At 71.0% G+C, this 114,126-nt stretch carries 92 protein-coding genes and 10 pseudogenes (1 of these 102 running past the window's edge); 55 read left to right on the forward strand and 47 right to left on the reverse strand.

Annotation, left to right across the window (positions count from 1 at the left end; translation table 11 throughout):
- The first annotated feature begins 402 nt into the window (after positions 1-402).
- Both ACZ6JT_RS03715 and ACZ6JT_RS03720 read left to right on the forward strand, forming a co-directional pair.
- Positions 403-1,659 carry an SLC13 family permease gene (locus tag ACZ6JT_RS03715; RefSeq protein ID WP_469208172.1) on the forward strand — a complete coding sequence of 419 codons (1,257 nt, stop codon included), beginning with the start codon at positions 403-405 and terminating at the stop codon, positions 1,657-1,659.
- 5 nt (positions 1,660-1,664) lie between these two features.
- Positions 1,665-2,171 (forward strand): universal stress protein, encoded by a 507-nt coding sequence (locus ACZ6JT_RS03720; protein ID WP_469206814.1) that lies wholly within the window; start codon positions 1,665-1,667, stop codon positions 2,169-2,171.
- Positions 2,172-2,211: 40 nt separating this feature from the next.
- Here the strand turns inward: ACZ6JT_RS03720 and aspA are convergent, their stop codons facing one another.
- From aspA to ACZ6JT_RS03740, 4 genes are all read right to left on the reverse strand, one after another.
- A complete protein-coding gene (aspA, locus tag ACZ6JT_RS03725; protein WP_469206816.1) occupies positions 2,212-3,621 on the reverse strand; it encodes an aspartate ammonia-lyase in 1,410 nt (469 codons plus the stop codon).
- Positions 3,622-3,677: 56 nt separating this feature from the next.
- A complete protein-coding gene (locus ACZ6JT_RS03730) occupies positions 3,678-4,694 on the reverse strand; it encodes an asparaginase (protein ID WP_469206818.1) in 1,017 nt (338 codons plus the stop codon).
- Positions 4,695-4,779: 85 nt separating this feature from the next.
- Positions 4,780-6,219: an amino acid permease gene (locus tag ACZ6JT_RS03735; protein ID WP_469206821.1), complete on the reverse strand. Its 1,440-nt coding sequence runs from the start codon at positions 6,217-6,219 to the stop codon at positions 4,780-4,782.
- Entirely contained in the window at positions 6,216-6,947 is a 732-nt protein-coding gene (locus ACZ6JT_RS03740; RefSeq protein WP_469206822.1) for a FadR/GntR family transcriptional regulator, read from the reverse strand. The genes ACZ6JT_RS03735 and ACZ6JT_RS03740 overlap by 4 nt, the downstream gene beginning before the upstream one ends.
- Before the next feature lie 241 nt (positions 6,948-7,188).
- Between ACZ6JT_RS03740 and ACZ6JT_RS03745 the strand changes: the two genes are divergently transcribed.
- Complete coding sequence (locus ACZ6JT_RS03745; RefSeq protein WP_469206824.1) at positions 7,189-7,425, forward strand: hypothetical protein; 237 nt, start codon at positions 7,189-7,191, stop codon at positions 7,423-7,425.
- A 516-nt stretch (positions 7,426-7,941) separates the two neighbouring features.
- Here ACZ6JT_RS03745 and ACZ6JT_RS03750 read toward each other — a convergent pair.
- Positions 7,942-8,619, reverse strand: a complete 678-nt coding sequence (locus ACZ6JT_RS03750; RefSeq protein ID WP_469206826.1) for a hypothetical protein — start codon at positions 8,617-8,619, stop codon at positions 7,942-7,944.
- A 306-nt stretch (positions 8,620-8,925) separates the two neighbouring features.
- Here ACZ6JT_RS03750 and ACZ6JT_RS03755 point away from each other — a divergent pair, with 306 nt between their 5' ends.
- The 4 genes from ACZ6JT_RS03755 (at position 8,926) to ACZ6JT_RS03770 (ending at position 16,343) form a co-directional block, all read left to right on the forward strand.
- On the forward strand, positions 8,926-9,135 hold the full coding sequence (locus ACZ6JT_RS03755; RefSeq protein ID WP_469206828.1) for a hypothetical protein: 210 nt from the start codon (positions 8,926-8,928) through the stop codon (positions 9,133-9,135).
- Positions 9,136-9,739: 604 nt separating this feature from the next.
- Positions 9,740-11,350: a GTPase domain-containing protein gene (locus tag ACZ6JT_RS03760; protein ID WP_469206830.1), complete on the forward strand. Its 1,611-nt coding sequence runs from the start codon at positions 9,740-9,742 to the stop codon at positions 11,348-11,350.
- A complete protein-coding gene (locus tag ACZ6JT_RS03765; RefSeq protein ID WP_469206832.1) occupies positions 11,347-13,338 on the forward strand; it encodes a dynamin family protein in 1,992 nt (663 codons plus the stop codon). Before ACZ6JT_RS03760 ends, ACZ6JT_RS03765 begins: the two co-directional genes overlap by 4 nt.
- A gap of 5 nt (positions 13,339-13,343) precedes the next feature.
- Positions 13,344-16,343 (forward strand): CHAT domain-containing protein, encoded by a 3,000-nt coding sequence (locus tag ACZ6JT_RS03770; RefSeq protein ID WP_469206834.1) that lies wholly within the window; start codon positions 13,344-13,346, stop codon positions 16,341-16,343.
- A 4-nt stretch (positions 16,344-16,347) separates the two neighbouring features.
- Here the strand turns inward: ACZ6JT_RS03770 and ACZ6JT_RS03775 are convergent, their stop codons facing one another.
- Together ACZ6JT_RS03775 and ACZ6JT_RS03780 are read right to left on the reverse strand one after the other, a co-directional pair.
- Complete coding sequence (locus ACZ6JT_RS03775; RefSeq protein ID WP_469206836.1) at positions 16,348-16,866, reverse strand: hypothetical protein; 519 nt, start codon at positions 16,864-16,866, stop codon at positions 16,348-16,350.
- Between the two features lie 225 nt (positions 16,867-17,091).
- Positions 17,092-17,229: a hypothetical protein gene (locus ACZ6JT_RS03780; protein ID WP_469206838.1), complete on the reverse strand. Its 138-nt coding sequence runs from the start codon at positions 17,227-17,229 to the stop codon at positions 17,092-17,094.
- A 1-nt stretch (position 17,230) separates the two neighbouring features.
- On the opposite strand from ACZ6JT_RS03780, the gene ACZ6JT_RS03785 reads away from it, so the two are divergent.
- The 4 genes from ACZ6JT_RS03785 to ACZ6JT_RS03800 all read left to right on the forward strand — a co-directional run bounded on the left by ACZ6JT_RS03785 (position 17,231) and on the right by ACZ6JT_RS03800 (position 19,447).
- Positions 17,231-17,512, forward strand: coding sequence for a hypothetical protein (locus ACZ6JT_RS03785; protein ID WP_469206840.1), 282 nt, complete (start codon positions 17,231-17,233; stop codon positions 17,510-17,512).
- A 233-nt stretch (positions 17,513-17,745) separates the two neighbouring features.
- Entirely contained in the window at positions 17,746-18,411 is a 666-nt protein-coding gene (locus ACZ6JT_RS03790; protein ID WP_469206842.1) for a hypothetical protein, read from the forward strand.
- Positions 18,408-19,061: a hypothetical protein gene (locus ACZ6JT_RS03795; protein ID WP_469206844.1), complete on the forward strand. Its 654-nt coding sequence runs from the start codon at positions 18,408-18,410 to the stop codon at positions 19,059-19,061. Before ACZ6JT_RS03790 ends, ACZ6JT_RS03795 begins: the two co-directional genes overlap by 4 nt.
- Positions 19,062-19,153: 92 nt before the next feature.
- On the forward strand, positions 19,154-19,447 hold the full coding sequence (locus ACZ6JT_RS03800) for an ATP-dependent DNA ligase (RefSeq protein WP_469206846.1): 294 nt from the start codon (positions 19,154-19,156) through the stop codon (positions 19,445-19,447).
- A gap of 372 nt (positions 19,448-19,819) precedes the next feature.
- On the opposite strand, the gene ACZ6JT_RS03805 is transcribed toward ACZ6JT_RS03800, so the two are convergent.
- On the reverse strand, positions 19,820-20,191 hold the full coding sequence (locus ACZ6JT_RS03805; RefSeq protein WP_469206848.1) for an STAS domain-containing protein: 372 nt from the start codon (positions 20,189-20,191) through the stop codon (positions 19,820-19,822).
- On the reverse strand, positions 20,188-21,537 hold the full coding sequence (locus ACZ6JT_RS03810; protein WP_469206850.1) for a PP2C family protein-serine/threonine phosphatase: 1,350 nt from the start codon (positions 21,535-21,537) through the stop codon (positions 20,188-20,190). Before ACZ6JT_RS03810 ends, ACZ6JT_RS03805 begins: the two co-directional genes overlap by 4 nt.
- Before the next feature lie 359 nt (positions 21,538-21,896).
- Between ACZ6JT_RS03810 and ACZ6JT_RS03815 the strand changes: the two genes are divergently transcribed.
- On the forward strand, positions 21,897-22,388 hold the full coding sequence (locus ACZ6JT_RS03815) for a DUF6233 domain-containing protein (RefSeq protein ID WP_469206852.1): 492 nt from the start codon (positions 21,897-21,899) through the stop codon (positions 22,386-22,388).
- 32 nt (positions 22,389-22,420) lie between these two features.
- On the opposite strand, the gene ACZ6JT_RS03820 is transcribed toward ACZ6JT_RS03815, so the two are convergent.
- Together ACZ6JT_RS03820 and ACZ6JT_RS03825 are read right to left on the reverse strand one after the other, a co-directional pair.
- Positions 22,421-22,906, reverse strand: a complete 486-nt coding sequence (locus ACZ6JT_RS03820) for a hypothetical protein (protein ID WP_469206854.1) — start codon at positions 22,904-22,906, stop codon at positions 22,421-22,423.
- Positions 22,903-23,241: pseudogene (locus ACZ6JT_RS03825) on the reverse strand (transposase); the annotation flags it as partial. The gene ACZ6JT_RS03820 and the pseudogene ACZ6JT_RS03825, both read right to left, overlap by 4 nt.
- Before the next feature lie 2 nt (positions 23,242-23,243).
- Between ACZ6JT_RS03825 and ACZ6JT_RS03830 the strand changes: the two are divergent.
- From ACZ6JT_RS03830 to ACZ6JT_RS03845, 4 genes and pseudogenes are all read left to right on the forward strand, one after another.
- Positions 23,244-23,420 (forward strand): annotated as a pseudogene (locus ACZ6JT_RS03830) (IS256 family transposase); the annotation flags it as partial.
- A 136-nt stretch (positions 23,421-23,556) separates the two neighbouring features.
- Positions 23,557-24,591: pseudogene (locus ACZ6JT_RS03835) on the forward strand (RHS repeat-associated core domain-containing protein); the annotation flags it as partial.
- A 343-nt stretch (positions 24,592-24,934) separates the two neighbouring features.
- Positions 24,935-25,693, forward strand: coding sequence for a hypothetical protein (locus tag ACZ6JT_RS03840; RefSeq protein ID WP_469206857.1), 759 nt, complete (start codon positions 24,935-24,937; stop codon positions 25,691-25,693).
- Positions 25,694-25,742: 49 nt separating this feature from the next.
- Positions 25,743-26,069, forward strand: a pseudogene (locus ACZ6JT_RS03845) (hypothetical protein); the annotation flags it as partial.
- 86 nt (positions 26,070-26,155) lie between these two features.
- Here the strand turns inward: ACZ6JT_RS03845 and ACZ6JT_RS03850 are convergent.
- Entirely contained in the window at positions 26,156-26,524 is a 369-nt protein-coding gene (locus ACZ6JT_RS03850) for a hypothetical protein (RefSeq protein ID WP_469206859.1), read from the reverse strand.
- Between the two features lie 175 nt (positions 26,525-26,699).
- Between ACZ6JT_RS03850 and ACZ6JT_RS03855 the strand changes: the two genes are divergently transcribed.
- Positions 26,700-27,131: a hypothetical protein gene (locus ACZ6JT_RS03855; protein ID WP_469206861.1), complete on the forward strand. Its 432-nt coding sequence runs from the start codon at positions 26,700-26,702 to the stop codon at positions 27,129-27,131.
- 5 nt (positions 27,132-27,136) lie between these two features.
- Here ACZ6JT_RS03855 and ACZ6JT_RS03860 read toward each other — a convergent pair.
- From ACZ6JT_RS03860 to ACZ6JT_RS03870, 3 genes and pseudogenes are all read right to left on the reverse strand, one after another.
- Positions 27,137-27,358 (reverse strand): annotated as a pseudogene (locus ACZ6JT_RS03860) (transposase); the annotation flags it as partial.
- 39 nt (positions 27,359-27,397) lie between these two features.
- On the reverse strand, positions 27,398-27,652 hold the full coding sequence (locus ACZ6JT_RS03865; RefSeq protein ID WP_469206863.1) for a hypothetical protein: 255 nt from the start codon (positions 27,650-27,652) through the stop codon (positions 27,398-27,400).
- A 367-nt stretch (positions 27,653-28,019) separates the two neighbouring features.
- Positions 28,020-28,349: a hypothetical protein gene (locus ACZ6JT_RS03870; protein WP_469206865.1), complete on the reverse strand. Its 330-nt coding sequence runs from the start codon at positions 28,347-28,349 to the stop codon at positions 28,020-28,022.
- A 251-nt stretch (positions 28,350-28,600) separates the two neighbouring features.
- Between ACZ6JT_RS03870 and ACZ6JT_RS03875 the strand changes: the two genes are divergently transcribed.
- Together ACZ6JT_RS03875 and ACZ6JT_RS03880 are read left to right on the forward strand one after the other, a co-directional pair.
- Entirely contained in the window at positions 28,601-29,110 is a 510-nt protein-coding gene (locus tag ACZ6JT_RS03875) for a GNAT family N-acetyltransferase (protein WP_469208174.1), read from the forward strand.
- Between the two features lie 175 nt (positions 29,111-29,285).
- A pseudogene (locus ACZ6JT_RS03880) lies at positions 29,286-29,627 on the forward strand (helix-turn-helix domain-containing protein); the annotation flags it as partial.
- Positions 29,628-30,007: 380 nt separating this feature from the next.
- Here the strand turns inward: ACZ6JT_RS03880 and ACZ6JT_RS03885 are convergent.
- Positions 30,008-30,307: pseudogene (locus ACZ6JT_RS03885) on the reverse strand (HNH endonuclease); the annotation flags it as partial.
- A 552-nt stretch (positions 30,308-30,859) separates the two neighbouring features.
- On the opposite strand from ACZ6JT_RS03885, the gene ACZ6JT_RS03890 reads away from it, so the two are divergent.
- The 7 genes and pseudogenes from ACZ6JT_RS03890 (at position 30,860) to ACZ6JT_RS03920 (ending at position 41,806) form a co-directional block, all read left to right on the forward strand.
- The gene (locus ACZ6JT_RS03890; RefSeq protein ID WP_469206867.1) at positions 30,860-31,663 is read left to right on the forward strand and encodes a helix-turn-helix transcriptional regulator; all 804 of its coding nucleotides are present in this window, start codon (positions 30,860-30,862) and stop codon (positions 31,661-31,663) included.
- A 47-nt stretch (positions 31,664-31,710) separates the two neighbouring features.
- Complete coding sequence (locus tag ACZ6JT_RS03895; protein ID WP_469206869.1) at positions 31,711-32,676, forward strand: sterol desaturase family protein; 966 nt, start codon at positions 31,711-31,713, stop codon at positions 32,674-32,676.
- Between the two features lie 118 nt (positions 32,677-32,794).
- Positions 32,795-34,633 (forward strand): ABC transporter ATP-binding protein, encoded by a 1,839-nt coding sequence (locus tag ACZ6JT_RS03900; RefSeq protein ID WP_469206871.1) that lies wholly within the window; start codon positions 32,795-32,797, stop codon positions 34,631-34,633.
- Positions 34,630-36,342, forward strand: a complete 1,713-nt coding sequence (locus ACZ6JT_RS03905) for an ABC transporter ATP-binding protein (protein ID WP_469206873.1) — start codon at positions 34,630-34,632, stop codon at positions 36,340-36,342. The genes ACZ6JT_RS03900 and ACZ6JT_RS03905 overlap by 4 nt, the downstream gene beginning before the upstream one ends.
- A 1,091-nt stretch (positions 36,343-37,433) precedes the next feature.
- Positions 37,434-39,095 (forward strand): annotated as a pseudogene (locus ACZ6JT_RS03910) (DNRLRE domain-containing protein); the annotation flags it as partial.
- 321 nt (positions 39,096-39,416) lie between these two features.
- Complete coding sequence (locus ACZ6JT_RS03915; protein ID WP_469208176.1) at positions 39,417-41,279, forward strand: amidase domain-containing protein; 1,863 nt, start codon at positions 39,417-39,419, stop codon at positions 41,277-41,279.
- A 23-nt stretch (positions 41,280-41,302) separates the two neighbouring features.
- Positions 41,303-41,806 carry a hypothetical protein gene (locus ACZ6JT_RS03920; RefSeq protein ID WP_469206875.1) on the forward strand — a complete coding sequence of 168 codons (504 nt, stop codon included), beginning with the start codon at positions 41,303-41,305 and terminating at the stop codon, positions 41,804-41,806.
- 278 nt (positions 41,807-42,084) lie between these two features.
- Here ACZ6JT_RS03920 and ACZ6JT_RS03925 read toward each other — a convergent pair whose 3' ends face one another.
- Positions 42,085-42,252, reverse strand: coding sequence for a hypothetical protein (locus ACZ6JT_RS03925; protein WP_469206877.1), 168 nt, complete (start codon positions 42,250-42,252; stop codon positions 42,085-42,087).
- Positions 42,253-43,035: 783 nt separating this feature from the next.
- On the opposite strand from ACZ6JT_RS03925, the gene ACZ6JT_RS03930 reads away from it, so the two are divergent.
- Both ACZ6JT_RS03930 and ACZ6JT_RS03935 read left to right on the forward strand, forming a co-directional pair.
- Positions 43,036-43,584, forward strand: coding sequence for a hypothetical protein (locus ACZ6JT_RS03930; RefSeq protein ID WP_469206879.1), 549 nt, complete (start codon positions 43,036-43,038; stop codon positions 43,582-43,584).
- A gap of 59 nt (positions 43,585-43,643) precedes the next feature.
- Positions 43,644-44,192, forward strand: coding sequence for a hypothetical protein (locus tag ACZ6JT_RS03935; RefSeq protein ID WP_469206881.1), 549 nt, complete (start codon positions 43,644-43,646; stop codon positions 44,190-44,192).
- Between the two features lie 501 nt (positions 44,193-44,693).
- Here the strand turns inward: ACZ6JT_RS03935 and ACZ6JT_RS03940 are convergent.
- Positions 44,694-45,293, reverse strand: coding sequence for a hypothetical protein (locus ACZ6JT_RS03940; RefSeq protein WP_469206883.1), 600 nt, complete (start codon positions 45,291-45,293; stop codon positions 44,694-44,696).
- Positions 45,294-47,010: 1,717 nt separating this feature from the next.
- Here ACZ6JT_RS03940 and ACZ6JT_RS03945 point away from each other — a divergent pair.
- On the forward strand, positions 47,011-47,226 hold the full coding sequence (locus tag ACZ6JT_RS03945) for a hypothetical protein (RefSeq protein WP_469206885.1): 216 nt from the start codon (positions 47,011-47,013) through the stop codon (positions 47,224-47,226).
- A gap of 3 nt (positions 47,227-47,229) precedes the next feature.
- Here ACZ6JT_RS03945 and ACZ6JT_RS03950 read toward each other — a convergent pair whose 3' ends face one another.
- Positions 47,230-47,667: an ATP-binding protein gene (locus tag ACZ6JT_RS03950; RefSeq protein ID WP_469206887.1), complete on the reverse strand. Its 438-nt coding sequence runs from the start codon at positions 47,665-47,667 to the stop codon at positions 47,230-47,232.
- Between the two features lie 476 nt (positions 47,668-48,143).
- On the opposite strand from ACZ6JT_RS03950, the gene ACZ6JT_RS03955 reads away from it, so the two are divergent.
- Positions 48,144-48,551, forward strand: coding sequence for an STAS domain-containing protein (locus ACZ6JT_RS03955; RefSeq protein ID WP_469206889.1), 408 nt, complete (start codon positions 48,144-48,146; stop codon positions 48,549-48,551).
- Between the two features lie 180 nt (positions 48,552-48,731).
- On the opposite strand, the gene ACZ6JT_RS03960 is transcribed toward ACZ6JT_RS03955, so the two are convergent.
- The 4 genes and pseudogenes from ACZ6JT_RS03960 to ACZ6JT_RS03975 all read right to left on the reverse strand — a co-directional run bounded on the left by ACZ6JT_RS03960 (position 48,732) and on the right by ACZ6JT_RS03975 (position 51,963).
- The gene (locus ACZ6JT_RS03960) at positions 48,732-49,100 is read right to left on the reverse strand and encodes a hypothetical protein (protein WP_469206891.1); all 369 of its coding nucleotides are present in this window, start codon (positions 49,098-49,100) and stop codon (positions 48,732-48,734) included.
- Between the two features lie 211 nt (positions 49,101-49,311).
- The gene (locus ACZ6JT_RS03965) at positions 49,312-49,713 is read right to left on the reverse strand and encodes a hypothetical protein (protein WP_469206893.1); all 402 of its coding nucleotides are present in this window, start codon (positions 49,711-49,713) and stop codon (positions 49,312-49,314) included.
- A gap of 304 nt (positions 49,714-50,017) precedes the next feature.
- A pseudogene (locus ACZ6JT_RS03970) lies at positions 50,018-50,401 on the reverse strand (XRE family transcriptional regulator); the annotation flags it as partial.
- Positions 50,402-50,868: 467 nt separating this feature from the next.
- Positions 50,869-51,963 carry a serine hydrolase domain-containing protein gene (locus tag ACZ6JT_RS03975; RefSeq protein ID WP_469206895.1) on the reverse strand — a complete coding sequence of 365 codons (1,095 nt, stop codon included), beginning with the start codon at positions 51,961-51,963 and terminating at the stop codon, positions 50,869-50,871.
- A gap of 1,173 nt (positions 51,964-53,136) precedes the next feature.
- On the opposite strand from ACZ6JT_RS03975, the gene ACZ6JT_RS03980 reads away from it, so the two are divergent.
- From ACZ6JT_RS03980 to ACZ6JT_RS03990, 3 genes are all read left to right on the forward strand, one after another.
- Entirely contained in the window at positions 53,137-54,303 is a 1,167-nt protein-coding gene (locus ACZ6JT_RS03980; protein ID WP_469206897.1) for a S1 family peptidase, read from the forward strand.
- Between the two features lie 448 nt (positions 54,304-54,751).
- Entirely contained in the window at positions 54,752-56,011 is a 1,260-nt protein-coding gene (locus ACZ6JT_RS03985; protein WP_469206899.1) for a family 16 glycosylhydrolase, read from the forward strand.
- 133 nt (positions 56,012-56,144) lie between these two features.
- Complete coding sequence (locus tag ACZ6JT_RS03990) at positions 56,145-57,809, forward strand: beta-1,3-glucanase family protein (RefSeq protein WP_469206901.1); 1,665 nt, start codon at positions 56,145-56,147, stop codon at positions 57,807-57,809.
- Positions 57,810-57,966: 157 nt separating this feature from the next.
- Here the strand turns inward: ACZ6JT_RS03990 and ACZ6JT_RS03995 are convergent, their stop codons facing one another.
- The 8 genes and pseudogenes from ACZ6JT_RS03995 to ACZ6JT_RS04030 form a co-directional block, all read right to left on the reverse strand.
- Positions 57,967-59,043 carry an SMI1/KNR4 family protein gene (locus tag ACZ6JT_RS03995; protein ID WP_469206903.1) on the reverse strand — a complete coding sequence of 359 codons (1,077 nt, stop codon included), beginning with the start codon at positions 59,041-59,043 and terminating at the stop codon, positions 57,967-57,969.
- A 176-nt stretch (positions 59,044-59,219) separates the two neighbouring features.
- A complete protein-coding gene (locus tag ACZ6JT_RS04000) occupies positions 59,220-59,918 on the reverse strand; it encodes a hypothetical protein (protein WP_469206905.1) in 699 nt (232 codons plus the stop codon).
- Between the two features lie 684 nt (positions 59,919-60,602).
- A pseudogene (locus tag ACZ6JT_RS04005) lies at positions 60,603-61,214 on the reverse strand (class I SAM-dependent methyltransferase); the annotation flags it as partial.
- Positions 61,211-62,485 carry an MFS transporter gene (locus tag ACZ6JT_RS04010; protein WP_469206907.1) on the reverse strand — a complete coding sequence of 425 codons (1,275 nt, stop codon included), beginning with the start codon at positions 62,483-62,485 and terminating at the stop codon, positions 61,211-61,213. The gene ACZ6JT_RS04010 and the pseudogene ACZ6JT_RS04005, both read right to left, overlap by 4 nt.
- Positions 62,482-63,540 (reverse strand): dipeptide epimerase, encoded by a 1,059-nt coding sequence (locus ACZ6JT_RS04015; RefSeq protein WP_469206909.1) that lies wholly within the window; start codon positions 63,538-63,540, stop codon positions 62,482-62,484. Before ACZ6JT_RS04015 ends, ACZ6JT_RS04010 begins: the two co-directional genes overlap by 4 nt.
- Positions 63,537-64,661 carry a PLP-dependent cysteine synthase family protein gene (locus ACZ6JT_RS04020; protein ID WP_469206911.1) on the reverse strand — a complete coding sequence of 375 codons (1,125 nt, stop codon included), beginning with the start codon at positions 64,659-64,661 and terminating at the stop codon, positions 63,537-63,539. Before ACZ6JT_RS04020 ends, ACZ6JT_RS04015 begins: the two co-directional genes overlap by 4 nt.
- Positions 64,658-65,491 (reverse strand): Rossmann-like domain-containing protein, encoded by an 834-nt coding sequence (locus ACZ6JT_RS04025; protein ID WP_469206913.1) that lies wholly within the window; start codon positions 65,489-65,491, stop codon positions 64,658-64,660. Before ACZ6JT_RS04025 ends, ACZ6JT_RS04020 begins: the two co-directional genes overlap by 4 nt.
- Positions 65,488-66,774 carry an ATP-grasp domain-containing protein gene (locus ACZ6JT_RS04030; protein WP_469206915.1) on the reverse strand — a complete coding sequence of 429 codons (1,287 nt, stop codon included), beginning with the start codon at positions 66,772-66,774 and terminating at the stop codon, positions 65,488-65,490. Before ACZ6JT_RS04030 ends, ACZ6JT_RS04025 begins: the two co-directional genes overlap by 4 nt.
- A gap of 183 nt (positions 66,775-66,957) precedes the next feature.
- Between ACZ6JT_RS04030 and ACZ6JT_RS04035 the strand changes: the two genes are divergently transcribed.
- Positions 66,958-67,572, forward strand: a complete 615-nt coding sequence (locus ACZ6JT_RS04035) for a GNAT family N-acetyltransferase (protein WP_469206918.1) — start codon at positions 66,958-66,960, stop codon at positions 67,570-67,572.
- 33 nt (positions 67,573-67,605) lie between these two features.
- On the opposite strand, the gene ACZ6JT_RS04040 is transcribed toward ACZ6JT_RS04035, so the two are convergent.
- The gene (locus tag ACZ6JT_RS04040; protein WP_150497990.1) at positions 67,606-68,268 is read right to left on the reverse strand and encodes a response regulator; all 663 of its coding nucleotides are present in this window, start codon (positions 68,266-68,268) and stop codon (positions 67,606-67,608) included.
- Complete coding sequence (locus tag ACZ6JT_RS04045) at positions 68,243-69,415, reverse strand: sensor histidine kinase (protein ID WP_469206919.1); 1,173 nt, start codon at positions 69,413-69,415, stop codon at positions 68,243-68,245. Before ACZ6JT_RS04045 ends, ACZ6JT_RS04040 begins: the two co-directional genes overlap by 26 nt.
- A 174-nt stretch (positions 69,416-69,589) precedes the next feature.
- Here ACZ6JT_RS04045 and ACZ6JT_RS04050 point away from each other — a divergent pair, with 174 nt between their 5' ends.
- Positions 69,590-71,830 carry an MMPL family transporter gene (locus ACZ6JT_RS04050; RefSeq protein ID WP_469206920.1) on the forward strand — a complete coding sequence of 747 codons (2,241 nt, stop codon included), beginning with the start codon at positions 69,590-69,592 and terminating at the stop codon, positions 71,828-71,830.
- 45 nt (positions 71,831-71,875) lie between these two features.
- On the opposite strand, the gene ACZ6JT_RS04055 is transcribed toward ACZ6JT_RS04050, so the two are convergent.
- Genes ACZ6JT_RS04055 through ACZ6JT_RS04065 form a run of 3 tightly spaced genes read right to left on the reverse strand, consistent with a single transcriptional unit; the run spans position 71,876 to position 76,283 of the window.
- A complete protein-coding gene (locus ACZ6JT_RS04055) occupies positions 71,876-73,474 on the reverse strand; it encodes a WD40 repeat domain-containing protein (protein ID WP_469206923.1) in 1,599 nt (532 codons plus the stop codon).
- Positions 73,357-75,972, reverse strand: coding sequence for an nSTAND1 domain-containing NTPase (locus ACZ6JT_RS04060; protein ID WP_469206924.1), 2,616 nt, complete (start codon positions 75,970-75,972; stop codon positions 73,357-73,359). The genes ACZ6JT_RS04055 and ACZ6JT_RS04060 overlap by 118 nt, the downstream gene beginning before the upstream one ends.
- Positions 75,969-76,283, reverse strand: a complete 315-nt coding sequence (locus tag ACZ6JT_RS04065; protein ID WP_469206926.1) for a CU044_2847 family protein — start codon at positions 76,281-76,283, stop codon at positions 75,969-75,971. Before ACZ6JT_RS04065 ends, ACZ6JT_RS04060 begins: the two co-directional genes overlap by 4 nt.
- Positions 76,284-76,625: 342 nt before the next feature.
- On the opposite strand from ACZ6JT_RS04065, the gene ACZ6JT_RS04070 reads away from it, so the two are divergent.
- Entirely contained in the window at positions 76,626-79,568 is a 2,943-nt protein-coding gene (locus tag ACZ6JT_RS04070; RefSeq protein WP_469206928.1) for a hypothetical protein, read from the forward strand.
- A gap of 69 nt (positions 79,569-79,637) precedes the next feature.
- On the opposite strand, the gene ACZ6JT_RS04075 is transcribed toward ACZ6JT_RS04070, so the two are convergent.
- Positions 79,638-81,032 carry a hypothetical protein gene (locus ACZ6JT_RS04075; RefSeq protein ID WP_469206930.1) on the reverse strand — a complete coding sequence of 465 codons (1,395 nt, stop codon included), beginning with the start codon at positions 81,030-81,032 and terminating at the stop codon, positions 79,638-79,640.
- A gap of 114 nt (positions 81,033-81,146) precedes the next feature.
- A complete protein-coding gene (locus ACZ6JT_RS04080) occupies positions 81,147-82,853 on the reverse strand; it encodes a thiamine pyrophosphate-binding protein (RefSeq protein ID WP_469206932.1) in 1,707 nt (568 codons plus the stop codon).
- A gap of 378 nt (positions 82,854-83,231) precedes the next feature.
- Here ACZ6JT_RS04080 and ACZ6JT_RS04085 point away from each other — a divergent pair, with 378 nt between their 5' ends.
- Positions 83,232-86,093, forward strand: coding sequence for a peroxidase family protein (locus ACZ6JT_RS04085; RefSeq protein WP_469206934.1), 2,862 nt, complete (start codon positions 83,232-83,234; stop codon positions 86,091-86,093).
- A 40-nt stretch (positions 86,094-86,133) separates the two neighbouring features.
- Here the strand turns inward: ACZ6JT_RS04085 and ACZ6JT_RS04090 are convergent, their stop codons facing one another.
- A complete protein-coding gene (locus ACZ6JT_RS04090; RefSeq protein WP_469206936.1) occupies positions 86,134-86,985 on the reverse strand; it encodes a caspase family protein in 852 nt (283 codons plus the stop codon).
- Positions 86,986-87,160: 175 nt separating this feature from the next.
- Here ACZ6JT_RS04090 and ACZ6JT_RS04095 point away from each other — a divergent pair, with 175 nt between their 5' ends.
- From ACZ6JT_RS04095 to ACZ6JT_RS04125, 7 genes are all read left to right on the forward strand, one after another.
- Positions 87,161-88,051, forward strand: a complete 891-nt coding sequence (locus tag ACZ6JT_RS04095) for a DNA/RNA non-specific endonuclease (protein WP_469206938.1) — start codon at positions 87,161-87,163, stop codon at positions 88,049-88,051.
- A gap of 1 nt (position 88,052) precedes the next feature.
- Positions 88,053-89,012, forward strand: coding sequence for a hypothetical protein (locus tag ACZ6JT_RS04100; RefSeq protein WP_469206940.1), 960 nt, complete (start codon positions 88,053-88,055; stop codon positions 89,010-89,012).
- Between the two features lie 63 nt (positions 89,013-89,075).
- Positions 89,076-93,200: an AAA family ATPase gene (locus tag ACZ6JT_RS04105; RefSeq protein ID WP_469206942.1), complete on the forward strand. Its 4,125-nt coding sequence runs from the start codon at positions 89,076-89,078 to the stop codon at positions 93,198-93,200.
- Positions 93,197-94,327, forward strand: a complete 1,131-nt coding sequence (locus ACZ6JT_RS04110) for a trypsin-like peptidase domain-containing protein (RefSeq protein ID WP_469206944.1) — start codon at positions 93,197-93,199, stop codon at positions 94,325-94,327. Before ACZ6JT_RS04105 ends, ACZ6JT_RS04110 begins: the two co-directional genes overlap by 4 nt.
- A gap of 29 nt (positions 94,328-94,356) precedes the next feature.
- A complete protein-coding gene (locus tag ACZ6JT_RS04115) occupies positions 94,357-95,427 on the forward strand; it encodes a trypsin-like serine peptidase (protein ID WP_469206946.1) in 1,071 nt (356 codons plus the stop codon).
- A 307-nt stretch (positions 95,428-95,734) separates the two neighbouring features.
- The gene (locus ACZ6JT_RS04120) at positions 95,735-96,949 is read left to right on the forward strand and encodes a M4 family metallopeptidase (protein WP_469206948.1); all 1,215 of its coding nucleotides are present in this window, start codon (positions 95,735-95,737) and stop codon (positions 96,947-96,949) included.
- 58 nt (positions 96,950-97,007) lie between these two features.
- Complete coding sequence (locus ACZ6JT_RS04125; protein WP_469206950.1) at positions 97,008-97,310, forward strand: protealysin inhibitor emfourin; 303 nt, start codon at positions 97,008-97,010, stop codon at positions 97,308-97,310.
- A gap of 51 nt (positions 97,311-97,361) precedes the next feature.
- On the opposite strand, the gene ACZ6JT_RS04130 is transcribed toward ACZ6JT_RS04125, so the two are convergent.
- Entirely contained in the window at positions 97,362-98,327 is a 966-nt protein-coding gene (locus tag ACZ6JT_RS04130) for a pirin family protein (RefSeq protein WP_469206953.1), read from the reverse strand.
- Between the two features lie 104 nt (positions 98,328-98,431).
- Between ACZ6JT_RS04130 and ACZ6JT_RS04135 the strand changes: the two genes are divergently transcribed.
- From ACZ6JT_RS04135 to ACZ6JT_RS04160, 6 genes are all read left to right on the forward strand, one after another.
- On the forward strand, positions 98,432-98,782 hold the full coding sequence (locus ACZ6JT_RS04135; protein WP_469206955.1) for a tetratricopeptide repeat protein: 351 nt from the start codon (positions 98,432-98,434) through the stop codon (positions 98,780-98,782).
- Between the two features lie 1,301 nt (positions 98,783-100,083).
- Entirely contained in the window at positions 100,084-101,277 is a 1,194-nt protein-coding gene (locus tag ACZ6JT_RS04140; RefSeq protein WP_469208177.1) for a methyltransferase, read from the forward strand.
- 67 nt (positions 101,278-101,344) lie between these two features.
- Positions 101,345-102,106: a MerR family transcriptional regulator gene (locus ACZ6JT_RS04145; protein WP_469206957.1), complete on the forward strand. Its 762-nt coding sequence runs from the start codon at positions 101,345-101,347 to the stop codon at positions 102,104-102,106.
- A 107-nt stretch (positions 102,107-102,213) separates the two neighbouring features.
- Positions 102,214-102,855 (forward strand): DUF6230 family protein, encoded by a 642-nt coding sequence (locus ACZ6JT_RS04150; protein WP_469206959.1) that lies wholly within the window; start codon positions 102,214-102,216, stop codon positions 102,853-102,855.
- The gene (locus ACZ6JT_RS04155) at positions 102,846-103,358 is read left to right on the forward strand and encodes a DUF6114 domain-containing protein (protein ID WP_469206961.1); all 513 of its coding nucleotides are present in this window, start codon (positions 102,846-102,848) and stop codon (positions 103,356-103,358) included. Before ACZ6JT_RS04150 ends, ACZ6JT_RS04155 begins: the two co-directional genes overlap by 10 nt.
- Positions 103,355-104,011, forward strand: coding sequence for a hypothetical protein (locus ACZ6JT_RS04160; protein WP_469206963.1), 657 nt, complete (start codon positions 103,355-103,357; stop codon positions 104,009-104,011). Before ACZ6JT_RS04155 ends, ACZ6JT_RS04160 begins: the two co-directional genes overlap by 4 nt.
- 41 nt (positions 104,012-104,052) lie before the next feature.
- Here the strand turns inward: ACZ6JT_RS04160 and ACZ6JT_RS04165 are convergent, their stop codons facing one another.
- Positions 104,053-104,913 (reverse strand): helix-turn-helix transcriptional regulator, encoded by an 861-nt coding sequence (locus ACZ6JT_RS04165; protein WP_469206965.1) that lies wholly within the window; start codon positions 104,911-104,913, stop codon positions 104,053-104,055.
- A gap of 154 nt (positions 104,914-105,067) precedes the next feature.
- Here ACZ6JT_RS04165 and ACZ6JT_RS04170 point away from each other — a divergent pair, with 154 nt between their 5' ends.
- The 3 genes from ACZ6JT_RS04170 to ACZ6JT_RS04180 are packed head-to-tail and all read left to right on the forward strand — an operon-like array spanning position 105,068 to position 106,699.
- Positions 105,068-105,814 carry an SDR family oxidoreductase gene (locus ACZ6JT_RS04170; RefSeq protein WP_469206967.1) on the forward strand — a complete coding sequence of 249 codons (747 nt, stop codon included), beginning with the start codon at positions 105,068-105,070 and terminating at the stop codon, positions 105,812-105,814.
- Between the two features lie 26 nt (positions 105,815-105,840).
- The gene (locus tag ACZ6JT_RS04175) at positions 105,841-106,398 is read left to right on the forward strand and encodes a nuclear transport factor 2 family protein (RefSeq protein ID WP_469206970.1); all 558 of its coding nucleotides are present in this window, start codon (positions 105,841-105,843) and stop codon (positions 106,396-106,398) included.
- Complete coding sequence (locus ACZ6JT_RS04180; RefSeq protein WP_469206971.1) at positions 106,391-106,699, forward strand: DUF2087 domain-containing protein; 309 nt, start codon at positions 106,391-106,393, stop codon at positions 106,697-106,699. Before ACZ6JT_RS04175 ends, ACZ6JT_RS04180 begins: the two co-directional genes overlap by 8 nt.
- Here the strand turns inward: ACZ6JT_RS04180 and ACZ6JT_RS04185 are convergent.
- Positions 106,672-107,439, reverse strand: coding sequence for a metallophosphoesterase (locus ACZ6JT_RS04185; protein ID WP_469206973.1), 768 nt, complete (start codon positions 107,437-107,439; stop codon positions 106,672-106,674). The genes ACZ6JT_RS04180 and ACZ6JT_RS04185 overlap by 28 nt on opposite strands.
- Positions 107,440-107,644: 205 nt before the next feature.
- Entirely contained in the window at positions 107,645-108,388 is a 744-nt protein-coding gene (locus ACZ6JT_RS04190; protein WP_469206975.1) for an SDR family oxidoreductase, read from the reverse strand.
- Between the two features lie 71 nt (positions 108,389-108,459).
- Here ACZ6JT_RS04190 and ACZ6JT_RS04195 point away from each other — a divergent pair, with 71 nt between their 5' ends.
- Positions 108,460-109,404 carry a LysR family transcriptional regulator gene (locus tag ACZ6JT_RS04195; protein ID WP_469206977.1) on the forward strand — a complete coding sequence of 315 codons (945 nt, stop codon included), beginning with the start codon at positions 108,460-108,462 and terminating at the stop codon, positions 109,402-109,404.
- 90 nt (positions 109,405-109,494) lie between these two features.
- On the opposite strand, the gene ACZ6JT_RS04200 is transcribed toward ACZ6JT_RS04195, so the two are convergent.
- Both ACZ6JT_RS04200 and ACZ6JT_RS04205 read right to left on the reverse strand, forming a co-directional pair.
- Complete coding sequence (locus tag ACZ6JT_RS04200; RefSeq protein ID WP_469208179.1) at positions 109,495-110,922, reverse strand: dihydrolipoyl dehydrogenase family protein; 1,428 nt, start codon at positions 110,920-110,922, stop codon at positions 109,495-109,497.
- 184 nt (positions 110,923-111,106) lie between these two features.
- Positions 111,107-111,844 carry an SDR family oxidoreductase gene (locus ACZ6JT_RS04205; RefSeq protein WP_469208181.1) on the reverse strand — a complete coding sequence of 246 codons (738 nt, stop codon included), beginning with the start codon at positions 111,842-111,844 and terminating at the stop codon, positions 111,107-111,109.
- A 160-nt stretch (positions 111,845-112,004) separates the two neighbouring features.
- On the opposite strand from ACZ6JT_RS04205, the gene ACZ6JT_RS04210 reads away from it, so the two are divergent.
- On the forward strand, positions 112,005-112,577 hold the full coding sequence (locus ACZ6JT_RS04210; RefSeq protein WP_469206979.1) for a TetR/AcrR family transcriptional regulator: 573 nt from the start codon (positions 112,005-112,007) through the stop codon (positions 112,575-112,577).
- 145 nt (positions 112,578-112,722) lie between these two features.
- Here the strand turns inward: ACZ6JT_RS04210 and ACZ6JT_RS04215 are convergent, their stop codons facing one another.
- Together ACZ6JT_RS04215 and ACZ6JT_RS04220 are read right to left on the reverse strand one after the other, a co-directional pair.
- Positions 112,723-113,130, reverse strand: coding sequence for a thioredoxin family protein (locus tag ACZ6JT_RS04215; RefSeq protein WP_469206981.1), 408 nt, complete (start codon positions 113,128-113,130; stop codon positions 112,723-112,725).
- A gap of 82 nt (positions 113,131-113,212) precedes the next feature.
- Positions 113,213-114,126: the 3' portion of an aldehyde dehydrogenase family protein gene (locus ACZ6JT_RS04220; RefSeq protein WP_469206983.1), read on the reverse strand. It continues 526 nt past the right edge of the window; 914 of the gene's 1,440 nt are visible here — the last part of the coding sequence; its start codon lies off the right edge, out of view; the stop codon is at positions 113,213-113,215.

Consider the following 114,126-nt stretch of genomic DNA (forward strand, 5'->3'; position numbering starts at 1 on the left):
CCGGTTTTTGCGGTCGGTCTACCTACCCGGATGCACCCCCCCCCCCCCCCCCCCTGGGGGGGGGGGGGGGGGGCCCCCCCCCCCCCCCCCCCGGGCCGGCAGGGTCAGGACAGGTCGCCGTCCACCACGCCACGGCCGTAGCCGCCCGCCGGCCCCACATCCCGGCTCCGGTGCCGTACGGCACGTGCCCGGAGTCGAAGGGGTCGACGGCCGGCGTGCCCGTCGAGGGGGCGATGCCGGAGCCGGACGAGCAGGCTCCTGCCGCGGCGGGGCACGGAATCGGGCTGCGCGTGTTCGGCGTCCGCGCCGACCACGGTGGCGACGGTACGCGTGCCCGAGCGCGTGAAGCTGTACAACGAACTCGTCTCTCCGTGCCGGGACCGCACCCGAAAGGCTCCGATCCTGAACTCCTCCCTCGCAGAAGCCCTGTCCGTCGTCCTCCTCCTCACCGTCCTGGCCTGCGCGGTGATCAGGCCCTGGGGCTGGCCCGAGGCGGTCGTGGCGGTCCCCGCCGCCGGAGTGGTCATCGCCACGGGAGCGATCTCCCTGGAGCACGCCGCGGCCGAAACGGCCAGGCTGGGCCCGGTGATCGGCTTCCTCGCGGCCGTCCTGGTCCTGGCCCAGTTGTGCGACGACGAGGGCCTCTTCCACGCCTGCGGCGCCTGGATGGCGCGCCGGGCCGCCGGCCGCCCCCGCCGCCTGCTGGTTTTCGTCTTCGTGATGGCCTCCCTCATCACCGCGGTCCTCAGCCTCGACGCCACGGTGGTACTGCTGACTCCGGTGGTCTTCGCCACCGCTGCCCGGCTGGGCGCCCGTGCCAAGCCGCACGTGTACGCCTGCACCCACCTGTCGAACACGGCCTCGCTGCTGCTGCCGGTGTCCAACCTGACCAACCTGCTGGCATTCGCCGCCAGCGGCCTGACCTTCACCCGGTTCGCCGCGTTGATGGCGTTGCCCTGGCTGGCCGCCATCGGGGTCGAGTACGTGGTGATCCGGCGCTTCTTCGCCACCGACCTGGACGCGGGCGCCGACGCCCCGCCCGCCGCCGAGCCGCCCGAACTGCCGCTGTTCGCGCTGCTCACGGTGGCGGGCACGCTGGCCGGCTTCGTGCTGGCCTCGGTGTTGGGCATCGACCCGGCCTGGGCTGCGGCCGCGGGTGCGGCCGTCCTGGCGGCCCGCGCCCTGGCCCGGCGGCGCACCACACCCGTGGCGATCGTGCGGGCCGCGGCCCTGCCGTTCTGCGTCTTCGTGCTGGCGCTAGGCGTCGTGGTCCGGGCGGTGGTGGACAACGGCCTCGCGGACGCGCTGGGGCACGTGATCCCGGTCGGCACCGACCTGGCGTCCCTCCTCGCCATCGCGGCCCTGGCGGCCGTACTCGCGAACGTCATCAACAACCTGCCCGCCGTCCTGGTCATGCTGCCGCTGACCGCCCCCACCGGCCCGGGCGCGGTCCTGGCCGTGCTCCTCGGAGTGAACATCGGCCCGAACCTCACCTACGCCGGCTCCCTGGCCACGCTGCTGTGGCGGCGTGTCGTGCGCGCACACGGCACTGACGTGGAACTGGGAGAGTTCACCCGGCTCGGCCTGCTGGCCACGCCGGCCGCCCTGCTGCTCTCCGCGGTGGCACTGTGGGTGTCACTCCACATGATCGGAGGCTGAACAAGGTGACCGTCATCGTCTGGATCGTCGAGGGCACCTGGCCCGCCTGCGTCGACGCCGCGCGCGCCCACGCGCCCCGGGACGCCGACGTGGTGCTGCTGCACGTGGCCGGCCCCGAGGTGCCGGGCGCGGCGCACGGCGCCTACGCCGGGCTGCTGGGCCGCGCACGCCCCGACCGCGACCCGGGCACACGGGTGGAGCACCTGGCCGCCGCGGCGGGCGAACGGCTCCTGGCGGGTGCGGCCGAGAGGCTGGGACGCCCGTGCACCCGGCAGGAACGCTCGGGCCGTGTCGAACGCGAGGTCGTGGCCGCCGCCGAAGGCGCGGACCTGCTCGTTCTCGCCCGCGACGGCGACCGTACCCACCTCGGGCCACGCAGTCTCGGCCCGAAGAGCCGCTTCGTCGTCGACCACGCCCCGTGCCCGGTCCTGCTGGTCTGGCCGGAGACAGCGCCGGGCACGTCCACCATCCCTCCACCCCCACCGCCACCCCACCCTCCGGACCGCCGTTAGGCACGGCCGGAATCCGAGGGGTCCGGCGGCGGCCGTCCCGTCAGGCCCCAGCCGCGCCGGTTCCCGCGATCACCTCGGGCCGCAGCAGCGCGGCCAGCCGCTCGGCCGGGAGCAGGCCCCTCTCCAGGACGAGCTCGGCCACACCCCGGCCACTGGCGAGGGCCTCCTTGGCGATGTCGGTGGCGGCCGTGTACCCGATGTGCGGGTTCAGGGCGGTCACCAGGCCGATGGAGTTCTCGACGGTCGTGCGCAGCATCTCGGTGTTGGCGGTGATGCCGCCCACGCAGCGCTCCGCGAGGGTGAGGCAGGCGGCGCGCAGGTGCGTGATGGACTCCGACAGCGAGTGCAGGATGACCGGCTCGAAGGCATTGAGCTGGAGCTGCCCCGCCTCGGCGGCCATGGTGATGGTGACGTCGTTGCCGATCACCTCGAAGGCGACCTGGTTGACGACCTCGGGGATCACCGGGTTGACCTTGCCGGGCATGATGCTCGAACCCGCCTGTACCGGCGGCAGGTTGATCTCGCCGAGGCCCGCGCGCGGTCCGGAGGACAGCAGGCGCAGGTCGTTGCAGGTCTTGGACAGCTTGACGGCGATGCGCTTGAGCACGCCGGACATCTGGACGAAGGCGCCGCAGTCCTGGGTGGCTTCGACCAGGTTGGCCGCGGTGACCAGCGGCAGCCCGGTGATGTCCGCGAGGCGGCGGCGGGCCGATTCGGCGTACCCGGCGGGGGCGTTGAGGCCCGTGCCGATCGCGGTCGCCCCGAGGTTGATCTCGTGGATCAGCTCGACGGCCTCCGCGAGCCGACTCCGGTCCTCGTCGAGCATGACCGCGAAGGCGGAGAACTCCTGCCCGAGTGTCATCGGCACGGCGTCCTGCAGCTGGGTGCGGCCCATCTTCAGGACGTCGTGGAACTCGACGGCCTTGCGGGCGAAGGCCTCCTGGAGGACGGCCATGGCGTCGAGCAGGCCGTGGACCGCGGAGACGGTCGCGATCCGGACGGCGGTGGGGTAGACGTCGTTGGTGGACTGACCGAGGTTGACGTCCTCGTTGGGGTGCAGGTGCCGGTACTCGCCCCTGGCGTGGCCCAGCAGCTCCAGTGCCCGGTTGGCGACGACCTCGTTGGCGTTCATGTTGGTCGAGGTGCCGGCGCCGCCCTGGATGACGTCGACGACGAACTGGTCGTGCAGCTTGCCACCGCGGATCTCCTGACAGGCGGTGACGATCGCGGCGGCCTTCGCGGGCTCCAGCAGGCCGAGTTCCTCGTTGGCGAGGGCGGCGGCCTCCTTCACGGCGGCGAGGGCGTCGACGAGGTGCGGGTAGGTGGAGATGGGTGTGCCCGTGATGGGGAAGTTCTCGGTGGCGCGCAGGGTGTGGACGCCCCAGTAGGCGTCCACGGGGACCTCGCGGTCTCCGAGCAGGTCGTGTTCGCTGCGGGTGGCGGCGGTCATGGTCGTGCGGTCCTCTTTTTGGAGTGGGTGGGGTCAAGGGTCCGGAGCTGGGCAGGTCAGGTGGGGCCGGGCACGGAGCTCGGGTCCAGCGCCGCCACCGGCCGGACGCGGCCCACCGGCCGGCCGCCGCCCGTCATCGGCTCGCCCGCGAACCCGGCGAGCAGCCGCGGGTCGACCCCGGCACGGGCGAGGGCGGCGGCCGCCACCGGGATACGCGCCCGGTCCGCCCCGTCGGCGATCTTCACTGCGATGGCCCGGCCGTCGGGCAGTGCGGCCACCTGGACGCCCTCGAAGCCGTCCTTGGCCAGCAGCCCGGGCACCGCGCGCATCAGTTCGGCCGTGTCCCGCCCGGTGCCCGAGGCCATCTCCGGGTGGACGCGCAGCGCGTCCGCGACCCGGCGCTCGGCGGTGTCCGGAGCGGCCGTGGCGATCCTGGCGGTGGCGCGGGCGAGGCCGTGCAGGGACACCGAGAACAGCGGGGATCCGCAGCCGTCGACGGTGACGTTCGCGATGCGCTGTCCGGTGAGTTCCTCCACGGCCTCGGAGATCACCCTCTGGAGCGGGTGGGCCGGGTCGAGGTAGGACTCCAGGGGCCAGCCGGACAGCCTGCACAGGTACAGCATCGCCGCGTGCTTGCCCGAGCAGTTCTGGGCGAGCGGGGAAGGCCCGCGGCCCTGGCGGACCCAGGTGTCCCGTACCCGTGGGGCGTACGGCAGGTCGGGAACGTTGCGCAGGTCGTCCTCGGTGAGGCCGGCCAGTTCGAGGATCAGCCGGGTGCCGGCGAGGTGGCGCTCCTCTCCGGAGTGGCTGCCCATCGCGAGGGAGAGGAGGGCGCCGTCGAGGGGCAGCCCGGCCCGCACCATGGCGACGGCCTGGACCGGCTTGAGCGCTGAGCGCGGGTAGCAGGCGGCCTCGATGTCGCCGATGCTCGAGCGGACGCCGCCTTCGCCGTCGAGGACGACGACGGAGCCGTAGTGGATTCCCTCGACCACGCCGCCCCGGGTGACGTGGGCGACCGGTGCGTGTCGGGGTTCGCGGATCGCGGGGGCGTCCGCGAGGAGAGGACTGCGCATCACTGCCTCGTTCGGTGGTGGGTTGCTTCGGACCGGTGGCAGGCGGCGGGCGCGCCCTGGGGGGCGGGCGGGATCGGCCTCCGGCTCAGCCGTCGTTCGCGGCGGCGGCCTGCGCCACGCGGCCGCGGACCGCGTACCAGCCGGCGACCAGCACCGCGGCGATCAGCGGCACGCAGAGCACGGTGGTGCGCGCGGCCCCTCCGTCGGCGTACATGAGGACCAGGACGGAGGCGAGGAAGGCCAGCGTCACGAGTTCGGTCCAGGGAGAGCCGGGCAGGCGGTAGGCGGGACGGGTCAGTTCGCCGTCGCGCGTCTTGCGCCAGAAGAGGAGGTGGCAGACCATGATCATCCCCCAGGTGGCGAGGATGCCGATGGCCGCGAGGTTGAGCACGATCTCGAACGCGTCCGCCGGGACCACGAAGTTGAGCCCGACGCCGAGGACGCACATGCCGCTGGTGAGCAGGATGCCGCCGTAGGGCACCTGGGTGCGGCTCAGCCGGGCGGTGAAGCGCGGGGCGGAACCGTTGACGGCCATCGAGCGCAGGATGCGACCGGTGGAGTAGAGGCCGGAGTTGAGCGAGGACATGGCGGCGGTGAGGACGACCAGGTTCATCACGTCGCCGGCCGCCGGGACGCCGATGTGGGAGAGCACGGTCACGAACGGGCTCTGGCCCGCGCTGTAGCTGTTCCAGGGCATCAGCATCGACAGCAGGACGACCGAGCCGACGTAGAAGAGGCCCACGCGCCACATGATCGAGTTGATCGCCTTGGGCATGATCTCCTCGGGGTTCTCGGTCTCACCGGCCGTGACGCCGACCAGCTCGACGGAGGCGTAGGCGAAGACGACGCCCTGGATGATCAGCAGCATGGGAAGCAGGCCGTTGGGGAAGATCCCGCCGTTGCCGGTGATCAGGGCCGGCCCGGGGACGGCGCCGTCGACGGGGTGCCGGGCCGCCAGGAGGAAGATCGCGATCCCCATGAAGACGACCAGGGCGCTGACCTTGACGATGGCGAACCAGAACTCCAGTTCGCCGAAGATCCGCACCGAGATGAGGTTCACGGTCAGGACCACGGCCAGGGCGATGAGGGCGATCACCCACTGCGGGACGTCGGAGAACAGGTGCCAGTAGTGGGTGTAGGTGGCGACGGCGGTGATGTCGGCGATGCCGGTGGTCGCCCAGTTGAGGAAGTACATCCAGCCCGCGGTGTAGGCACCCTTCTCCCCGAGGAACTCCCGGGCGTAGGAGACGAAGGCGCCGGAGGACGGCCGGTACAGGACGAGCTCGCCGAGCGCGCGTACGACGAGGAACGCGAAGATCCCGCAGACGGCGTAGGCGATGAACAGCGAGGGCCCGGCGTCGGCGAGGCGTCCGCCCGCGCCGAGGAAGAGACCGGTGCCTATCGCACCTCCGATGGCGATCATGTTGACGTGGCGGGGTTTCAAGGACTTGCTGTAGCCGGTGTCCCCGGCGTCGACGTGACGGGTCGTGGGGCGCTTCTCGTCTTTGAGGAACTGCTCGCTCACGCCTCGGATCTGCCTTCCGTAGGTGGGGCCGTGCGCTGGGGGCGCACGATGTCGGTGAGGGTCGTCTCGACCCGCAGGAGGTGGTGGGACATGGCCTGCACGGCGTCGTGTTCGGAGCCGTCGGCCAATGCCTCGAGGATCGCCCGGTGCTCGCAGTTGGACTGCTCGCGCCGGCCGCCCAGCTCGTTGAGGAAGGCCGACTGACGCGCCAGTGCGTCGCGGATCTCCTCGATGACGCGGCGGAAGACGGGATTACGGGAGGCCTCGGCAACCGCCAGGTGGAAGACGGTGTCCATCGCCACCCACGCGGTGGTGTCGGTCTCCCGCTCCATCCGCTCCAGCAGATGACGCAGATGGTCCAGGTCCTCCGGGGTGCGGCGCAGCGCGGCGTACCCGGCGACCGGGATCTCCACGTGCTGGCGCACCTCCAACAAGTCGCTGGCGGCGTAGTCGCCGAACGTGGGGTCCTCGACCGTGTTGGCCAGGACGAACGTGCCCTTGCCGGTCTTGGAGACGGTCAGGCCCATGGCCTGCAGGGCTCTGAGAGCTTCCCGCAGCACGGGCCGGCTGACCTCCAGGGTCCGGCACAACTCGGCTTCGGAGGGGAGCTTGTCGCCCACTGCGTACTCACCGCGCTCGATGGCGCTGCGCAGGTGGCCGAAGACCGCTTCCATCGCGCTGACGCGCCGCGGTCCCGAGCCACCTGTCTGGCTGTCTGACAGGTTCACGCTGTGATCTTGCGGCCTGCCCAGAGGGGTGTCAAGACATTCGTGTCGGGAAAGCCCGGCCCGGCGACCTTCGCACCATGCGCACCTTCCGTCCGGCGAGGAGAACCGTCGGATCGGCGTTCGCCGTGAAACGGCGGAAGCCGGCCGGCGCGTGCGCCACCTGCGCGATCGACACCCCGCCCGGCGCACGACTGCGCCCCCATCGGCCCGCCGGCCCGGGTACCGCCCCGACGACGCCTTCATGGCCGTGGAACTGGACCCGCCACCAGCCGAGTACGTTTGGCACGACGAACACGCCGAACAGCAGGAACAACGCGACGGCCCGGGAGCGGCCTACCGCCAATGGCTGGCCGTGGACGCGGGCGACGGCGCCGTCTGGTTCGGCCACACCGACTGGCGGGCCCCGGCCGAGAACCTCGCCGACCGGCTCCCCGGCGCTTGGCCGGCGGCTCCGCCGCCAGGCGGTCCACCTCCTTGATCCGGGAGATCGCGGCTGCGCCCTCCTGGTATGCGGTGGCGGCCTCGACCAGCTTGTACACCGGCTCCATCAGGTAGAAGAGGACAGCACGCCGGGTTGTCGGCTGTTAGCTGATACGGCACTCGTTTGTGGCAGAAATCCTGAAACGGCGACGTCTGCCGGCGGGAACGATGCGCGCTACGAGAACTGACACGACCGTGCGAATGCTGCGCCCGCAGCACCGGAACGTCGTACTGAGGACTGCGGGTTCGGCCGACGGTCCGGCGGCCGAACCCGCAGAAAGCGCTACCGGCTCCTGCGCGCCTCCGTTCGGGCGCCGACGCCCGACTGCCGAGGCAGCCTGCTGGGCGTGCCGGTACCAGCCTCATCAGCAAGGGTCCTGCGAGCCACGTCGGCGCGGGCGGCCGCGTCTGGCGGCGGGGCCAGGGTGATCCCCACGTCGGTGAGCATGCTCAGGTCGAGCGTCCACGTGATGCGAGACCGCGCCCGCGCGCCTCGCAGCGGTCGCTGGCGCGCTCATAGATCATGCGGTTTCACGTTCGTCGACTTGATAGTCGAAGAGGGTCGGACATTCGCTGCCGAGATTATTGCTTCTTCCTCCCTCAAGAGGCGCTCGAAGAGTTCCTGATCGCGAATCCAGCCGTCACGCCGTTCGAACTTCTCAACTTCAGCGGCTCGGTTCGGAACCTCGGCTATCGCGCCAACGTTCCCGTCTTCTCCTACACCTCCCTCGACCATGGGGCGGCGGGGGTTCCACGAGGAGATGCGGAAGAAGCCGATGCTCTGTGGGTCGAAATCGAACGGGTGGAGCGAGGGGGCAGGGGGCTTTCGTCCGAACCGCTCCGCCATGCCCACGGCCGCCGGAACAACATTGACCCGGGTGGCGCACTCCGCGAGTTGGTTCTCCACGGCGGCGAGGAGCCTCTCCCGCTCGTCGAGATCTTTGGGCAGTAGTCGAGCATTCTCTTTAAACGTAGCGTAGACGTCTGTTTTACTCACGGCGCCCATCAAGTCTTCGCTGACCATCTGCGCAAGCCACGCGAGGGAAAGCTTGGCGGTTTCATCGAAAATCGGGTAATTTTCTCTGCCGTCAGCGTTTCGGGCGAACAATTTGCGCCCGCGCTTGTTGATCCGGTCAAGCTCCTCCCGCACCGTGCTGCGGTAGATCTTACTCAGGGCAGGCAGGTCTTCCATGCAACCCCCAAACGTGGCCGGATCCAACTGACCATCAGTTCACGTGCGGCTTCTGGTGGTTGTCAAGAGTCGGTTTGGAAAGCTGCAGCTCACAGGCCGTCCGCTCCGACAGGCTGACCAACGACGTGGGGTTTCGCCATCAACGTGAGACTTGCGACTCCGTGGGCCGGGCATGCCTGCTCGAGGAAGCAGCCCGCTGACGATGTGGCCTGGAAACCTAGGTCAGCGGGCTGCTCAGAGACTCAGAGCGTCGCCCCTTCCAGGGCCGCGCCGGAGGAAGGGGGACGCGCTGTGCCCATGCTTGGTATGCCCGCAACCACCACGGTGACAACCACCTTGTTTGCCATCATCGCCTTTCTGGTCGCGATCTGCGCAGGCCTAATCGGAGGAGCCATCGCCAAGCAGCAAAGCGGCGACCTCGCCGCTGCCATCAAGCAGGCAGGGTGCGCTTTTGCCGTGACGCTCACCTTGTGTTTCGTGGTGATGTCCAGCACCGGCCTCATGCCAGGAAGTTGAACGGGAAGTCGAAGTGAGGGAACCGATCCGAGCACAACCAGCCCGGCGCCCCCTTGTATCAACCTGCTCCCCGCGCACACAGGGCGTGGTCCGCGCTGAGGGTGCGCTCCCCGTGGCGCGGGGGCCGCCCCTGCGGCGGCCGTGCCTTCACTGATCCGGGTTGAGTCGATTAAGTCCTGACGACTCAAGCGCTCCGGTCGGTTTCCGGCGTAGGGCGGGCGCTCGCCCGATGAAACAAACACGTGCTTCGCTTGGCGGTGTGAGACCACCGTTGCCTTCCCCGAGGACCTGATCACGCTCCAAAGCGCGTGGCAGCACACGGACGCCGCTCTGGCGGGGATCCCCGGCACGGCCGGTACGACCGTGCTGCGGCGTCAGCTGATCACCCTCTCAGGGGCGCTGTTGATCCTGAGCGGTGGGGCCGCTGCTGGCAGCTCGCCCCGCGAGCAGTGCCTTTCGCCGCTCCGCAGCCAGGACCGGTGCCGCTCCAGCAGGCTTACGCCGGGGCGCGTTGAGGGTGCGAGCCAGCAGTGCGCGCTCCCAGTTTTACGCTAGGGCGTGACGCGTGCCGTGCGGTCTGCTGTCCTGATGGTGGGGGTGGCAGATGGAGTGGTTCGAGAGTGCGCACGCGCTCGCGTCGGCGTTCGGCGCAGCGGAACAGCAGAAGGCGTTGGAGCGAGCAGGGCGGCGGTACCGCGCCGGGGCCGGATTCCGCGGAGTGGTCCTGGGCGGCCCGAGGCGGGGCAAGTCGACCCTGCTGGAACGGCTGGCGGAGCAAGGGAAAACGGGAGAGGGCGGCGAGCAGCCGAAGTACGGAGAACTGGTCGAGCTTTCCGGTCCGGCGGCCCCGGACGGCGGGGCGCAGTGGACGGCGTCGGAGCAGGATGCCTTGTTCACAGCCGACGTGGCGGTGCTCGTCATTGCGGCGACCTCGCCGCTGAGCATGGGTGAGGAGCGGGAGCTGACGTTTCTGCGGGATACGGTCGGTGTCCCGCACATCCTTGTGGCGGTCTCCCGGACCGATCAGGTTGAGTCCGAGGAGCTCGACGACCTGCTCGACGACATCCGCGACCGGGTGGCCGAAGGCGACCAGGGGATCCCGGTGTTTCCGATATCGGCGGGCCCCGACATCGGGCCCTCGATGGCGGCGCTGCGCGAGCTGCTCGCCCTTTGGCGCGCCGATCCGGGCCTGCCGGGCCTGCGGCTCCGGCGACTGGCCCGGCAGACCTGCGCCGTGATGGCGGAGATGGCCGCACTCGGATCGGCGGCGGCCGCCGCCGAGAAGCGTGCGGAACAGGACCGGAGCGCGGCCCGCGATGAGCTCAGGGACGCGCTGCACTCCCGGAACACACGCATCCGGGGCTTGCAGGTGCGGCTGGAGAAGAGCAGCCTGGCCTCGGCCCGGAAGATCTTCGCCACGGTTCGGCAGCAGCGACGTGCGCTCGCCACCGAACTGCGTCAGAACGTCGCGGCGGCCCAGGACCCGTTCGCGTGGTGGCAGGACGAATTCGACGACCAGCTCCACGCCCGGCTGGCGGAGGCCTCCGAGCAGTGGGGGCAGGCGCTCCACGACGACATGGTCCGGGTCGTCGGGCAGCTGGAGGAGTCGCTGACGGAGTATTTTCCGACGGAGATCAGCGGAGTCCCCGTGCAGTTCGCACAGCCGCACCGGCCGCCTGTAGGGCTTCGCCGCGAGGTGCGGCTGCCGGATCTGGACCGCTGGCGCCGGCTCACTGTCCTGGTGCGGCCGACCGTGGAAGGTGTCGCCCGCCTGGTGTTCGCGGTGCTCGAACGAAGGCGGGGTACCGAGAGCGCCCGCGGGTCGGGCGGCTCGGACACCACCCTGCAGAAGGCCGTGGTCGACTTCGCGGCCGCCTCCGCCGCCAAATTAGCGGAGAAGCGGATCGCGGACCAGGAGGCCCGGCAGCGCCGAATCATCGCGGACCGGGTCACTCAAGTGGTGTACCGCGAGATCGAGGAGGTGGCCGACGGTCTGGCCGCCCTGGTCCGCTCCGCCTACGAGGAACTCCAGCGGGAGCTGGAATCGGCCCGCCGCTCCTGGCTGCTGGCCGAGGAGCGGGAGTTGGCGACGGCCACGGCGAGCCCGGCGCCGGACTGGAACGAACTCGTCCAGCGGGCCAGCGAACTGCGCGCGGAGATCCTTGCGGGCATCGACGGCATCGGAAGTGGTATCGGCAACGGGGAGTTGGCATGACGGGAGACGCGGACCGCGTCGACTACGCGGCCGTACAGCGCGCCCGGGAAGACCTGGCCGAGGTGACCGCGGGCACCAGCGTCACGGCTGCGGCCCTCGGTCTGGACTTGCGCCGGGAGGAGCTCGACGCACTCGGGGAGCGCATCCGGGGCGACACGTACCGAATCCTGATGCTCGGGCAGGGCAAGCGCGGGAAGAGCACGCTGCTCAACGCGCTGTTGGGCGCCAAGGTACTGCCGGCGATGCCGCGGGCCACGACGGCCCTGCCCATCTCGGTCGTCTGGGACGCCGACCGGTACGTGGTCCTCCACCCTGACGGCTCCGAGCCGCCGGTCACCCTGCCGATCGAGGGGACCGGCATCTCCCGGAACGGAGAGGTGTGGCAGGCACTCACCATCGACCTCAAGAACCGCCATCGGCCCGGGGTCGTTCGGCACGCCGAACTGCATTGGCCCGCCGAGCTGTGCCGTAACGGCGTGGTATTGGTCGACTCGCCGGGATTCAACCAGGAGCCCTGGCTCCAGCAGGCCACCTTGAACGCCCTCAAGGACGCCGACGTGGTGGTCTTCGTGATCGCCTCGGATCTCGACCTCGAACCGGTCGAGATCGGCTACGCCAAGGACTACCTTCGGCCGTACGGGCACGAGGACTTCTTCGTGGCGTGCACCAGGATCGACCACGTCGGTGAAGACGAGCGGGACGGCCACATCGAGTACCTGACCGAGTATGTCCAGGACTCCCTGCGCGTCGCTGCCAAGCGCGTGTTCTTCCTGGATTCCCGTTCCGCACTGGATCTGCGCAGCACGTACCCGGGCAGCACGTCCGCGCGGTCGGACGAGCTCGCCGCGACCGGCCTGCCGGCACTGGAGGCGGCGCTGGAGGGCCATCTCGTCGCGGAGCGCGTGGCGGTGAAGATCCTCGCGCCGGGCCGCCGACTGGCGCTCGCGATCTCCGCGCTGCGGACGGAGGTCAAGGCGCAGCAAAGCCTTCGGAAACAGCGGCATGACGAGGCACGTACCCGCTGCGCGACCGTACGCGCCGAGCTGGGCCCGCTGGAGGAGCGCCGGGACCAGATCCGGGACCGGATCGACACGAGCCTGGAGCACGTCGGGCTCCAGGTGAATGCGGCCGCCCGCCGGTTCCTGCTCACGGCCGCCGAGGAGTGCCCTGGCTGGCTGGACGGCATCGAGGCGGAGAACAAGATCGGCCTGTCCCCCTTCAAGGCGAAGCAGCAGGCCGAAGCGGTGGCCAAGGAGATCACCGCCGCCCTCTCGGCGGTCTTGGAGGCCCGCTTCGTCCAGTGGCAGGCCGACGAGCTCAACCCGCAGGTCATCCGGCGGTTGGAGGAGCTGGCGGCTCGGCTCGACGAGGACTTCCTCGCCTTCACCACACAGGCCGACAGGATCCGCCTGGCTCTCACCCCGGTGGCTGACGCGGCCCCGGTCCTGGACGCAGCCAACCGGCCCGCCGGCGAACGGCTGCTCGCCGCCGCGGTGGCCGCGCTGGTCGCCGGAGCGGGCGCCGCACCCATCGGAGCCCGGTTCGGTTTCGCGGACGCCATGAAGGCCCTCGCCCCGCAGTTCGCCCTCGGAGTCGCGGCCTACGCCGTCGGCGGACCCCTCGGCGCGCTCGTCATGCAACTCCTCGGCGCCGTCATCGCGGGCAAGTTCCTCGCCGCGAAGGCCGGCCGCGCTATAGCCCGGAGCGTCGCCGACTCCCTGGCCGAGCAACTGCGCGCGTCAGCGGACGCCGAGGCCGCACGGCTGGCCTCCGCAGTGACGGAAGGACTCGGCAATCTGAAGCCGATCGCCTGCCAGACCCTGGACGCCGAGATCGAAGCCATCCTCCGGCAGGTAGCCGTCGCCGAGGAGGCAGCGGCGGACAAAGAAGGCGTGGTCGACGACCGCGCGCTCGCCGACCACGCCCGGACGCTCAACGACCACGCCCTCCGCGTTGAGGAGACCCTGCGGAACTGGCAGGGGCGGTGACCTCCATGGACCTCGAAGCACTGAGGAGTTCGCTCATCGCCCTGCTGCGCATCGACGATGTCCGCGACCAGAGCGCGTACCTCCGCGCACACCCCGAACTCAGGGGCGAGCCAGCGCTCGCCCTGCTCGACCAGCTGTACGCGGACGCGACCCGGCACGGCCGCACGGACCTTATGCCGCGGCTGGAGCGGACCGAGAAGCTGCTCCGGCTGGCCGGGCAGTTCGACATGCCCCTGGCCGCCTCACTGATCGAAGCCGGACCGGGCAGCGACCCGATCATCGGGGACACCGCCGTTCCACGGCCCGACGAGATGCCGTACCCGGTCGAGGCCCTCGCCCACCGCACGGCCGCTCACCGCACCGCGTTCCGCGCTGGCAGTGGCGAGCAAGACCTACGCGACGCCCTCGCCGCGGCGCGCGAGGCGGTCCGTACCGCCGGGCCGGGCGATGCCCGGACTCCGGCGCTGGAGCTGAGCCTGGCCGAGGTGCTCCACCAGTGCTATGACGCCTTCGGCGACTCCGACGCCCTCGACCAGGCCATCGACCTGTGCCGTCGCCGGACAGGCCCGCCGGCGGACGACGAGGTGTCCCGGTCCTCCCTCCATCTGCTCGCGGAGTGCCTGCGGATGCGCTACGAACGGACCGGGCAGCCGGACGACATCCGGGCGGCGTTCGACCTGCTGCCGGAGCCGACCGGCGCAGGCGACCCGGATGGCCCCCGCCGCCTGTCGGACCGGGGGGCCGCGTTCCTCGCCCGCTACCAGCGGATCGGCAGCGAGCGGGACCTCAACGACGCCGTCAGCTCCGCGCGACAGGCCCTGGCCGCCTCCGCACCCGACAACGTCCACCGGAGCGAGATGCACGCGCGGCTCTCCCTCGCCCTCGAGGCCAGGTACGAGCAGACGCAGGATCCGGCGGACCTCGACGGGGCCGTCGCCGAGGCCGGAAACGCCGTCGCCGCCGTCCGACCGGGGAGCCCGCAGCGCGCGAGGTACCTGTACTGCCTCGGCATGGCCCTGCGCACCCGCTACGAACGGGCCCAAGACCCCGACGACCTGGACCGGGCCATCTCGGTCGCACGCGACGGCGCGGCGCTGCCGGCCCGGGGACTCACCCGGGCCGCCCTGCTGCACCACCTCCAGGTGTCCTTGCGGCTGCGCGCCGCGCAGGGCGGCCACCCGGACGACCTGGCCGAGGCACGGCAGTTGAGCGACCGCGCCGTCGCGGCGACCCAGGGCCGGGACGATGCCCGGGCGGCAATGCTGAACGCGGCCGCCATCACCCTGCTCGCCGGGTCTGCGGACCGTCCGGAAGCCGACCGGCTCCGCGAAGCCATCGCCCTCTACGAGAAGGCACGGCGAGTCATCGGCCCCGACCACCCGGCCAAGGCTGCAATCCTGGTCAATCTGGGATCGGCCTTGGCGTGCAGCGGGGCGCTGGAGGCGGCAGCCGTCTTCCGGGAGGCAGCGGACTCCGTGCACGCCTCGACGTCCATCCGGCTGACCGCCGCCCGGGAGTGGGGCCTGAGTGCCGTCGAGCGGAAAGACTGGCCGGAGGCGCTGGAAGCCTTCGACACAGCCATCGGGCTGCTCCCACGGCTCGCTGGCATCGCCCTGTCCCGCGCGGACCAGGAGTCGCAACTGGCGGCCCAGTCCGGACTCGCGGCCACCGCCGCAGCCGTGGCCGTCCAGGCCGGGCAGTCCGATCGAGCGGTCGTCCTGCTGGAGCAGGGCCGCGGGGTCCTGCTCTCCCGCATCATGGACGCCCGCAGCGATGTCACCGAGCTCCGCGAACGAGACGCGACGCTCGCCGACGCCTTCGAGCAGCTGTGCCGCGCACTCGACGGCCCGCCACAGGCTGGGCCCGGGGAGACCGAACCGCGCGCCGTGGACGAACGGCACCGGCGAGCCCAGGACTGGAAGGCGCTCCTCGACACGATCCGGCGGAGCACCGGACTGAAGAAGTTCCTGCTGCCCCTGTCCCTGTCGGAGATCAAGGCAGCGGCCGTCGACGGGCCCCTCGTCGTGGTCAACATCAACTTTCTGCGCAGCGATGCCCTCATCGTGCGGCCCGAGGCTGACGCCGCCATCCAGGTGGTGCGTCTCCCGGCCTCACTGGCGGCCGATGTGGCCCGTCGTGTCGAGGAGTTGCACGCCTATGCTCCCTATGCGGAACGCAACGAGCGGCTGAGCGCCACACTCGCTTTCCTCCAGGACGCCGTAGTGGCCCCCGTGCTCGACGCCCTGTCCATCGGCCGGACGGGGTCTGGGGCGGCCGCGGCGCCGCGGGTGTGGTGGCTGCCGACCGGGCCAGCCACGTTCCTGCCGTTCCACGCGTGCGCCCTGGACCGTGTGGTGTCCTCGTACACGACCACCGTCAGGGCGCTCCTGCGCAGCCGGGACGGGAACAGGTCGGCGTTCAGCCGGGTCCTCGCCGTCGGCGTCCCTGATCCGGAAGGCGAACTCAACGAAGTCGCACGCGAGATCGAGCTGGTCCGGGACACCTGCGGGGAGGGCGTTCTGGCCCTGTGCGGTCCGGCGCACGGTCCAGATGCGACGCGGTCGCGGGTCCGCGCCGCGCTGCCCGGCACCACACTCGCGCACTTCGCCTGTCACGCCGACGCGCTGCTCTCCGACCCGTCAGGCAGCCATTTGCGGCTGTCCGATGGCATCCTTCCCGTCCGGGAGATAGCACGGATGCGGCTCGACGGCGCCCACCTCGCGTACCTGTCCGCCTGTTCGACCGCGCGTGGGGGATCCGATCTGGCCGATGAGGCCATCCACATCTGCTCGGCCTTCCAGCTCGCGGGCTTCCGACACGTCATCGGCACCTTATGGCCGATCCTGGACGAGGCCGGATACCTCGCAGCCACATCGGTCTATCGCGATCTGCGTCAGGATCCCGACCGGGTGGCGCACGCCGTGCACGCGGCGGCCCTCGCCGCGCGCGATGCCCATCCGGATCAGCCGCTGCGATGGGCTGCGTTCGTCCACACCGGCCCGTGACCGGCTATTGGGGCACCTCGGGCGGCGCCTCCGGCGGCGGTGCCTGCGGAAGCTCTTGGGCCGGCTGCGCGGGAGCGGCGAGGCCGAGGACTTGGGAGAGCACCTGGCGCATCAGGGGGCCTGTCGTGGGCTTGAGGTGGACCCGTACCGTCACCCCCCTCTTCGGGTGCCGCTCGATGAAAACCTCGGTTCGGAGCGCGATGACCACGAGGGCGCCGACGACCAACATCAGTGGTTCGCGGGCACCCCGTTCGTTGGACGCCTGTCGAACCGCCCAGTCCACGGCGTCGCCCGAGTCGGGGTCGTCCGCGAGACTGGCGAGCGCGGCCCTAGCGATCTCACCGGCCGACAGCGGAGGACCCGGCGGTGGCTCGGACAGTTCGTCCCGCGGCAGGGCCGCGGGCAGGGCCTCCTGAACCGTCCGCAGGGTTTCCATGTCGGTCGGCAGGCCCAGCCGGTACGCCACCAGGCGCAGAGCGGACAGTGCCTGTACATCGGACAGCTTCGGGAGGTAGACGCCCATAGCGTGACGATAGGCCATAACCGCGGTGCCTGTCAGCGGAGTTGACGCCCGGCTCGGATCCGGCGGAAACACTGGGTCGCGAAGCCTCCCCTGGGCGAGACCCGCCATCCGCCGTGGGCGTATCCCGCGGCCGTTCCCACGTGAACGGGGTCGATCGCCGGGCCCCTCCCCCACTACAAGCCCCTCTACGAGGTGGACGTCGACCTGTCCCAGGCCGATCGCGAACTACCAGCCCACGTGTCGGTGATCCGGGACGCGGCCGTACCGCTCCCCGCGGAACTCCCCGATCTCCTCGCCGACCTCGTCCGTGTCCTCGACGGCCTGGCCGTCGAGGAGCCGCTGGTCGCGTTGAAACCCACACACCGTGTACTTGGACCCCATCACCATGGGGCTCGCGGCCGACTGGCTGCACGAACGGCGCCTTACCTGGCCCATGGCGCCCAACCCCCACCTCTTCATCACCAGCCAGACTGCACACCATCCCTCACACATCCCGGTCAGCTACTTGGGACTGCGCGCGGCTTTCGACCAGATCGGCATGACCCCGAGGCAGCTCTGGAGCGACCGCGTGCTGGACGAGGCACGGGTGAGCGCCGACCCTGTCCACCTCATCGCCTCCTCGGCATTCACCCGTCGACGGCCATGAAGTACGTCGCGGCAGCCCACTCTGACAAGGCTTTCCCCAAGATCCGCTGAGCAGGGGCGTTCCGTACCCCTAATGAGGCGGCCGAATACGCCGACCCACTCCGGCCGATGCGCCTGTTCGTCGTCACCGAGCAGACCGCCATGCACTACGTCGGCACTGCCTGCCGGGAGCGCACCTGGCAACTGCCCAGGTAGCGGGCCTGCTCCGAGCCCAACGCCGCAGCCCGAAAGCCCGTGGCGACGAAGCAGCGGGTCCGGCATCATCCCCATGTGATTGTCATGCAACCCGTTCTGGAGATCTCCGCTTCCGACGACTTCGAGCTCTGGCCCGTTGGCGAACACGAGTCATATGGCTACCTCGTGCTGAACGGGGGGCTGACTCTGGCGGAGGTCGGCACGGCCGTTATGCGGATTGCCGACTGCAATGACATCGAGCCGCAGGAGGAACACGAATCGTGTCCGACCGACCCGCTCGGCGCCTTCCTGCACGGGCTGCTCACCATGCCTGACCTGTTTACCGCCGGCGGCTTCCGGGTGGCCGACAACGCCACCGACACCGTCTTCGTCGAGCCGGGCTGCTGCAACGGGCTGGAGACCTGGCGGGACTGGCTGGAGGTGCTCGACGGTACCGGCTGGGCATACTTCGGCCACGATCCGTCCACGGTGGCCGAACGTGTCAACGACGTTGTCCGGTTCACGCTCGATGCTCACGGGGTGGACAGCAGCCCGGTGATCCGGCTGTCGGTAGACCAGGTACGCAGGCTCGTCGCCGACGCCCAGCAGGATTTGCAGGACTTCCTCAGCCTTGCCGGAACCTGGACGGAACAACACCTGCCGGCACATGCCGCTGCCGTCACTACCGCCCTGGCACGGGCACTGGACCTGGCACCCACACCATGACCAGCTTCCTGACCCACCGAGCACATGTGCACGACGCCGGGCTCCCCCTCCACCGGCGGCACAGCGCGCTGCGCACCTGCCTCACCGTTTTTGCTCCTTATGGTCTGCGGGCGACGTACCACCACCTCACGCTCAGCGCCGCGATCCCCCGCCGGCTGGAGGCGGACCCGGACGCGCTGGTGCGGGCGGTGGAGGAACTGCACGAAGCGCGAGTGCTGTGGCTCGTGCGGGCAGACGCGTACGCCGCGCAACGCCGGATGGAGAAGCAGGCTGGGCGGCGGGCTGTACCGGACCCTCGGCCGTGGTGGCTGTGGAGCTGGTGGGAAAGCCCCGACCGTGCCTGGTACGAAGACCCGTTTCGCCACCCGTCGCTGCGCCTGTCCGAGTACGTCAGGCGGCAGAACGCGATTCTGGATGGAGCCGAGCCGCCCGGCTGCCCGGCTTGCGGGGGTGAGGAACCGCGAGTGCTGAGTTCGACCGGGCACGGTTGGGTCGAGCTGTGCCGTGGGTGCGCATGGGTGCTGGCGCCATGTCCGTGCGGGCGGCGGCACCGGTTCGTGCCAGAGACTCCGTTCAACTGGAACGAGATCTGGCAGCGGGCGCACATGAACGATGACGGCACCCCGAACTCACATTGGCCTGCGGGCTAGCCAGTCGGATCGGCACGGCGAACGCTCGGAAGATCAGATCCCGCCAGCTTCACCGGAACCTGCGCGCGGGATCGCCTCGGCCATGAACGGGCATGCGAGTTCCGGCTTCCCCCGTTCAGGAATCTCGGAACCCGCGCGCTTTCGCCTTCGACCTCTTGCAGCAGGACGGCCAGGAGCTCTTGGCGCGCCCGTACGCCGAGCGGCGCGCCCTGCTGGAGAACCTGTTCTCCGAGCACGCCCTGACCGCGCCGTGGACGCTCTGCCCGCAGACGACGGACCTGGCGAAGGCGCGGGAATGGCTGGAGTCCTGGAGCGACGTTTCCGGCGTGGAGGGGATCCTGATCAAGCCCCTGAACAGCCGCTATCTGCCCGGGTACCGCGGCTGACGTGTTGACTGCACCACAGGTGCTTCGCGCCCCGGCTACGCGGCGCAGCATCCGCCCCACCCGGCACGTGCTCCGGCGTCTGGACACGACTGTCGTTGACGCTGTTGCAGCCATGCACTGGGTCCTGGCTTGCGGCTCGGAAGCAGTTCGCCACCGTGATCCTTCTAGGACTGACGCGGGTTGCCGGACCGGAGAACCCAACCAAGACCATCCGGTCCGACAGCGGGAAGTGCAGTGTGAAACGCGCCTGGTGTCTACGTTGTCGGGGGTGTCAGCACCCCAGAACCCGAACGGGCCCCTCACCCTGGGCACGCGCTGAGGCAGGCGGCGCCGTCACAGCGGGGCCGGTGCATCACAGCCTGCGGCCTGAGGTTACGCGGTGGCCGTGTTTTGGCTGGGGGTGTGTGCGATGAGAGCGTGGGCGGCGGTGGGGTGGGCGGGCAGCAGGGTGTTGAGGCCGGTGAGGTTCAGCATCCGCTCAAGGCGGTCGGGGACGGCGGCAAGGGCCAGGGTGCCGCCGGCGGCTTTGGCGCAGCGGAAGATGCCGACCAGGGCGTTGAAGCCGGAGGAGTCGCAGAAGGTGACGGCCTGGAGGTCCAAGACCAGGTGGCGGTGGCCTTGCTCGATCAGGGCCAGTGCCTGGGCGCGCAGGTCGGGGGCAGTGTCGATGTCGAGTTCCCCGGCGACGTGGGCCAGGGCGAGGTCGCCGTCGGTGTGCTGTGCAGTGAGACGGAAGTCGGTCACGGTCGGCTCTCCGTCTCGTCAGTGGGGGCGATGGTGTGGGCGGTGGCGGTCGCGGTGAGGCCGCCTGTGGTGTCGGTGAGGGGGACGGACAGAGCCAGCAGGGCAACGTCGTCCCCGGCCCCGTGGGGCATGGCGTCGAGGAGGCCGATGGTGTCCTCGATGATCGCCGCTGCGCTGACGGGTGTGGTGCGGGCGGCGAGGAAACGGGTCAGGCCCTCTTCGCCGATCATTTCACCGCCCAGGGTGCGGGCCTCGGTCAGCCCGTCGGTATAGAGGAATAGCCCTTCACCCGGGGCGAGGCGGATGGTGCGGGAAGCGAAGCGCGCCTCGGCGAGCGCCCCGATGAGCATGCCCCCCTTGGGCTGCACCGCCTCCACCGCCCCGGAGCGGTGCAGGTGGAAGGCTGGGGGGTGCCCACCGGTGCCCACCGTCACGGTGAACCCTTCCTTCTCGTGCGGTTCCAGGACGCCGAAGACGGCAGTGCAGAACCGGGTGGCGACCGCTGGGTCCAGCAGCAGCGCCGTGTTCAGCGAGGTAAGAACCACGTCGGGGTCCGAGTCGATCAGAGCTGCGGCGCGCAGGGTGTAGCGGGTCAGAGAGGTCAGGGCGGCGGCTTCGGGGCCCTTGCCGCACACGTCGCCCAGGAAGAACGCCCACCTCTTCCCGCCGAGGGGGAAGACATCGTAGAAGTCACCGCCCACGTTCTGCGGGGAGGCGGTGGCGTAGTGGCAGGCCAGCTCCAGCCCCGGCACCAGCGGCAGCGCCGGCGGCAGCAGGGTCCTCTGGAGAGTGGAGGCGAACGCCTCGATGGCGCTCTTGTCCCGTTCCGCCCGCTGCCGCGCCTCCTCCTGCTCCCGGCGGCGCTCCTGCTCGACGCGCAGGGCGTCCAGAGCCGACAGGCGCAACTCCAGCTCGTCGAGCACGATCGAGGCCAGGTCCGCGAGGGTGACGGTGTCATCCTCGGTGATCAGGCGGGGCTTGGTGTCGAGGATGTTGACGGTGCCCAGCCGGTGCCCGTCGTGGGTGGTGATCGGCGCAGCGGCGTAGAAGCGGACGCCCATCGGCCCGGTGACCAGGCCGTTGTTGAAGGCGACGGGGTCGGTGAGGGTGTCCGGGATCACCAATGTCTCGCCGGAGAGGATCGCCGAGCCGCACAGGCCCGGCTCCCGGCCGATCTCGCTCACGCCGTCCAGGCCGTGGGCGGCCTTGAACCAGATCCGGTCCTCGTCCACGATCGTCACGCTCGCCACCGGCACCTTGAACAACCGGGCCGCCACCGCCGCCACCCGGTCGAAGGCGCCGTCCGGCGGGGTATCGAGGATGTCGTAGCGGCGCACCGCTTCCATCCGAGCCGCCTCCTCAGCGGCACTGAGCGCCTCTGGCCCCGGCATGCCTGCCGGGCTGGTCGCATGTCCGGCTTGCGGCATCGTCTACATCTCCTTGCCGCGCCGGCGTCGGTGCCGACGACTGCCGAAGCCTAGACCAGCCCCCTGTCGTCAAGAAACCAGGGGCCCGATACGAACGGCTTGAGCTACGAGCCGCCGGCTCCGGCGTACGAACGCCACCGCTCCTCAAGGTGGCCCGCCCACCGCGTGTCCCTGGTGCAGAGAAGCCACACCTCCACGTGCCGCTACGGGGTGGGTGGGAACCCGCTCTGCAAGCAGTGCCAGCAGGCCCGCCAGGAACAGCCGGCCCGCACCTGACCGTGTCCGACCCTTCCCCGTCGGCCCCGATCACTTTGGTCCTCCCCGACGGGCAGGCCATCGAGCGGGTCCGGCTCTATGAACGACAGCAGCTCGACTCCGGCCTATGGATGTACCGCATCGGCGTCCCCCTCTGGCAGACGGCCGCCGGGGGCGGAGTCGAGCCGGCCGAGTACAGCACCTGGGTCACCGCCGAACAGCTGCGCCCACTGCCCGGCGTCGACCTCGGCCGACTCCCCCCCCCCCGCACCCGCACCTCGACGCCGGCCCGGTGGGCGTGGCTGCTCGACGGCCGCACCCACGGCCGCCCGGCCACCGTCCACGCCGAAGGCTGCCCAAGCGCCACCGACCGCGCGCACCCGCTGGGCACCATGCAGGCGCTCGACGCCCTCGCCCGGCCCGGCACGACCGCGTGCACCGTGTGCGACGCCGCCGAAACGCTGCTGCCGATCCTCACCCACGGCCAGGACGACGTGCCCGCCCCCGGCGACTGATCACCGGTCAGACGGTCGGAGACCCGGTGTAGTCATGGCGTTGGTAGCCGCGCCCGTCGCCGTGCCAGTCCAGGAACAGCACCGAGTCGGCGATCGCGGCCGCGCCGGCCCGATGGCTGATCGTCGGCGTTCGACTCCTCCAGCCGCTCCTCGAGCCCAGGGAAATCCCGCTCGACCACCGCGAGGTCGGTGCCCTTCCTGGATTGCTTGATCTGCAACCGCAGGTTGGCCCCGTCGAAGATCGTCGGGTCATCCACCTCACGGAACGCCGGGCCGTCCCAGTTCACCTCGGCGTACGCGTACACGGTGCCCCCGGACCGTGCCGCACACGTCCGTACCTTCACCTTCCAGTTGTCCGGCCACGGCCCGTCATAGCCGCTGTCGTCAATGTCCTTCGTGCTGCTCGCGCACTTGTAGGCCGGGGCGGCCGTGGCGGTGGGAGCGGCGGGTGCCGCCACCGCCACCACTGCCGGCGCAGCCACCGCCGCGCGCGCTTGATCGTGGTCATGTCTGGTCAATGCCGGGCCCGCCGATGCGACACGGCCCCGCCTCGAAACCGCCTCGGACGAGCGACACCCGGTGTCCGGGCGTCGATTGCACGTGCACGTCCGGTCAGCCGGAAGCGGGTACCGCTCCGGCCCAGGCGAGGACGTCGCGGCTCGCGGCGGAGTGTGCGGTCGAGGTCGTCAGGGGTGTCGAAGGCCGTGTTGGCCATCGCTCTGCGCACCAGTGACCAGACGGCCTCGACGGGGTTCAAGTCGGGCGCATAGGGCGGGAGGCGGACGGTGGTGAGCCAGTCATGCTCGTCCTCGTACTGTTTCAGCCCGGCGGCCAGATGGGTGTTGAGATTGTCCCGTCAATGCCTGCGGGCACTTCCCGAACGAGACCGCCGCCCTCAAACGGCTCTACCTCGCCACCCTCGCCCTCGACCCCACCGGGGAGGGCCGCAAGCGGTGGACCAGCCGCTGGAAAGAGGCGATGAACGCGTTCGACATCGCCTTCGACGGCCGCCTCTCCGCCGAACGAGTGTGAGCCAACCAGACCAACGAGAAACCTCTACGCCAACCGAGTGGTGAACACCGCTTTCGTGGCCCTGACCACGTCCGGCCGCCGGATCGGCTTCACGCACGACGCGGCGGGCCAGGAGCTCAGCCGTACCTACGGTGACGCCGTCACCCTCGACCAGGCGTGGGACGAGACCGGCCGGCTGGTGGAGCAGCGGCTCACGGGTGCAGGACAGGGGGTGGTGCAGCGCCGCGGCTACACCTACCGGTCCGACGGGGTCCTGACCGGCGTCGACGATCTGTTGGCCGGCCCGCGCAGCTTCGACCTCGACCCGCGCGGCAGGGTGACGGCGGTGCACGCCTTTAACTGGACCGAGCACTACGCCTACGACGACGTGGGCAACCAGACCTCCGCGCACTGGCCCGACGCCCATCCCGGAGGCGGGGAAGCCACCGGACCGCGCACCTACGAGGGCACCCGGCTGATCGGCGCGGGCCGGGTCCGCCACGAGTACGACGTCCTCGGCCGGGTCGTGCTCCGCCAGAAGGCCCGGCTCTCGCGCAAGCCCGACACCTGGCGCTACGAGTGGGACGCCGAGGACCGAATCACGGCCGTCACCACCCCGGACGGGACGCGCTGGCGGTACACGTACGACCCGCTGGGACGGCGGACGGCGAAGGAACAGATGACGCCCGACGGCCTGGAGGTGGCCGAGCGCACGGTCTTCACCTGGGACGGCACCGTGCTGTGCGAGCAGCGGACCGCCGCCGCGGCGCAGGAGGCCGGCGGGATCGCCGTGACCTGGGACCACCGCGGCCTGCAGCCGCTCGCGCAGACGGAGCGGATCCTGGGCGCCAGCCAGGAGGTGGTGAACGAGCGGTTCTACGCCATCGTCACCGACCTGGTGGGCGCACCCGCCGCACTCGTCGACGAGCGCGGCGGACTGGCCTGGCGCAGCCGCTCCACACTGTGGGGATCCACGGCCTGGAACCGGGACGCCACGGCCTACACGCCGCTGCGCTTCCCCGGCCAGTACTTCGACGCCGAATCAGGCCTGCACCACAACTACTTCCGCACGTACGACCCCGAGACCGCCCGCTACCTGAGCCCGGACCCGCTGGGCCTGGCGGCGGCCCCCAACCCGGTGGCGTACGTTGCCAACCCCCACGGGTGGTGCGACCCCTTCGGGCTGGCCCCGCACTCGGACAGCACCCGGGCGGCGCAGGGCGTCGACCACCAGCTCAACGAGGCGGAGAGCGGCAAGGACAACCACTACCTGAAGGGCATCGGGAACGACGGGGTGAAACTGGAGAAGTACCTGCGGGGCCATCTGCAATCGCCGGCCAACTACGTCGACAGCGACACGGGGGCGCAGATCATCATGGACAAGACCCTGGACCCGTCCAGGCCGGTGGCCATCATCCGCCAGGACCATATGATCCACGCGTACCACATCGAGCCGGAGGACCTCTCCAACTACATCACTCCGCGGGACGGCAAGGACACCGCGAAGTGGCGGACCCCGAAGGACGACGAAGTCAATGAGTAGCCGCAGCGGTATCCCCCGCGATCCTGCACCCGGCTGGCCGGGCTACCGCGCCGAGCCGTCCTACGACCCCGGCCAGAGCCGGGTCTTCCCGGCCCCGGTGCCGGCGGAGCTGCGGGCGCTCGGCAACGACGTCCGGGCGGCCGACTGGCCGGTGCGGCTCGCCTTCCGCAGTTCCCGGACCACGCTGCTCGACACGCTCTGCCGCTGGCAGACCCTGCGCGCGCTGGCGTACGTGCACCTGCTGGCCGCCCGTACCGGGGACGAGCGGCTGCCGGTCGACCTGAGGGTGGTTCCCGACCCGGAGGCGGTCGGCGATCCGGGCCTGCCCGAGCTGCTGGCGAGGCTGGAGCATGCCGCCGCCGGCCTCCCGGCGGACCTGCTGGACGCGGTCGTCTGCGACAGCGGCGGGCTGCTCGCCGACAATCGGTTCGCGGCATCGGTGCTGGCCGCCGGGCTCACCGCCGATTCCCGGCCGGGGGACCCGGACGAGGCGGTCTCCCGCGCCGTGGTGCTCACCAGCTACTGGTACGAGGTCCCCGGGCTGCGCGGCGCGCTGGCCCTGGCGTGGAGCGCGAACCTGTTCGTCCGCTCCTGGCTGGGGTGGTCCCAGCGGTTCGTGTACGGCGACCCGGCGGGAGGCATCGGCATCACCTCCGACCCCCGCCCGCCCCGCCCGGCGGCGTCCGCCCTCCCGAAGTGGGCGGAGCCCCTGCTGGACCGCATCGAGCAGGGTCCGGGGGCAGCCTCGTGACCTGGGCCGACTTCGTCGTGAACGACAAGCCCTTCGCGCCGTACACGACGAGGCTGGCCCACTCGCACTCGGGCTGCCGGAGTTGGTGCGGCTGCGCCTCGTGGCGCCGTGGTGGCGGGACGCTCTCGGGCGGACGGCCGAAGAACTTCTGGCGGTCGCCGACGAGTACCGGGAGGACCTGCCCGACCTCGACCGGCGACGCGACCGCGCGGCCCGGGCCCTCGGTCTCGACCCGGCCGGCCTGCCATCCGAGGCGGCGGCCCTGGCCCGGCTCATGGAGCTCTCTGGGGGACCGGTGGCCGCGGCCTGTCTCGTCGTCGGGTACGAAGGCCAACCGCTCGATCCCCTCTTCGATCCAAGCCCCACCCGCCCCTGACCGACCGGCCACCAGACCCTGTCGTGCCTGTGTCTGAGCCGCTCATGATGAGTGGGGATTGTGTTCGTTGAGGCATGCCCCCACGGCTACTTGGGGTCATCGCTGTCCCAGGGGTAGACGAACTGGTGGGGACTGAGTTGCCACTGGGTTAGGACGTCTGCTAGCTCAGACTCGTCGAGCGCCTCCGCGGAGGCGACGAGGACTGCCCCAATGTCGTAGTCGAAGCCGTCGATGAGTTCGCTGGCGTACTCCCAGTGCTCAAGCCGGAAGGTGCGGTCCGTGTCGTTGTGGACCCAGCCTTGCGCGCGTGCCTCGGAGTCGCGGGGGGTCTGCCTGGGAGTGATGTCCACGAATGCGCGGCGGTCTGTCCGCGTTGCCGGGACCTCCGCCACCAGTCTCCTCCCGAGGCGGAGTCCGGTCAGCTTGCCTATGGGCCACTTTGAAGCGTCGTTCACGAGGCCCTATTCTCGCTTGTCCTGGCGTCGGTCTCTGGAGATCTTCTTCTGGACGATCCTGCGGGTCATGAGGGTGATGGCGGCCCAGACACCTCAGGCGGGTAGGAAGTCGAGTTCATCGCGCTGGGTCCGTGTGTAGCCTGTCGATCTGTTCGAACGGATGAGAGGGCTGAGGGTGGACTCGCAGCGGCAGCAGGTGGGCATGCAGCTGCCTGAGGGGTCCTGGTGGGAGTGGGACGTCATCGCCTGGGATGCAGCTGAGCTTCGGCTCGCGGCCGGGCATGACCTCACCTACTACCACGGCTTGGAGCTCGTCTTCGGTGATCCGACCCTCGTCAGTTGTCCGGCGAAGTTCCTCGATCCGGTCTTCCGTCCGCCAACACGCGAGGAAGTCGCGAGAGTCACCCGCCAGATCGGCGAAGAATCGCCTGTTCTCGTTGCCTTCGAGGCGGACGCGGGCGGGCTGGAACCCGTCTCCTGTCTCATCGCCGCGGAACGGTTCGAGGTCGTGCACGAAACGGTTCTGCGGTACTGGCGCGCCGATGCAGCTCCTGGTCAGCGGTTTGCGTCGTGGGTGCGGCCGCCGGCGCCGCAGGGGAGCTACTGAGGTTTTCAGGGTGGGGTCGGTGGGTTGATGGTTAGGCCGGTGGCGGTGAGGCAGCCGTCGATGAGGTGGGGTCGGAGCCGGATTCTGCGTAACTCGCGGCGGAGTGTGCGGTCGAGGTCGTCAGGGGTGTCGAAGGCCGTGTTGGTCATCGCTCTGCGCACCAGTGACCAGACGGCCTCGACGGGGTTCAAGTCGGGCGCATAGGGCGGGAGGCGGACGGTGGTGAGCACCACCACGATCGGGCTGTCGAGCAAGCGCCATCAGCATCAGGCTCCCCCGGCGGGCGTGGCTGCCTGGTGCTGGAGGGCTGCGCGTCCGGCGTCGCGCAGGTTGAGGAGCTCGTCCTCGGTGGTCGGCGCCGGGACGGGGCCGACGAGGTGGCCCTTGTGCAGGTAGTCGCCGGGCTGGCCGTGGTAGGGCCGGCTCTGAGGGCCGGTGAGGTAGACGGCATCGGTGCGGAAGGCGACGACGCTGCCGGGTGGGGCGTGGAGGGCGCCGACATAGGTGTTGTCTTCACGCATGCGCTGGGACAGCAGGGCGGCTCGGGCCGAGGACCAGACACGGGCGCCGCGCAGGCCGTGCGGGTGCCGGCGTGGGGCGAGGTCCGTGTGAAGGTGGCCGGGAACAGCGGGATCCCGGCCGACGTCGCGGCCGTGGTCCCCAACGTCACGGTCACCAACACCAGGGCCGCGACACAGGTTCCATCAACCCGAAGCTCCAGTCCCTTCACGACGCCCTGGCCGACACCGAACGGGCCGGCACCGCGATGCGCTGGCTCTCCAAGGGCATCGTCGCCACCGTCCTCTCAAGAACCGGCTTGCCGCCATCGAACGCGACGCAGACGCAGCCTGGCAATTGACGGCTCCTCCGGCGGCTCCGTCATATGAGCTAGCGGCCGTTGCGGCGCCGCCGACGAGTGCTGGCGTCGTCGAAGCGGACCACGCCGACTCCTGTCATGCCCCTGAGCGCGGCCATCTCCTTCATCCCGTGCACGAGTCGGCATGCCCCGGTGTCCTGGTCGACGATGATGGGCCAGTTCCCCCCGACCCGGATCTGGCGCCCCTGCTCGTCCTTCGCCGTGGGATACCAGGTGAAGCCATAGACGCCCCTGCTGATCGGGGTCGCCACCAGGCCAAGCCTGAAGGCCCACTCATCCCAACGGTCGGTCAGGGTCCGACCGAACTCTTCTGCACGCCTCCGTGCCTCGCTCTCCTCCAAGAGATCCCCCCTTCACCACTCTCAGACCTTGAGAGAACAGACGTTACGGGACTGAACCCGGCCACAGAACGGGAGCTACCTCGGTGCACACATCTCTGTACTTGGCGGTGCACACAGAGAAGTACGCCGACACTCGTCGCCGTCGCCGTGAAATGGCAGCGAGCCGCCGCCGGAGACTGGGGCCGCCTACGCAGCCGAAGTCAGCAGCCGCCACCATGACGTCTGAAACCAAAGACAAGGGAGCAATACAGATGCTGCTACGTGATGTTGACTACGCTGACGTCGACGCCTACGTCCGGATGCGATGCGACCCGGTCATGATGGCCGAGCTGGGCGGACCGCTGCCGCGCGAAGGCATGGAGGCGAAGGTCCAACGTGATGTTCAACGAATGGCAGCGGACACCGACTGGACAAAGATGATCGTGCCCGATGAGGCCGAGCTCGACGTGGTCGCGGGAACCGTGACCCTGTGGCCCCACGACGAAGACGGCGAGCGCATCTCCGAGATCGGCTGGATGGTGCTGCCGGAGTACCAGGGACAGGGACTCGGCAAGCGGGGCGTCCGCAAGCTGCTTGAGCTGGCCCGCGACGACGGCCGGTGGGGGCTGGTACACGCATTCCCCGCAACAACCAACGCCCCGTCTAACGGCATCTGCCGCACGCTCGGCTTCCGATTCCTGGGCAAGCAAGATGTGCCCTTCGCCGGTCGAGTCCTGCAAACCAACCACTGGGCTATCGACCCTCGCACCGAGCTGACCTGATACAGGAGCGCAGCACGCCGGCGACCCGAGCGAAATTACGGAAGCGGGAGGCATTCAGAGAGTTCCAATACCCGAGCACACCATTAGCGACCGCGCAGTCGGATCCGGAAGTTGCTCAGGTGGAGGCGAGCACCCGGGCGGCGGCGCGGTTGGTGATGGACAAGGGGAACTTGCGGTGAAGTGGAATCTGCGGACGGTGGCCGCGCAGCGGGACCTATGGCGGCCGACCGAGGTCCTGGAGGCGTTTCGGGCGGTGGGATTCACGCCGTCGCTGAGCAAGGTCGCGGCGCTGTGGGGCGGTACGCCGGTCACGCTGCGGCTGGACGATCTGGACCTGATCTGCGCCGCGCTCGACTGCACGGTGGCCGACCTACTCCAGGCCGAGCCGGTCGCGGTCGAGCGAGCGCTCGGGGACACCGGCGCAGGGCCCGCAGATCCGATGCCCGTCGACGCGGCCGATCAGCACCCGGGTCCGCTCGCACAGCGGGCAAGGCATGGGGTGGCTGCGGGCGGTCCGGTAGCAGGCGGTGCAGACCGGGCCGAGCGGCCATGTACGGTCCCGAATGCAGTGGCACAGCAGAGCGCACATGCGGTCACCGGCCGAGGGCGGCAGTTCGAGCAGGGATCCAGTTCGGCCGGTTTGCCGCAGGCCGGGCAGGTGCGGGTCGCCGCGGCCTGCCGGCGGCGGCAGGCCGCGCAGGTGTTCCGACTCGGTCGTGGTCCGATAGTTCCGCAGACCACGCAGGCGCCGATGTTGCCACGGTTAGCGAGGGTCCCTTCGCAACCGAGACAGACCCGGCCGCCCGGGACGGCCCGGCGCAGCGACCGGACGCGTCCTGCCCCAGGCTGTCAGTACGCGGGAGCAGCATGATGCGTCGAGCCCAACTCCGCCTACTTAGAGTCCCAGGCCTCGGCGAGCGGAACCATGTGGTCGATGTCCAGCGCACCAGTCGGCGTCACCTCCCGCTCGTCGTAGTACGACCACCACGCCCCGCCGGTCAGGGTGCAGCCCGGCCCGATCTCCGGGTAGACGACCGCCTCGGCCAAGAGCACCTCCTGGCGGGTGTTGCAGCCGTCGGCCGGGATGTCGCCGACGTTCCAGTGCCGGAACGAGGTCCGCCGGTAGCCGGTCCGGTCCTCGGTGGCGAGCGGTAGCGCGGGAGCCTTGGCGGGCTCGGCGTCCTGCGCGGTGTGCAGGAGGCCGGCCGGTGCCGCGCGCCCACGGGCAGGGGATCGACGCCGTGAGCTCCGGCCTGGTCGTGCCTTACGCCCGAGAATGAGCTGCCGTCGCAGACCGCGTAGCGGATTTCGCTGGGAAAGCGTCCTGGAGGCAGCGCCCCCGCCGCCAGGTGCTCTCTCCCTCCGTATACTCCCCGTGTTCCGGCGGGGGCCGGTCCGGACGTGACCGTCGTCGGCTCTCGCGGGCGGACGAGGACGGGTGGAGAGGATCACGCGCGTGGGCTTGGCAAAGGACCTCGGCGGTCCGCATCGGTCCGTCGGGGCGGCGGGCGCGTCGGGCCCCGTTCGGCGCCCGTGGATCGGCGGGGGCGATGGCGTCCCGCGTTCGCTCCGTGGGCCCGCGGCCCGCCGTGCGCGCGCCGCCGCGGGTGGTGGCGGACGGGTACCCGCCGGGGTCCTGCGGCCGGTCGGGGGTCCGGCGACCGCGCCGAAGCCCGTCACGGCCGGCCGGGTGGTACCGCCCGGGTCCACGCCGGCGCGGCAGCCTTGAGCACGGGCACCCTGGGGTCCGTGGCGTCGTCCGGGGGTGGTGCCGACGCGTGGCGGGTCGAGGTCGATGCGGCGCCGGGCCGCCTGGTCGTGGCCGGGGTGATCGGCAAGGCCCGGGAGCACGCGCACGCCGCCGTACAAGTACTGGCGTGCAGGTCCGGCAGAGTGCTGCTGAGCGACGGGCGGGACGAACTGCCCGTACGAGCCGCCGTCATCCCCGCTGGGCACACGCATCGCGTGCGTCCGGCAGCGGGGCCGCCGCCGATTGGGGTGATGGTCTACCTCGACGCGGACACCACCGCCGGCCGCGCCCTGCACGACACCGCGGCCCGTGGCGGGGTGGCCGGCTGGGCCGCCGCGGCGTCGGTGTTCGCCGAGGCGGAGTCGCAGCCCGTCGGCGTGTCGGCGGCCGGCGTGCTGCGGGCGCTGGACAGGCTCGGGGCCGCTGCCCCCGGGCAGCCCCGGCACCCGGCCGTCGCAGCGGCGCTGGCGGCGCTGCCGGGCGCGGTGGCGGACGGACCGGTGCGGGTGGCCGAGGTCGCCGCCCGGGCCGGCGTGTCCGCGAGCCGGCTGGGGCACCTGTTCGCCGAGCAGTTGGGCTGGTCGTTCCCGGCGGCGGTGCGGTGGGCGCGGCTGCACGCCGCGATCGTCTCGGTGCGTGGTGGGGCGAACGCCACCGAGGCCGCGCACGCCGCCGGGTTCTCGGACAGCGCCCACCTGACCCGCGTGTGCAAGGCCATGTTCGGCATCACCCCCTCCCAGGCCCTGGCCGCCGCCCATTGGACGCCGACGGCCGACGGCCTTGATGCGCGGCGGGGCCGGTAGCGGATCCGTTCAAGCCTGCCGGGCACTGCGGCCGCGAGGCTGCTGGTATGCCTACAACGACCGCCGCGGCGCCCGCTGCCGCCCCCGCTCGATTCCTGGTCCGGTACGCGTACGTGCCCTTCATGCTGCTCGGCGTCAACGGTGCCGCCATCTGGCTGGTGAGCGCCGGAGCCCCGAAACCGTGGCTGTTGGTGCTGTTGGCGTTCGCGGTGGGCTGCTCGTTCGCCGCCGAACGCGTGCTCCCGTACCTGCCCGCGTGGAACACCCCGCGCGGGGACGGCCGCCGCGACACCGTCCACGCGTTCGTCAACGAGGTGTTCACCCTTGCCGGACTGGCCGTCGTACCTGCGGCCGCCGCGCTCGCACCGGCCTCGGGGGCGTGGCCGGACAGCTGGCCGCTGTGGTGCCAGGTGCTGCTCGCCGTCGCCGTCGCCGACGTCGGCATCACCCTCGTACACCGCGCCAGCCACCACGTCGGCTGGCTGTGGCGGCTGCACGCCGTCCACCACAGCGTCACGCGCTTCTACGGCTTCAACGGTCTGATGAAGCACCCCCTCCACCAGAGCCTCGAGACCCTCGGGGGCGTCACGCCGCTGCTGCTGCTCGGCATGCCCCTCGACGTCGCCTCCGTCCTGGCCTTCGCCGTCGCCGTCCAGCTACTGCTCCAGCACTCCAACGCCGATTACCGCACCGGGCCGCTCACCAAGGTCCTCGCCCTCAACCAGGGCCACCGGTTCCACCACCTGAAATGGGCCGGCATCGGAGACGTCAACTTCGGCCTGTTCACCCTCGTCTGGGACCACGCCATGCGCACCTACACCTACGACCCGGACCGGCGGTTCACCTCCGAGGACCTGGGCATGGCCGCCAAACCCGACTACCCGGTCTCCTACCTCGCCCAGCTCGCCGAACCGTTTCGGCCCGACCGGCCGAAAACAGACACGCCGAAAACAGGGATGCCGAAAGCGGGGACGCCGGACACCGGCGCGACGCGGACCGGCACCCGCTCCTGACGTCCGTCCGGGCGTTCTTGATCACTCATGTGGCCACCGCCACTCCCCCACGCATCCCCATGACCGCGGGCCCGGTTCCGGGCCACGTCGCGGCGGGATCGACGAAGACAGGAGGAGCATGACCACCACCGACCTCACCGAGGCCAGGGAGCGGTCCGCACCACCGCCCGCTGCCGATCGCGCGGCGGAAGAGAGCACGAAGGGGCTGCTGCGCCCCCATTACGCGAGTTTCGCCGCCGTGGTGACGCTGCAGGTCATCGGCGCCCTCGCGGGTCTGATGCCGCTGCTGGCCGTCGTGGAACTGGGGCGCTCCCTCTTGGCGCCCGGCCCGCTCGACGCCGGCCATGTCCGGATCGTCGTGGTCGAGGGTGCCGCGGGCCTGTTCCTCCGGCTTCTGTTCACGGCCGCTTCGTCAGGACTGGGACACGTCGTGGACGGCCAGGTGCAGCTGACCCTCCGCCGGCGACTGGCCGGGCAGCTCGGGCGGGTACCGATCGGCTGGTTCTCCCGGCGCCGGACCGGTGAGCTGGCCAAGGTGGTGGGGGACGACGTCAGCGCCGTGCACCCGTTCATCGCCCACGCCCCCGGGGAGCTGGTTTCCGCCTTCGTGGTTCCTCTGGCGTCGCTGGTCTACCTGTTCACCATCGACTGGCGGCTCACGCTGATCACGCTGATACCGGTCGTGCTGGCAGTGGCGCTGGTCCCCGTGATGATGACCCCGGCCCGGTTGCGCGAGCAGGAGGAGTTCGACGCGGCCATGGGACGGATCTCGAGTTCCGTCGTCGAGTTCGTCCAGGGCATCGCGGTGGTCAAAGCGTTCGGCGCGTCGGGGCGCGCCCACCGTCGGTTCCTCACGGCCGTGGACGATTTCGTCGGCAGCTTCCTCGGGATGGTGCGCGGGCTCGCCGGCGTCGCCGCCGGCATGCAGGTGGTGCTGTCGCCGCCGTTCGTACTGTCGGTCGTCCTGATCGGCGGTACGGCTCTGATCACCACCGGTGGCATGGCTCCGGCCGACCTGTTGCCCTTCCTGCTGCTCGGACTGGGCCTGACCGCTCCGGTGGCGGCCCTCGGCCACGGGTTCGACGACATGCAGGCGGCCCGCCGCGCCGTCGGCCGGATCCGGGAGGTGCTCGCCGTGCGGCCGCTGCCCGAGCCCGCGCACCCGGTGGCGCCGCGGGGTCACCGGGTGGAACTGCGCGGCGTCCGGTTCGGCTACGACGCCGATCGCGAGGTCCTGCGCGGCGTCGACCTGGTGCTCGAACCGGGCACGACCACCGCGATCGTGGGGCCGTCGGGGAGCGGGAAGTCCACGCTGGTGCAACTGTTGCCGCGGTTCTTCGACCCGACCCACGGCTCGGTGACCCTGGGCGGTGTGGATCTGCGCGAGCTCGGCAGCCGGGAGCTCTACCGGACGGTCTCCTACGTCTTCCAGGACGTCCGCCTGCTGCGTGCATCGGTCGCGGACAACATCGCCCTGGCGGTACCGCACGCCGACCTCGACGACGTGGTACGCGCCGCCCGGCTGGCGAACATCCACGACCGGATCCTCGAGCTGCCCCGCGGATACCGTTCGGTGGTCGGTGAGGACGCCGGTCTGTCGGGTGGCGAGGCACAGCGGATCGCGCTCGCACGCGCACTGCTCGCCGACGCGCCCGTCCTCGTGCTCGACGAGGCGACCGCCTTCGCGGACCCGCAGACCGAACAGGCGGTGCGCCGGGCACTGGCGACGCTGGGGGGTGACCGGACGGTCCTGGTCATCGCCCATCGCCTGGAGACGATCGCCGACGCCGACACCGTCGTGATGCTGGACGAAGGACTGGTCGTCGAACAAGACAGACCGGCCGATCTGCTGGCGCGCCCCGGAAGGTTCGCCGCGTTCTGGCAATCCCGGCGGACGACGCCGGCCGACCAGGTCGCGACACCGGATGACGTACCTCAAGGAGGCGGGCCCCGATGATCCGAATGCTGCTGCGCGTGCTGGGCCGCGAATACGCCCGGCCGGTGCGTCGCACCGTGGCCCTGATGACCGCGACCGCGGTGGTCGAGGGCCTGTCCTACGCCCTACTGGTTCCCGTGCTGCGGGCCCTTTTCGGCAGCACGCCCGAAGACGCGCGGCTCTGGCTGATCGCGTTCGGGACCGCGGTCGCGGGCTATGCGGTACTGCGTTACGTCAGCGACCGGTCCGGTTTCCATGCCGGGGCCACGCTGTTGCGCGGCACGTACCACCGTCTCGGTGATCATCTGGCACGACTGCCCCTGGGCTGGTACGACGCGGGCCGCCTCGGAGAAGTGTCCGTCCTGGCCGGCCGCGGCGTCCTCCAGGCGATGAGCGCGATCGCGCACCTGCTGGGCCCGTTCATCTCCGCCTGCGTGACTCCCCTGACGATCGTCGTCGTGATGCTGGCCTTCAACTGGCAGATCGGTCTGGCCGCGGCGGCCGCCGTACCGATCGTGGCGGTGATCCAGATCCGGACCGGCCGCTCGATGGCCGCCGCCGACGCCGACCGGCACGCACGCGACCACGAGGCCACCGGGCGGGTCATCGAGTACCTCCAGGCCCAGCCGGTGCTGCGCGCCGGAGGCCGGACCGTCGAACGCTTCAGGCTGCTCGACGACTCGCTGCGGGACGTCGAGCGCGCGTCCCGGCGCTCCGCGCTATCGGCGCTGCCCGGGGTGGTGGGGTTGACGCTCACGGTACAGATGGCGTTCACCGTGGTGCTGGCCCTGGGCGCCTACCTCGCGCTCGGCGGGGACATCGGTGCGGCAGAGGTCCTGTCGATCCTGGTGCTGGCCGCCCGCTGCGCGGATCCGTTGCTGTCCCTGGCGGACATGGGCGGCCAGATGCGCGGCGCGCGTCACGAGCTGGAGAGGCTCGACGCGGTGTTGCGTACCGAGCCACTGCCGGAAGCTGCAGAACCGGTCCAGCCGGTACGGCACGACGTGGAGTTCGAGTCCGTCTCCTTCCGGCGCGGCGACCGGACGGTGATCGACGACCTGTCGTTGTGGTTGCCGCAGGGACAACGGCTGGCCGTGGTCGGACCCTCGGGTTCCGGCAAGAGCACGTTCCTGCAGCTGCTCGCGAGGTTCTACGACGTGGACGCGGGGGCCGTGCGCGTGGGCGGTGTGGACGTACGTGCGGTCGACCCACAGGTGTTGGTGGCGCAGTTCGCCATCGTCTTCCAGGACGTTTATCTCTTCGACGGCACGATCGAGGAGAACGTGCGTCTGGGCCGCCCGGACGCGGACGACGCCGAGGTACGGGCGGCAGCGGCGGCGGCGCGGTTGGACGAGGTGATCGAGCGCCTGCCCGGTGGATGGTTGACGCGTGTCGGCGAGGGCGGGGCGCTGCTCTCGGGCGGTGAGCGCCAGCGCGTCTCGATCGCGCGGGCACTGCTGAAAGACGCGCCCGTCGTACTGCTGGACGAGGTGACCTCGGCGCTGGACCCGGTGAACGAGGCAGCCGTCCACGAGGGCATCGAACGCCTGATGGCCGGCCGGACGGTGGTGATGGTCGCGCACCGGATGCGGACCGTCCAGCGGGCCGATCGCGTCATCTTCCTGGACGGCGGCCGGATCGTGGAGGAAGGCAGCCATGACGGGCTGCTGCGCCTCGGCGGCCGCTACGCCGCTTTCTGGAACGCTTCCCTGGCTCCGGGCGGCGCGTGACGAGCCGGACCACGGCGGTCGGACCGTGCCGACGGCCCTGCCGGAGCAGGTCCGTCGGCCCCGTGCGGGCTGGAAGACGCCGACCGTGCTCAAGCGGGCCACCGCCCCGTAGGCGGTCCCGCCGCCCGGCCCCAACTGCCCGGACTCCGACGCCACCAGCGCGCCGTCCACGCCCTCCTGCGCGGGCCGACCGCGCCCCCGCAAGGCAGCAGGCCGCCCGGCGGGCCGCCCACCAGTTCCGCGCCGGCGCGGTCCGGCCGCGGGCCCCGGCGCGGGTTCGTCCGGCTCCGCCCGTACGTCACCTATCGGGTCCGGAAGGGAGCGCGGACGGCAGCCGCCTGCCTGGCCGGTGCGCGGACACGGAACTCGGTGAGCCTCTCCTTGATCACCTTCCGTTCGTAGGCCTCCAACGCGGGGCCCGTTCGGCTCCGAGCTGGTAGCCGTCGGGCCGTCGTAGGGACACCACCGCCCGACAATGCCCACTGCCGGAGCACAGCTTCACACCTGCAGGGAGCCTCTGACCAGCACCAACTCGCACCTGTCTATAGCAGTCGGCGGGAGAATGACTTGGGCTGTCGTCACGCATGCCAGCAACAGGTCGGCACTACCCGTCAGTTCCAACCAGCAGGTCACTGAGGCTGTGTCAGTGACACTCAGGCAACGATGCCCCACTGACACTCTCCCGCAGACCATCACCTCTGAGGGGCGAGGCCGACGGAGTTCTGGCTCCAGGACGTGCTGCAGAGTCCGGAGGCAAGGCACATCACAAATGAGTCACCGTGGCGAGATTATGCCCCAGTTGCCCGTTTCCGGGAAAGAACGCCCTGGTCAGAGCGCTACGTTGCTCCTCTCGTACCTAGATCATCGGGTACTCGCAGAAAGACCGAGGACGTATGGCTACTCGCTTCTCCGCGGCAAGACGCCGTGGAAGAGGGCCCTGGGGGACCACCCACTGGATAGCGGGCGGAGCGGCACTCATCGTGACCGCCACCCTGATCCAGAGCTCACACCCGGCAGACGCCGCTGCATCAACGGCCGCCGCGGCCAAGCCCGGCGCCGTGACCGAAGAACTCAACCTCGCGCGCGCCCGGGTGGCCGCGCGGACGGGCGGCCACCGCGTGGAGGCGGTCTCCGAACGGTCCGAGACCTCCACCACGTGGGTGAACCCGAACGGCACGCTCACGACCGAAGTGGCCGCCGGACCCATCCGCTTCTACGACCAGCAGGCACGCGCCTGGCGCGCCGTCGACGTGACCCTGGGTCACGGCCCGGACGGGTCCGTGGCGTCCAAGGCCCACCCGCAGGGCCTCAAGCTGGCCGCGGGCAGCGTCCCCCGGATGGCCAAGGCCACCCCCCAGGCCGCGCCGTCCGTCAACTACACCAGCACCGACCTCGTCACGCTGGGCGAGGGCGAGCAGCAGATCACCCTCAAGTGGAAGGGCGCCCTGCCGTCCCCGAAGCTCGACGGGGCCCGCGCCGAGTACACCAACGCCGTCCCCGGCGGTGACGTCGTCATCGAGGCCACCCGCGGCGGCTTCGAGCAGTTCGTCGAGCTGAAGCAGCGCCCGGCCGGCGAGAACTACTCCTACACCCTGCCGCTGGTGGCCAAGGGCCTGAAGGTGGAGCAGCAGGCCGACGGCAGCGTGCAGTTCACCGACCGCAAGAGCAAGAAGACCGCGGTCATGCCCGCGCCGGTGATGTGGGACTCCACCGTCGATCCGGTCTCCGGCGAGCACACCCGCAAGGTGCCCGTCGCGATGAAGGTCGTCCAGGGCAAGGGCACGGTCGACCTGGTCGTCACGCCGGACGCGAAGTTCCTCGCGGACCCGGCCACCAGGTATCCGGTGACCGTGGACCCCTCCACCTCCGCGCTGGGCAACGTCTTCGACACCTACGTCCAGCAGGGCGAGACCGTCGACTGGTCCAACGACACCGAGCTCGACCTCGGCAACCCCGGCACGAAGAACGCGAACGGCACCTTCCGCACCGCACGTTCCTTCATCACGTGGAACACGGCACCGATCGCGGACGCGCTGGTCTCCGACGCCAAGCTGTCCCTGTGGAACTTCCACTCGGGCAACACCGACTGCGTCGCGCAGCCGTGGGAGGTCTGGGACTCCGGTACCCCGAGCACCGCGTCGCGCTGGACGAGCCAGCCCGCCATGGGCACCAAGTACGCCACCTCCACCGAGACCCGCGGCAACCCCGGCTGCGGCTCGGCGCCGGACGGCTGGATCAACGCCGACGTGACCACCCTCGTCCAGACCTGGGCATCCGCGAAGGCCCCGCTGTCCAGCATGGGCCTGCGCGCCACGTCGGAGTCCGTCGTCGGGCAGTGGAAGCGCGTCAACTCGGCGAACGCCGCCTCCAACCCGCCGAAGCTGACGGTCACCTACAACTACCGTCCGCAGACCGGCACCAAGCAGGAGGCCGGCCCTCCGTTCGTCCAGGACAAGACCCCCGCCTGGCGCGTCGAGACGACGACGCCGACCCTGCGCGACACGTTCGCGGACAAGGACGGCGACACGGTCAACGGCACCTTCCAGATCTTCGACGCCGCCACCAACACCCAGGTGGGCAACACGCTGGTCTCGCCGTTCGTCCCCGCCGGCACCCCGGCGTCGGTCGTCGTACCGGCGGGCGTGCTCCAGCACGGCCGCACGTACCGCTTCCGCACCTCGCCCTACGACGGCACCCACTACAGCAACAGCTGGTCCCCCTGGTCCAACTGGACCACCTTCACCGTCAGCCCCCTGCCCGACGCCCCCCAGGACATCCAGGCCGGCGCCCAGCAGACCCTGACGCCCATCCTGTCCGCGGTCGTCACGACCCCGGCGCAGACCCGCGTGAGCGCCGAGTTCTCCCTGAAGGACGCGGCCGGGAACCCGGTCCCCAATCTCCCGCTGCCTCCCGTATGGGTGCAGAGCGGCAGTCGGGCCGCCCTGCAAATCCCCGAGGGCAAGCTCGCGGACGGCGCGAGCTACCGCTGGTCGGTACGAGCCTGTGACAGCGTCGGCTGCTCACCCTGGTCGGCCGAGCAGATGCTGACCGTCCGCCTCCAGCCGCTGCCGTCGATGCCGGCCACGCAGTCCCTGGCCCTCACCGGCACCGCACTCGCGGGCACGTCCGCCCCGACCGACTGCGACACGCCCGGCTGCGCCACGCTGCCGAACGGGCAGCTCCGGATCGGTACGGCGGACGGACACCTGTGGGCGACGCACCTGAAGGCGAACCTCTCCGCGCTCCCGCCGGGAGCCCGGGTCACCTCCGCCAAGCTGTCACTGACCAGGGCCGACTGCACCACCCAGTGCGTGGCGCAGAAGCCGAGCGCGTACGAGCTCTCCACCGCCTGGACCGCGGCACAGAGCGGCAAGGACCTCCTCACGGCCGCGGGTAACGACAGCTACGTCTCCGACCTCGCGCTGTCCGAGGTCGACTTCGGCATGCTGGTGCAGTCCTGGCTCGACCGCGGCGGGAACGAGGGACTGGCCCTCACCGTCCCCGGCACGGCCGCCGGAGCGTCGTACCACTCCGGTGCGGCGGCGGACCCCGCCCTGCGTCCGAAGCTGACAGTCGAGTACCTGCCGCCGACCGCTCCCGGCGCCGCCGGCGACATCGTCACCACCCCCGGTGACACCGGCCTGCTCGCCACCTGGAACGCCCCACTCGACAGTGGGACGACCGGTGACGTCACGTACGTGGCGAAGGCAGAGAAGAGCGACGGTACGGTGGCGGGCACCTGGGAGGGCACGGCGCTGCGCGCCGTCTTCGGCGGGCTCGACAATGCCCTCTCCTACCGGGTCTCGGTGACAGCGAAGAATGCCGTCGGCAGCGGCCCGGTGTCCCGCTCCGCCCTGGCGCAGGGTGCCTCCGTGGCCGGTGGCACTACGCCGTACAAGGACTACGTCCAGGCCTACTTGAGCGCCCGGAACAAGGTCATGACGGGGGTCAGCGCCACCACGGCCGAGGCGGCGGCCGAGTCTCCGCACGGTGCAGTCTTCGGGGCGGTCCTCGACGTGCAGGAAGCCTCCCTCATCGGGGAGCTCGTGGCGCTGGGAACGCAAGGCCAGGCGTACGTGGGTGCCTCTTCGGCTCTGACGGACACCATGGTTGCCGATGGTGGGGCCGCCCGCGTGCTGGTACGAGCCACTGTCATCCAGACGACGACCCTGCGGGTCAACGGCGTCGACGAGGTGTCGGAGGAGCGGCGGGCCAAGCGGTTCGTGTTCAACGTCTCGGGCGGGGCGGTGAAGCTCGAGAGCGAATCAGATGACAGCGAGGCGGGGCAGAAGCTGTCTCCCACGGCTGCGGCGGGAACGCAGGTGGCCGCTACACCGGCGGACACCACGGGTGTGCCGACCGATGGCGCAGAGACCATCCTCCTGGGCGACGACGGGTTCCCCGTGTCGGACCCCGTGGCGGCCGGCGCCCTCACGGCCTCCTACGTCAACGGGTCCGGGACGGCGAGCTGGGCCTGGAACAACGCCGGCCGGATCCCGAGGGACTACGGCAGCAACGACTGCACCAACTTCGTGTCCAAGGCCCTCTACAACGGTGGCGGCATGAAGATGCGCCACTGGGCGTACTGGCAGGACCGTGCCTGGTGGCGGAACACCTCCTGGACGTCGTGGAAGAAGAACAGCCACACCTGGTCAGGGGCCCAAAATCTGTTCACGCACATGCTGAACTACCGCCAGCCCGGCTACGTCAACCGTGTGTACAATCTTCGGCCCGGGGACATCTTGTTCTTCAGCTGGAAGAAAGACAACGGTGTGTTCAATCACGCGGCGGTCGTGACCGGAAACAATCAGGGCGTCGTCAGTGTGGCCCAGCACGGCTACAGCGCCCATGACACCCTCCAGGGGATCATGGCCCGCCACAGGACCGGTCCCAATCCGATCGTCGAGGTCGGCGCGCTTCGGCCGACGTCGCGATGAGGCCAGGACCGGCCTTGCGGGCCGTGGCCGTTTCCGCGTTGGCCGTCGGCATGCTGACCGCCTGCTCCTCGGCCTACGACGCCGAAGACGTGGCGTACGCCGGTGACTACGGCAGCCACCCGCCGCTCGCCGTGGTCGGATACCCGTCCACGGGATCCCTGGGCATCACCCAGCAGGTGGTGTGGCGCATCGCCGACGGCAAGGTGGACGAGCTGGCGTCGCTCGCCGACAAGGACGACAAGGGCGTTCCTGAGAAGACTGCCGAGAACTGGATCACGGCATTCGGCAAGGGAGCCCGCGGCAAGGTGACCGCGGAGTTCTACGACGAGGGCTCGCTCCGGCAGGAAGTCGTGCTCTATCTGCACGAGACCGGCCAGATCAAACAGATCCAGGTCCGGGCCACCAGCGTGAAAGGCAAGGACATCTGGCGCGTGACCATGGACGAACCCTCCCCTGAGGAGGCCACCGCCGTGCACCCGTGGGTGCCGAAGAAGCCCGGCGAACTCGGTTCGAAGACCGTACGGTGAGCTGATCCGAACAAGTCAGGGCAAGGGGCGTCGCCTGCGTGGGAAACCGCGTGGGCGGCGCCCCTTCGCGGTACCGCAGCTGCACGTGAGCAGTTTCAGGCGCGGCTCGGTCACCCCGGCGAGGAGGACGACCAACATCTCGTGCGTGCAGACACCGACGCCCAGCGCACATCGCTTGGTGCCTCACAGGATGTCGCCCGCGCAATGACGCTAGTGCGACATCCGGGGGAAGACTGTTTGGGCGCGACCATCTCCTACGAGACGGCCCCGTAGGGGCGTCAGCCAGCGTCGTTCAGGGGCTCATCCGGCAGTTGCTCTGCCGCTGTGGTCAGGATGTCGACCAGGCGTCGGAGCGTGTGCAGCGCGAAGTCGTGGGCGGCTACGTGGCGCAGCAGCAGGTAGGCGTTCCCTCCGTGCAGCATCCGGGTCAGTCGGCTGCGGTACACCGTGTCGTCCGCCTCGTCGACGGCCGCCGCACCGACTCCTCGGTCCAGGCCAACCGCGCGAGCCCGGCAGCAAACTCCAGCTCACTTCCTGCACGGGACCCACCGGTCTTCCTCGTAGGCGTCGAGCAAGTCCGTGGCACCGCGCTCCACCACCCGCCATGCGAGGTCCGCGGGCCTCAGCTCCGCCTTCCCCCGGCTCGGCCGGCCCGAGTGGCAGGAGCCGCACAGGACAACCCGGCGGGCGACTCCGGAAGCGAGGCGGAAGATCACGGTGCGGGCTGGATCGGCCAGGACTTCGCCCTCGTCCGGACACAGGTGGCAGAGCGGGGCGAGCGCCACCAGGTGGCGCCCGCCGACGCCACTGCGAAAGATCGGGGATTTCACCGGTGCCCAACGAGCTGGGCGTGTGTTGCGCCCCGTCGCACGTCTCCCCCACGTGACCGCCGAGAAGCGCCAGCGGCTCGCCGAGGTCAGGGAGAGGTTCTGGACTGGGTACCGGAACGCCATGCGACGGTTCGGCCTGCTCGCGGCGCCGTTGCACCGGGACCAACAGGGCTTGGAACGCCGCCTGACCGGACGCCCTGTCGTCGCTCGTCCGGGCGCGCTACGGTTCGAAGTGCTGCGGTAACCGAAGACGCTCAGGGGGCTGGCGTGCAAGGGCGTACGACACGCGCGTGGCGGGGGACGGCCGTTGTACTCGGCTTGGCTGCCGGTCTGGCCAGCTGTTCCAACGGGGAGGGCCAGCGGGCAGAGGGCCCCTCACGGCCGGTTTCGGCGGCGAGCATGCCGGCTGCGAAGCCGGGCACGCAGCCATTCACAAAAGACCGGCTTGAGCAGATGCTGCCCACGGCAGAGGAACTGCCCGCGGGTTGGCGGCTCTCCGGGGAGAAGTCCGTTGGCTGGCGAGACGCCGCCCCGGCCATAGACGATGGGGGCCTGCTGACGTGCGGCGCCCTGCCCCAGGACGCCGCCGAGCGCTACAGCGGTACGTATCAGCTGACCCAGAGCGTGGGCAACGAGGGTGGCGGTGACGGCGCGCACTTCCGTCTGGCCGAGAACGAAGAGGGGCAGGCCAAACGGAACCTCGGCCTCGTCCGCGAGCTGTTGAATTGCTGGAACCCGAAGGACGCCGGGGTCGGAGACGAGAGCCTGAGCTTCACGACCGAGCGGTTCGCGCATGTCGTGCTGCGCGTTGGCGGCATAGAAGCGCAGATTGACACGCCGAAGGAAGGCGCGAGCCCCTCGGCGGAGGCGTGGGCGGTCGTGGTGGAGCGGCGGATCCGCTCGGTGTTGGCGGGCGCGCAGCCGACAGCGCGGATCACGACGGGCTAGTACTCCTGCCGTAGATCGTGATCATGGATGCGGAGACCACCCGACGGTAGCCTGCCCACGTGGCTGAGACCTGGGAGAAAGAGCAGCTGATCGCGGACGGTTTCGAGCGTGTGTACGTCGAGTTGGAGTGGTACGACGGACCTCGCGCCGGCCTCGCCGACGTTGACGGCAAGCCCCACTACTTCCAGGGCTACAACTACGACCACGCCGACGAAGCCGACGAGTACCGCGTCTGGCCCGCGAGCGAGGGTGCGGTGGTGTTGGAGCGCGAGCAGTGGGCGATCTTCGCCAGGTGGAACCAGCGCTCTGAGGCTGGGGCGGCCGGACCGGAGAGCCATCCGGGTCACGGCGGGATCGACGTCCGCTATGACGAATTGACCCTGCTGCTGGCGCCGCACCGCCAGGCGCCGGCCAACGCGCGGCGGCTTGTGGGCGAGCTGCGGTTCGATGCCGGCGCTCGCTACCGGGTCGAGGGGCTCGACTACTGGCTCCGGTGGGGCGTCCTCAGCCATCACCCATGGGGTGCGTTTAGTTCTCCCAGACCACGAGCAGCTACGACGAACTACTCGCGCTCTTTCCACCCGTCGGTTCACAGATCAATGCAGTGATCGAGCAAATCCACCGCTGGCATCCGCCGGTATCAGTGCGGCTCACCATCCGACCTGCCGACCTGGAGTCGCTGGTCTGGAGCTGCGACTTCTGTGGTGAACCGATCACGTTAAGCCCAGGTGGAGACGCCCTCGTCCTGGACTCGCGCAGCAGCGACGGTCCAGGAAGCCATACCATCATCTCCCACCGGCACTCCCTGGCCGAGCGCATCAGTACGAGCAGGACGGCATACCCCCACGTTGACGCCGCGGGCACCACGGGCGCAGCCCGCGCGCCGTCATGGAGCTGCGGGCGGGTGAGGGAGCCGGTCCTGACCAGCGCCCCGCGGGGGCAACACGACCGTGCCGCCCGACCGCTCGTGCGAGGCCGGCGAGGTCAGCTACATGCGGGCATCTCGCGGCGCCGGCCGGTTCAGGCTCTGGACCGTCGCAGCTGGACGCCGCTACGACAGCCACGACGTCCACCCGGAGTGGCAGCCCCGGGTTGGGGGGTCGTGCGGGTTAGTGGCGGAGGTGCCAGTCGCCGGGGTTTGGCATGTGGGGGGCGAGCTGGCGGTAACGCTGCCACATGCCGTGGATCTGCTCCGCGGGACGCTGCTGCTCCCCGTGGAGGGCGTTGAGGACCAGCAGGCCGCCGGTCAGAGCCGGTACCACCCACTGCATGACCGCGAGGTGCTGCTCGGCCTTCTTCGTCTCCACGGGATGCCGCTCGGCCTTCTCCGCGTCGGCCGGGCTCGCCGAGGAGGCGTACTCGATCTTCTTGCCCAGCATGCGCGTGTAGGCGGTCGCGGCCAGCGCGGCTCCGGTCAAGGCGGTCTTGGCGAGGGTGGAGGCGGCGACGCCCTGCTGGGTGACGACCCGGGCCGCGTTCGCGGCGAGCAGCCCGCTGCTTCCCACCAGATGGGCGGCAATCGCGGCCGCGCCGAGCGGCGCCCACTTCGACCAGCCCGAACTGGCGATCCGGGCGCCGACCTCCCAGTCGCCGCCGCTCTGCTGCTTGGCGGCACCGTTCAGCCCGACCGCGCCCATCAGTGAGCCGCCGAACCAAGCAGCAAGCCCCACATCATGCAGACTCCGCAGAACGGTATTGCGTTCGGACATCAGGGACCTCTCCTCTGGCACGACCCGGCACGCGACAGGCCTGCCGGCACTTCGGCCACCGTGACCCGCGGCGGCGATCAGTGCCATCCCAGTTCCACCAAGCGGCCCATCACGCCACGGGCTGGATGCTGTCGACTGGGGCGGTGACCGGCAACGTGTGACGGCAGCCGAAACCTGCCCGCGGTCGACAGCGCCACCGGGGGCCGGAAGCAGCCCGTCCGAGAGCGGCTCCCCAGCAGTAGCTATTGCACCCCTCTTCGGATGACGTGATCCCCGGCCCGAGCCAGCGCCAGATCCAGCCGCCCGCCATCGAGAACGAGCTCACCGAGGGCCCCGCACTGCGCGCACCGGACATACGTCACCGCCGCCGGGGCCCGTATCCCGAACGGCAACCGCTCCACCATCTTCATGCCATCACCCACGCCGCCCGGGACACCGGGACACCGTCAGGCTGACCCGGTGTGAGCAGGAGGAGCTTGGGACGGTTCGGCCTTCTCAGTCCCTGCTCGGGCAGGCCTCCGGGCCGTGGCGGACACAGCAGAGCCCAGCCGAGTAGGGTCCGGGCGCCGGCCGGGCGCTGCATGCGCGGGGCACCCGTCATCGGCCCCACCAGCCCCATCCCACCCCACCCCCAGGCCCGCACCGCAGGCCCGACGATGAATGACATCCCCACCACCCGCCGGCCCGCCAACGCCAAGCCGTACAACCGGACGTCAACCCACAGCAGGGCAGAACGTGACCCACCGCGGGGCGTGGCCGTTGCCCCACTGCCGCGCGGCCCGTCCATCCACCGCGCGGCCCTCCCGACGGTGGACGCCCCGCCCGGACCGACACCGTCGGGAGCACCGCGTCCGATCCGGCCCCCAGCGTGGTGCTCCGCCCGGGGGCGGCACACCGGGCCGGTAGTCCTGGCGCTGCCGCGGCCCGTACGTGCCGAGCCGACGGGGCGGGGTGGACTCCGGCAGGCGCCTCCCACCGGCACACCGGGAGCCGCCGGGCTGTGCCGGACCCGCGCCCGAAGCCGCCCTCGCAACCGGCGTTCTTCTACCGGTCCGCCGCCGGCCTGGGCGGGGGTGCCGGGAGCAAGCCGAGTATGTCGAGCAGCCCTGCCAGGTCCTCTGCATCGGTGGCGTGTGCGGCCACCGCCCGGCGGGCCGCCGCCCGGTCTGCCGGAACGCCCAGCGCCAGAAGGGACGGATCATCACAGCCGAAGGGATCCTTCACCCGGCCGATCTCAGCACGGACACCCCAGCACCGCACCCGCACTACTCCAGATCCTCGGGGGACGACCCGATCCCGGCTGCCGCCAGGCGCGACGGTCTGCGCCGAAGCGCGGCCCGCACTACGACGCGGAGATCTGCTCCGGGTCGAGGACGAGGAGCCCCTGATCGTCGCGCGGGTCGACCACGAAGCCGGCCGTCTGCAGGGCTGCCGTCGCCGCGAGCACGAAGGCGTGCCGCAGCGCACCGTGATCCCCAGGGTCGTCGGTTATCGCGGGGTACGACCTGCTCGGACCGGGTGATGTGTACGGGCAGCCAGCCGATCAACACCCCGCGGGCGTGCCGGACCAGGTTCACACCTTCCTCACCAGGCGCGGCCTCCTCGAAGCCGGCCGCGGCCAGCACCGCCCGCACACCAGCAGGAACTCGTCCTCGTGATCTTCCATGCGCCGGAGCGTAGACGACCACCCCTACGGCCAGCGCGCTCCGACATCGGGGTGAGCTTTCGGGCGCAGGCGCAGGCGCGGGCGCGGTCCGGGGAGTTCGACGTGGACTACGTCGGGCACCTGGTCCTCAACGCCCTGATCCGGGCGAACAACAGCGGCCCCCTGGTGCTCGCCGGCCCGCTGCCGAACCAGCTGCGCCGCATGCTGGAGATGCCCGGCGCCTTTGGCCTCTTCGACGTACGCGACGGAGACGCTCCGGCCGTATGAGGGTCAGGGCGTACTCGCGGACGTTCCAGCAGAGGGCTGCCGGGGCTCGCTCACCCCGGTGAAGAACGTGGCGTTGACGGTCTTCCCGCCCTCATGGAAGTAGACGTGCGCGCGGTCGGCGAGCTGCTTGACCAGCCGCCAGCCGAAGCCTCCCGGCTGGCCCGGCGACCAGGGGCGGGTCAGCGGACCGTGGGGGGACCTGTCGGACACCTCCACCACGAGCGCTCCCAGATGAACGCGGAGGTCGAAGTGCGTGACGCCGCCGGCGTGGCGCCGGGCATTGGCGATCAGCTCGCTCACCACGGTCAGCACGTCTTCCCGCCGCTCCGGCAGAAGCGCAGGCTCCAGCTGGTCGAGAAACAGCCCCGCCGTCTCCCGCGCCTGCGCGCACGAGACATCACCAGTCCCCAGAGCCGGTAGCAGGCTGGATCGATCGTCCATGTCCGGCGCCTCCCCCCACTTCCCCGCCGACATACCCGGCCGACCGGGTGCACGCCCGCATTATGCGACGCCCGCGGTGATACGCGGTTCGTGTCCGTCCCCCGGACACTCTCCCCGCAGCACCCTACTGGAGCGCGACGGCCGAGGCAGTCCTGTGGAAAGTGCAGTTCAGCGGGCTTGCAGAGGGTGAGCTGGGCGGCGGGGCACCGGCAGCGGGCAGGCGAGCCACGACTCGCGGTTGACGGCCAGCGCCCCGGTCAACAGCTTCGCCGCGTGGGCACGGCAGGAGCGGACCGGATGGGGCAGCGCCGCTGCGGCATCGCCCGGCAGGGCGGCAGTGAGAAAGAGGTCGGCACACGCGCGGCATCGTCAACGAGGCGAGACCCTGCGAGCCGCCCAACGACCGGAGAGGCGCCACGCCAGGATGGAAGATCCCACAGGCACAGGCCCGTGGGTGTGGAAGCGAGGAGTCCGCATTGATCACTGTCGACGCCCAGCACCGCGGCGGCACCGTCCTGCTCAGTGCCACCGGCGAACTCGACGAGCACGCGGGTGAATCCCTCCGCGCGGCGGTGGACGGTGTCCCGATTGGGGTCCGGGACCTGCTGGTGGACCTGCACGGCGTCGCGGTCATGGACCGCGACGGCCTGCTGCACCTCCTCGACGCCCACCGGCGGGCGGAGCGGCGGGGACTGCGCGTCCTGGTCACCGGATGGCAGCCACAACCCCAGCAGTGCATGGCCGACATCGCCGGCATCCCCGGAGCCCGCACTGCCGCCGGGGAACGCTACGCCGTAGCAGGATTCCGCAAGCTCATCGAGGAGCGCGCCCGCAACGACCGGAACAGCGCCGACTTCACCGCCGGCTGGCTCCCCCGACCCTGAGCCGGCCGCGTCACCGCGCTCGTGCAGCCCGGGCGATGATCATCTTCATCGCGAAGCGCAGGGTCCCGCCGTGAACCGAGGGACCCTGTCCCTCGGCTTCCCCCGGCGGACGACCTACTTCACGAGGCCATCGACGGGGTCCCCGGGGAGTGGTGCCTGCCCGGCCCCCCCGCTGGCGGTTCAGAGCAGGCTGGGGCTGTTTTCGATGTCGAGGCGGCGGCTGTTGTCGATGCGCTGGCTGGTGTCGATGCGGGTGCTGGTGTCGAGGTCGGAGCTGGTGCCGCAGCGGTTGTGGTTGGCGGTCTGGGCGGCGTTGCCGCCTGTGGCGTCTCCTCCCTCACCGGTGATGACGCCGGAGGCGTTGTTGCCTCCGTTGGTTCCGGCGAGGACCCCGACCAACTGTTTGACCAGAGAGTTTCCGCCGGAGGCATCGACGAGGGAGACGCTCGTGGGGTTGTTGCACTGGATGACGACGGGGGCGCCGTCGGAGGGGGACGCGGCGACTGCGGCGCCGGCGCCGAATGCGGCGGCGCTGCCGAAGGTAAGCACGAGAACCGAGAGGGTACGGACGATCGCCTGCACGGATGTTCCTTTCTGCTGGTGGACGCTGCATTCGACGTCATGGAACCAACCGTCCGACTTCGGTTTCGGGCGTGATGTCCTCATCGCCCGGGCTACCTCAGTCGGATGCGCGTCCGCTGCCCGCTCCGGCTCCGGAACAGGGCTGGGCGGGGTGGGCAGCGGCCGGGACGGGAGCGGTTCAGAGCAGGCTGGGGCTGTTCTTGAACGAGAGGCGGCGGCTGTTGTCGATGCGCTGGCTGTTGTCGACGCGCGTGCCGGCATCGACGTCCGTGCTCTCGCCGCAGCGGTTGTGGCTCGCCGACTGGGCGGCATCGCCGCCCAGGGCAGTACCGCCAGGGCCCGTGTCGACCGCGGAGGCGTTGTTGCCGTCGTTCGTACCGCCGAGGACTTCGATCAGCTGGCTGACGAGTGAGTCTCCGCCCGAGGCATCGACGAGGGAGACGTTCGTCGGGTTGTTGCACTGGATGACGACGGGCGCGCCGTCCGAGGGGGACGCGGCGACTGCGGCGCCGGTGCCGAATGCGGCGGCGCTGCCGAGGGTGAGCACGAGGACCGAGAGGGTACGGACGATCGCCTTCACGGGCTTCCTTCCTTTCCGGTGGACGCCGCGTTCGACGCCACAGAAGCAACCCCTGACCTCCGTCTCAGTTTCGGGTCGTATGTCCGGTTCACCCGGCTGCCTCATACCGAAAGCCGAGCGGAGCAACGCCCTGCACCAGCGCGCCGGCATCCGCATCATCGGCACCCGCGAACGCAATCGGCCGCCACGCCGGAACATGGCGCGACGTCATCCTCGTCGAACGCCGCCCCCCCTCACCTGACGGCACACCCCAAGCCCTGGGGCCCGTCAGCACCCAGACCGCACGACACCCGCAGCCCACCCGTCAGGACCGCTCGACCTCCGCCATCAGCAGGCGCAGGGTCAGGGAGTGCTTCTCAGGTGGGAGGGCCTCCAAGGCGGCGCGGGCGTGGGCGGTGCCGCCAGCGCTATCGCCGGCACGGGCGAGCATCAAACCGCGATGCATCTCCAGGTGCGTCGCAAATCGCGGCAACGTCACCGGGAGCTCCGAGGCCGCGGCGTCCTGGGCGGCGACGGCCGTGCTCTCGTCGCCGAGGCGAGCGGCGAGCAGGGAGGTGAAGACGTTGAGGCGCCAGTCGGGGACGGCGCAGTCGGGGGTCTGCTCGTGGGAGCCGGCGTGGTCGAAGATGCGGCGGCCTTCGGCGAGGAGGCGGCGGGCGGTGGGGTGGTCGCCGCGCAGGGCTGCGGCGGCCACAGTTGTCTCGCGGGGGCAGGGGCTGCCGGGGTCCGTGCGGAGGTCGAGCAGCGCGGGCGCTCGTCTGGCGAACCCACGGTATGGCTTCCAGCAGCCGCATCGAATGCTCCTGGTCCGCCTTGGCCCACGTAGAGGATTCAGGCCCCAGCACGGGTTTGGCGGCCGGCTCGACAGCAGCCGGCTCGACGCTCTCACCAACCTCGGGTGGACTGGGCGCAGCCACGCCAGATGCCGCCCGTCAAGGCCTCCAGAGCGGCCGCGTCTGCAGGCCGCGAGAGTGCCGGGTTCGTCAAGGCGGCCAGTCGCGCAGACCGCCGGTCACGCGGATCAGACTGGTCAAACGGCGGCCGAGCTGCCGCCGCTCTTCCGTCAAACCTCATCCTCGCCCAACGGTCGCGACCATCTCGCAATGTCCGTTACAGCCGTTTCAAGAATCCCCATCATCTGTACTCCGCCCGGGATCACCTTGACGACACGCCCCCGGTGAGGGCCGCCTTGACCACTGCCTCGACACGGGTGCGCTGATCTGCTGGGGTGGCCGAGGTGTTGGGCCGCAAGGTGTAGACCGTCCGGCGGTGCTGTTCGGTGCTCGCGAAGATGCCGCTGGTCCAGCCGCCGCTGGAGCCGGTCTTGCCCCAGACCTTGGTGCCGTTCAGCTCGATTCCCATCAGCCCGCCGGCGCTGAAGCAGGCTGTAAGTGGGGGGCAGCTGGTGTTCTCGGGGGCACCGGGGACCGCGGGCACTTCGAACAGGTGCCGCTGCTGCGCCGGCGGGAGGAGCCGCCCGTCCAGTAGGGCCCGCAGGAACGCATCGAGGTCGGCTGCGGTGGACGTCAGTCCGCCCTCCGACCAGGCCCAGGCTATCGCCGGGTCTTCGGAGAGCGCGGTACGGCGCAGGTTCAGCGGGCGCAGGATCCGCCGCTCGAGCTCACTGACGAAGGAGCGGCCGGTGACCTGCTCCACGAGAAGCCCGGCGACGAAGCTGTTCAGCCCGTTGTACTGCTGGACGGTCCCGGGGGCCGGGGTGCGGCCGGGACGGGCTGCGACGTCTGCTGCGAAGGAGGCGGCCACCACTGCGTGCGGGTCGAGCGGGACCCGGACCGGACGGGGCAGATCGCTGGTGTGGTCCAGGAGCTGGCGTACCGTCACGTCAGCATAGGCGGCCGGGATCAGCTCGGGCAGGTGGCGCCGGACCGGCTCGTCGATGCCGATCCGCTGCTCGGCGACCAGCTGGAGTACCAGGGCATCGGTGAAGACCTTGGTCACGCTGCCCACCGGGAAGCGCGCACCGGCCTCCACCGGGCCGGCCGTTCCGGTGTACGGGGCGGGCATGCCGCGGCCTGCCACCCGTACCAGAGCCGCGTCCGTCACCTTGTCGGGCAGAGTAGCCAGCAACTCCCTCACCTCGCGCGCGTCGCGGGTGCCGGGGAAGCCGTGGGAGGCGAGCCCACCGGGCGCGGCCGCGGCCGTGGGGGCGGCCGCCAGACCAGCGGCAAGCGCGGCCAGAACCGCACAGGTGACGGTGAGACGGCGGGCGGCGCGGGGACGAGTGGTCATCGGTGGCTCCTGAGAACGGATCGGCTCGCATCAGCGCGGTACCCGCGCTGGACCAACCCTCGCCCCCACACGCCCTGTTGATCATCCGTGATCACCCCGAGCCGCCCCGGAACCCACCCCGATCTCGCTTCAGGGTGCGGCTGGCGCCACTTGGCGGGAGTGACCCCCTACCAGGCCAGCGGCTTCAGGCACGGCGGCGGCCTGCCCGCTGCCCAGCTGGCACTGACCCCATCCTGCTGATGCGGATCCTCCCTGGAGGAACCGTAACCATGACATGCGCCCGGGCACCTTGCGGGCATCCCTGGGAGCAGACCATGACCGTGTGGAGGAGCCCGCTACTCGCCGCCGCAGACGCGGCGTTGACCGACCTCCTTGGGGACGTGGTCAGGCGCCGGAACTGACCGCGGTGCAGGTCTGGGCTTCTCAGGCGCGAGGATCACGGATGGGTTCAAAACGCTTTCCACCCTGATGCGGCAAGGGCTGCGTGTCGTGGGCCGGAGGGGCCAACTACGACACGCGGCCACGCCAGGCCGATGCTGCCGGCTGGAACTCCGTTGTCGGGCTCGCTGAAAAGTTGGTGTTCTGGACGTTACAGGCCCTCGGGGTCGCCCTCGGACGGCGTGCCCGATGGCGAACTCGGACCCGTTGACCGCGACCAGGACACCGGCCTCGCGGCCATGCCGCGGACCGTCTGCGTCGTACTGGTGTCACGCCCGTGTACGGGCCCTGCAGGTGGCCTTGGTGGGATCAGCATGCGCGGTGGCTTCTCGCTGGTGCAGGCGCACCGGCATGAGTGCCACAGATACGACGTCAGCGGTTCGCATCTGGCTGGGTGAAGGCGTAGGTCCGAACCGGGTCGAAATGTAGTTCGTAGGGCCCGGAGCAATCCGCTGCGAGTGTGGCAATGCGGGCTCCGCAGAGACACGCTCGGTTCGGCCCTTCGGTCCCGTCTGGGCCGCAGCATCCAGTGCTGTTCTCCCAGCCGGGCAGAGGCTGCAGCACGGACGCGTCCTCGGGGTGCAGAACGATCGTGTTGCGGGCTCCGGCCGAGAGGGGGCCGCCGCGGCGGAAGCGGAATTTGGTATGGACCTGCCAAGTGGGGTGGGCTAGCTTAGCGGCTGACACTCCCTGAGAGCGCTCTCAAGCGTTCGATCCCCCACACCAGGAGGTCTCGTGAAACACACCGCCCCCTTACGCGCCGCAGTCGCCGCCCTGTTCCTGACCGTCGGCCTGGGCGCCGCCCACACCGGCGTGGCGAGCGCCGGCCCACTTCCGGAGCCCGCCGCAACATCGTCCGCCGCAGCGCCGTCCACCTCGGCCGGACTGCTCGACGCGATGCGCCGGGACCTCGGACTCACCGCTTCCCAGGCCGAGGAACGGCTGAGCGCGGAAAAGGCCGCCGCGGCCGTGGAGAAGACCGCCCGGCAGGCCGTGGGCGATGAGTATGGCGGGTCGTGGTATGAGCCGTCCACCGGCCGGCTCGTCGTCGCGGTGACCGACCGCGCGCAGGAGTCCAAGGTGCGGGCACTGGGCGCCGACACCCGCCTCGTCCGGCACAGCGCCGCCGCGCTGGACCGCGCCAAAGCGCGCCTGGACGCGCTGCGCGCCCCCACCGGGGTGACCGGCTGGCACGTCGACCCGCGGACCAACAGCGTCGTCGTCACGGTCGTGCGTACCGAGCGGGAAGCCCCCGCCGTACGGGCGTTCGTCGACCAGGCCCGGGCCGGCGGCCCCGTCACCGTCGCCGAGACGGCGCAGGCGCCCCGTACGTACGCCGCGGGGACCGTCGGCGGCGACCCGTACTACACCGGCAACGTCCGCTGTTCGATCGGCTTCTCCGTGTACGGCGGCTTCGTGACGGCTGGTCACTGCGGGCAGGCGGGGGCCGCCGTGCGCGGCTGGGACGGGTCCGCGATGGGCACCTTCCAGGGATCCTCGTTCCCCGGCAACGACTACGCGTACGTCGCCATCCACAGCGGCTGGTGGACCGTACCGGTGGTGCTCGGCTGGGGCACCATCCCGGACCAGCTGGTACGCGGCTCCGCCGAGGCGCCCGTGGGCGCCTCGATCTGTCGCTCGGGGTCCACGACACACTGGCACTGCGGCACCGTCCTCGCCAGGAACGAGACCGTCAACTACAGCCAGGGCGCGGTCTACCAGATGACGAAGACCAGTGTCTGCGCCGAGGGAGGCGACTCCGGCGGCTCGTTCCTGAGCGGGGACCAGGCCCAGGGCGTCACCTCCGGCGGCTGGGGCAACTGCTCGTCCGGCGGCCAGACGTGGTTCCAACCGATCAACGAAATCCTCGGCCGCTACGGCCTGACGCTGCACACGGCCTGACGCGTCGAGGTGTCCGGTGTCGCGGACCGGCGCCGGTGCGCCGGTCGACGAGACGGGCTGCGCGGCGCCGGACACCCCCGCATGAACGAGGGACCGTCGGACGGCGCGGAGTTCGTGGCCGGGAGCACGCGGTCCGGACGCCCGCGCGGAGACCACCCGCGCGGAGACCACGCTCGCGGCGACCGTCCGCGGCGACCGTCCGGTCGACGATCACGTGAGGCTCTGATTCCCCCCTCGCTGCATCAAGCCAGCCTTAAGAGATCGTTAAGCCGCAGGCCCCACGACAAAACCGCAGGTCAGAGGCGTGCGTGAGTGGCGCCTGACGTTGCCATGACGGTTACCCCTCCGTAATACTCGCTGCCTCGGGTGACCTCGCGTCGCCTTTGAGAGCGCTCTCACACCCCTCCTGTCACTCTGCACACCCCCACCCAGACAAGGAACCATGCCCATGGCTGCTGCTCATCGCGCTCGTCGCCGCTCTCCGGGCACAGTGGTGCTCCTCGTGGCCACCGCCCTGGTCGCGGCGGTGCTCATGTCCTTCACCCGTTCGGTCGCCCCGACCGCCGGTGCGGCAGTTGTCGCGCAGACCTGGTCCGACGAGTTCGACGGCGCGGCCGGCCGCGCTCCCGACGCCGCCAAGTGGACGCTCGAGACCGGTGGTTCGGGCTTCGGCAACCACGAGCTGCAGTACTACACCAACAGCACCTCCAACGCCGCGCTCGACGGACAGGGCAACCTCGTCATCACCGCGCGGAAGAACACCGACCCCGGCCTCGGCTGCTGGTACGGGCAGTGTCAGTACACCTCGGCCCGACTGAACACCGCCAAAACCTTCACCCAGGCGTACGGTCGCTTCGAGGCCCGCATCAAAATCCCGCGCGGCCAGGGCATCTGGCCCGCCTTCTGGATGCTCGGCAACGACCTGGGCAGCGTGGGCTGGCCGGGCAGCGGCGAGATCGACATCATGGAGAACATCGGCCGCGAACCCAACACCGTGCACGGTACGGTGCACGGCCCGGGCTACTCCGGAGCGGGCGGCCTCGGCGCCGCGTACAGCTTGCCCGGCGGCCGCGCCTTCGCCGACGACTTCCACGTGTTCGCCGTCGACTGGAGCCCGACCTCCCTCGTCTGGTCGGTGGACGGCACCACGTACAAGACCCTCACGCCGGCCGACACCGGCGGCAACAAGTGGGTCTTCGACCACCCGTTCTTCGTCATCCTCAACCTGGCGGTCGGTGGGGACTGGCCCGGCAGCCCGGACGCCTCCACGTCCTTCCCGCAGACGATGACCGTCGACTACGTCCGCGCCTCCTCCGCCGGCGCCCCCGCCGCCCGCCCGATCCGGGGCATCGGCGGCATGTGCGTCGACGTCGCCGGCGGCTCCGACGCCGACCGCACCCCCATCCAGCTGCACGACTGCACCGGCAGCGCGGCCCAGCAGTGGACCATCGGGGGCGACGGCACCGTCCGCGCCCTCGGCAAGTGCCTGGACGTCGCGGGCGGTTCCACCGCCGACGGCGCCGTCGTCCAGCTCTACACCTGCAACGGCACCAACGCCCAGAAGTGGACGTACACCGCGGCCCGTGACCTCACCAACACCGGTGCGGGCAAGTGCCTGGACGCCAAGGGCAACTCCTCTGCCGACGGCACCCGGTTGCAGACCTGGACCTGCACCGGCGCCGCCAACCAGAAGTGGACGGTCGGCTGACCCACCAGCCCCGCCGCCCCCACTTCTCCCCCGTCCCCGCCCCCACTTCTCCCCCGTCCCCGCGCCCGACCGCTCCCCCGCCCGACCACACGAAGAACGGACCCCCACCGTGACGGCTCGCCACCAACGCACTATGCCCCGTAGAAAACTCCTCGCCGTAACGGCGGGCCTGGCCCTGGCCGTGCCCGCCGCGGCAGCCTGGCTCGAGATGAGCGCCAACGCGTCCACCACCGCAACGCTCCCCCTGGACCTGGTGAACACCACCGGCAACAACACGGTGTACGCCTATGTACTCGGCCGTGACCCCGCGGCCGGCGGCACCTGGGCCTTCATCCAGGCCAACGGCTCCAGCCTGTACCACCCCCCGGCTCCGGCCAACGATCAGACCCCGCTCGGGGTCGACTGTGCCATCGCGCTCAACGCGTCCGGCGCCGGGGCGCGGAGGGTGACGCTGCCGCGCCTGGACAGCGGCCGTATCTACTTCTCCGTCGGCGCGAAGCTCACCTTCCTGATGAACCGCGGCGGCGGTCTGGCCCTGCCGTCGGTGAGCAACCCCACCGACCCCAACGCGAACGTCGCTCACGACTTCTGCGAATTCACCTTCAACAGCGACCAGTTGTACGCCAACATCACGTTCGTCGACATGGTCTCGCTGCCGATCGCCTTCCAACTGGAGACCGGGCAGGGCACCCAGACGGTGCGTGGGCTGCCCGCCGACGGACTGTCCCGGGTCGCCGCCGCGCTGCGGGCCCAGTCCGCCGCCGACGGCAGCGACTGGAGCCGGCTGATCGTCACCGCGGGCGGCCGCGACATGCGCGTGCTCAGCCCCAACCTGGCGATCCGCGGCAACAGCGCCTTGTTCCGCGGCTACTTCGACGGCTACGTGGACGAGGTGTGGAACAAGTACCGCTCCACCGACCTGCGCATCGACACCCAGTTCACCTGGGGAACCGTCACCGGCCGGGTGAACGGCGACGTCCTCGCCTTCCCCGGCGTCGGCAGCTTCGCCAAACCGTCCACCCTGTCGATCTTCTCCTGCAGCGACGCGCCCTTCACCACGGGCAACGACCTGATGGGCAATCTCAGCGCACGGCTCGCCGCCGCCTTCAACCGCACCACCCTGCTGGACAATCCTTACCAGCCGACCGCCGAGAACCCCGCCGCCTTCTACACCCGGCCGCGCACCAACCACTACGCCCGCATCCTGCACGCCACCACCCCCGACCATCTCGGGTACGCCTTCCCGTACGACGACGTGCACCCGGCCGGAGTCGACTTCGAGGGCAAGGTGCAGTCCGGCACTCCCGGCCGGTGGACCATCACGGTCGGCGGGGTGGCCGGCGGCGGCACACCGGCCCCGACGCCGACCGCCACCGCCCCGGGCGGCGGGGTCAGCGCCTTCACCACCATCCAGGCCGAGGCGTTCAACGCCCAGTCCGGAGCCCAGGTCGAGGCCTGCTCCGACGGCGGCGGCGGATCCGACGTCGGCCATCTGTCCAACGGCGACTGGCTCAAGTTCTCGGCGGTCGCCTTCGGCTCCACCGGCGCCACCCGCTTCGACGCCCGCGTCGCTTCCGGGGCCGCCGGCGGCGTCAGCGGCCTGGTCCAGGTCCGCCTCGACAGCCCCACGGCCACCCCGGTCGGCGGCTTCGCCGTCGCCAACACAGGCGGCTGGCAGGCCTGGCGCACCGTCCCCACCGACATCCAACGCACCACCGGAACCCACGACGTCTATCTGACCTTCGACAGCGGCCAGCCCGCCGACTTCGTCAACGTCAACTGGTTCACCTTCGCCTAGCCGGCCGGGCGGGCGGGTGGCTGGGCGGGCGGGGCGTGGTCCGAGCTGGGATGCGGCGCGATGAAGGTATGTAGCTCAGCATCGAGCTCGTGTCCCAGCAGTACGTCAGCAATGTTGGGAAGTTCAGCAGTCCGATGCGCTGGCCACCGCTGGGATTTCAGTCCAGCGGTGGCCAGGGACCGGACAGCAGGCGTTCGGCCTCCGCGACGATGGCTCCGGCCAGCTGCTCGCGTGTGCCGTTCCGGATCGCCTCCCGGTCGTTGTACCCATCGACCTTGTCGACCAGCGGCCGAAGTGACTGCGGCCGGGCCAGTGCCCCCCAGCCGTCGTACGTGATGACGTCACCGCCGGCTCCGGGGGCCAAACTGCCGTTCACGATCAGCCGAAGCCACCAGCGCACGAGCTCCCAGCGTGCCGTCTCCCAGGAAATGTCGGTGTCATCGGTGGGGAGGCTCCCGGTCAGATCCAGCTCATCCAGTACCTGGTCGAAGAACGCCTCAGCCTTTCCGTGGTCGGCACGCGACAGGCCGGCAAGCTGCGGAAGCGACTCCGTTTCTAGGTCGAGGACCAGTGCCGTGAGCCCTGCCTCGATCAGCTGATGCGGGTAGTGCTGTCGGCCGATCAGGCGCTCCAGTGCCAGCATCCGCAGGTACTCGGCGGCCTCCTGCGCGCTGACCGCGTAGGGGGTGTGAGGGGTGGGCATGGCGACGTCGGTGCCGGGACCGCCGTGGACGAAGTACGACCAGAAGTCCACGGTCGCGTGGGCGGGGAGGTTGCCGGCCCGGCCGGTGAACTCGTGTCGTATGTAGTCGGCGAGGTCGTTCCCGTAGATGATGATGTCGGTCTGGTGGATGGACAGCACCGGGTGGCCGCGTTCGCCCGCTGTTCCCGGCAGGTAGCGGTGGCTGTAGACGGGGACCAGCTGGGGGACGGCCGCCAACTCGGACCGTGCGGTCTGCAGCGCGTCGGACGCCCCCGGGGGCCTCGGACTCCAGGCGGGGTGCCAGAAGCTGTTGTGCTCCACGTCGAAGAGCACACCCTCGACCGGTGCGGCAAGCCGCTCGACCAGGTCCTCGGCGTCGCCGTTTCGCCAGTCGGGCCAGCTTCGCGAACCGTGCGGGAGCCCGGCGGCAAGGAAGACCCTGTGGTCCGCCGAGAAGGTGAAGCCGAATCGCGCCTCGACCGCGTCGAGCTCCCGCTCGCTGAGGCCGGGCCCGATCTCAGCTCGGAGCATGTTCTGAAGGTCCCTGGCGGCTTCCGGGGTCAGCGGCGGGGGCGACTGAGCGGTCATCCCGGCAGCATAGTGACCAGTACGGATGACTCGTATGTCCTGCCAGGGGCGATGCAGAAGGAGCACGTGGACGCGTTCCTTGACCGACCAGGGCCCCTGCTGACGAACTGCCGAGCCTGCTATGCCAGCAAATCGCCCGCGGAGGCCGGCGCATCTCCAAGGGCCAGCTTCGCCCTGCACGAGACGACCGCATCTCTCGCCCACCCGCGCACGGCAGCAACATCCTCAGACGCATCAAACAGATACTGCGCAGTCTGCTGACTCTCCTTGATCCAGTCAGCGAAAGGGTCGTGGGCGAGAACCGCGGAGAAGCACTCGCGGGCCTCGACCACCTTGCCGACGAGCGCGGCGGCCACCCCAGCATTGAAGTTGCCCCAGAGATCATCTCGTCGGACCGGCTGGCTCAGCAGGGCGCGAGCCACAGCATCGAGATCGGCGAAGCGGTCTCTGAACTCCCCCACACGCTTCTCAGCGTCGTGGGCGAGTTTCTCCATAACGACAGCGAACTGCTGCTCGTGGCGGAACTCCTGCGAGCCTTCGACCTTCTCATGGACATTGAACGTCACATGCCCGACGTCCTGCCACAGCCACATCACGCCCACGGTCAGACCACTGCCCTGACTCCACTGCGGCGAGAAGAAATCGACTACACCGAGCCACCACCCGTGATCGTCGAACCAGGGCCGAGACCGGCCTCGCTGCCGCAGGCCGAGCGGACGAAGATGTTGCCGAGCCGCTGCGGTGACCAACCGGGATGCGGGGGAGGTAGCTGCCATGGCGAGGATTCTCGCCCACCCGTGAATGAGCTCGTCGAGCATCCCTGCAACCTTGAGCCCTCGCGGTCATGAGGGACTTGCTCATGCTGCGCACGCTGGCGACGACCACGCCGACAGCCAGGGCCTCGGTGGTGGCCCGCACGATCATGATCGTCATTCGGCGGTTCTACCGGCCTCAACCAGGGCACAGCCGGGCCGCGAGGGGACGTTCACTCGCGTGAGGCGCTCGTACCCGAGCGTCTCCGAGACGCCCGTCCTGCGCCAGATCGACCGTCTCCGGGCCGCTCGGGACTCTGAGCCCGGCGTACCGCCCCGTCGGGACGGCAAGGCGGACCCCGTGCCCCCGTCCGTCGCCACGGGCCGGACGGGGACAGGGCGCAGCCCCGGACACGCGTCGGCCACGGCTGCTCCATCAGTCCATGACCGGCCGGACGAGTCCCAGTCGTACACGGGCGGGGCGAGCACCGGCCAAGGCGCACGCGCTCCACGTCCCCGCAGCTGTTGTTCACGACGGTCTCGGGCCCACGCCTCGCTGCCCGTGCGACCCGAGCCTTCTCCAGCGGCATAGGGTCCTGGGAGACGGGGCCGGAGGTGTCCCCGCATGAGGTTCGACGGGGGAGACATCGCGTGAGGCGGACTTTGCTTGCCTTCGGCCGAATGGTCGCGATGGCCGTGCTGGTCGGGGCGACCGCGTGTACGGGCCAGGACGGAACCGAAAAGGGAACGCCGAAGCTGGTGCGGTGAGGAGCCGTCGTCGGCGGTCCAGGTCCTTCGGCGGCGCAGCAGTTGTGCGCCGTGATCGATCCACAGGGTGGTGTGGGAGGTGTAGGTGGTGCCGCGCCAGGCGAAGGTGTTGGTGCGCGGGCCGTCGAGGAGTTCGGTGTTGCCGAGGAAGAAGGCGCCGTTGCGCATCTCGGCGACGAGCAGACCGCCTGGCGTGAGGTGGGCGCGGCAGCGTGCGAGGAAGGCGTCGAGGTCCTCGTTGGTATGGCAGTAGAGCAGGGCGCTGTCCAGGCAGACGATCGCGTCGAACGTCGCTCCGAGGTCGAAGTCGCGCATGTCGGCCAGGTGGTGGCTGGGACCCGGATACTGCGTGGCCGCGTGTTCCAGCATTGCCGCGGATGTGTCGATGGCCGTGACCTCGCGCCCGGCCCGGTGGTGCAGCCAGGCGGCGTCGCGGCCGGTGCCGCACCCGACGTCCAGGACGCGGGGACCGGCGCCGTGGCGGGCCAGTACGTCCTCGGTCCAGCGGGCGGCGAGCCGTTCGGGGTCGGGGAAGCGTTCTTCGTAGAGCTCGGGGTGGTCGGTGAGCAGGTTGCCGCTGGTGGTCGCTGTCATCGGGTCTCGCTTCGGGGCCGGTCGGGGAGCGCGGGAGCCGTCGGGTCGGGTGCCTTCTCCGCGGGCAGGGCGCGTCTTCGCTGGAGGTGTGCGACGGCCGCTGCCGAGACGAGGCCGAGGCCGACACAGCAGCCGTAGGGGAGCCAGGTCAGGCCGGTGTGGCCGGCGGTGTCCATGGACCAGCCGATGGCCGCGCTGCCGAGGGCTGCCGCGACCCCGGACACCGCGTAGAAGAGGCCGTAGAAGGTTCCGGTCAGGTCGGCGCGGCCGAAGGCCGGTATGAGCTCCATCGCGAAAGGCTGGGCGACCATCACACCGAGGTGCAGGAGCAGGACGCCGGCGAGCACCGGCAGGAGGCGCAGCGGGTGCGTCGTGGCGGTGCCCGCCACGAGCATCGGGGGCAGGAATCCCAGGCCCATGACGCCCAGGCCGATGGCGATCCAGCGCCCCCTGCTCCCCCGGGCTTTCAGGGCGCGCGTGATGCGCAGCTGGAGCAGCAGGTTGGCGACGGTCCCGGCGAGGAACAGCAGGCCGACCGAGCCGGTCCAGCCGGAGGCATCGGTGGCCGCACGGGGCAGGAGCAGGTACAGCTGGTTCTCCAGGCCGTACATGCCGACCATGGCGAGGGAGAACGCCACGAACCGGCGGTTGCCGGCGACTTCACGCCAGTCGCCGAGCACTCCGGCCCCGGCGGCCGGGACCTCCCGAGTGGGCAGCACCAGCAGCTGAGCGAGGGTGAGGACGGCGAACACGCCGGCGGCGGTGACGGCGGCGGCCCGGAAGTCCACGAGCAGCAGCAAGGTGCCCAGCAGCGGCCCGAGGAGTGCGCCGGTGGTGGCGAAGACGTTGAACAGGGCGAAGGCCTCGGCCTTGCGGTCTCCGGCCTCCTGGGCGATGTAGGTGCGTACGGCGGGGTTGAAGAGGGCCCCCGCGAGCCCGCTGAGTATGGACGCGGCGAGCAGCAGCGGCAGGCCGTCGCCGAGGGCGAACAGGCCGAATCCGAGCGTGCGCAGGGCGCAGCCCGCGATGATCACGCCGCGGGCGCCGATCCGGTCGGCGGCCGAGCCGCCGATCAGGAAGAGGCCCTGCTGACTGAGGTTGCGCAGGCCGAGCACCACGCCGACGACGGCGGCCGAGAGCCCGAGGTCGTCGGAGAGGTGGGTGGCAAGGTACGGGATGAGCAGGTAGAAGCCGGTGTTGACGCCGAGCTGGTTGACCAGGAGCAGGCGTACGGCGAGCGGGAAGTCCCGCACGGAGCTGAGGATCTTCACCGTGCGACCGCCGTGTGGGTGCGTCTGACGCCGAGGCCTGCGCGGTCGGCGGCCCGTACGGTGCCGTCGGCGCCCCCGATGCCCGTCCAGGGGTCGTCGGCGAGCAGCAGGTGCCCGTCGAGGTCCACCCAGCGGGCCCGGTCGGCGAGGTGCACGGCGGGTGCGATGCCGAGCGAGCTGGCGGTGAGGCAGCCGAGCATGAGGTCGGTGCCGCTGCCGCGCAGGGCATCGTGGATGCGCAGGGCGGCCCGTACCCCTCCGCATTTGGCGAGCTTGACGTTGACTCCGTGGACCAGTCCGGCGAGCGCGACGGCGTCCTCGTAGGAGACGGCGTCCTCGTCGGCGATGACGGGGACCGGGGACTCCTTCGCCACGCGGGCGAGGGAGTCGGGGCGGCCCGCAGCGATGGGCTGTTCCACGGCGCTGACGCCGAGCTCGGCGAAGCACGGCAGCAGCTCGATCGCCTGGCGCTCGGTCCACGCCCCGTTGGGGTCGAGGAGCAGACTCACCCCTGGGGCTGCGACCCGCACGGCGCTCACCCGCGCAAGGTCCTCCCGCGGATCGGGCGATCCGGCCTTGACCTTGAGGACGGTGAAACCGCTCAGTGCGAGGCGGGCGGCCTGTGCGGCCGCCGGGACGGGCGCGACGATGCCGATCGTACGGGCGGTCTGCACGGCCGGCGCGGTGTGGGTGCCCAGGAGCTGGTGGGCGGGTGTTCCGGCCCGTTTGCCGACCAGGTCGAGCAGGGCCGCCTCCAGCCCGGCGAGCACCCCGGCCGGCAGCTCCGAGAAGCAGGGCAGCGAGTCGGCCGCGTGCGCGTGCCACGCGGTCTCGGGGTCGGGGAGGCGTTCGACCGCGGGGCGCGCGGTGGTGAGGTGGCGGACGATGCGAGGAGTGGGCAGGCCGAGGTATTCACTGCTGACCACCTCTCCCCAGCCGGTCAGACCCTCGTGTTCGATCGTGACCCGGACGGCGTCGCGGCGGGCCATCACGGAGCGGGAGATGCGCAGCGGCTCGGCCAGCTCCAGCTCCGTGGTGTGCCATGTCAGTCTCATACGGCGCCTCCCCGGGCCGGTGCCGGCAGGAGCGGCGGCCTGGTCGCCGCGAGCGGGTCGACGACGGTGCGGCAGCGGGTCCAGCCGATGGCCTCGGCCGCGTGCGGGTGTGGGATTTCCACGGGGCGGACGGCGAGTTCGGCCCGGTCGAGGCCGTGCGCGTGGCAGTAGTCGTCGTCGTAGACGGTGCCGAGGTAGCGGTGCGGGCCGTCGGGGAAGACCGTCGCGACGACCGCTCCGGTCTCGACGCGGGCGGCCCAGGCGGAGACCAGGGCGACGGCGCCGGTGCTCCAGCCGCCGCTGACGAAACTGGTACGGGCGAGCCGGCGGCAGGCGTCGACGGCTTCGGCGGGGCCCACCCAGTGGACCTCGTCGAAGGCGTGGTGGGCGACGTTGCGCGGGTGGATGCTGCTGCCGAGCCCGCGCATGAGGCGGGGGCGGGCGGGCTGGCCGAAGATGGCGGAGCCGATGGAGTCGACGCCTATCACCTTCAGCCGCGGCCAGCGGCGGCGCAGCGGGCCGATGAGCCCGGCGCTGTGTCCGCCGGTGCCGACGCTGCACACCAGCACGTCCAGGTGGTCGAGCTGCCCGCAGAGCTCGGCCGCCATGGACAGGTAACCGGCGGCGTTGTCGGGGTTGTTGTACTGGTCGGGCCAGTAGGCGTCCGGCGTCCGGGCCAGGACCTCGCGCAGCCGGGCGATCCGGGCGGCCTGCCAGCCGCCTTCGGCGGCCGGCCGCTCCACCAGCTCCAGCTGCGCGCCGTACGTCCGCAGCAACTGGCGTATGGAGGCCTCGAGTTCGCGGTCGCCGACGAGAACGACCGGGTGCCCGAGGGCCTGCCCCGCGAGGGCGAGCCCGATGCCCAGGGTTCCGGAGGTGGACTCGACCACGGTGGCGCCGGGGCGAAGTTCGCCGCGCTGTCGGGCGCCGAGCAGCATGGACACGGCGGACCGGGCCTTCATGCCGCCCGCCCCGAGGCATTCGAGTTTCGCCCAGAAACCGGGGTGCGGGTGGGGCAGTTCCGTGCGGATGCGGGCCAGCGGCGTGCGGCCGATCAGCGTCAGCAGCTCCGGGTTCGCGCTGCGGGACGCCGGGCGGTGCAACGGCGGTGCGGTGGTCACCGGCTGCCTCCGTAGCGGTGGATGACACCGGGGCCGCCGTCGAGCCAGAAGAAGGGGTACGGCTCCGCGGATACGGCGCTCACCCCGGCCCCGAGGAACCTCGGCAGGATCGCGCTGCCGGTCTGGGCGAACATCACCAGGGGCTTGCCACTGGTGGCGGCCCGGTCGAGCAGCGGCTGGAAGGTGCCGTTCCCCAGGGTCATGCCGGAGGCGAGGATCGCGTCGCAGTGCTCGAACTCCGCGAGGGCATCGGTCCGTACGGGCTCGCCCCACTCGGTGGCGCCCCCCTTGAGGTCGCAGGGCACGTATCCGAGGCCGCGCTCGCGCAACCGCTCCAGCAGGGAGTTGACCACGCCGATGACCAGGACCCGTCCCGCGCCGCTCGCGGGCAGCAGATCGACGACGGCCCGGGCCCGGGCCCGGGATCGGTGGAGGGAGCTGCCGGCCGGGAGGGCGTACGGGCGGGCTCCGTGGTCGGGGGTGTGGGGGCGTACGTGCGCGAGGTAGGCGTCGAGCGCGGCGATCCGTACGGGGAGCAGCGGGTGGTCGAGGAGCTCGGCCACCGAGGCACCGACACAGTCGTCGAGGGCCGCCGCGGGCAGTGCTCCCGGCTCGACGGCACAGGACCCGACCGCCGCGTGCAGGCGCAGGCTGAGGACCTCGTTGCGGTATCCGCTGCTGCGGCCGGCGTGGCGGACGGCCTGGGCGGTGGTGAAGGCGAGGGCGACGGATTCCCTGGCGGGGTCGGGGCCGTAGCCACCGGCGCGGACGTGCGTGATCAGCTGGTCGAGGGTGTGAACGGCGGGTTCGTGGAGGGTGGGTGTGGTCATGCGGGCACCGCCGAGGGCAGTTCGGCCGCACGCTCTTCGTAGGTGGGGTGCAGGTGCGCGAGGAGCCGTTCGGCGGTCTCCCGGGCCCCGCTGCCCTCGGTGTCGGCGGTCATGATGTGGCCGAGGTACTCGTTGTTGCTGGTCGCGGCGCGTACGGCACGCCCCGGCTCGGCAACGGTGAGCTCCAGCACCCCGGGCTGCGCCCGGACCTCCTCGGCGCCGTTGATGCCGGTGAGGGTGCCGGTGGCGTCGGGGAGCAGGAAGGCGATGGCGGCGCTGTGCACGCCGGTCGGGCGCGGCGTGAGGTCGGGCGTGTGGCCGAGGGCGACGTCGACACAGGCTGCGGCCAGGTCGATGCCCGTGACGTGGCGGACGAGTTCGGTGATCCGGTTGCCGGCCGGGCGGGGGTTGACCTCGACCACCCTGGGCCCCTGCGGGGTCAGTTTGATCTCGGTGTGGCACACGACGTGGTCCAGGCCGAGGGCCTTGATCGCGGCCACGGCCGTGTCGACGGCCTCCCGCTCGGAGACCGGTGCGATGGCGGCCGGGAACATGTGACCGGTCTCGATGAAGGCCGGCGCGCCGCCGATGCTTTTGTCCGTGACTCCGACCACGCCCGTGAGACCGCCGAAGGAGACGGTCTCCACGCTGACTTCGGGGCCGGTGAGCAGCTCTTCGAGGAGGATGACGGGCATCCGGTCCTGGCCGCGTGCGTTCACCGGGAAGTCCGTCAGCGCCCGGCAGGCGAGTTCCAGCTCCCGCTCGTCCCGGACCGCGCGGACCAGCATCCCGGCACAGAGGTCGACCGGCTTGACCACCAGCGGGTAGCCGATCTCCCGGGCGGCGGCCGCGGCCCGCACCGCGTCCGCGCAGAGCGCGAAGCGGGGGCCCGGCACTCCGGCCTCGGCCAGCACCCGGCGGGTCAGGTCCTTGCGGCAGGCCGCCTCGACCGCTTCGGCGGCCGGTCCGGGCAGCCCCAGGCGTTCGGCCGTACGTGCCACAGCCGACAGGTAGTAGTCGCAGGAGGAGACCACACCGTCGAAGGCGAGGACCGCGTGCAACCGTTCCAGTCGGGGCAACAGCTCGTCCATGTCGTTGGTGTCCGCCGTGACGATGTTGCGCGCGGCGAGCAGCGGGTGCGGGCCGTCGGATCCGGCGCCGCGCAGGTAGTGGTGCAGGTCGCGGGTGACGAAGGTGAACTCGTGCCCCCCTTCACGGATCGCCCTGGGCAGCAGCCTGCTCATCGACCCCACCCAGCTCTCGACAACCAGCAGATGCGCCAAGGGACTTCCTCTCGAACATGCCGCCACGAGCGTGGGGCATACCTGCGAAGCGGTCCGCCTGACGGCAGGCGTCCGCACCGAACCGAGGAGGAAGCTACCTGAAATCGTTTTCATTTCCAATAAGCCGGATTTCCGGTAGCCTGCCGCTCACGGGACCAGAGCGCCGGAAGGGGCCGCCGAGCCATGAGAGACCAGACAGCAAGGCAGGAGATCGGTCGGTACGCGGTACGGCACGCCACGCCCGCGGACGTACCCGGCGCGCGGAGCGTCATGCTCGACACGTTCTACCGGGAGTTCGACTACGGCTACGTACCCCAGTGGCACGACGACGTCATCGACATCGAAAACACCTACCTCGCCCACCCGCGCCATGCCCTCGTCGTGGCGGTCCTGGGCGAAGAGGTGGTCGGCACCACCGCACTGAACTCCCGGGGCCCCGCCCACCCCCCGCACCCGCGCCGGCTCGCCGAGCGCTACCCGTCCGGGCGCACGGCGCAGCTCCTGCGGGTGTACGTGCGCCCGGACCACCGCAGGCACGGACTGGCCCGCGCCATGGTCAGGGCCGCCTGCGAGTTCGCCGCGGGCGTCCCCGGGTACGACACCGTCTACCTGCACACGAACGTCGACGTCCCCGGAGCGGAGGCGTTCTGGCGCAGCATGGCCGACGAGGTCTGCGACGCGCGGACGACGGGCGAGCACGGCGGCTACGGGACGGTCCACTTCGAGATCCCGATGCCCATCGCGGCAGCCGCAGGCCAACGCGGCAGCCAGGGAGCTGGGGCGCGTATCGAGTCGTGATCATCGGGTGGGGGAAACGGCCCGGCCCCCGGCTCAGGTTCCGGGGAGGATACGGCGCGTTTCGTAGGCCCACATCGCGATCTCGACCCGGTTGCGGGCGCCGAGTTTGGCCATCAGGCTGGCCAGATGCGTCTTCACCGTGCTGAGGCTGATGTGCAGCGCATCGGCGATCTCGGTGTTGGTCAGCCCGCGGGCGACGGCGAGGAGCACCTGCTCCTCGCGGGCGGTGACCGGGGAGACCGGCTGGGCCACGGGCCGCCCGGCGGGCAGGTCCGCGAACGCCTGGAGCAGCCGGACGGTGACGCTGGGCGCGATGAGCGCCTCCCCGTCCGAGGCCGACCGTACGGCCTGCGCCAGAAGGTCCGGTCCCGTGTCCTTGAGGAGGAATCCGCGGGCGCCGGCACGCAGTGAGCCGTAGACGTATTCGTCGAGGTCGAACGTGGTGATGACGACCACGGCCAGCGGGTCGGCGACGCCCGGGCCGGCGACCAGCCGGGTGGCCTCGAGCCCGTCGAGCACGGGCATACGGATGTCGAACAGGCAGACGTCGGGACGCAGTTCGCGGGCCAGACGTACCGCTTCCCGCCCGTCGGCGGCCTCGCCGACCACCTCGATGCCGGGCTGGGCGTTCAGCATGATCCGCAACCCGGTGCGGATAATCGTCTGGTCGTCAGCGACGAGGACGCGAATGGACACCGCTCTCGCTCCTCGCTCTCGGCAGTTCGGCTTCGACACGCCAGCCCCGGTCGGTCCCAGGGCCGGCTCGTAGTGTGCCGCCGAGCAGGGTGGCGCGCTCGCGCAGTCCGGTAAGTCCGTATCCGTCGCGACCCCGGCCGGTGCGCCGGCCGTTGTCGCGCACGCTCACCCGTACCGTGTGACGTTCGGCCGCGACCCGGACGACGAGCTCGGTCGCGTCGACCGCATGGCGCAGCGCGTTGGTCACCGACTCCTGCACGATCCGGTAGACGGCCGCGTCCACGGCCGGGGGCAGCGCGTCCAGTTCGCCGTCGAGCCCCAGGTCGACCCTGAGGCGACCGCCCGGGCTGCGCACCAGGCGCTCCAGATCCGCGACTCCGGCAGGGGGCGCCAGGTCGGCGCCGACCCCGCGGTCGCGCAGCGCGGCGACCATGGCGCGCATTTCCTCCAGCGTGCGCGCCCCTTCCTCCTCGACCCCCTCCAGCGCCTCGACGGCGGCGGACGGGTCGGTGCCCGCGAGCACCCGGCCCGCCTGGGCGATGATCACCATGGCCGACACGTGGTGGGCCACCGTGTCGTGCAGTTCCCGGGCGAGCTGCTCGCGCTCGCGGGAGCGCACCTGCTCCAACTGCCGCTCGCGAGCGGTCACCCAGAACCGCACGGCAGCCCCGACCACGCCGGGCAGCAGCAGGAAGACGAAGCCCACGACCTTTTCGACGACCGGGGTCCCGTCCGTGACCACGCACAGCGCGCCGACCGGGAGGATCACCGCGCCGCCCAGCACGATCTCCCGTCCCGATCCCCACCGGGGCAGCGCGTACACCAGCACGAGCACGACCGCGCCGGTGTACAGGCCGACGGGCTCGCGCGGTGCGGCGACGAGCGAGGCCACCGGAAGCAGGGCCACCGAGCCGAACGCCAGCGTCACCATCGCCAGCGGGCGGGTCCGGCGCCACAGGGGCAGCAGGCACAGCCATACGGCGACCACCACCGCCACCGGCCGCCACACGACGTCCTCGCGCAGGGTGGCCTCCAGCGCCACACCGGCTAGGCCCGCGGCGAGCAGCGCCCAGTCCCGCCACACCCGGGCGGGCGCGTCGGGCGGCCGGGGTTCGGTCCACAGGGTTCGCAGGTCGTCTCGGAGCACGTTCTCAGCCTAGGGACCGCGTCGTTTCGCGCATCGGCCGAAAGGACGGGTCGTCACTCCGCCCCTGGGCCGACGGATCCGCGGCCGGCGGGCCGATGCCGCGCAGCGCCGTGGCGACGAACCTCGGCATCGGCGGCCGTACAAGGACGGCCGACGAGGTGGTTGGAGGACCCGATGCTGTCGAAAGCCCTGTTGCGCCTGGGCGGGGGCGCGGCCCGCCATCCCTGGCGGGTGATCGCTGCATGGCTGGTCACCGCCACGCTCGCCGTCCTCGCCGCCGTCGCCTTCGGCGGGCGGACCGCGGACTCGATGACCGCTCCGGGACTGGACTCCCAGCGGGCCGCGCAACTGATCGAGCGGGCCGGCACCGGCCAGGAGGGGATGACCGCCCACGTGGTCGTCACCCCCCTCGACGACGGTGCGACGTTCTTCGACGACGACAGCGCGCGCACCGCTCTCACGCGGCTGCGGACCGAGGTGCGGCGGCTGCCCCACGTGCTCGGCACGAGCGACCCGGCGGGGGCACTCGACGCGGGCGGGGACACCGCCGTGCGCGGCGGCCTCGTCTCGGCCGACGGGCGGATCGCGGTCGTCCGGGTGCAGTACCCCGACCAGAGCCGGCTGTCGGCCGAAGACCTCGACGCCCTCGTCGATCTCGGCGACCGGCTGCGCGCCGAGCTGCCCCTGCGCGTCGAAATGGGCGGGAGCCTCTTCTACGCCTTCTCCGACCCCGACGGCGGCGCGAGCGAGCTGATCGGCATCCTCGCGGCGGCCGCGATCCTGTTCCTGGCGTTCGGTTCGCTCGTCGCCGCCGCGCTGCCGATCGGCATGGCGGTCTTCGGACTGACCGTCGGAGTGGCCACGATGACGGTGCTGGCGGGGGTGACGGACGTCCCTGCCTTCGCACCGGTCCTGGGCAGCATGGTCGGGCTCGGAGTGGGCATCGACTACGCGCTGTTCGTGCTCGCCAGGCACCGGGAGTACCTCGCGCGCGGGCTCGATCCACACGAAGCAGCCGGACGAGCGGTGGCCACGGCGGGGCGGCCCGTGGTCTTCGCCGGCGGCACCGTCGTCGTGTCGATTCTCGGCATGGCGGTCGCGAACGTGCCGTTCATGACGGTGGGCGGGCTTGCCGTCTCGATCGTCGTCCTGACCATGGTGCTCGCGTCGGTGACGCTGCTGCCGGCCTTCCTCGGCGCCGCGGGCCCACGCCTGGCCCGGGCCGGCCGGATCGGCCGGGCTCTTCAGGCCAGGCGGTCGGGCCGACTCGGTCGACGGCGGGATGCGGCGGCGGGCGCCGTCCCCGCCGCCGGGTGGCGGCGCTGGATCACCCACGTCAGCGGGCACCCGGTCCTGTACGCGGTCGGCGCGGCGGGGCTGCTGCTGACCGCGACGCTGCCCGTGCTCGGCCTGCGCGTCGGCCTGCCCGACGACGGCTCACTGCCCCACGGCCGTACCGAGCGCCGGGCCTACGACCTCGTCGCCGAGGGGTTCGGCGCGGGCACCAACGGTCCCCTCGTCATCGCTGCGGACCCCGCCGGTGATCCGGGAGTGCTGGACCGACTCGTCGGGGCGGTCGCGGCGGATCCGGGCATCGCATCCGTCGCACCGACGCACATCGATCGGGCCACCGGCATCGCGACCCTCGTGGTGTTCCCGACCACCAGCCCTCAGGACAAGGCCACGGCCGACACCATCGCCCGGCTGCGCACCGACGTGCTGCCCACGGCGATCGGCCACGGCCCGGCCAGGGCCCACGTCGGCGGCGCCGCCGCGAGCCTGTCCGATGTGGGCCGACGCACCAGCGAACGCCTGCCGGTGTTCGTCGCCGCCGTGCTGGCGATGTCGTTCCTGCTGCTGATGCTGGTCTTCCGCTCGATCCTCGTACCGCTCAAGGCGGTACTGCTGAACCTGCTCAGCATCGGCGCGGCCTACGGCATGCTGGTCGCGGTCTTCCAGTGGGGCTGGGGAGGCGCACTCATCGGGCTGGAAGCGACGGTTCCGATCGTGTCGTTCATCCCGATGTTCCTCTTCGCCATCCTGTTCGGCCTGTCGATGGACTACGAGGTGTTCCTCCTCTCCCGCGTACGCGAGGAGTACCTGCGCACCGGAGACAACGGCACGGCGATCGTCGAGGGCGTCTCGGGCACCGCCCGGATCATCACCTCGGCCGCCCTCATCATGGTGGCGGTCTTCCTGTCCTTCGCCGTCGCCGAGGACCCCTCCGCCAAGATGTTCGGGCTCGGCCTGGCCACCGCGATCTTCATCGACGCCACGGTCGTACGCATGGTGCTGGTACCGGCGACCATGACACTCCTCGGCCGGACCAACTGGTGGCTGCCGAAGTGGCTGGACCGGATGCTTCCCGGCGGCAAGCCGACCGCTAACGTGTCGGCGTCGTCCTGGCCTCCCTGATCCTGTGGCTCCGAGACCAGCCCGTGATCATTTGTCAGACACGCCCTAGGGGTGGGGTGGGCATACGGGACCTGAGGACTTGCCGGAGAGGTAGGCCGTGCGTTCTTGTGCGTCCAGGTCCCGGTTGACGGCACGACAGACCTTCCGGATCGCTTCGGACGGGGCGGGCAGGCTCACATGCCAAAGGCGCACCGTCTTGTCACCGCTGCCCGAGGCAAGCGTGCGACCGTCGGGGCTGAACGCCACTGAAGTCACCTCGTCGGCATGCTGCCCGATCAGGGTGACGTGGTTCTTGCCGGAGTCGGCATCCCACAGTCCCGTGGTCCAGTCGAAGTCGGCGGTGGCGAGGGTGCGGCCGTCGGGGCTGAACGCCACCGACGCCGCCTGGCTGGTCCGCCCGGCCAGGGTGCTCCGGGGTTTCCCGGTCGAGGTGTCCAGCAAGCGCACGCTGTAGTCACCGATGGCGGTGGCGAGGGTGCGGCCGTCGGGGCTGAACGCCACGCTGTGCACCGTGTCGGAAGTGCGGCCGGTGAAACGGGCCTTGCCGGTGGTGACGTCCCACAGCCGTACGCTCTCGTCGGCGCTTCCGCTGGCGAGCGTACGTCCGTCCGGGCTGAACGCCACCGCACCCACGGAGCCGGTGTGTCCGGAAAGGGTGGCGCTTGGCTTGGCGGAGGCGGCGTCCCACAGCTTCACGGTGCCGTCGACGCTGCCGGTGGCGAGGGCGCGGCCGTCGGGGCTGAACACCACCGAGATCAGTTGGGAGGGGTCCTCCAGAACGGTGCGGGTCTTGCCGGTGGCGACGTCCCACAGCCTTACCGTGGTGTCGCTACTGGAGGTGGCGAGGGTGCGGCCGTCAGAGCTGAAGTCCACCTGCAGTACCTGGTCGCCATGTCCGGTCAGGACCGTCCGGGTGTTGCCCGTGGCGACGTCCCACAGGCGTACGGTCTTGTCCGCTCCGGCGCTGGCGACGGTACGGCCGTCGGGGCTGAAGGCCACGTCGTACACCAAGCCGGTGTGCCCGACCAGGGACCTGCCACCGCGAGGGGTGAGGTCCCACAGGCGTACGGTCCTGTCGTCGCTCGCGGTGGCGAGGGTGCGGCCGTCAGGACTGAACGCCACCGACTCCACCGTGTCGGTATGACCGATCAGCGTTCCGCTGATCGCCTCGGTGGCCACGTCCCACAGCCGCAGGAGGCGGTTGGTGCCGCCGATGGCCAGGGTGCTGCCGTCGGGGCTGAACGCCACGGCCTGAACCGCGCCGATGGCCACGTCCAGGGAGCTGCGCATCTTTCCGGTGGCGGCATTCCAGACCTTCATGGTGCCGTCACCGCTGCCGGTGGCGAGCGCGTGGCCGTCGGGGCTGAACGCGATCACGTAGACCGCGTCGGTGTGGCCCGTCAGAGTGGTGCGGGGTGCGCCCGTTTCGGTGTCCCACAGCCGTCCTGTACCGTCCGCGCCGGCGGTGGCGACGGTCCGCCCGTCGGGGCTGAACGCCACGGAGAACACCGTCGAGCCGTGCCCGGTCAGCGTGGTGCGGATCGCTCCGGCGGCCGTGTCCCACAGCTGAGCGGTGCCGTCTCCGCCGGCGGTGGCGAGGGTGCGGCCGTCGGGGCGCGGGCCTTGCCGGTGGCCGTGTCCCACAGTCGTACGCCATCTGCGCTCGCGGTGGCGAGGGTGCGGCCGTCGGGGCTGAAGGCCACCGAAGCCACCTCGTCGGGGTGCCCGCGGAGCGTGGCGCGGGTCGTGCCGGCGGTGGTATCCCACAGCCGTGCGGTGCCATCGGCGCTCGCGGTGGCGAGGGTGCGGCCGTCGCGGCTGAACGCCACCGAATTCACCGTGTCGGTGTGCCCCGGCAGCCGCCGATATCCCGGTAGGTACGCGGCCGTCCGCAGCGCGGCCAGGGCCTCGGGCGTGGGGCCGGCGCGGTACGCCCGGACGGCCAGCAGCGAGGAGAGGTCGGGGCTCACGTCGAGAAGCGTGCGGGACTGGGTGGCGAGCTGCCGGGACAGCGCCGCCTGCCGTTCGTCGGCCGCTGTCCGCCACTGCAGCACCGCGATCCCGGCGGTGATCAGCGCGAGGCCCAGGAGCGCGGCCAGGACGGCGATGAGATGTCTGCGCCGCCGAGCCAGGGCCTGCCGGCGTTTTCGGCTCGCGGAGAGAAAGACCGCGATGTCCTCGGGCAGACCGCGGTCTCGTGACCGCGCGAGGCCTTCCGCGAGTGCCGTCCCCGCGAGCAGGTCGTTCGGGTCCTGGTTCTCGGCCCAGCGCCGCTGCCGTTCACGGGTGCGATGGAGCCACTCCTGGAATTCGTGGTCTTCGCGAACCCACCCCCGCATCGCACCCCAGTCACGGATCAGCGCGTCATGGATCAGTTCCGCCACCGGCTCGCCCGGCGGGTCACCGGGTCGGTCCAGGTCGCGGACCGTCTGCGTGGTGATGAGGCGATGGTGGGTGAGAGCGGCGATGACCGCATCGAAGTCACCCCCAGGTGCACCACTGGGGCCGGCCGTCAGGTCGCGCAGTTCGTCGAGGGGGATCTGCGCTCGGACGGCGGGGGTGCGGAGGTCGCGGTCCTCGGGGTGAACCAGGGAGGTGAGGACGCGCTGCGCGATGCGCTGCCGGCCCTGGGACAGCTCGTTGAGGGCGCTGTCGCACCATGTCGTCAGGCTTCCGCTGACCGCTCCGATCCGCCGGTAGGCGTCGTGGGTCAGGTAGCCGTCGTGCCGCCGCAGCCACAGCTGTTTGAGCGTCATCTCGAGCAGGGGCAGTACGGTGACCGGTGCCCGGCGTTCCGCCGCCGGTTCCCGGCTGGTCGCCAGGACGTCGCTGATGATCTGCTCGGGCAACCCCGGCTGGAAGCGGAGTTTCACCTTTCCGGCCGGCAGCACGATGATGTCGTGTAGGTCCCGCCGGCTCAGCGTGCCCGGCACGTTGAGGAGCCCCGGGGTGGCCGCCTCAAGCAACCGGGGAGCCATGGCGGCCAGTTGGGGATAGAAGTCGTCGCGCATGATCAGGATCACGCCGAGCTCAGTGTACGTGTCGGCGACCTGGGTGATGTCGTCGATGGCGCCGAGGAATTCCTGCAGTCGACCGTCGGCGCTCTGCAGCAGCAGCTCTTCGAATTGGTCGACGACCAGCAGAACCCGGTGGTGTTCGGGCTCGTCCCGCAGCCGTTGGCTGACCGCCGCCAGGATCCCGTCACGCCGGGTGCCCGGCAGGCCCGCCCGCTCGATCTCCGCCGACAGGTCCTGCCGGGGCCGGGCCAGCACCGGCAGCCATCGGTCGCTTCCCGGTACCTCCGCCCGTGCCAACGCAGGCAGAACTCCCGCCTGGATCAGCGACGACTTCCCCGACCCCGACGGCCCGAGCAGCAGCGTCACGCGCTGCTGGTGGCCGAGGGCGGCCAGGACCTGGCGCACTGCCTCCTCCCGCCCGTGAAACCAGCGGGCGTGCTCCGTGGTGAACGGCTCCAGCCCCTGGTAGGGACACACCTCCTGCGGGGCCAGCTCCGGCATGATCTCCCGCAGGACCTGCGATGGCGTGACGTAGGCGATGCCCTGCCCGCGGGCGAACGCATCGGACGCCGTGATCTCGGTGAGCATGCCGATGACCAGGCCGGTCACCTCATCGAGGACGGGCCCGCCGCTGAACCCGGTGGTGAGGTCGTTGGCGTCGGTCAGCTGAAGACGCGTCCCGCCGCGCCCCGCAGACGGCAGCAGGTCGCCCACCGCCGCGAAGCCCAGGTGGCCCCCGCGCGGCGCCTGCGCCGGAAAGCCGAACGACCGCACCTCATGGCCGCGGCAGCCCTCCGCGGAGCCCAGCGGCAGCACCTTGGTGCCCGCCGGCGTACCGAGCAGCCGGACGAAGGCCACGTCCTCGTCCTCGGGCGCCCGCCACCGTTCGGGGAGGACCTCCCCCTCCAGCCCGTCCGCACCGGCCGCACGGGGGAAGGCCAGCGTCACCCGCTCCCCAGGTCCGCTTCCGGCGGCCAAGATGACGTGCGCACACGTCACCAGGACCTCGTCGGCCACCAGGAAGCCCGCCCCGGCCACGCTCCCGTCCAGCCCGAGGATCTGCGCCACCGCCGTCGGCAGCTCCGACGGAGCCTCCTGGTCCGCCCGCTGTCCGGCGCTGGTCAATGGACGCTCCGCCAGGACACGGTCACCTGAAGATGGCAAGCGGCCGTGCCCTTGGTGATCACCGCGCCGGCCTCGACCGCCAGGTCCACCCCGAACTCGATCGTGATCTCGTCGGGCCGCGCCTTGCGCAACTGGTCGAGGGCGGTCTGCGCCGCCCGGGTGACCGGCTCCAGAGCCTCGCCGAACGTTCCCGCGACGTCGCAGACGAGATTCCCGGCCCGCCCGGCCTTCACCGGTCCCTCCATGCCGGCATCCCCCTCCACCAGCACCCAGCCGCCTCCCTCCAGCCGGATCCGGGTCAGAGGTGTCACGATGCCTCCTCCGCTGCTCGCGCGCGCTCACCAGCAATCACAGCCAGCATCCGGCACCCCGGTCCATGCCGCACCACAGCCGACCTGAACAGCGCAGACCAAAGGGCCGGCCGCGCCTTCTCACGAGGGCGGGGTGTGACCACCGGAAGGTCGTCCGCCAACCGCGCCGAGCGGGCCCCGCGGCGCGCACCGGCCCGAATGACGTCCGGACGCCGTCCGGTTGACTACTCTGCGTACATGCCGAATGCTCCTGCGCAGTCGAGGTTGCGAGAGATTCCGGGCTGGGCGGTGGGGCTGTGCCTGTTCGGGCTCACCGCCGGTCTCTGCTTGATCATCTGGTACATGGTGGACCCTCCGTTCCTGGACAAGCCCGCAGGGAACAGCGAAGTGGCCCTCCAGTTCGCGGCGACGGCCGAAGAGGCCCGCGCCCTCGTGAACGGCGTCGGAGGCGGGCACGGACACGGGGTCACGCTGTTCCAGGACGGCCTCGTACTCGACTGGCGCATGTTCATTCCCGGGTACGCGCTGGCCCTGACCGGGGCCTTCGGACTCGGACACCTCTTCCTGTACCGGGAGTCCGCGCGCCTGTGGGCCCGGCGCGCCCTCGCCCTCACCCCCCTGCCGGTGGTGGCGGACTGCGCGGAGAACATCTTCCTCTGGAGGGCATTGAACCGGCTCGCCGCCGATCCGGTGCCGGACTTGACGTGGGCGTCCTACTTCGCCCAGGTGAAGTGGGCGCTCGTCGTCCCGCTGGTGGCAGCGGCCCTTCTGATCGTCGTCATCCTCTACTGCCGCCGGGTGCTGGACCCGTCCTTCGTGCGGAGTGCGCGGGAAGACCGCCTCCGTCCTGTCGTGGCTCACGCCCACCGGCTCGTGGACGGCACGGAGAGCCAGTGGAGCGACCCGGACGTGATCCTGCCGCCTGCCGCGCCCCACGATTGGGAGCCCCGAGCCGAGTGGACCGCCGCCGGCCCGGCGCAACCTGGCGAGACCATTGCCCGGAACCCGAAGGACAGCCCGGTGACCCGCTGGCGCACCCGCGCGTACCAGCCGCCCGGTCGGCAGCCCGCGGAGATCGGCTTCTGTGTCTCCGGCGGCGGCATCCGGTCGGCATCGGTCACCCTCGGCGCGCTGCAGGCACTACGCGGACAACTGCTCAAGGCGACGTATCTGGTGTCGGTGTCCGGCGGCGGGTACACCGCCGGGGCTTTCCAACTGGCGCTGACCGATGCCCGGCTCCGGGCCCCGGACGGGAGCCTTTCAGTGCGGCCCGGACTCGCGAAACCCGTGGATGTGTTCGCGCCGGGCAGCCCGGAGGAGGACCACATCCGCCGACACGCGAAGTACCTGGCGGACGCGCCGAAGGAGAAGCTGCACGCCGCGGGGGCGGTGCTGCGGGGAATGGCCGTCTCCTTCGGCATGCTTGCGCTGGTCTTCGCCGTGGCCGGTCAGTTCCTGCACCAGTTCTACTCGTACGTCCCACTGACCGAACTCCACCCCTTCGGCACGAAAGCGGAGGGGTTCGGCCCGTCCCTTCATCTGCGCCCGACCGCCTGGCGCCCCGTCCTCTTCCTGTTCGGCCTGGCCGGTCTGGTGTCCGTCGGGTACGCCTTCACGCGGGCCGGCAGCGGCAAGTCCCGCCCCGCCTGGCTGCGCAGCACGGTGAACACGCTCACCGGCCTCGCGCTGGCGGTCGCCCTGTACTCGATCGTCCTTCCTTCGGTGATCTGGTTCTTCGCCGCTCTGGCCCACAAGGCCGACCGAGGGGGCTATTGGGACGACAGCGGGACGGGGGTCGCCCTGCTCGGCGCGATCACGGCGGCTGCCACGGCCGCGGGTACGTGGTTCACCGCGGTCCACAAAACGGTGAAGAGGCTGAGGCCGGACGGTGAGAGGACGGGTCCGCTCGCCAGGGGCGGCACATCCCTCGTCACGCAGGTCGGCACCAGCTGGGTGAAGGCAGCGGTGTGCTGGCTGGTGCTGCTCCTGGTCGCGTTCTTCGGCCTCGCCCTCATGTCCTGGGCCGCCGTCTACGCGGGCAGCTGGGCGGCGGCTTGGCAGGTGGGAGTGCCGGTCGCCCTCATCGTGCTGACGCTCGTGATCGACCAGACCACGTTCAGTCTGCACCCCTTCTACCGGCAGAGGTTGGCCGGTGCCTTCGCCGTGCGCCGCGCTGTGTTGAAGGACGGCTCGGTCGGCGCCCTGCCGTACGACTACAACAACGAGCCGACCCCGCTGAGCCTCTACGCACAGCGGGTGGAGGGCTTTCCTCAGATCATCTTCGCCGCCTCCGCGGCCGTGTCGCTGCGCAACCGCACCGCTCCCGGCCGGCCCGCCGTGCCCTTCACCTTCGCCTCCGACTACTGCGGCGGACCCGACACGGGCTGGGTCCGCACCGGCACTCTTCAGAAGACGGCCCCGGCGCTGATCGGGCGGGACCTGACCGTACAGTCCGCCGTCGCCGTGTCCGGAGCGGCCTTCGCCTCCGCGATGGGCTCACAGACGATGTTCATGGAGCGGCTGCTCGCGCTGTCCAACGTGCGGCTCGGCACCTGGGTGCCCAACCCCCTCTACCTCGCGGAACTGGCGACGTACGGGCCCAACCGGATCATGCCGCGGCTGCCACGGGTACGGCGGCTGCGGTACCAGCTCCAAGAGCTCGTGGGCCGGTACTCGGACACCACTCCCCTGCTGCTGTGCACCGACGGCGGGCACTTCGACAATCTCGGTCTGGTCGAGATGCTCCGGCTCCGCTGCCGGACCGTCTACGTCATCGACGCCTCGGGGGACTCGCCGCCGCTGGCGACCACCCTCGCGCAGGCGATCACGCTCGCCTACGAGGACCTGGGAGTGACGATCACCTTCGATGACGAGGGGCAGAGCCTGCTGAACCTGGTACCCGGCAGCGCGGAACCGCTCCCGCCCGAGGCGCCGATGGCCTCCCTGAACGCCCGGTTTTCCGTCAGCGGCGTGGTGCGAGGCACGATCGAGTACCCCGAACCGGTCCTGTTCTCGCCCGACACGCCACCCGCCACCAAGGGGACGATCATCTACGTGAAGGCCGGCCTGACCCCTGACATGCCGTACGAGCTGCTCAGTTACGCCCTCCGGGAGAAGGCCTTCCCCCGCCAGGCCACCTTCGACCAGTGGTTCGACCACGCCCAATTCGACGCCTACCGGGAGCTCGGACACCACCTCGGCACCAAAGCCGCGCAGGTGCGCCCCGTACACGCGGCGCGGTCCGGTGTCAGGCGCCGCGGATCCGGGCACGCCCCTCAGCCGTAGCGGGGAGGTGCGGGCAGCGCTGGAGCACCGGGAGGCGGCGCGCGGTGCCGTCCCGTACGCAAGGTCCTGTCACCGTTCTCCGTGCCAGTACGCGTCGTGCGTGCGGTGGGCGTCGGTCAGACCCTCGCGGAAGTACCGCTCGTAGTAGTCGTTCTCGAGGTGATGGGTCTGCAGCCACACACCGGGTACGTGGATCGTGTCGCAGTGGGCGGGGAACCGCCCGTGAGTCTCGTAGATGTAGGTACAGATGTCCCGCGTACACGCGATGACGTCGGCGGAGTAGTCACCGGCCTCGCGCAGGTACCGGCTGCCGAACTCCCCCCGGTAGATGCGGGCGAACAACCCCTCGTCGGAGTAGATGCCCCTCGGCCCGAACTTGCCCGCCACGACGTCGTCGACGGCCTCGCCCATGGTGGCGTAATTGGGCGGGCACATCGCCTTGATGAGATGTTCACCGTTGTGACGCAGGCCGACGGCCGTCGCCCTCAGGTCCGCGTAGCGCGGGAGCGGCACATGCCAGCGCAGGATGTCCGCCGGTCTCCACCGCGGGATGGTCCAGTCGAAATCGAGCATGGGACCGTAGGCGGGACGGAACTTCGGGTCGCCCAGCATGATCGACGGGGCGATCGAGGCGTGGATCCAGGCTCCGAGGCCCATGGCGTCGGCGGTGAGCATGAGGTTCTGGAGCAGCAGGTCGGCCTCGATCTGTGTCCGCATGGCCCAGATGAAGCCCAAGGGCAGCTTGATGTCCTCGTTGAGGAACCCCGACTTCACCCAGTCGCGCACGCCCGCCACGCGGTAGAGGTTGCGGTCGTCGACGATGGTCGGCCGTGCTCCCTCCGGCTGGGTCAGCAGGTACATCAACCCGTTGATGTACTGCCGTGACAGGTCCACCACGGGGAGGAGGAGGGTGCTGCCCGGCAGGTTCGACAGGAACCGGTTCGAGTCGAGGTAGGCGGGGAAGTCCCGCTTTCCTTCCGGTACGTCGATGCGGTGGTCGAGCAGCCGTACCTTCGCCTCGGCGGCCCGCGAGCAGAGGGTGTCCGGGTCGAACGCCGCCTCCCCGCCGTCGGATGCCGGGGGCAGCTTGCGCAGGAAGTAGGTGCCGGTGTCGTTGATCAGGAAGAAGTGCGTGCCCTGCGCGTTGTCGGGGCTGCCCGCGGTCCGGCCGGCCATGTTGAGATTCGGCTTGGCCATGATGGGCTTGCCGTCGCGGGGGTCGGCGAAAGGGCGGTCGGGCATGGTGAGGCCCGAGCAGCCCGTGATGGCGATGAGGACGGCCTCCTCGAGCTCGGTCAGCGGGGCTCGTGGTGCGGTGGAGGCCCAGCTCATCGAACCGGCCTCGACCGAGCTGCCGCGGCTGACCCGGTGGGTGCGGCGACGCCAGATCGACGTGAGCAGGGGGCGCTGCACGAGGGCTTCGAAGCCGGCATGCCTGTGGATGTTCAGCGGGTCGTTCATCATGCTGTCCCCTCAGGTGTGACCGGACGAGCCGGTCTCCCCCGGACTCGGCGCCCCGCACCGCGCCGTTCGTCAAGGGCGCGGGGCTCACCGGGGGGAGCGGCGGGCCCGGCGCCGTCAGCCGCGCAAGCGTGCCTCGATGGTCTCCACGAGACCGGCGATGACGCCGTCGGGCGAAGGGCTGTAGTGGGGGACGGCCCATCGCGTGATCCGGGCGTCGATGAGGGACGGCCGGCCGGAGGCGAGCGCTTCGCGGAACGCCTTCTCGAACTCCTCCAGCGTCTCGACGCGGTAGCCGTCGGCGCCGCACGCCTGCGCGTACGCGGCAAAGTCCGGGTTCTGGAACTCGACGAGCGCCGTTTCCGCGTAGGTGACGAGCTGGAACAGTTTGATCAGTTTGAATTCCTCGTCGTCGAAGATGATCCAGATGACGGGGATGTCGTTCTCGACGGCGGTCATCAGCTCGAAACCGGACAACGAGTAGCAGCCGTCTCCGCACCCTACGACGACGGTCCGTTCCGGGTGGGCGACCTTCATTCCGATGGCGCCGTTGACGTGGCCGGCCATCGGGCCGAACGAACCCACCTTGCGGAAGTTCTGCCCCTCCTCCAGCTCGACGTAGTAGCCGAGCCAGGCGACGTGTGCTCCCGCGTCGGCGAGCAGCACACCTCGTGGGGGCAGCATCCTGCCGATCGCCTGGGCCAGCTCCCCCGGGTGGATCCTTCCGGTCAGGTGCGTGATGTGACGGGCTTCGTAGTCGCGGCCGTCGACTTCGACCGCCGGGACGTCACCGACCCGTTCGTCGAGCGCCTCGTAGAGGGCGGCCACCCCCAGGCGCGCATCGGAGAGCAGCGCGTAGTCGGACCGGTAGGCCTTGTGGAACTCGGCCTCGGAGATGTTCACATGGACGAGCACCTTGTTCTCGAAGAGGTCCTCGCGGTAGTTGAACGTGGCGTGCTGGTTCAGGGAGTTGCCGACGCACAGCACGACATCGGCCTCGCGGAAAGCCTTCCACGCGCTGGAGTGCCCGCTGTCCGCGAAGACGCCCACCGAGAGCGGGTGCCCCTCGGAAACGATGCCCTTGCCGTCCAGTGTGGTGAGCAAGGGAATCTGGAACCGTTCGACGAAGCGCCGGATCTCCGCTCCCGCTCCGCTGCGGATCGCGCCGAACCCGACGAGCGCCACGATGCGCTTGCGCCGGGTGAGGGCGTCGGCCAGCATCGAGGCGATCGCCTCCACCCGGACCGGATCGGGGACGACCGGGGCCACGTCGAGCCGGATGTGCCGGAAGTCCGTCACCTCGATCCCGCGGTGGGTGAGGTCCTCCGGAACGTGGATGTGCACCGGACCCGGCCTTCCTTCGAAGGCGATGTTGACGGCTTCCTCGAGCACGTCACACGTGTCGGCGGCATCGGTGAGCAGGAAGGACTTCTTCGTCGTGGCGGCGAACATGGCCCGGGAGTCGGGCGTCCGGTTCAGGCCCGAGGTTTCGTTGAGGGAGCCCCAGCCCTGCCAGGCCCTCGATGCGTATCCCGAGACCGCGAGGACGGGGTAGGAGTCGGACATCGCCACAGCCAGGCCGGAGAACAGGTTGAACGCACCCGGCCCTGCCGTCGCGAAACAGAAGCCCAGTTCGTTCGTCAACATCGCGTGGCCGCATGCCATGAAGGACGCGGCCTGTTCATGCCGCGTGATGACCGGCCGGATCCGCTGGGAGTGCTTGAGCGCCAGCATCAGGCCGGCGGCGTTCTCTCCGGCCCCGCCGAAGGCGGCCCGTACTCCGATGTCTTCCAGACCCTTGACTATGGCTTCGTAAACCCTCATCGCCGTTCCCTCGTCCAACCCCCGCATGTGTTTGTCGGCGAGTGCGGTTTCGACGCGGCACGTGGTGCGGCCTTCCGGAACCAGTTTGCCAGTACTCGACGCATCCCGCTCCCGCACATCAAGCGGGCCGTACGAGTGGTGGGGGACGTCACCGCGCACGGCGCCCGCAACCTGGTGCGGAGGTTCCCTCCTGGGGGCGCGAAGCGGATGCCACCCGTCTGCTCTGTTCCGCGCGCCGCGGCCGGAGGCCTGGGTCAGTGTTGCCCTGTGTAACCCAGGTGCCCGCGGTCCCAGTCCCCGGGCAGCCGTGCAGCGTCACCTCGTCGTCCGCCGGCGTCGCGTCGGGACTGCGGGGGGCGCTTTGGCGAAGAGGCACACATGGCCGAGTTCAGGCAGTACGAGCGCTACGTGGGCGGCACCCCGGAGGCGGAACGACTCGTCTTCGAGCGGCTCGCCCGCGAGCTCATGCGGGTCCAGCTGAAGTCCAGGAAGCGCAGTGGCGCCGCCGACCTCGCGCGGACGTTCCATGCCAAGGCCGTCCTCGGCGCGGAGAACGCGCGTCTGACCTTCGCCGGCGACCTGCCACCCGACCTGCGGACCGGCTTCGCTCAACCGAGTGCCGAGTACCCCGTCACCGTACGGCTCTCCAATGCCAACGGCACCCGCCGGCCCGACCACGCCCCCGATCTGCGCGGAGCGGCCTTGCGCATCGTGACAGGAGCCGGTGAAGCACACGACCTTCTGATGACGAGCCATCCGGTCTCGCATGCGCGCAACGCTCGCGAGTTCGTCGAATTCGCGAAGGCCATGGCGGGCGCCGACTCGACGCCGCGCAAGGCCCTCGCGCTGTTCGTCACGCTGCCGCTCGCCGTCGGATGGTCCACGGCCGCGCGTATGCGGCGAAACGTGCGCGCGGGTACGAGCCGCACGGTCCGCAGCCTGGCGCTGGAAACCTACTGGAGTCGCGGCGCCATCCTGTGGGGCGACGCGGGGCCGGTGCGTTATCAGCTGAGCCCGGCGGACGACGCTCCCCCGGCCCCCGACCCCTCCGGCACCGACCCCGATTACCTGCGGCACGAACTGGCGCAGCGGCTGAAGGACGCGGACGTCGTCTTCGAGTTGTACGTCCAGCGCTACGTGGATGCCCGCCGGACGCCGATCGAGGACGGCGCGGCCGAGTGGAAGGAGGAGGACACGCCTCTCGTGCGGGTGGCAACGCTGACCATCCCGCGCCACGACATCAACTCGGCCGGTGCTCGGGCCGCAGCGGCACGGGTGGACGAGCTCGCCTTCAACCCGTGGAACACGACGGAGGAGTTCCGGCCCCTCGGAAACCTCAACCGTGCACGCAAGGTCGCCTACGAAGCCAGCAGCGCCCACCGCCTCGGCCACCGCTTCGCCCACGTCGAGCCCCGGCGCAACGCCGTACTGGGCGTGCCGTTGCGTGCCGTCTTCCGCGGCCTCAACCGAGTCGTCCCCTGGCACCGGCTGCCCACTCGTCTGGGTCTGCTGAACCTCGTGGCCTTTCGGCAAGAGCTGCGCCGGCACAACCTGATCGACACCCAGGTGCGCGAGGCTCCGCCCAGAGCGCAGCCCGTGCCCGCTCCCGTCGACGAGGAGATGCGGCTCGCGCGGAGCTACGACGGCACCTGGAACGACCTGTCCGCGCCGGGGATGGGCGCTGTCGGGTCCGCCTTCGGGCGCAACCTCGCGCCCGTCTTCCAACCGGAGCTGTTCGACGTACCGAACCCGGTCACCGTCAGTCGGGAGCTACTGCACCGCGACGTCTTCATCCCCGCACGCTCCCTCAACGTCCTGGCGGCTGCCTGGATCCAGTTCCAGGTGCACGACTGGGTCAACCACAAGCGCTATCCCACCGGTACGAAGACCGTCGAGGTGCCGCTGCCTCCCGGTGTGACGTGGCGGAACACGCCGGGCGGACGTCCCGAGGAGGTCATGCGCTTCGCCGAGAACGACGGGCTGCACCCGGCCGATGGCCAAGGTCCGCCGACACTGTTCGCCAACTCGGCGTCCCACTGGTGGGACGGCTCAGAAATCTACGGTGGCGACGAGACCACCGGAAGGTCGCTGCGCGAGCCGGGCGGCGGTGCCTCGCTGCGCCTGGAGGACGGCCACCTGCCGGCCGGGCCGGACGGCCTCCCGCTCACCGGGTTCGCCGAGAGCTGGTGGTACGGCCTCAGCGCCATGCAGACCCTCTTCGCGCGCGAGCACAACGCCGTGTGCGACGCGCTGCGGCGGGAGTACCCGCGGCTGAGCGAGGACCGCGTCTACCACACCGCGCGACTGGTCGTCTCGGCTCTCATCGCGAAGATCCACACCGTGGAGTGGACTCCCGCGATCCTGGCCACCGAAGTGATCGACATCGGCCTGAAGACCAACTGGCAGGGGCCGCCCGAGAAGTGGCTCGAACAGTTGGGGCTGTGGCTCTTCGAGGCGCACTCGCTGACCGGCATCCCCGAGACCCTGCCGGACCACCATGCCGCTCCGTACTCGCTGACCGAGGACTTCGTCACCGTCTATCGCATGCACCCGCTGCTCCCCGACGACTTCGAGATCGTGGATCACCGGCTCGGCCGACGTCTGGACAGCCTCGGCTTCAACGACGTGCAGGGCCCCGCCGCAGAGGCACTGATCCGCACGACCGGTCTGCCCAATGCGCTGTACTCGCTGGGCATCGCGCATCCCGGGGCGATCACCCTGCACAATTATCCCCACGCCCTGCGGGCGTTCGAGCGGGACGGCGAGATCATCGACCTGGCCGTCGTCGACTTGGTACGCAGCCGCCGTCGCGGTGTACCGCGCTACAACGACTTCCGGGCAGGTCTGCACAAGCCGCGCGCGCGGCGGTTCGAGGACGTGTCCTGTGACGCGGAGACGGTGGCACGCTTGAAGGAGGTCTACCGCAATGTCGATCAGATCGACACCATGGTCGGTCTCTTCGCCGAGAACCCCCCGCAGGGTTTCGGTTTCAGCGACACCGCCTTCCGCATCTTCATCCTGATGGCGACCCGCCGCCTGCAGAGCGACCGCTTCCTCACGGTCGACTTCAGGCCCGAGGTGTACACCCCCTTGGGCATCGACTGGATTCAGCGCAACGGCATGACCAGCGTGGTGACGCGGCACTGCCCCGAGCTGGCGGGCCTCCTCCCACGAACGGCCAACGCGTTCGCGCCTTGGCGCCTGGCCATGGAGAGGGGGACCGAAGGCGGTCGCGGCTGAGAGACGCCGCGCCCCCCACGGGCAGGGACACCGGGCGGTGTCAGATGGTGAACGGCCTCTGCTTGAGGAAGCCGTCCGCCGGGCTGCCCGTCGTGTAGAAGTTCGGGCTCTGGATGGGTGGCATGCGCTTTTGGATGTCGCGGTGGAAGGTGCGGTAGTCGCCCTGGAAGGCGCCGTCCGCCCACACCTTGAGAAGGGTCGCGGTGAACAGTCCGTTGACGGCTCCGTCGGACGCGACCTGGTTGTCCTGGCAGGCGGCGATGAGCACGGCGTCGGCCGGCCGGCCTCCGTCGCCGTTCTTGAGTTCGCGCTGAAGGCCCTCGTAGAAGGCCCGGTCCCGTGTGAAGGCCCGCTGCTGCTCGAGCAGGGGCATCAGCCGGGACGCCGCCTCCACGTGGCCGGGGTCACGGGTCTGGAACTGCGACTGCAGCGCCTCCGGGGAGAGCAGCCCCTGGAGGGACTCGATGGCGCTGCCGCTGTGGCAGCAGTCCAGCAGGACGACGATCCTGACTCCCTCCTCGAACCGCCGGAATTCCCGGTAGAGCTCGTCGTCCAGGAACTGGCGGTCGAAGAACACCAGCGTTTCGTCCAGCCGGTCGGGTTCGTCGTCCGACCCGACGACGTTGTCCATCTGGCCACCGTGGCCCGAGTAGGTGAAGAGCAGGATGTCCCCGCTCTTGAGCCGGCCGGCCGCCTTGCGCAGTTCCCCGGTGATGTTCTCCACCGTGCCGTCGTCAGTCAGGATCACGGTGTCGCCGAACCCGCCGGCGCGGGCCACCGCCGCCATGTCACGGGCGTCGTTCTCGCAGGCGAGGAGCTTGCCGTCCCAGCCGCCGTAGGCGTCGGGATCGACCTTGTTCAGACCGACGTGGATGGACAGGCCAGTGGGCACGGGTACTCCTCGGGGCGTGGCGTGTGGGGTCGACAGCATGGGTTCCGCAGGCGTTGCCGCCTGAACCGGGGCGCCGGGGGACGCCGCCCGATTGGGCCTGTCGAGAGAAGCCGCTCTTCGGGTGACCCGTCGCATGGGACCGTAAATGATCACTTATGCACGGTATGACTGTTATATGAACGCAATCAACACGCCGTCGGGTCAGGCCGCGAGCACCAGAGCACGGCAGGACTCTCTCGCCGACCGCGCCGGCTACGACGAGTCCTTCCTCGGTTCCGTCATCCCGCTCCCCGTGCCCGCTGCGGCAGGGATCGAGACGGTGGTCCTCCCCTACACCCACTTCACCGTCGTCCTGCGCCCCGACCGCAGACTGGCCGCCTCCACCGCCGTCTGCATCGACGGCGAACGGCTCGTCGACGACGTACCCCGCGACGACGCCTGGGGGTTCGACCCCCGCGTACCCGAGACCCAGCAGGCCGGCAACGAGATCTACCGTGACAACTCCCTGGACCGGGGGCACCTGGTCCGCCGCCTGGACCCCGTCTGGGGCGCCGCAGCCGAGGCCGACCGCGCGAACACGGATACCTTCCACTTCACCAACGCGGCCCCGCAACAGGACTCCTTCAACCAGGGCAAAGAGCTGTGGCAGGGGCTGGAGAACCATCTGCTGGACCACGCGGCGCAGTTCGACCGCAAGCTGTCCGTCTTCACCGGCCCGGTCCTGCACGACTCCGACCCGCCCTACCGGGGCATCCAGGTGCCCCTGCGGTTCTGGAAGGTGGCCGCCTTCGTCCAGAACGGTCGGCTGGCCTCGACCGGGTACATCCTCGACCAGAGCCCGGACCTCAGCCGCGACCGCGAGCGGGCGATGGCGGGCGCCAAGCCGGGCGATCCGCCGCCCCTCGGCCCGTACCGCACGTTCCAGGTACCGGTCACCGACATCGTCGAGCTCACCGGCCTCGACTTCGGGCCCCTGCCGGCCGCCGACCTGATGCCCGTCACCCGCGCGCCGGCGGAGCGCTGGAAACGTCTGGAGAGTTACGAAGACCTGGTCCTGGGCAGCTGAAATGGACGAGGCCACCGTCCTGTACGTCCACGGCAACGGGAACAAGGTCCGCAAGGAACTACTCAAGTCCCAATGGGACGAGGCGCTGTTCGGCAGGGACATGGGCGCGGCATCGCGGATGGCCTACTGGGCGCCGGTCCGGTACGGCACCCCCCTGCCCGACAACGAGCCCGATCCGCTGTCCGGCGGCCCGCCGCCCGCTGGGGAACTCCCGGACGCGGGGGCCCCACGGACCCCCGAGGAGTTCATCGAGCACACGCTCCGCGAGGCGCGCCGGAAGGCCGGTCCGGCGCCGGGACACGCGCCGGGGAGACGGTCTCCGCAGGCCGGGGAGGAGGAACTGGCGAACTGGCTGGCGAAGATGACGTACTCGGCAGAGACGCTCGGCCGGGCCGAGGAGGCGGTCCCCGCCCCGGCGTCGTCGGACCTCGCCAAGGCGCTGCCGCTCCCCGCGTTCATGCGCGCACACGTCTTCGAGCTGCTCGTGAAGCTCACTTTCGAGGACGTGTACGCGTACTTCTTCGGCGGAGTCGGCGAGGCGATGCGCGAGGTCGTCCGGCGCGAGCTGGCCGAGGTGCGCGACGGGCCGCTCGTCGTGCTGGGGCACAGCCTCGGCTCGGTCATCGCCTACGAGGTGCTCCGCGAGGAGCGACGGGACGTGCCCCTGTTCGTCACCGTGGGATCCCCTCTCGGTATCGCCGAGGTCCAGGACCGGCTCGCCCTCCCGACGGCGGTCCCGGCGGGTGTGGACGCCTGGTCCAACGTCTCCGACCTTCGGGACGTGGTGGCGCTCGACCACTGGCTGCGGCCCGAGTACGGTCCTCCCGGCCTCGTGACCGACCATCTGGTCCGAAACGACAGCGGCAACCACCACGGCATCGCCCCGTACCTGCGCAGCGCGCCCGTCCGGCAGGAGGCCCACGCGCTTTTCGGCCGCGTTGCGACGGACCGGGCCGAGTGAAACCATGGCAGGTATCAGGCGTCCGTCTTTCCACGCCGCCACGGCGGTCTGTGCAGGTGCGGTATGTCTCCCAAGGACACCGAATGGGGACTCGTCACCGAAATGGTGCGGGACCACTTCTTCATTTCTGGCGAACCCCGACCCAAGCTGGTCCAGTTCGGATTCTCACCGGAGTTCGTGAGCAGAATTCCGCTGAATTATGTGAGCAGCGATAATTCGGTCGCCCTGGTCGAGGCAGTGCGGAACAGCGGCATCGAAACCCAGCTCCAACTGCTCAGCACACTCGTACGGATCGACTCGCTGACCTCCATCCCGGCCGGCAAAGAGGCACTGCGCCTCAAGGCCGAGCTGGAGGAGGCGGCGCGCCTGCACATTTCACCTCAGGACTTTTTCCTCAGTAGCGTGCTCAGCAGCGGCGGCGATGTGTTCATCGACCGGGCGGACTTCAGGAAAAGACTCCGCCAATTCTTCGAAAATCCCGACAAGACGGTTCTGGTGGTGGACGGAGAACCGGACAGCGGACGCTCCTACAGCTACAAGCTGATCCGACACGTCGGCGAGCACTGCAATTTTCGCCCGGTGCGGGTGACACTGGACCGCACGTCGACCGCCGAGCAGGTGATCCAGCGGCTCACCGAGTCCGTCGCGGACCCGGACACGGCCACACCGGCGACCTCGGACACGGCCGTCCTGCCGTTGAATTCGGCACAGTTGAATGATCCACTACCCGAGCTCGACGCGGCGGTGCACCGTGTCGTCCGGCAGGCCACCACTGCGCGCGGGCAGTACTGGCTGGTGCTGGACGACTGCGACAAGCTCGACGTCAATTCCGACGTCTGGGACTGCATCGGAAAACTGGCCCTGGCCCTCTACAACCAGAAGCCGGCCCCACCGGACCTACCGCCCCGGCTGGTCCTGCTCGGGTACTCGCCGACGATGCGCCAGCTCCCGTACGAGATACGCAAGAACGAGGTCAGGGACACCGCCCAGGTGTTCGGCCCGGACGATCTGCGGGAGTTCTTCCAGCAGTTCTTCTCCGAGGCCTCGACGCTCCCCGACACGACGAGGGTCGCCGGCCTCGTGGAGGCGACCGTCCCCGCCGTCCTGCACGCGGGTGAGGCCTCCGGGCCCGACAGCTACATGCGCAAGGTTTGCACGGCGGCAGCGGAATCGGTCCGCCTCTACGGCGCGCTCCCACCCGGTGAGGACTTCGGAGCACACCTGAGCGAGCAGCTCCGCGCCGCGGCGACCGCCACCGGTCCCGCAGAGGTGTCGGAGCTGCGCAAGGCCTATCGGGAAGCGGCGTCCCTGCTGAGCCGGTTCGACCCGGCGCGGTTGAAGCTGCCCGGCGAGGAGGAACCCTCCGGGGCGGCCGGCGTGGAGCTGCTGCGCGACTGCCGGGCCGTCGGCGCGCGCAACACCATCACCTGGGTACTCAAGCAGGAGGCTCGGGACACGGCCCTGCGCGGCTTCGCCTCTCCGGAACCGGCCCGCCTCGCCCTGCTGGCCAATCTGGAACAGGTGCCGCCCGGCCCGGGCCCGGAACGCACCGCGTTGGCCTACCTCGAGGGCAAGCCCCCGGACCTGGCCCACCAGAAGCTGGACGAGCTGCCCCACACACTGCAGGCGGTGTTGTGGCTCGCGCAGATCCCGGGCATCACCGGCATCCCGCAGAGCGGCGAGGTCCAGCGGCTGCTGGACCGGGCGCGGCTGATGCAGCCCCTCGAACGCCTCCCCCGCGGCTCCTTCCAGGGGCGCGTGGAGGAACTGGCGCGGCTGCGTGCGTACATCGGACTGCCCACGCCGCTGCAGGACGACTTCACCCGGGCGGTCGGCAGCGGCACCAAGCGTCCGGTGCTGGTCCACGGGCTGAACGGCGTCGGCAAGAGCGCTCTGCTCACGACGTTCCTCCGGGACAGCCTGCGCGACTTCCCGACCCCGTTCCCCTTCGCGTACGTCGACTTCGCACGACCCTCCCTCTCCGTCCGCGAACCGGCGACCCTGATCGCGGAGATGGCTCGACAGCTGCGCGTCCAGTTCCCGGAGCACCGTGCCGATTTCGACGCCCTCGCGCATGCGTGCGAGGAGACCGCCGGCCTGCACCGGGCCGAAGAGGACACGGTCGACGAGCTCTACGAGCTCGCCACCACCCGGGCGACGATGGCACGGCTCTCCCAGTCGGGCGTGCACGCCCTGTCCGCGGCGCGCGAGGGCATGCTGGCGGCCCAGCTCGCGACGCTCGTCGTCGAGGCGGTGGGGCTGCCCGCCCGGGAGCAGCCGCCCCTGGTGCTCGTGATCGACTCCTTCGAGGAGGCCCAGTACCGCGGTTCCCCGGAACTCGGCCGCATGTGGGGTGTCTGGTCGGCACTCCAGAAGGTGCACCCGCGGCTGCGCACCGTCGTCGCCGGGCGGCTGCTGAAACAGCATCCGGCGCGGCTGGTGGAGCCGCTGACCATCGAGTTGAACGAGCTCGGCCCGGAGGCCTCCGCGGCCCTGCTGGCCTCCTGCGGGGTGGCCGACGAACGGCTCGCCGAGAAGCTGGCCGACCGTGTGGGCGGCAACCCCCTGAGCCTGAAGCTGGCGGCTCGGGCAGCCGAGCAGGAGGGCGACCGGGCCGAGTCGCTGAACGAACTGATCGAGAGCCTGCCCCGGCGGCGACGGCACTTCTTCCGCAAGGTCGACGAGATGCTCATCCAGGGGATCCTGTACGAGCGGATCCTGGGGCGTATCGAGAACGAGGACGTGCGTGCCCTGGCCCAGGCCGGAATGGCGCTGCGAACCATCACCCCCGACCTCATCCGGGACGTCCTCGCCGATCCGTGCGGACTGGCGGTGGACTCCGACCTGGAGGCGGAGCGCCTCTTCGAGCTGTTCTCCCGGCTCGACCTCGTGGAATCCGCCACTCCGGGCAGCGTGCGCCACCGGGCCGATCTGCGGGCCATCATGCTGCGGCTCGCCGACCGCTGTCGTCCGGATGTGATGCGGGCGGTCGGGCAGCGGGCCGTCTCGTACTATGCGGCACGAGACGGTCTCGAGTCGCGGGCGGAGGAGATCTACCACCGGCTGCGGTTGAACGAGAGCCCGCGCGAGGTGGAGCTGCGCTGGCTGCCCGGTGTCGAGCGGTTCCTCGTCGGCGCCGACCAGGACATGGCGGGACGGTCCGCCGCGTACCTCGCCGGGCGCTTCGGCGGCCACGCCCCGGACGAGGTGATGGCGAAGGCGGACCAGGAGGACTGGGAGCGCCTCACCGCCCGCGAGGTCGAGGACCTGCTGTCGCAGGGGTACACGGACGCGGCTGCGGCCCGGCTCGAGGAGCGGCGCCCGTGGACCTCGGGCAGCCCCTTGCATCCGCTGTGGGTCGAGACCCTGGACCGGCTGGGCCGTCGTGCCGAAGCCCGGGCAGCGGCCGACGCGGCCGTGGAGCGCGCCGAGGAGGACGGCTTCCCCGAACTGCAGCTGGAGTTGCTGCTCCTCTCGGCCCGGTTGGCCGAGGCGGACGGCGAGCGGGGCGAGGCCGACGACGACCTCGCCGAGGCCGAGAAGATCGCCACGGGCCTGGGCAAGGACTTTGAGGCGCTGGGCGCCCTGCTGACTCGTGCACAGCTGTCGGCGGGCACCGAGGAACACGGTCAGGAGGTCGCGAGCAGGCTCGCCCAGCGACTGCGGCGGCTGCCCGACGCGAGGCTCGTCCAGCAGCCCGCCCTGGTGCGTGCCGCGGCGGCAGAGGTCTCGCGCGACCACCCGGGGATTCTGGAACACGCCCTGGACGTCGTGGGGCTGCCCGAGATCGAGGACGGTGCCTTGGACAAACTCGGCGACGCGATCACCCGCGTGGTGGCCCGCAGGCCCGAGCTGCAGGCCTCGCTGCGCTGTCTTCTGGAGGATTCCGCGAACCCGTCCGACCGGACCTTCACGACCGGGGTGACCCACCAGGGAGTGCGGAGCACGCTGCGCGAGGCACGCCGGCTCGGCACGCTCGACCGGCTCGCCAGGCGCCTGCTGAACCTCGACGACCGGAACGGCGAGATCGTCTCGGGCGTGGCGGCGGCCATGGGCGCCGCAGCCGTCACCTCCGGCCCGGACGTCGCCGCGGGCGCGCGGCCGGTCTCGTCGGAGCAGGGCGAGGCGGACCCTCAGCGGAGAGCCCAGCCGAAGGGAACGGCCGCAGAGCGGCCTGATCGACCATGAGCGACCCGTATCTCTCCCAGGACGACGTCGTACACCTGCGGGACACAGCGGTGGAGGCAGGACTGGCAGATCCGGCACTGCGGAGCCTGCTGTTCGCGGGCATCCTCCCGAAGTACCGCGGCTCGCTTCCCCTCCTTGCGGCGCCCGGTCAGCAGATCCACTCGGACCTCAACGAGATGAACCTGGTAGAGCGGCTGATCGACGGCTCCGTGCCGCTGGCCCTCTGGCTCCGCAACGCCGCCGACCAGCTCACCGACGCCGCCGCTCGCGACGTGTTCCTCAAGGCTCTGGATCGAGTGGCGCGCGATGCGGCCGGTGAGCCCGACGTTGCCCCTGACGTCCCCACCGGGGAAACCAAGGAAGAAATCGTCTTCCGGGACGACACGGTGCCCTTCGACTTCCTGAACGGCGGAACGCTGGCCGGCTCCTCGGTCGCCCGCATCAAGGTGCTGCCCTACCAGGGAGGCGCCCTGCTCCAGCCGCTGGCGCTCCCCCACAACGGCACGGGCTGGCTCATCTCCTCCGACCTGCTCGTCACCAACCACCACGTCGTCAACGCCCGCAAGCGCACCGATGGCCGGCAGCAGGTGGCGGACCCGGCGGACCTCCGGCTCCAGGCCCAGGGATCGCGCTCGCGGTTCGACTACCTGAGCGAGGACGACACAGACGTCGAGGAGGCCCATGCGAGCGAACTCGTGGCCTGGGACGAGGAACTCGACTACGCAGTGCTGCGCCTGACCGGCGTGCCGCCCCGGCCGTTCCTCCGCGTCGCCACCGCACCGCTGGTCGTGGACAAGGACACGCCTGTGGCGCTCAACATCATTCAGCACGCGGGTGGGGAGCCGAAGCGGATCGCGCTGCGCAACAACCTCGCCTTCGAGGCGGACGACCGGGACGTGCGCTACTTCACCGACACCCGGGGTGGCTCCTCGGGCTCGCCGGTGCTGACCGACGACTGGACGGTGGTAGCCCTCCACCGCGGCACGCGACGCGTCTCGGACGTCAGCTTCCAGGGCAAGAGCACGGCCTTCGTGAACGTAGGCACACAACTGAGCGCGATCCTGGGGCACCTGCGGGAGCACAGCCCGCACATCAACGACGAGATCATTGCGGCCCAGTCGGGCTGACGGGGCGGCCACGAAACAGGAGGTGTGAGATGCGCGGTGGATCACCGGTGGCGACCGGGCCTCAGCAGGTCTTCCGAGAAGACCTGCTGGAGGTGGCCGCACGCGTACGCAAGGGGCTGGACGAGGAGATCCTCGAGTCCGAGGAGGAGCTCCCGCGCGAGGAGGAGGCAATCGCACGGATAGGCCGCGCCGCCCGGGACGAGCGGGCCAGGGTGCTGGAGGCCGGGGTGCGCGGGCTGGAGAAGCTCGCGTCGGGACGCACCGATGATGTCGACGCGGACGAGTACTTCGGGGTGGAGGCGATCGTCCTGCTCGAGGGCCGCCCGGCGATCCTGGTCCAAGGCCAGGACTTCGCCTCGCAGCCGGGTGACTGGGCCCTGCTGGACGGGCAGCGACCGGGAATCCGGAGTTCGATCGAGCGGGTCGGCCGGGTGGAGGTCTCCGGACACGCCGAACTGGACTGGTTGGGTACGGGCTTCCTCGTCTCGCCGTTCGCCGTGATGACCAACCGCCATGTCGCGGCCGAGTTCACTCGGGCGGACGGCGAGGGCGGGTTCACCTTCCGCCAGAACATGGGCGCGCGCATCGACACTGCCGAGGAATTCGGCGCGCCCACCACCGACGCATCGTTCGAGTTCGAGGTCACCGGGGTCATCGGCATCCACGGGGACGTGGACATGGCGCTGCTCCGAGTGGCCCCGTCGGCCGACGGCGGGCCGCTGCCGACACCACTGCCGGTGGCGGCGGACGCTCCCCCGGACCTGCCGGGTCGGCCCGTGTACGTGGTCGGTTACCCGGCGGCGGACGGCCGCCGCAACGAGCCGGAGGCCATGAGGCGCATCTTCATGGACATCTACAACGTGAAGCGGCTCCAGCCGGGCACGGCGACGGCGCTGGTCCCGGACGGGTCCGGGTTCACCATGACGCACGACTGCTCCACGCTCGGCGGCAACAGCGGCTCCCCGGTCTTCGACCTGGCCGACCACCGGGTGCTCGGCCTGCACTTCGGCGGCAGGTTCAGGTCCGCGAACTTCGCCGTGCCGCTGTTCAACCTGACGGAGGACCCGCTGCTGCAGCGGGCGGAAGTCAACTGGGTCTAGGGCGCCTTCGAAGGCGGGCGCGCCGGTCTCCGCACTGTCACACCGGATCGGGGTTCCCCGGGCGCGTCATCGCTCTGCCCTCCCGGACGCGCTCCGGACGCGCTCCCGCTGCGTTTGCCAGTCGATACGGGCGGTCGGAGACTGGTTGTATCCGCGCTGCTGCCACGCCCCGTGGGCACCTGCCGACTGTCTGGGACTTCTCTCGAAGGGCCCGTGGCGACGCCGCATCTGACCACAGTGAACGTCGCGAACCTTGCGCGTGTTGCCGCGTGATCAACCATCGGTCCTCTTACCCAGGAGGTGTCCTATGAGCAGGACCTCGCCGCGACTCAACTGCATCATCCCCCCGTACCTTCTCAAGAGGCTCCTGGAGAGCGAGGACGGTGAGGTGCGGCAATCCGCCTTGAACACCCTGCTGACCACTGCTCGTCTGCGGGGTGAGCGCGCGGTCCGGGCGTCCTTCGCCGGCGTGGCCGCCCCCGGCAACGGTCGGCGCACCGTCTTCGACTGCGAGGAGGGGAGTTTCCTCCCCGGCGCTGTCCTGGCCAGGCCGGAAGACGGACCGGAGTCGGGTGACGTGTCCGTCAACCGGGCGTTTGACGGGCTCGGCCTGACGCGCGATTTCTACAAGGAAGTGTTCCAACGCGATTCCATCGACGGCCGGGGGATGCGCCTGGACGGATACGTCCACTTCGGCGTGAAGTTCAACAACGCGTTCTGGGACGGACGACAGATGGTATTCGGCGACGGGGACGGGAAGCAGCTCGGCAACCTCACCGGATCCCTCGACGTGATCGCCCACGAGTTGACGCACGGAGTCACCGAACACACCGCCGGATTCGAGTACCACAATCAGTCCGGCGCCCTGAACGAGTCGATCTCGGACGTCTTCGGGTCGCTGGTCAAACAGTGGTCGCTCAAGCAGTCGGCTGAGGAAGCGGACTGGCTGATCGGGGCTGACGTGTGGACCCCGGGCATCGAGGCCGACGCCCTGCGATCGATGAAGGCCCCGGGGCATGCGTACAACAACGCCCTGTTCGGCAAGGACCCCCAGCCCGACCGCATGAGCAAATTCATCCACTTGCCCGACACGGAGGAAGGTGACAACGGCGGGGTGCACTTCAACTCCGGAATTCCGAACAAGGCGTTCTTCCTGACCGCCGTGGGCATCGGCGGATTCGCATGGGAGGCTGCCGGGCCCATCTGGTACGAGGCACTCAGAGCGTCCGGCGCCGAGGCTCAATTCCTGGACTTCGCCCACACCACCTTCCAGAAGGCCGGGGAGCTGTTCGGCATCGGCAGCGCCGAGCAGTCGGCCGTGCTGGCGGCGTGGCAGGAGGTGGAAATCCCTCTCAGAGGCGTCCCGACCGGGGCCGCCCGGCCACGCGGCTTCGCGGCCAACGGGCACCGTGGCGCGGGCCGACAGGACGACCTGGCAGCCCTGAGCAGGCAAGTAGGTGAACTCAGCGCCCATATGTCGAGGCTGGCCAAGGAAGTGGACGCACTGAAGGCATCCAGGTGACCCCCGGGAACATCCGTCTCCCAGCCCTCGGTCACTCGTCACCACCAGGTCACCCGCGATGAAAGTGACTCTCGCGATACACGGCGGGCTGGCGGCAACGGTCAACCGCCGCCTCCCGCCGCAGGTGATGGACGCGGACACCCTGCCCGGGAACGCCCGCACGGAGCTGGCCCAACTGGTGGCAGCGGCCATCCCGACGTCCAATGCGGACCAGCCCGGCCGCGCCAGGGATGCGATGAGCTACACGATCACGGTGGAAGACAGCGGCCGCTTGACGACCCTCAAGCAGTCGGACGCCACGATGACCCCCGCCTTCGCCGCCTTGCTCACTTGGCTTCAGAAGCACTTGCAGCAGCAGTGACCACAAGGGGGTCGATCGATGTTTTGCCCTCATTCCGCGCAAAGCAGCAGGTCAACGAACCCTTCCCCGGGGCTTCAAGTGGGTTGGTGGCATTTCGGGGGCCGGAAGCGGAGGGCCGTCGTAGCCCTTGACCTCGCCGAATCGCGACCCGTTCACCCAGTCTTCGCGGGCCTGCGCGATATCGTCGTGTGACCGTCCGATCCAGTTCCAGAACATCACGATCTCCTCCTCGAACGGCTCGCCGCCCAGGAGCATCAGGCTGGCGTCCGACGAGGCGCGCAGGGGGAGGTCCGTGCGGCCGCAGCCCAGGTAGAGCATGGAGCCCGGGAGGACCGGGACGTCGTCGACGTGGGCTTCGCCCGACATCGACAGGACCGCGTACTCGAAGTCCGGTACGAGCGGGAGGCGGGTCTCGGTGCCCGCCGCGAGGGTCAAATCCGCGCCGACGATCGGGCTGTACGCCGTTCCGGGCGAGGTCGCCGTGTCCAGGGTGCCCAGGATGACCGTCGCCGTCAGGCCGGGGGCCGTGACGTGCGGGAGTTCCGCGTGGTGCTGGAAATGCGGGTCCACGTTGCGGTGGGCGTCCGGCAGGGCCACCCACAGCTGGGCACCGTGCAGGAAGCGGGCGTGCGGGCGCGGGCTCTCCTCGGAGTGGCTGATGCCGCGGCCCGAGGTCATCAGGCCCAGCTCGCGCGGGCGGATCGTGGCAAGGCTGCCCTCGCTGTCGCGGTGGAGCACCTCGCCGTCGTGAAGCCAGCTCACGGTCTGCAGACCCGAGTGGGGATGGGGCGCGACCTGCATACCGGGCTCGTCGGCGATGTCGTCCGGGCCGTAGTGGTCGACGAAGCACCAGGCACCCACCATGCGGCGGCCCAGGTTCGGCAGGAGTCGGCGGACCTCGGTGGACTCTCCGAGCTTGACCGTGCGCGGGCTGAGGAGCTCGCGCACCGGCTCGGCCACGACGAAGCCGCGGCCGCCGCAGGCGGAGAGAGCGGGCTGGCGATCGAGATTGCTCATACGGACAACCTAGTCGTGTGGTGGCGGCTCCGGCGGTGGAATGTTCGACCGCCCAGCCGTGTTGGTGGCACCGGACGGACCACCCGAACGGCGAAAGGGACGCGATGAACGCGCCGGGGACGTACTTCGAGCACGGAACGGCGGCCGAGCGCTGGGCGCGCGCCCGGCTCTTCTTCGACGCGAGGGAGTACGCGACGGCCGCACGCATCCTGGACGGGCTGGCGGGCGAGGTGCCCGAGCAGCTGGCACCTCGGCTGTTGCTGGCCCGCGCCTACTACCACTCCGCCCAGCTGTCCCGCGCCGAGCAGGAGCTCCGCGCCATCCTGGAGCGCTGGCCGGTGGAGGACTACGCGCAGCTCATGCTCGGCCGCACACTGGAGCGCCAGGGCCGCGCCGCCGAGGCCCGCCCGTACCTGCGGGTGGCCGCGGCGATGGCCGGCGACTTCCCCGAGTAGGGGCGAGGCCGCCGTCTCTGCGCAGGCACCGCTGCCCGAACGTGTGTGCGTGAGCGGCCGGCCCCGCGGCCGCGCCGGGGGCGGGGCCCCCGTTCCTACGAACGGTCGGATTCGCGCCCAACCGCGCAGGGCAGCCCAGGCCCGCAGACGAGGCCGCCGGTCCGCGCCTGCGGGCCCCGCCCGGTACTGGTGAGCCGCCGGCCTCTGCGTGGCTCCATGTGTACGGACGCCCCACCGCGCTCAGGACGTCGCCGGACCCGCGCAGACCCGGAGTCGTCGCGTTCGAACGCTCGCCCCTCGGAGCCATGAGACTGCCCGAAACCCGACCGCGCCCGCCGGCGGTCGGCCCCGCGCAGGCGCGCGCCGCCGAGCTCGGCGCGCATGGGCCAGCGGACTCCGCGTGCGTACCCGCCCGGCTACTGCGCGTACGCGTCCCCAGCTGTCGGCACCAGTGGCTTCGGCTCGCCGCCCGCGAGGCAGAGCGCACGCACGACCTCGCGCTTCGTAACAGGTCGGCGCCGGTGCCTCCGGGCCCGCCACGCTCCGCGCACGGCGCGCCCGGGGACGCCTTCACCGCGCATGCGGGCGGCACGCCCTCGCGCGGCCGGGGCCGGCGGGCTCAGCGTGCGCGGACCACGCGCCACCGGCCAGCGTCGGCCGGGCAGCCGGCTCGGGGTGTGCGAAGGGTCTGCCTCGCGGACGGCGGACCGAAGCCGCTGGTGCCGGCGCGCGCACGACCTCGCGCTCACCCCGTACCCCGTCGTGGCAGGTCGGCGCCGGTGCGTCCGGGCCCGCCACGCTCCGCGCACGGCGCGCCCGGGGACGCCTCACCGCCCATGCGGGCGGCACGCCCTCGCGCGGCCCGGGCCGGCGGGCTCAGCGTGGGCGGACCGCGCGCCACCGGCCCGCGTCGGCCGGGCAGCTGGCTCGGGCCGTGCGAAGGGTCTGCCTCGCGGACGGCGGACCGAAGCCGCTGGTGCCGGCGCGCGCACGGCCTCACGCTCGCCCGCGTACCCCGTCGTGGCAGGTCGGGGGCGGCGCCCCCGGGGACGCCCTCACCGCGCATGCGGGCGGCACGCCCTCGCGCGGCCCGGCCGGCGGGCTCAGCGTGGGCGGATCGCGCGCCCCCGGCACGCGTGAGCCGGATGCCCCGGCTCGCGGGGATGCGGGGCGGAGCCGCTGGTGTCGGCGGACAGCCTCGCTCGCCGCGGCCGGGGCGGAGCGGCGGCGTTCGGGGGTTCGGCCACGTGCGTGTGGGGTCCTGGGGGCGGCTCGGATAGCCTGGGGCTCATATGAACCGCCTGACCACACCCTTCGGCTCCTACGAGCTCACCCGCTTCCCCGAGGACCCGCGCGACCGGCTCCGTGCCTGGGACGCCGCCGACGAGTACCTGCTGCGCCACCTCGACTCCGGTACCGGGGAGCGCGGGCCGGTGGACCTGGCCTCCGCCGGCCAGATCACGGTGCTCGGGGACCGCTGGGGGACGCTGACGACGGCGCTCGCCGCGTACCACCCGACGCAGATCACCGACTCCGCCCTCACCCGCTCCGCCACCGCGGCCAACCTGGACCGCAACGGGATCGGGACGGCCAAGGCCACGGTGACCCTGCTGACCACGCAGGATCCGCCGCCCGGGAAGATCGACGTCCTGCTGGTGCGCGTGCCCAAGAGCCTGGCGCTGCTGGAGGACCAGCTGTACCGGCTGGCCCCGCACGTGCACGCGGGCACCGTCGTGGTCGGCGCCGGCATGGTCAAGGAGATCCACACCTCCACGCTGCGGCTCTTCGAGAAGATCCTCGGCCCCACGAAGACCTCGCTCGCGGAGAAGAAGGCCCGGCTGATCTTCTGTACGCCGGGCACCCCCGGCGCGACCCGGCCCACGACCCCCGGGCCGTGGCCGCTGACGTACACGGTGGACGAGGACGCGGGCTCGGGCTCCGGCCTGACCGTCGTCAACCACGCCGGGATCTTCTGCGCCGACCGGCTCGACGTCGGCACCCGCTTCTTCCTGCAGAACCTGCCGACCAACACCGACGGGGCCCGGGTCGTCGACCTGGGCTGCGGCAACGGCGTCGTCGGCGCGGCGGTCCAGGTCCACGACCCGGACGCCGAGGTGGTCTTCACCGACGAGTCGTACCAGGCGGTCGCCTCCGCGCAGGCCACGTACCGGGCGAACGTCCGCGAGGGCCGGCGTACGGCGGAGTTCTTCGTCGGCGACGGCGTGGCGATGCTGCCGCCCGCGTCCGTGGACCTGGTGCTGAGCAATCCGCCCTTCCACTCCCACCAGGCCACCACGGACGCCACGGCGCTGCGGATGTTCGCGCAGTCGCGCAAGGTGCTGCGGCCCGGCGGCGAGCTGTGGATCGTCGCGAACCGGCACATGGGCTACCACACCCATCTGCGCCGGCTCTTCGGCAACAGCGAAGTCGTCGCGAGCGAGCCGAAGTTCGTGGTCCTGCGGGCGGTCAAGCAGGATCGTCCGCGGACCGTGTGACCTCCCCGGACGAGCTGCCCGTGTGAGCTGCCGATATGACCTGTCGGTAGCTCCTACACTCTCGCCCGTGAGCAGCCAGGTGGAGGACGGGAGCGGTGGCGGGCGCTACCGCCGGGAGGACGTGGCCCGGGCGGCCGGCGTCAAGGTGCGCAACCTGCGCTACTACCAGGAGCGCGGGCTGCTGCCGCCGCCGCGCCGGGAGGGCCGGATCGCCTGGTACTCCGACGACCACCTGACCCGGCTGCGTCTGATCAGCGATCTGCTGGGGCGCGGGTACACCGTCAACGGGATCGCGGAGCTGCTCCAGGCGTGGGAGGAGGGCGGTGGTCTGTCCCGTCTGCTGGGCCTGGAACGGGAGATGACCCGGGACTGGGTGCAGGAGGAGCCGGTGACGATGACCCGGGCCGAGCTGCGGGAGGTGTTCGGTCCGACGGCGACCGCGGCGGACACCCGGCGGGCGGCGGAGCTGGGTTACGTGACGCTCGACGGGGACCGGGTCACGCACCCGAGCCGGCGGCTGCTGGACGCGACGCTGACGCTGGTGCGGCTGGGGGTGCCGCTGGCGGAGATCCTGGACGTCGGGGAGTTCGTGCAGACGCAGGCGTCGACGGTCGCGGACCGGTTCGTCGGGCTGTTCCGGCGGCACGTGATCGGTGCGGAGGGGGCGGAGGGTCTGGAGCGGCTTTCGGCCACGCAGCTCCAGCACATCACGGCGGCGGTGGCCGCGTTGCGGCCGGTGGCCGGGGAGGTCGTGGCCACGGAGTTCGCCCGGGCGATGGCGCGACGGGTGGACGCGGAGGTCGCCGAACTGCTGCGTACGGAGCAGTAGGAGTCGGCTCAAAGGGTGCGCTCGCACAACCTTGCCAACCCCCATTGGCACTCTTACATTCAACTCGTCGGTAACAACGGTGCACAGCCGAAATAAGGGACGACCTCATGACCGGTTCCCCCCATTTATCCGACCAGACAGCCGACGAGCGCGCCGGGTCCGGCCGCGTTCGCTGGCGTCGGTTCGCCGCCTTGACCGTCCCCGCCGTCGCCGTGACCGCCGGCCTCGGCATCGCCCTCGCACAGGGGGCGCTCGCCGCCTCGTTCGCCGTCTCGGGCCAGCAGTTCAAGGTCTCGGCGAGCAGCCTGGAGGGCGAGGGCTTCGCCCAGTACGGCAGCGTCGACGTCAACGCCCGTGAGGAACTCATCCCGGTGGCCGTCACCGCCATCCGGGAGGCCAAGCTTCACGACCTCTGCCAGTCCGTGGTCACCACGCTCCCGGTGGTCGGTGACATCTCGCTCAACCTCACCGCCGGCCGCAAGACCCCGGTGGAGGCGAGCAACCTGTTCGTCGACGCGACCCAGCTCGCGGGCGACGCCGTCTTCAGCAACATCGAGATCGGGCGGGACGCCTCGACCCTCGACAAGGGACCGGCCGAAGCGCAGGGCATGCAGGACCTGTTCGCCCAGCAGGCCGACACGGTCCGCATCAGCGATCTGCAGCAGACGGCGTGGGCGACCAACGCCGGCACCTTCAAGCTGTCCGGGCTCAGCATGAACATCAGCAAGGGCAAGAAGGAATGCTTCTGAGCCGTCGGCGGCGGTGGCAACGGTGGCGGCGCAGCAGGCCCTTCTGGGGCGGGCTGCTCGCGATCCTGGCCGGGGCGTGGATCTGCGTCCTGCCGCTGGCGCCGCTGAAGATCATGCTCCAGCAGGGGGTGGCGGGGATCCCGTCCGTCCTGATGGGCATCGTGATGATCGTGCTCGGCCTCACCACCTGGTTCGCTCCCGCTCAGCGCACGCTCGCGGGCGTCCTCACCACCCTGATCGCCACGGCCGCGCTGGTCCTGTCGAACCTGGGTGGTTTCCTGATCGGCACCCTGCTCGGCATCCTCGGCGGCGGCCTGATGTTCGCGTGGCAGCCGTACGCGGCCCCGCGCGCCGGGGATCCGGAGTCCGCGGAACGGGATTTCGCGGAACGGGACTTCGCGGAACGGAAGTGCGCGGAGCCGGATTCCGCCGTGGGTGCCGCGGCGGCCGCCGCGCCCCCTCCCCCCACCACGCACCACGATCCCCAAGGAGCACAGCCATGAGCCGTTCGCGCACCGCGCTCGTCCTCGGGACGGCCGCCGCCGGAGCCCTCGCGCTCGGCGCGGTCACCGCCCCGGTCACCGCCGCGCCCTTACCCGTGGCCGGGTCGACCACCGTCACCCCGGCCGGGCACGCCTTCCAGGCCACCCTCACGGGCAAGGCCACCCTCAAAGCCGGTTCGGTCACGGTGACCTGCAACGTCTCCGTCGCCACCGGCACGGTGCCGGCCGCCCCCGGCAACAGCAACCCGGCCGGGCCGGTGTCCTCGCCGATCTCCGCGCCGACGTACAGCTCCTGCACCTCCAGCATGCCGGGCGTGACCCCCACGGTCACGACGTCCGGCGCCTGGACCGTGTCGATGCAGGACGGTTCCCCGATCACCGCCACCATGGGCCTGCCGGTCGGCGGCCTGGTGGTCAAGACGACCGGGCTCGCCTCCTGTACGGTCACCGCCGCCCCCACGGCCCCGGCGAACGTCGGCGGCACTTGGGCCAACGGCGCCCCGTCCACCCTGACCTTCACCAACGCCTCGGTACCGGTCAAGGTCACCGGCGGGTTCGGCTGCCCCACCAGCGCGACCTCGTCCACCTTCAACGCGGTCTACCGGGTCGCCGATACCACCGATCCGGCGCAGCAGATCACCGTCGGCCCCTGACCCGACCGTCCGCCCTCGGCCCGCCCTCGGCTCGCGCCCGTTCAGGCACCGGCCCGTCCGTCCCGGTGAACTCCGGTGACGGCCGGGCCGGTTGCGTTCAGGCTGCCGAGCAGGGAGAGCGCGTGGGAGCTGGGGCTGCCCGGTTCGGCGTGGTAGATCACCACCTGCTGGCCGGGTGCTCCCCGTACGTCGAAGGCCTGGTACGTGAGGAACAGGACCCCCACGTCCGGGTGGACCAGCGCCTTGGCGTCGAGGGTCTTCCCGTAGACGGTGTGCGCGGACCACATCGCTGCGAACTCCTCGCTCGTCCCCGTGAGCAGCCGCACCAGTTCGCGCAGGCGCGGGTAGTGCGGTGCGAGGCCGGTGGACTGGCGCAGGGCGGCGACGACCGCCTCGGCCGCCCGTCGCCACTGGGCGTGGAAGACCCGTCCCGCGGGGTCGAGGAAGGTCATGCGGGCGAGGTTGTCCGCTTTCTCGAACGGTGAGAAGAGCGCGTACGCCAGGCTGTTGGCCGCGAGCAGGTCCAACGCCGGGCTGAGGACGAACGCCGGGGTGTTCGCGTACCCGTCCAGCAACTGGCGCAGCTGCGGGCTGACCGTCTCCCGCGGCCGGGTGCGCCGCCCGTCCGGCAGGGTGCCCGCCAGCCGGAACAGGTGGTCGTGTGCCTCGTGGTCCATGCGCAGGGCGGCGCCGATCGCTTCGAGGATCTGTGGCGAGGGGCTCTGCTCGCGGCCTTGTTCCAGGCGGGCGTAGTAGTCGGAGTTCATGCCAGCGAGGACGGCGACCTCCTCCCGCCGCAGGCCGGCCACCCGGCGCGGGCCGTGGGAGGCCAGTCCCACGTCGTCGGGCCGCAGCCGTGCACGGTGTGCGCGAAGGAAGTCCCCGAGGGCGTTGCCTGTCATCACGCCAGGCTAGACCGGTCCCCCGGCGCGTGCCTGGGTGCGCCGTACCCAGGCACAGCCCGTCCTGGTCCGCCCTTCGGCCGCCGCCCAGACTCCGGAGGAAGAGGCGGCCGAAAGCCGTCTGCAGGAAGGCCGTCGACGAAAGAGATCAGACATGAAGCAGACCGCCATGACCGGGACGAGGACCATCGCCGTCACCGGTGCGAGCAGCGGCATCGGGGAGGCCACGGCACGCCGTCTGGCGGCGGGCGGGCACCGGGTCCTGCTCGGCGCGCGACGCACCGAGAGGCTGGAGCGACTGGTCGGGGAGATCGCCGCGGCGGGCGGCACCGCCGCCTTCCGGACGGTGGACGTCACCGACGCGGCGGACATGCGGGGGTTCGTCGACGCGACGGTCCGCGAGTACGGCCGGATCGACGCCCTCGTGAACAACGCGGGCGTGATGCCCCTGTCGCCGCTGGCAGCGCTCAGGACCGACGAGTGGGACCGCATGATCGACGTGAACGTGCGGGGCGTCCTGCACGGGATCGCCGCCGCCCTGCCCGTGATGCGCGCCCAGGGCGGCGGGCACTTCGTCAACGTCGCCTCCATCGGCGCCTACGAGGTCTCCCCCACCGCCGCCGTCTACTGCGCCACCAAGTACGCCGTGCGCGCGATCTCCGACGGCCTGCGGCAGGAATCCGCCGGGGACATCCGCGTCACCCTCGTCTCCCCGGGCGTGACCGAGTCCGAACTCGCGGACTCCATCTCCGATCCGGAGGCGAGGGAGGCGATGAAGGCCTACCGGGCCGTGGCGCTGCCGGCCTCGGCCATCGCGGACGCGATCGCCTACGCCGTTGCCCAGCCGCCGCAGGTCGACGTGAACGAGATCGTCGTCCGCCCGGTCGCGGGCACCCGGTGACCGCCGCCGGGAGGGAGGGCGCCGAGGTGGCGCCCAACGGGAGGCAGGGCGCCGCGGTGGCGCCCACGGACTCCGCCTACGAGGGACTGGTCCGGCGCCTGCGGAACCTGGAGGACAAGGAGGCTCTGCGCACCCTCCTGGTCCGCGGCTGGCGGGCACTGGATCGCAAGGACTGGCAGACCTGGATCGACTGCTGGGCCGAGGACGCGGTGCTGGAGTTCGGACCGTGGGGCGAGACGCACGGGAAGGAGGCGATCCGGGCGACGGTGGAGGAGGCGGAAGCCCCCTACCCGGGCATGCAACACCACATCCTCAACATGCAGTTCGAGGTGGAGGGGGACCGGGCGAGCGGCATCGGCTACATGTGGTTCGTCGCCGTCACCGCACCCGAAACGACCTCGGCGACCTACTCCATGGGCGGTGCGTACGCGTGGGACTTCCGGCGCGGCCCCAAGGGCTGGCTCCTGGTCCGCCAGCAGCTCGACGTCCGGTGGACGGGCGGCGAGGACTCCCTCAGGGCCTTCGAACCGGAAATTCCGTTGCCCGCCGGGGAGCCGGGCGGTCAAGCTCGCCCTCATGTCTGAGAGCACCGAACACCAGCAACAGACCGCCCCGCGCAAGGAGCGCCGCGACGTCGGCGACCTCTTCTCGGACGGACGACTCCTCACGATCCCGCGCAGGGCCGCCCGGCGCGAGCAGTTGCTCGTCCACCTCGCGGAGACCCTCTTCGCGGTGGACCGGGAGTACACGGAGCCCGAGGTGAACGACGCGCTGCGCACCGTGCACGAGGACTGCTCGGCGCTGCGGCGGTACCTGATCACCTCGGGCCTGCTGACCCGGACCCGTGACGGGAGCAGCTACCGGCGGTCCACGACCACCCGGTAGTGGGTCGTCAGCCGACCGTCGTCGCCGATCAAGTGGAAGGCGACGGCGGGCGGTTCGTCGAGGTGGACGTGCTCGGAGTCGGCCGAGGGGTGCTCCCACGGGAGCCGCAGGGTGGAGACCACGCCCGGCGCCACCAGCACGGGTCGCCCCGCGAAGGTGGTGGCGGCCGCCGTGTGGGCGTGCCCGCACAGGAACGCGGTGAGGTGCGGGTGCCGTTCGGCCAGGGCGGCGAGCCGCTCCTCCCCGAACTGGCGGATCTCGTCGACGTACGGGGTGTGCAGCGGGACGGGCGGGTGGTGGAAGGCGACGAGGACCGGGGTCTCCCGGGGAGTGTCGGTGAGTACGCCGTCCAGCCAGGCCAGGGTGGACTCCTCCAGGAGGCCGTGGTCGGCGCCGGGAACGGAGGAGTCGCACACGGCGAGCACGAAGCCCGGGCCGCGCAGCACCTGGTCGACGGGCGCCGCGGACGAGGGGGCCCGCTCCCCCAGCAGGCCCTGCCGGAAGGCGGTCCGGTCGTCGTGGTTGCCGGGGCAGACCACCAGCGGGTGCCGCGAGCGCAGCAGCTTGGCGGCCTCCTCGTACTCGGCCGGGGCGGCATGGTCGGCTATGTCCCCGCTCACCAGTACCGCGTCCAGGTCGTACGGCAGGCCGTCGAGGTACTCCATGACGGCGCGGGTGCGGTCGGCCGCCCGCGGGCCGCCGTCGAGATGGATGTCGCTGAGGTGGGCGATCACGATCACGAGCGGTGTCTCCTTCGCCTCTGGTCGAGAGATGCGTGTGACGCCCATTCAACAGGGCTGCGGGCGGCGGTGCTCGGGCGCTTTTCCGCGGACGGGTACGGCGCGCCGGCATCGTGCCGCGGGGCCGTGCAAGAGGACGGTGATCGTCACGGCGGGGGTTGAGAACATTCCGGCGGGACCGGGGCGGAGGCGGCGCGGCGTGGCCTCACCAGGGAATCGGCCCGTCCTCGGCCAAAAGGGCGCCCGTCGGGCCGTCCTCGCCCGCCGTCGCCAGGTCAACCGCCACGGCCGCGCCCTCCTGCGCCGTGCGTATCCCGGTGTGCCGGTTGAGGTCGGTCGCGCAGTAGCCGGGACTCACCGCGTTGACCAGGATCCCTTCGGCGCGCAGTTCATTGGCGTAGAGCACGGTGATCGCGTTCAGCGCGCTCTTCGATGTGCAGTAGGGGAGGAGGACCGAGTAGGAGGCGGACCACGGGCTGCCCGGGTCGGCCAGGTGGGTGAGGGAGCCGAGTTCGCTGGACATGTTGACGATGCGTGCGGCGGCGGAGCGGCGGAGCAGGGGGAGCATGGCGTGGGTCACCGCGATGACGCCGAACACGTTGGTCTCGTAGACCTGCCGGACGGCAGCGGCGGGGGTGTCGCTCGGCTTTTGCGGTCCGGCGGCGATCGCGGCGTTGTTGACGAGGATGTCGAGGCGGCCGAACGTGGCGTCGATGTGCTGAGCGGCGGCCTGGACCGAGGTCTCGTCGGTGACGTCCAGCGGTACGAACCGTACGTCGGCGCCGTCGGCGCCGTCGGCGCGAAGTTCCTCGGCCGCCGCCTCGCCACGCTCGGCGTTGCGGGCGCCGATCAGCACGGTGATGCCGAGGGCCGCGAGCCTGCGCGCCGTTTCCTTGCCGATGCCCTTGTTCGCACCGGTGATCAGAGCAGTCTTCTGTGAAGTCGTCATGGCACCCAGCCTCCCCTCCCCAACGGGCGGCAGGGAAAGACCAGAAGACTCTGGATCTATAGTCCACGGATATGAGTGAGCTGGAGGTGCGGGAGCTGAGGTACTTCATCGCGGTCGCCGAGGAACTGAACTTCAGCCGGGCCGCCGGGCGCCTGGGGATGGCGCAGCCGCCGCTGTCGAAGGCGATCGCACAGATGGAGTCCCGGCTCGGGGTACGCCTGCTGGAGCGCACCACCCGGCAGGTGAGGCTGACCACCGCCGGTCAGGTGCTGCTCGACCAGGCCCGGATCGCGGTCGACGCGGTGCACGCGGCGGGCCGGCGGGCACGCCGGGCCGGTCAGCCGACGCCCCGGCTCGTCGTGGCGGTCAAACCGGGAGGCGATGCCGGGCTGCTGCGGGAGATCCTCGCCGCCTACCGGGGAACGGGTTCACATCTGCCGCCGCCCGAAGTCGTCGTCGGCGGCAGCGGAGAGCCGATCGCCATGCTGCGGGACGGCCGTGCCGACGTGGCGCTGCTGCGCAGTCCGTTCGACGGTCAAGGGCTGGATCACCAGACGCTCGTGGTCGAGCCGCGACTGGCCGTCCTGCCCGCCGGGCACCGCCTGGCCGGACGCCGGCGACTGCGGCTGAGCGACCTCGAGGGCGAACCGATCCCGCGCTGGAAGGGGGCCGCCCCCTCCGCCACCGCCCACTACACGGGATGCGACGGCGCGGAAGCGGGCGATGGCCGCGCAGACTTGGCGTCGGCAGACGCTCCTGAGGGGCCGATCGTGGCCGGCGTCGAGCAACTCCTGGAGGTGGTCGCGCTGGGCCAGGCGGTGGCGTTCCTGGCACGCTCCACCACCGAGCGGCACCGGCGCCCCGACATCGCATACCGGCCGGTCACCGGCCTCAGTCCCAGCGCGGTCATGGTCGCCTGGCCGGAGACCTCGCGATCCGCGGCCGTCGCCGCCTTCGTCCGAGCCGCCCACGACGTCGCCGCCCACCATCCCGACCACGTGACCGCACTGGCCTGACCGGCGTACCGGGGCGCGGCGTTCGGCACCGGGCCGAGCGCGCGAGTGAACGCCGGATGACCGGCCGAGGGGCGCGTCGCGCCCGCGGCCTCACCCCCGGTAGGTCTCCAGCAGCCGCAGCCAGATCTCGCTGATCGTCGGAAAGGCCGGAACCGCGTGCCACAGCCGCTCGATCGGCACCTCCCCCGCGACCGCGATGGTGGCCGCGTGGACCAGCTCGGCCGCGCCCGGGCCGACGAAGGTGGCTCCGAGGAGGACCTCGCGGTCGAGGTCGACGACCATGCGGGCGCGGCCGCGGTAGCCGTCGGCGTACAGCCCGGCGCCGGAGACCTTCGACAGGTCGTAGTCGACGGCCCGCACCCGGTGGCCGGCCCGTTCGGCCTCGGCCAGGGTCAGGCCGACCGCCGCGGCCTCGGGATCCGTGAAGACGGCCTGCGGCAGGGCGCGGGTGTCGGCAGTGGCCGTGTGCGCGCCCCAGGGGCCGGTGTCCAGCGGGGCGCCGGCGGCGCGGGCGGCGATGGCGGCGCCCACGATCCGGCCCTGGTACTTGCCCTGATGGGTGAGGAGCGCCCGGTGGTTGACGTCGCCGACGGCGTACAGCCAGTCGTGGCCGGGCACCCGGCAGCTGTCGTCGACGTCGATCCACGTCCCCGCGGTCAGGCCCACGGTCTCCAGTCCGATGTCGTCGGTCCGCGGCGCCCGGCCCGTCGCCATCAGCAGTTCGTCGCCCTCCAGGCTCTCGCCGCCCTCCAGCACCACCCGTACGGGCCCGCTCGAGCCGTCCCGTACGACCGCCTCGACGGAGACGTCCGTACGGATCACCGCCCCGGCCTCGCGCAGCGCGTCGGCGACCAGCTCCCCGGCGAAGTCCTCCATGCGCGGCAGCAACCCGGAGCCGCGCACCAGCATGGTGACCTGCGATCCGAGGCCCTGCCAGGCGGTGGCCATCTCGGCGGCCACCACCGATCCGCCGACGATCAGCAGCCGGCCGGGGACCGCCTGCGCCGAGGTCGCCTCGCGGCTGGTCCACGGGCGGGCGCCGGCGATGCCGGGCAGGTCCGGGACGACGGCCCGGGTGCCGGTGGCGACGACCACGGCGTGCCGGGCCGACAGTACGTGGTGCTCGCCCTCGGGGCTCGTGACGGCGACCTTGCGGGACCCGTAGAGGCGGCCGTGCCCCCGGTAGACGTGGGCGCCGATGGAGTCGAGCCAGTCGACCTGGCCCTGGTCCTTCCAGTCGCCGGTCCAGTAGTCGCGGTGCGCGAGCACCGCCGCCGTGTCCAGCGGGCCCCCGACGGCCCCTGCCAGCCCCGGCACCCGGCGCGCTTCGGCGCGGGCCAGGACCGGGCGCAGCAGCGCCTTGCTGGGCACGCAGGCCCAGTACGAGCACTCGCCGCCCACCAGTTCGCTCTCGACGAGGGCGGTGCTCAGCCCGGCGGCGACGGTCCGGTCGACGATGTTCTCGCCGGCCGGCCCCCCGCCGAGCACCACGACGTCGTACTCCACGGCTTGCGACATAGACACCTTCCAAGGGTTCCAGAGGGTCCGCCAGGACCCACAGGAATCCCGGTCAGGGGCTCATAAGCCGCCACTGTACGTGTGCTCCGCGGGACACGCCGAGATGTGCGCGGCCTCGGCATGGTGTGGCAACGGCCCGCCGACGCCCGGTTCGAGGGGCCACGCGGCGGCTCCGTCGGCGGCGTCAGGCCTGGGCGGTGGGCCGGACGACGATCTCGCCGACGTCGACGCCCTCGGGCTGCTCGATCGCGTAGCCGATGGCGGACGCGATGGCGGAGGGCGGCATGGCGATCTCGTCGCGCTGCCGGGTCATCGCGGCTGCGACCTCGGCACTGGCCCCCTTGCCGACTCCCTCGGTGTGGGTGAAGCCGGGCGAGACGAGGGTGACGCGCAGGTCCGGGCCCGATTCCTGGCGCAGACCCTCGGTGAGCACCTTCACGGCCGTCTTGGTGGCCGCGTAGACGGCCTGGGGGGACTTGACGACGTGGGCCGCGGTGGAGCCGACGTTGACGAAGTGGCCGGAGCGCTGTCGGCGGAAGACGGGCAGCGCCGCGCCGATGCCGTTGAGCAGGCCGGTGACGTGGGTGGAGACCATGGCGTCCCAGTCGTCCTGGCGCAGGTCGTCGAAGGGCGAGACGGCCATCGTGCCCGCGTTGGAGACGAGGACGTCGAGGCGGCCGAACCGGGCGACGGCCGTGTCCGTCAGGCGCCGCAGGTCCTCGCGGCGCGTGACGTCGACGACGACACCGACGGCGGTGCCGCCCCGGGCCGCGATGCCGTCCACGACCGCGTTCAGCCGGTCTTCCCTGCGGGCGCCCAGCACGAGCCGGGCGCCCCGCTCGGCGAGGTGGTGCGCGGTCGCCTCGCCGATGCCGCTGCTGGCCCCCGTGATGGCGATGACTTTCCCCTGGATGCCCGACATGATCAGCTCCCGTTCGTGGCTGTGCGCCGGTGCGCCGGTCACTGCGGTGACCTAAAGTGAAAGTGGGGGTGGCCCCACTTGTTCGAAGCTAAGTGGGGCCGTCCCCGTTTGGCAAGTTCCGGGCAGCCGAAGGGCGCCCGAGAGGGGATGGCGAGCACCGATGACCGACGGACCGAGCCGACCGTTGCGGGCCGACGCGCGGCGCAACCGGGAGAAGATCCTCACCGCTGCCGTGCGCGTGTTCACGACGCGGGGGCTGGACGCGGAGATGGAGCGCATCGCCAAGGAGGCGGGGGTGGGCAGCGCCACGCTGTACCGCAACTTCCCCACCCGTCAGGCGCTGGTCGAGGCGGTCTACCGCAACGAGCTGGCCCACCTGTGCGACGCGGTCCCCGCCCTGCTCGCTCGGCAGTCGCCCGTCGAGGCCCTGCGCGCGTGGACCCGCCTTTTCCTGGACTACGTCACCGCCAAGCACGGCATGATCGACGCGCTGCGCGCCATCGCCGCCACGGGAGGCAACCCCTACGGTCAGAGCCGGGAGATGATCCTGGCCGCCCTCACCTCGCTCATGGACGCGTGCGTGGCCGCCGGGGCGATCCGCACCGACATCGGGCCCGCCGACGTCGCCGCCGCTCTGGAGGGCATCGCCCTCACCTCGGCGGGCGCCGAACACCGCCGGCAGGCCGAGCGCCTGCTCGACCTCACCCTGGACGGCCTCGCGGTCCGCCGGTGACGACAGACACCCCGCCCGAGCGCGCCACCGCGGGGGCCCAATGCACTGCCGGGGGCCGGAGGCGATGCCTCCGGCCCCCGGTGCGGGACGTGCGGGACGTGCGGGCCGTCCGCCCTCCGGCGGAGCCGTGGACGGCCCCGCCGGCTCAGACCTCCGACGTGCCGGGGCCCTCGGTGCCGGGGGCCTGCGCGCCGCCCTGCTCCGCGGCGATCTTGGCGCGCACCTCGTCCATGTCCAGCGCGCGGGCCTGCCCGATGAGGTCCGTCAGCGCCGCCTCCGGCAGGGCGCCGGGCTGGGCGAAGATGGCCACCTGGTCCCTGACGATCATCAGGGTCGGGATCGAGGTGATCTGGAAGGCACCCGCCAGCTCCTGCTGCGCCTCGGTGTCCACCTTGGCGAAGAGCAGGTCGGGATGGGCCTCCGAGGCCCGCTCGTAGACCGGGGCGAACTGCAGGCACGGCCGGCACCAGCCCGCCCAGAAGTCGATCAGCACGAACGGGTTCTCGCTGACCGTCTGGTCGAAGTTTTCCTTGGTGAGCTCGACTGTAGCCACGGTGTCCAGACCTCCTGATTGAACCGACTGCTCCTTGAACGAACGACCCGCCCCGAGCATTCCGCCCCACCCCGGACAGGCTCTAGAAGGGGTGGGCGGCCGGGGTGCTGCGGGCCGTGGTCCAGCGCAGTTCCGTGAAGGCGTCCAGGTTGGCCTCGCCGCCGAAGCGGGCGCCGGTGCCGGAGGCGCCGACCCCGCCGAACGGGGCGACGGCCTCGTCGTTGACGGTCTGGTCGTTGACGTGCGCGATCCCGGTGGGGATCCGCTCGGCCAGGTCGAGCCCGCGCGCCGCGTCCCGGGTCACGATCCCGAGGGAGAGGCCGTACGGGCCCGCCGAGGCCAGGGCCACCGCCTCGTCCTCCGTCGCGAAGGACCGTACGGGCGCCACCGGGCCGAAGACCTCCTCGGAGTAGGCGGGAGTGTCCTCGTCGGCGCCCGCCAGGACGGTCGGCCGGTAGAAGAGGTCCCGGTGGGTGCCGCCCGCGACGAGCTTGGCCCCGGCCTCGGTGCTGGCCTCCACCAGGGCGTGCACGCGGTCCACCTGGGCGCGGTCGATCAGTGGCCCCAGGTGGACCTGCTCGCGGTACGGGTCGCCCACCGCCAGTTCCTCGGCGCGCGCGGCGAGCCGCTCGACGTACTCGTCGTAGAGCGAGGCGTGTACGAGGTGGCGCCCGGCGGTCATGCAGATCTGGCCCTGGTGGAAGAAGGTGCCCCAGGTGGCCTGGGCGACGGCGGCCTCGACGTCGGCGTCGCGCAGCACGACCAGGGCGGAGTTGCCGCCCAACTCCAGGTGAGTGCGCTTGAGGTGACGGCCCGCCAGTTCGGCGACGGCGCGGCCGGCCGTCGTCGATCCGGTGAACGACACCACCCGGACCCGCGGGTCGGCGACCACCGCTGCGCCCGTTCCGGCACCCCCGGGCAGGACGTGCAGCAGCCCCGTCGGCAGCCCGGCGGCGGCGAACACGGCGGCGAGGGCGAGTCCGCCGCAGACGGCGG

The sequence above is a fragment of the Streptomyces sp. NPDC046308 genome (assembly GCF_055588065.1).

What these genes read in the sequence shown, in the direction of transcription:
- ACZ6JT_RS04110 (WP_469206944.1), top strand. Translation starts at nt 93,197, where the DNA reads ATGAGCGACCCGTATCTCTCCCAGGACGACGTCGTACACCTGCGGGAC.
- ACZ6JT_RS03745 (WP_469206824.1), top strand. Translation starts at nt 7,189, where the DNA reads ATGGCCGTGGAACTGGACCCGCCACCAGCCGAGTACGTTTGGCACGAC.
- ACZ6JT_RS03990 (WP_469206901.1), top strand. Translation starts at nt 56,145, where the DNA reads ATGCCCCGTAGAAAACTCCTCGCCGTAACGGCGGGCCTGGCCCTGGCC.
- ACZ6JT_RS03940 (WP_469206883.1), bottom strand. Translation starts at nt 45,293, where the DNA reads ATGTCCGAACGCAATACCGTTCTGCGGAGTCTGCATGATGTGGGGCTT.
- ACZ6JT_RS04120 (WP_469206948.1), top strand. Translation starts at nt 95,735, where the DNA reads ATGAGCAGGACCTCGCCGCGACTCAACTGCATCATCCCCCCGTACCTT.
- ACZ6JT_RS03760 (WP_469206830.1), top strand. Translation starts at nt 9,740, where the DNA reads ATGGAGTGGTTCGAGAGTGCGCACGCGCTCGCGTCGGCGTTCGGCGCA.
- ACZ6JT_RS04135 (WP_469206955.1), top strand. Translation starts at nt 98,432, where the DNA reads ATGAACGCGCCGGGGACGTACTTCGAGCACGGAACGGCGGCCGAGCGC.
- ACZ6JT_RS03770 (WP_469206834.1), top strand. Translation starts at nt 13,344, where the DNA reads ATGGACCTCGAAGCACTGAGGAGTTCGCTCATCGCCCTGCTGCGCATC.
- ACZ6JT_RS04075 (WP_469206930.1), bottom strand. Translation starts at nt 81,032, where the DNA reads ATGATGAACGACCCGCTGAACATCCACAGGCATGCCGGCTTCGAAGCC.
- ACZ6JT_RS04200 (WP_469208179.1), bottom strand. Translation starts at nt 110,922, where the DNA reads ATGTCGCAAGCCGTGGAGTACGACGTCGTGGTGCTCGGCGGGGGGCCG.
- ACZ6JT_RS04205 (WP_469208181.1), bottom strand. Translation starts at nt 111,844, where the DNA reads ATGTCGGGCATCCAGGGGAAAGTCATCGCCATCACGGGGGCCAGCAGC.
- ACZ6JT_RS03905 (WP_469206873.1), top strand. Translation starts at nt 34,630, where the DNA reads ATGATCCGAATGCTGCTGCGCGTGCTGGGCCGCGAATACGCCCGGCCG.
- ACZ6JT_RS03950 (WP_469206887.1), bottom strand. Translation starts at nt 47,667, where the DNA reads ATGGACGATCGATCCAGCCTGCTACCGGCTCTGGGGACTGGTGATGTC.
- ACZ6JT_RS04165 (WP_469206965.1), bottom strand. Translation starts at nt 104,913, where the DNA reads ATGACAGGCAACGCCCTCGGGGACTTCCTTCGCGCACACCGTGCACGG.
- ACZ6JT_RS04130 (WP_469206953.1), bottom strand. Translation starts at nt 98,327, where the DNA reads ATGAGCAATCTCGATCGCCAGCCCGCTCTCTCCGCCTGCGGCGGCCGC.
- ACZ6JT_RS03985 (WP_469206899.1), top strand. Translation starts at nt 54,752, where the DNA reads ATGGCTGCTGCTCATCGCGCTCGTCGCCGCTCTCCGGGCACAGTGGTG.
- ACZ6JT_RS04155 (WP_469206961.1), top strand. Translation starts at nt 102,846, where the DNA reads ATGCTTCTGAGCCGTCGGCGGCGGTGGCAACGGTGGCGGCGCAGCAGG.
- ACZ6JT_RS03930 (WP_469206879.1), top strand. Translation starts at nt 43,036, where the DNA reads ATGCCGGCTGCGAAGCCGGGCACGCAGCCATTCACAAAAGACCGGCTT.
- ACZ6JT_RS04095 (WP_469206938.1), top strand. Translation starts at nt 87,161, where the DNA reads ATGAACGCAATCAACACGCCGTCGGGTCAGGCCGCGAGCACCAGAGCA.
- ACZ6JT_RS04080 (WP_469206932.1), bottom strand. Translation starts at nt 82,853, where the DNA reads ATGAGGGTTTACGAAGCCATAGTCAAGGGTCTGGAAGACATCGGAGTA.
- ACZ6JT_RS04025 (WP_469206913.1), bottom strand. Translation starts at nt 65,491, where the DNA reads ATGACCACACCCACCCTCCACGAACCCGCCGTTCACACCCTCGACCAG.
- ACZ6JT_RS03915 (WP_469208176.1), top strand. Translation starts at nt 39,417, where the DNA reads ATGCCGGCCACGCAGTCCCTGGCCCTCACCGGCACCGCACTCGCGGGC.
- ACZ6JT_RS03765 (WP_469206832.1), top strand. Translation starts at nt 11,347, where the DNA reads ATGACGGGAGACGCGGACCGCGTCGACTACGCGGCCGTACAGCGCGCC.
- ACZ6JT_RS04180 (WP_469206971.1), top strand. Translation starts at nt 106,391, where the DNA reads ATGTCTGAGAGCACCGAACACCAGCAACAGACCGCCCCGCGCAAGGAG.
- ACZ6JT_RS03795 (WP_469206844.1), top strand. Translation starts at nt 18,408, where the DNA reads ATGACCAGCTTCCTGACCCACCGAGCACATGTGCACGACGCCGGGCTC.
- ACZ6JT_RS04050 (WP_469206920.1), top strand. Translation starts at nt 69,590, where the DNA reads ATGCTGTCGAAAGCCCTGTTGCGCCTGGGCGGGGGCGCGGCCCGCCAT.
- ACZ6JT_RS04170 (WP_469206967.1), top strand. Translation starts at nt 105,068, where the DNA reads ATGAAGCAGACCGCCATGACCGGGACGAGGACCATCGCCGTCACCGGT.
- ACZ6JT_RS04210 (WP_469206979.1), top strand. Translation starts at nt 112,005, where the DNA reads ATGACCGACGGACCGAGCCGACCGTTGCGGGCCGACGCGCGGCGCAAC.
- ACZ6JT_RS03875 (WP_469208174.1), top strand. Translation starts at nt 28,601, where the DNA reads ATGCTGCTACGTGATGTTGACTACGCTGACGTCGACGCCTACGTCCGG.
- ACZ6JT_RS03865 (WP_469206863.1), bottom strand. Translation starts at nt 27,652, where the DNA reads ATGCGTGAAGACAACACCTATGTCGGCGCCCTCCACGCCCCACCCGGC.
- ACZ6JT_RS04195 (WP_469206977.1), top strand. Translation starts at nt 108,460, where the DNA reads ATGAGTGAGCTGGAGGTGCGGGAGCTGAGGTACTTCATCGCGGTCGCC.
- ACZ6JT_RS04000 (WP_469206905.1), bottom strand. Translation starts at nt 59,918, where the DNA reads ATGCTCGACGAGCTCATTCACGGGTGGGCGAGAATCCTCGCCATGGCA.
- ACZ6JT_RS03730 (WP_469206818.1), bottom strand. Translation starts at nt 4,694, where the DNA reads ATGCGCAGTCCTCTCCTCGCGGACGCCCCCGCGATCCGCGAACCCCGA.
- ACZ6JT_RS03995 (WP_469206903.1), bottom strand. Translation starts at nt 59,043, where the DNA reads ATGCTCCGAGCTGAGATCGGGCCCGGCCTCAGCGAGCGGGAGCTCGAC.
- ACZ6JT_RS03810 (WP_469206850.1), bottom strand. Translation starts at nt 21,537, where the DNA reads ATGGAAGCGGTGCGCCGCTACGACATCCTCGATACCCCGCCGGACGGC.
- ACZ6JT_RS03800 (WP_469206846.1), top strand. Translation starts at nt 19,154, where the DNA reads ATGCGAGTTCCGGCTTCCCCCGTTCAGGAATCTCGGAACCCGCGCGCT.
- ACZ6JT_RS04190 (WP_469206975.1), bottom strand. Translation starts at nt 108,388, where the DNA reads ATGACGACTTCACAGAAGACTGCTCTGATCACCGGTGCGAACAAGGGC.
- ACZ6JT_RS03750 (WP_469206826.1), bottom strand. Translation starts at nt 8,619, where the DNA reads ATGGAAGACCTGCCTGCCCTGAGTAAGATCTACCGCAGCACGGTGCGG.
- ACZ6JT_RS04035 (WP_469206918.1), top strand. Translation starts at nt 66,958, where the DNA reads ATGAGAGACCAGACAGCAAGGCAGGAGATCGGTCGGTACGCGGTACGG.
- ACZ6JT_RS03975 (WP_469206895.1), bottom strand. Translation starts at nt 51,963, where the DNA reads ATGACCACTCGTCCCCGCGCCGCCCGCCGTCTCACCGTCACCTGTGCG.
- ACZ6JT_RS03895 (WP_469206869.1), top strand. Translation starts at nt 31,711, where the DNA reads ATGCCTACAACGACCGCCGCGGCGCCCGCTGCCGCCCCCGCTCGATTC.
- ACZ6JT_RS03755 (WP_469206828.1), top strand. Translation starts at nt 8,926, where the DNA reads ATGCCCGCAACCACCACGGTGACAACCACCTTGTTTGCCATCATCGCC.
- ACZ6JT_RS04150 (WP_469206959.1), top strand. Translation starts at nt 102,214, where the DNA reads ATGACCGGTTCCCCCCATTTATCCGACCAGACAGCCGACGAGCGCGCC.
- ACZ6JT_RS03840 (WP_469206857.1), top strand. Translation starts at nt 24,935, where the DNA reads ATGAGTAGCCGCAGCGGTATCCCCCGCGATCCTGCACCCGGCTGGCCG.
- ACZ6JT_RS03775 (WP_469206836.1), bottom strand. Translation starts at nt 16,866, where the DNA reads ATGGGCGTCTACCTCCCGAAGCTGTCCGATGTACAGGCACTGTCCGCT.
- ACZ6JT_RS04085 (WP_469206934.1), top strand. Translation starts at nt 83,232, where the DNA reads ATGGCCGAGTTCAGGCAGTACGAGCGCTACGTGGGCGGCACCCCGGAG.
- ACZ6JT_RS04105 (WP_469206942.1), top strand. Translation starts at nt 89,076, where the DNA reads ATGTCTCCCAAGGACACCGAATGGGGACTCGTCACCGAAATGGTGCGG.
- ACZ6JT_RS04125 (WP_469206950.1), top strand. Translation starts at nt 97,008, where the DNA reads ATGAAAGTGACTCTCGCGATACACGGCGGGCTGGCGGCAACGGTCAAC.
- ACZ6JT_RS04070 (WP_469206928.1), top strand. Translation starts at nt 76,626, where the DNA reads ATGGTGGACCCTCCGTTCCTGGACAAGCCCGCAGGGAACAGCGAAGTG.
- ACZ6JT_RS03900 (WP_469206871.1), top strand. Translation starts at nt 32,795, where the DNA reads ATGACCACCACCGACCTCACCGAGGCCAGGGAGCGGTCCGCACCACCG.
- ACZ6JT_RS04100 (WP_469206940.1), top strand. Translation starts at nt 88,053, where the DNA reads ATGGACGAGGCCACCGTCCTGTACGTCCACGGCAACGGGAACAAGGTC.
- ACZ6JT_RS04015 (WP_469206909.1), bottom strand. Translation starts at nt 63,540, where the DNA reads ATGAGACTGACATGGCACACCACGGAGCTGGAGCTGGCCGAGCCGCTG.
- ACZ6JT_RS04160 (WP_469206963.1), top strand. Translation starts at nt 103,355, where the DNA reads ATGAGCCGTTCGCGCACCGCGCTCGTCCTCGGGACGGCCGCCGCCGGA.
- ACZ6JT_RS04115 (WP_469206946.1), top strand. Translation starts at nt 94,357, where the DNA reads ATGCGCGGTGGATCACCGGTGGCGACCGGGCCTCAGCAGGTCTTCCGA.
- aspA (WP_469206816.1), bottom strand. Translation starts at nt 3,621, where the DNA reads ATGACCGCCGCCACCCGCAGCGAACACGACCTGCTCGGAGACCGCGAG.